This is a genomic window from Streptomyces sp. 1222.5 (genome assembly GCF_900105245.1).
GTDB lineage: Bacteria > Actinomycetota > Actinomycetes > Streptomycetales > Streptomycetaceae > Streptomyces > Streptomyces albidocamelliae.
On sequence record NZ_FNSZ01000001.1, the window covers coordinates 7153464 to 7266636 of the forward strand.

At 72.4% G+C, this 113173-nt stretch carries 98 protein-coding genes, 2 rRNA genes, 5 pseudogenes and 1 riboswitch (2 of these 106 only partly in view); of the genes and pseudogenes, 65 read left to right on the top strand and 40 right to left on the bottom strand.

Features of this window, described 5'->3' with window-relative positions; all coding sequences use genetic code 11:
- The 12 genes from BLW57_RS32415 to BLW57_RS32470 all read left to right on the top strand — a co-directional run.
- Positions 1 to 2241, top strand: a 23S ribosomal RNA gene (locus tag BLW57_RS32415); it begins 880 nt to the left of the window's first position.
- 86 nt (positions 2242 to 2327) lie between these two features.
- Positions 2328 to 2444 (top strand): 5S ribosomal RNA (rrf, locus tag BLW57_RS32420).
- 109 nt (positions 2445 to 2553) lie between these two features.
- Positions 2554 to 3162: a cardiolipin synthase ClsA gene (locus BLW57_RS32425; protein WP_093479287.1), complete on the top strand. Its 609-nt coding sequence runs from the start codon at positions 2554 to 2556 to the stop codon at positions 3160 to 3162.
- 114 nt (positions 3163 to 3276) lie between these two features.
- Complete coding sequence (locus BLW57_RS32430; RefSeq protein ID WP_093479288.1) at positions 3277 to 5772, top strand: mannose-1-phosphate guanyltransferase; 2496 nt, start codon at positions 3277 to 3279, stop codon at positions 5770 to 5772.
- 174 nt (positions 5773 to 5946) lie between these two features.
- Positions 5947 to 6861, top strand: coding sequence for a DUF881 domain-containing protein (locus BLW57_RS32435; RefSeq protein WP_093479289.1), 915 nt, complete (start codon positions 5947 to 5949; stop codon positions 6859 to 6861).
- Positions 6858 to 7190, top strand: coding sequence for a small basic family protein (locus BLW57_RS32440; protein ID WP_003988855.1), 333 nt, complete (start codon positions 6858 to 6860; stop codon positions 7188 to 7190). Before BLW57_RS32435 ends, BLW57_RS32440 begins: the two co-directional genes overlap by 4 nt.
- A 5-nt stretch (positions 7191 to 7195) precedes the next feature.
- Positions 7196 to 8134 (top strand): DUF881 domain-containing protein, encoded by a 939-nt coding sequence (locus BLW57_RS32445; RefSeq protein ID WP_093479290.1) that lies wholly within the window; start codon positions 7196 to 7198, stop codon positions 8132 to 8134.
- Between the two features lie 190 nt (positions 8135 to 8324).
- Positions 8325 to 9155, top strand: a complete 831-nt coding sequence (locus tag BLW57_RS32450) for an FHA domain-containing protein (RefSeq protein WP_180361916.1) — start codon at positions 8325 to 8327, stop codon at positions 9153 to 9155.
- 44 nt (positions 9156 to 9199) lie between these two features.
- Positions 9200 to 9937: a transcriptional regulator FtsR gene (locus tag BLW57_RS32455; RefSeq protein ID WP_093479292.1), complete on the top strand. Its 738-nt coding sequence runs from the start codon at positions 9200 to 9202 to the stop codon at positions 9935 to 9937.
- Between the two features lie 84 nt (positions 9938 to 10021).
- On the top strand, positions 10022 to 10495 hold the full coding sequence (locus BLW57_RS32460) for a bifunctional nuclease family protein (protein ID WP_026253112.1): 474 nt from the start codon (positions 10022 to 10024) through the stop codon (positions 10493 to 10495).
- A gap of 254 nt (positions 10496 to 10749) precedes the next feature.
- The gene (locus tag BLW57_RS32465) at positions 10750 to 11433 is read left to right on the top strand and encodes a MerR family transcriptional regulator (protein WP_176985800.1); all 684 of its coding nucleotides are present in this window, start codon (positions 10750 to 10752) and stop codon (positions 11431 to 11433) included.
- Positions 11434 to 11501: 68 nt separating this feature from the next.
- On the top strand, positions 11502 to 13004 hold the full coding sequence (locus BLW57_RS32470) for a DNA polymerase IV (RefSeq protein WP_093479293.1): 1503 nt from the start codon (positions 11502 to 11504) through the stop codon (positions 13002 to 13004).
- Between the two features lie 164 nt (positions 13005 to 13168).
- On the opposite strand, the gene BLW57_RS32475 is transcribed toward BLW57_RS32470, so the two are convergent.
- Entirely contained in the window at positions 13169 to 13540 is a 372-nt protein-coding gene (locus BLW57_RS32475; RefSeq protein ID WP_176985801.1) for a PRC-barrel domain-containing protein, read from the bottom strand.
- A gap of 119 nt (positions 13541 to 13659) precedes the next feature.
- Positions 13660 to 13755, top strand: a riboswitch (glycine riboswitch).
- A 174-nt stretch (positions 13756 to 13929) separates the two neighbouring features.
- On the opposite strand from BLW57_RS32475, the gene gcvP reads away from it, so the two are divergent.
- Complete coding sequence (gene gcvP, locus BLW57_RS32480; RefSeq protein WP_093479295.1) at positions 13930 to 16815, top strand: aminomethyl-transferring glycine dehydrogenase; 2886 nt, start codon at positions 13930 to 13932, stop codon at positions 16813 to 16815.
- 53 nt (positions 16816 to 16868) lie between these two features.
- Here gcvP and BLW57_RS32485 read toward each other — a convergent pair whose 3' ends face one another.
- The 4 genes from BLW57_RS32485 to modA are packed head-to-tail and all read right to left on the bottom strand — an operon-like array spanning position 16869 to position 20128.
- Positions 16869 to 17288 (bottom strand): TOBE domain-containing protein, encoded by a 420-nt coding sequence (locus BLW57_RS32485; protein ID WP_093479296.1) that lies wholly within the window; start codon positions 17286 to 17288, stop codon positions 16869 to 16871.
- A 28-nt stretch (positions 17289 to 17316) separates the two neighbouring features.
- Positions 17317 to 18474, bottom strand: coding sequence for an ABC transporter ATP-binding protein (locus BLW57_RS32490; protein WP_093479297.1), 1158 nt, complete (start codon positions 18472 to 18474; stop codon positions 17317 to 17319).
- Positions 18471 to 19331: an ABC transporter permease gene (locus BLW57_RS32495; protein WP_093479298.1), complete on the bottom strand. Its 861-nt coding sequence runs from the start codon at positions 19329 to 19331 to the stop codon at positions 18471 to 18473. The genes BLW57_RS32490 and BLW57_RS32495 overlap by 4 nt, the downstream gene beginning before the upstream one ends.
- Complete coding sequence (modA, locus tag BLW57_RS32500) at positions 19328 to 20128, bottom strand: molybdate ABC transporter substrate-binding protein (protein WP_256339857.1); 801 nt, start codon at positions 20126 to 20128, stop codon at positions 19328 to 19330. Before modA ends, BLW57_RS32495 begins: the two co-directional genes overlap by 4 nt.
- 234 nt (positions 20129 to 20362) lie before the next feature.
- Between modA and BLW57_RS32505 the strand changes: the two genes are divergently transcribed.
- Positions 20363 to 20881 carry a molybdopterin-dependent oxidoreductase gene (locus tag BLW57_RS32505; protein ID WP_256339636.1) on the top strand — a complete coding sequence of 173 codons (519 nt, stop codon included), beginning with the start codon at positions 20363 to 20365 and terminating at the stop codon, positions 20879 to 20881.
- On the opposite strand, the pseudogene BLW57_RS42595 reads toward BLW57_RS32505, so the two are convergent.
- Positions 20766 to 21077: pseudogene (locus BLW57_RS42595) on the bottom strand (hypothetical protein); the annotation flags it as partial. The gene BLW57_RS32505 and the pseudogene BLW57_RS42595 sit on opposite strands and share 116 nt — an antisense overlap.
- Here BLW57_RS42595 and BLW57_RS32515 point away from each other — a divergent pair.
- Positions 20995 to 21252: pseudogene (locus BLW57_RS32515) on the top strand (helix-turn-helix domain-containing protein); the annotation flags it as partial. The pseudogenes BLW57_RS42595 and BLW57_RS32515 overlap by 83 nt on opposite strands.
- Positions 21253 to 21351: 99 nt before the next feature.
- Here BLW57_RS32515 and BLW57_RS32520 read toward each other — a convergent pair.
- The 4 genes from BLW57_RS32520 to BLW57_RS32535 form a co-directional block, all read right to left on the bottom strand.
- Positions 21352 to 21747: a TOBE domain-containing protein gene (locus BLW57_RS32520; RefSeq protein WP_073895242.1), complete on the bottom strand. Its 396-nt coding sequence runs from the start codon at positions 21745 to 21747 to the stop codon at positions 21352 to 21354.
- 104 nt (positions 21748 to 21851) lie between these two features.
- Complete coding sequence (locus BLW57_RS32525; RefSeq protein WP_093479300.1) at positions 21852 to 23810, bottom strand: APC family permease; 1959 nt, start codon at positions 23808 to 23810, stop codon at positions 21852 to 21854.
- A gap of 634 nt (positions 23811 to 24444) precedes the next feature.
- On the bottom strand, positions 24445 to 24978 hold the full coding sequence (locus BLW57_RS32530) for a hypothetical protein (protein WP_093479301.1): 534 nt from the start codon (positions 24976 to 24978) through the stop codon (positions 24445 to 24447).
- A gap of 113 nt (positions 24979 to 25091) precedes the next feature.
- A complete protein-coding gene (locus BLW57_RS32535; protein ID WP_093479302.1) occupies positions 25092 to 25622 on the bottom strand; it encodes a universal stress protein in 531 nt (176 codons plus the stop codon).
- A 450-nt stretch (positions 25623 to 26072) separates the two neighbouring features.
- Here BLW57_RS32535 and BLW57_RS32540 point away from each other — a divergent pair, with 450 nt between their 5' ends.
- From BLW57_RS32540 to BLW57_RS32550, 3 genes are read left to right on the top strand one after another with little or no spacing between them, the layout of a single operon-like run.
- Entirely contained in the window at positions 26073 to 27368 is a 1296-nt protein-coding gene (locus BLW57_RS32540) for an extracellular solute-binding protein (RefSeq protein ID WP_093479303.1), read from the top strand.
- A gap of 6 nt (positions 27369 to 27374) precedes the next feature.
- On the top strand, positions 27375 to 28367 hold the full coding sequence (locus BLW57_RS32545) for a carbohydrate ABC transporter permease (protein WP_093479304.1): 993 nt from the start codon (positions 27375 to 27377) through the stop codon (positions 28365 to 28367).
- A 59-nt stretch (positions 28368 to 28426) separates the two neighbouring features.
- Positions 28427 to 29191, top strand: a complete 765-nt coding sequence (locus BLW57_RS32550) for a carbohydrate ABC transporter permease (RefSeq protein ID WP_093480998.1) — start codon at positions 28427 to 28429, stop codon at positions 29189 to 29191.
- 119 nt (positions 29192 to 29310) lie between these two features.
- On the opposite strand, the gene BLW57_RS32555 is transcribed toward BLW57_RS32550, so the two are convergent.
- Positions 29311 to 29517 carry a DUF5999 family protein gene (locus tag BLW57_RS32555; RefSeq protein ID WP_093479305.1) on the bottom strand — a complete coding sequence of 69 codons (207 nt, stop codon included), beginning with the start codon at positions 29515 to 29517 and terminating at the stop codon, positions 29311 to 29313.
- A 305-nt stretch (positions 29518 to 29822) separates the two neighbouring features.
- Positions 29823 to 30407 carry a hypothetical protein gene (locus tag BLW57_RS32560; RefSeq protein WP_093479306.1) on the bottom strand — a complete coding sequence of 195 codons (585 nt, stop codon included), beginning with the start codon at positions 30405 to 30407 and terminating at the stop codon, positions 29823 to 29825.
- Positions 30408 to 30978: 571 nt separating this feature from the next.
- On the opposite strand from BLW57_RS32560, the gene BLW57_RS32565 reads away from it, so the two are divergent.
- Together BLW57_RS32565 and BLW57_RS32570 are read left to right on the top strand one after the other, a co-directional pair.
- Positions 30979 to 32496 carry a glutamate-cysteine ligase family protein gene (locus BLW57_RS32565; RefSeq protein ID WP_093479307.1) on the top strand — a complete coding sequence of 506 codons (1518 nt, stop codon included), beginning with the start codon at positions 30979 to 30981 and terminating at the stop codon, positions 32494 to 32496.
- A gap of 869 nt (positions 32497 to 33365) precedes the next feature.
- Complete coding sequence (locus BLW57_RS32570; protein WP_371127870.1) at positions 33366 to 34130, top strand: CPBP family intramembrane glutamic endopeptidase; 765 nt, start codon at positions 33366 to 33368, stop codon at positions 34128 to 34130.
- Between the two features lie 19 nt (positions 34131 to 34149).
- On the opposite strand, the gene BLW57_RS32575 is transcribed toward BLW57_RS32570, so the two are convergent.
- Both BLW57_RS32575 and BLW57_RS32580 read right to left on the bottom strand, forming a co-directional pair.
- Positions 34150 to 34962 carry a PhzF family phenazine biosynthesis protein gene (locus BLW57_RS32575; protein WP_093479309.1) on the bottom strand — a complete coding sequence of 271 codons (813 nt, stop codon included), beginning with the start codon at positions 34960 to 34962 and terminating at the stop codon, positions 34150 to 34152.
- Positions 34963 to 35007: 45 nt separating this feature from the next.
- Positions 35008 to 35445, bottom strand: coding sequence for a hypothetical protein (locus BLW57_RS32580; protein ID WP_093479310.1), 438 nt, complete (start codon positions 35443 to 35445; stop codon positions 35008 to 35010).
- Between the two features lie 88 nt (positions 35446 to 35533).
- On the opposite strand from BLW57_RS32580, the gene BLW57_RS32585 reads away from it, so the two are divergent.
- Positions 35534 to 35896 carry a MerR family transcriptional regulator gene (locus BLW57_RS32585; protein WP_093479311.1) on the top strand — a complete coding sequence of 121 codons (363 nt, stop codon included), beginning with the start codon at positions 35534 to 35536 and terminating at the stop codon, positions 35894 to 35896.
- 51 nt (positions 35897 to 35947) lie between these two features.
- Positions 35948 to 36553: a TetR/AcrR family transcriptional regulator gene (locus BLW57_RS32590; protein ID WP_093479312.1), complete on the top strand. Its 606-nt coding sequence runs from the start codon at positions 35948 to 35950 to the stop codon at positions 36551 to 36553.
- Between the two features lie 224 nt (positions 36554 to 36777).
- On the opposite strand, the gene BLW57_RS32595 is transcribed toward BLW57_RS32590, so the two are convergent.
- Positions 36778 to 37542 carry an SDR family NAD(P)-dependent oxidoreductase gene (locus tag BLW57_RS32595; protein ID WP_176985803.1) on the bottom strand — a complete coding sequence of 255 codons (765 nt, stop codon included), beginning with the start codon at positions 37540 to 37542 and terminating at the stop codon, positions 36778 to 36780.
- A gap of 204 nt (positions 37543 to 37746) precedes the next feature.
- On the opposite strand from BLW57_RS32595, the gene BLW57_RS32600 reads away from it, so the two are divergent.
- Complete coding sequence (locus BLW57_RS32600; RefSeq protein ID WP_093481000.1) at positions 37747 to 38373, top strand: PadR family transcriptional regulator; 627 nt, start codon at positions 37747 to 37749, stop codon at positions 38371 to 38373.
- A 61-nt stretch (positions 38374 to 38434) separates the two neighbouring features.
- On the opposite strand, the gene BLW57_RS32605 is transcribed toward BLW57_RS32600, so the two are convergent.
- Complete coding sequence (locus tag BLW57_RS32605) at positions 38435 to 38863, bottom strand: type II toxin-antitoxin system Rv0910 family toxin (protein WP_073895212.1); 429 nt, start codon at positions 38861 to 38863, stop codon at positions 38435 to 38437.
- Positions 38864 to 39139: 276 nt separating this feature from the next.
- On the opposite strand from BLW57_RS32605, the gene BLW57_RS32610 reads away from it, so the two are divergent.
- From BLW57_RS32610 to BLW57_RS32620, 3 genes are all read left to right on the top strand, one after another.
- Positions 39140 to 39790 carry a Clp protease N-terminal domain-containing protein gene (locus tag BLW57_RS32610; protein WP_256339637.1) on the top strand — a complete coding sequence of 217 codons (651 nt, stop codon included), beginning with the start codon at positions 39140 to 39142 and terminating at the stop codon, positions 39788 to 39790.
- Between the two features lie 119 nt (positions 39791 to 39909).
- Positions 39910 to 40914 carry an EamA family transporter gene (locus BLW57_RS32615; RefSeq protein ID WP_093479314.1) on the top strand — a complete coding sequence of 335 codons (1005 nt, stop codon included), beginning with the start codon at positions 39910 to 39912 and terminating at the stop codon, positions 40912 to 40914.
- A gap of 192 nt (positions 40915 to 41106) precedes the next feature.
- Positions 41107 to 42048, top strand: a complete 942-nt coding sequence (locus BLW57_RS32620) for a DMT family transporter (protein WP_093479315.1) — start codon at positions 41107 to 41109, stop codon at positions 42046 to 42048.
- Between the two features lie 28 nt (positions 42049 to 42076).
- On the opposite strand, the gene BLW57_RS32625 is transcribed toward BLW57_RS32620, so the two are convergent.
- The gene (locus tag BLW57_RS32625; protein WP_093479316.1) at positions 42077 to 42757 is read right to left on the bottom strand and encodes a pyridoxamine 5'-phosphate oxidase family protein; all 681 of its coding nucleotides are present in this window, start codon (positions 42755 to 42757) and stop codon (positions 42077 to 42079) included.
- A gap of 49 nt (positions 42758 to 42806) precedes the next feature.
- Here BLW57_RS32625 and BLW57_RS32630 point away from each other — a divergent pair, with 49 nt between their 5' ends.
- Positions 42807 to 44138 (top strand): aminotransferase class I/II-fold pyridoxal phosphate-dependent enzyme, encoded by a 1332-nt coding sequence (locus BLW57_RS32630; protein ID WP_093479317.1) that lies wholly within the window; start codon positions 42807 to 42809, stop codon positions 44136 to 44138.
- 856 nt (positions 44139 to 44994) lie between these two features.
- Here BLW57_RS32630 and BLW57_RS32635 read toward each other — a convergent pair.
- Positions 44995 to 45933 carry a DMT family transporter gene (locus BLW57_RS32635; protein ID WP_176985804.1) on the bottom strand — a complete coding sequence of 313 codons (939 nt, stop codon included), beginning with the start codon at positions 45931 to 45933 and terminating at the stop codon, positions 44995 to 44997.
- 74 nt (positions 45934 to 46007) lie between these two features.
- Here BLW57_RS32635 and BLW57_RS32640 point away from each other — a divergent pair, with 74 nt between their 5' ends.
- Positions 46008 to 46910 (top strand): LysR family transcriptional regulator, encoded by a 903-nt coding sequence (locus BLW57_RS32640; protein WP_093479319.1) that lies wholly within the window; start codon positions 46008 to 46010, stop codon positions 46908 to 46910.
- A 3-nt stretch (positions 46911 to 46913) separates the two neighbouring features.
- Here BLW57_RS32640 and BLW57_RS32645 read toward each other — a convergent pair whose 3' ends face one another.
- Positions 46914 to 47384, bottom strand: coding sequence for a pyridoxamine 5'-phosphate oxidase family protein (locus BLW57_RS32645; protein ID WP_073895197.1), 471 nt, complete (start codon positions 47382 to 47384; stop codon positions 46914 to 46916).
- 149 nt (positions 47385 to 47533) lie between these two features.
- On the opposite strand from BLW57_RS32645, the gene BLW57_RS32650 reads away from it, so the two are divergent.
- Positions 47534 to 48196 (top strand): cysteine hydrolase family protein, encoded by a 663-nt coding sequence (locus BLW57_RS32650; protein ID WP_093479320.1) that lies wholly within the window; start codon positions 47534 to 47536, stop codon positions 48194 to 48196.
- Here the strand turns inward: BLW57_RS32650 and BLW57_RS32655 are convergent.
- On the bottom strand, positions 48183 to 48623 hold the full coding sequence (locus BLW57_RS32655) for a Rieske (2Fe-2S) protein (protein ID WP_093479321.1): 441 nt from the start codon (positions 48621 to 48623) through the stop codon (positions 48183 to 48185). The genes BLW57_RS32650 and BLW57_RS32655 overlap by 14 nt on opposite strands.
- A 173-nt stretch (positions 48624 to 48796) precedes the next feature.
- Here BLW57_RS32655 and BLW57_RS32660 point away from each other — a divergent pair, with 173 nt between their 5' ends.
- The 7 genes from BLW57_RS32660 to BLW57_RS32690 all read left to right on the top strand — a co-directional run bounded on the left by BLW57_RS32660 (position 48797) and on the right by BLW57_RS32690 (position 54875).
- The gene (locus tag BLW57_RS32660) at positions 48797 to 49567 is read left to right on the top strand and encodes a HipA family kinase (protein WP_093479322.1); all 771 of its coding nucleotides are present in this window, start codon (positions 48797 to 48799) and stop codon (positions 49565 to 49567) included.
- Positions 49568 to 49584: 17 nt separating this feature from the next.
- On the top strand, positions 49585 to 50013 hold the full coding sequence (locus BLW57_RS32665) for a DUF3037 domain-containing protein (RefSeq protein WP_093481001.1): 429 nt from the start codon (positions 49585 to 49587) through the stop codon (positions 50011 to 50013).
- Between the two features lie 148 nt (positions 50014 to 50161).
- Positions 50162 to 50923, top strand: a complete 762-nt coding sequence (gene fabG, locus BLW57_RS32670) for a 3-oxoacyl-ACP reductase FabG (protein WP_093479323.1) — start codon at positions 50162 to 50164, stop codon at positions 50921 to 50923.
- A gap of 21 nt (positions 50924 to 50944) precedes the next feature.
- Positions 50945 to 51703: an SDR family oxidoreductase gene (locus BLW57_RS32675; RefSeq protein WP_093479324.1), complete on the top strand. Its 759-nt coding sequence runs from the start codon at positions 50945 to 50947 to the stop codon at positions 51701 to 51703.
- Between the two features lie 202 nt (positions 51704 to 51905).
- Positions 51906 to 53483: an ABC transporter substrate-binding protein gene (locus BLW57_RS32680; protein WP_093479325.1), complete on the top strand. Its 1578-nt coding sequence runs from the start codon at positions 51906 to 51908 to the stop codon at positions 53481 to 53483.
- 93 nt (positions 53484 to 53576) lie between these two features.
- Positions 53577 to 54260 (top strand): uracil-DNA glycosylase, encoded by a 684-nt coding sequence (locus tag BLW57_RS32685; RefSeq protein WP_093479326.1) that lies wholly within the window; start codon positions 53577 to 53579, stop codon positions 54258 to 54260.
- Between the two features lie 99 nt (positions 54261 to 54359).
- On the top strand, positions 54360 to 54875 hold the full coding sequence (locus BLW57_RS32690; protein WP_093479327.1) for a tetratricopeptide repeat protein: 516 nt from the start codon (positions 54360 to 54362) through the stop codon (positions 54873 to 54875).
- A 38-nt stretch (positions 54876 to 54913) separates the two neighbouring features.
- Here BLW57_RS32690 and BLW57_RS32695 read toward each other — a convergent pair whose 3' ends face one another.
- Both BLW57_RS32695 and BLW57_RS32700 read right to left on the bottom strand, forming a co-directional pair.
- Positions 54914 to 55381 (bottom strand): hypothetical protein, encoded by a 468-nt coding sequence (locus tag BLW57_RS32695; RefSeq protein ID WP_256339638.1) that lies wholly within the window; start codon positions 55379 to 55381, stop codon positions 54914 to 54916.
- Positions 55382 to 55529: 148 nt separating this feature from the next.
- A complete protein-coding gene (locus BLW57_RS32700; RefSeq protein ID WP_093479329.1) occupies positions 55530 to 56156 on the bottom strand; it encodes a TetR/AcrR family transcriptional regulator in 627 nt (208 codons plus the stop codon).
- A gap of 84 nt (positions 56157 to 56240) precedes the next feature.
- On the opposite strand from BLW57_RS32700, the gene BLW57_RS32705 reads away from it, so the two are divergent.
- Positions 56241 to 57431, top strand: coding sequence for an FAD-dependent monooxygenase (locus BLW57_RS32705; RefSeq protein ID WP_093479330.1), 1191 nt, complete (start codon positions 56241 to 56243; stop codon positions 57429 to 57431).
- Positions 57428 to 58339: a Gfo/Idh/MocA family protein gene (locus tag BLW57_RS32710; RefSeq protein WP_093479331.1), complete on the top strand. Its 912-nt coding sequence runs from the start codon at positions 57428 to 57430 to the stop codon at positions 58337 to 58339. The genes BLW57_RS32705 and BLW57_RS32710 overlap by 4 nt, the downstream gene beginning before the upstream one ends.
- Here the strand turns inward: BLW57_RS32710 and lnt are convergent.
- From lnt to BLW57_RS32725, 3 genes are all read right to left on the bottom strand, one after another.
- Positions 58257 to 59831 carry an apolipoprotein N-acyltransferase gene (gene lnt, locus BLW57_RS32715; protein ID WP_093479332.1) on the bottom strand — a complete coding sequence of 525 codons (1575 nt, stop codon included), beginning with the start codon at positions 59829 to 59831 and terminating at the stop codon, positions 58257 to 58259. The two genes, BLW57_RS32710 and lnt, sit on opposite strands and share 83 nt — an antisense overlap.
- A gap of 145 nt (positions 59832 to 59976) precedes the next feature.
- Entirely contained in the window at positions 59977 to 60459 is a 483-nt protein-coding gene (locus BLW57_RS32720) for a nuclear transport factor 2 family protein (RefSeq protein ID WP_093479333.1), read from the bottom strand.
- A 150-nt stretch (positions 60460 to 60609) separates the two neighbouring features.
- Positions 60610 to 62670 carry a restriction endonuclease gene (locus BLW57_RS32725; protein ID WP_176985805.1) on the bottom strand — a complete coding sequence of 687 codons (2061 nt, stop codon included), beginning with the start codon at positions 62668 to 62670 and terminating at the stop codon, positions 60610 to 60612.
- 139 nt (positions 62671 to 62809) lie between these two features.
- On the opposite strand from BLW57_RS32725, the gene BLW57_RS32730 reads away from it, so the two are divergent.
- Positions 62810 to 63313, top strand: a complete 504-nt coding sequence (locus tag BLW57_RS32730; RefSeq protein ID WP_256339639.1) for a hypothetical protein — start codon at positions 62810 to 62812, stop codon at positions 63311 to 63313.
- A gap of 61 nt (positions 63314 to 63374) precedes the next feature.
- Here the strand turns inward: BLW57_RS32730 and BLW57_RS32735 are convergent, their stop codons facing one another.
- The 4 genes from BLW57_RS32735 to BLW57_RS32750 form a co-directional block, all read right to left on the bottom strand.
- A complete protein-coding gene (locus tag BLW57_RS32735) occupies positions 63375 to 63554 on the bottom strand; it encodes a hypothetical protein (RefSeq protein ID WP_073895166.1) in 180 nt (59 codons plus the stop codon).
- A gap of 95 nt (positions 63555 to 63649) precedes the next feature.
- Complete coding sequence (locus BLW57_RS32740; RefSeq protein WP_093479335.1) at positions 63650 to 64165, bottom strand: DUF1877 family protein; 516 nt, start codon at positions 64163 to 64165, stop codon at positions 63650 to 63652.
- 31 nt (positions 64166 to 64196) lie between these two features.
- The gene (locus BLW57_RS32745; protein WP_093479336.1) at positions 64197 to 65072 is read right to left on the bottom strand and encodes an undecaprenyl-diphosphate phosphatase; all 876 of its coding nucleotides are present in this window, start codon (positions 65070 to 65072) and stop codon (positions 64197 to 64199) included.
- A gap of 153 nt (positions 65073 to 65225) precedes the next feature.
- The gene (locus BLW57_RS32750) at positions 65226 to 65696 is read right to left on the bottom strand and encodes a winged helix-turn-helix transcriptional regulator (protein WP_093479337.1); all 471 of its coding nucleotides are present in this window, start codon (positions 65694 to 65696) and stop codon (positions 65226 to 65228) included.
- Positions 65697 to 65849: 153 nt separating this feature from the next.
- Between BLW57_RS32750 and BLW57_RS32755 the strand changes: the two genes are divergently transcribed.
- Entirely contained in the window at positions 65850 to 67019 is a 1170-nt protein-coding gene (locus BLW57_RS32755) for a thiolase family protein (protein ID WP_093479338.1), read from the top strand.
- Positions 67020 to 67507: 488 nt separating this feature from the next.
- On the opposite strand, the gene BLW57_RS32760 is transcribed toward BLW57_RS32755, so the two are convergent.
- On the bottom strand, positions 67508 to 68278 hold the full coding sequence (locus BLW57_RS32760) for a TVP38/TMEM64 family protein (RefSeq protein WP_093479339.1): 771 nt from the start codon (positions 68276 to 68278) through the stop codon (positions 67508 to 67510).
- Between the two features lie 49 nt (positions 68279 to 68327).
- Between BLW57_RS32760 and BLW57_RS32765 the strand changes: the two genes are divergently transcribed.
- The 3 genes from BLW57_RS32765 to BLW57_RS32775 all read left to right on the top strand — a co-directional run bounded on the left by BLW57_RS32765 (position 68328) and on the right by BLW57_RS32775 (position 71465).
- Complete coding sequence (locus BLW57_RS32765; protein ID WP_093479340.1) at positions 68328 to 69050, top strand: DNA alkylation repair protein; 723 nt, start codon at positions 68328 to 68330, stop codon at positions 69048 to 69050.
- Positions 69051 to 69355: 305 nt separating this feature from the next.
- Positions 69356 to 70528 carry an elongation factor Tu gene (tuf, locus tag BLW57_RS32770; protein WP_093479341.1) on the top strand — a complete coding sequence of 391 codons (1173 nt, stop codon included), beginning with the start codon at positions 69356 to 69358 and terminating at the stop codon, positions 70526 to 70528.
- A 91-nt stretch (positions 70529 to 70619) separates the two neighbouring features.
- The gene (locus BLW57_RS32775) at positions 70620 to 71465 is read left to right on the top strand and encodes a spermidine synthase (protein ID WP_093479342.1); all 846 of its coding nucleotides are present in this window, start codon (positions 70620 to 70622) and stop codon (positions 71463 to 71465) included.
- Here the strand turns inward: BLW57_RS32775 and BLW57_RS32780 are convergent.
- Positions 71427 to 71711: pseudogene (locus BLW57_RS32780) on the bottom strand (MFS transporter); the annotation flags it as partial. The gene BLW57_RS32775 and the pseudogene BLW57_RS32780 sit on opposite strands and share 39 nt — an antisense overlap.
- Here BLW57_RS32780 and BLW57_RS41585 point away from each other — a divergent pair.
- The 3 genes from BLW57_RS41585 (at position 71635) to BLW57_RS32790 (ending at position 74072) form a co-directional block, all read left to right on the top strand.
- The gene (locus BLW57_RS41585) at positions 71635 to 71793 is read left to right on the top strand and encodes a hypothetical protein (protein WP_176985374.1); all 159 of its coding nucleotides are present in this window, start codon (positions 71635 to 71637) and stop codon (positions 71791 to 71793) included. The pseudogene BLW57_RS32780 and the gene BLW57_RS41585 sit on opposite strands and share 77 nt — an antisense overlap.
- Before the next feature lie 690 nt (positions 71794 to 72483).
- Positions 72484 to 73287: a snapalysin gene (gene snpA, locus BLW57_RS32785; RefSeq protein ID WP_093479343.1), complete on the top strand. Its 804-nt coding sequence runs from the start codon at positions 72484 to 72486 to the stop codon at positions 73285 to 73287.
- Positions 73288 to 73736: 449 nt separating this feature from the next.
- The gene (locus BLW57_RS32790) at positions 73737 to 74072 is read left to right on the top strand and encodes a hypothetical protein (RefSeq protein ID WP_093479344.1); all 336 of its coding nucleotides are present in this window, start codon (positions 73737 to 73739) and stop codon (positions 74070 to 74072) included.
- Between the two features lie 55 nt (positions 74073 to 74127).
- Here BLW57_RS32790 and BLW57_RS32795 read toward each other — a convergent pair whose 3' ends face one another.
- Positions 74128 to 75135: a DUF8017 domain-containing protein gene (locus BLW57_RS32795; protein WP_093479345.1), complete on the bottom strand. Its 1008-nt coding sequence runs from the start codon at positions 75133 to 75135 to the stop codon at positions 74128 to 74130.
- A 130-nt stretch (positions 75136 to 75265) separates the two neighbouring features.
- On the opposite strand from BLW57_RS32795, the gene BLW57_RS32800 reads away from it, so the two are divergent.
- Positions 75266 to 75736, top strand: a complete 471-nt coding sequence (locus BLW57_RS32800; protein WP_093479346.1) for a DUF4442 domain-containing protein — start codon at positions 75266 to 75268, stop codon at positions 75734 to 75736.
- A gap of 139 nt (positions 75737 to 75875) precedes the next feature.
- Here BLW57_RS32800 and BLW57_RS32805 read toward each other — a convergent pair.
- A pseudogene (locus BLW57_RS32805) lies at positions 75876 to 76799 on the bottom strand (UTP--glucose-1-phosphate uridylyltransferase); the annotation flags it as partial.
- A gap of 393 nt (positions 76800 to 77192) precedes the next feature.
- On the opposite strand from BLW57_RS32805, the gene BLW57_RS32810 reads away from it, so the two are divergent.
- The 7 genes from BLW57_RS32810 (at position 77193) to BLW57_RS32840 (ending at position 95011) form a co-directional block, all read left to right on the top strand.
- A complete protein-coding gene (locus BLW57_RS32810; RefSeq protein ID WP_256339640.1) occupies positions 77193 to 79097 on the top strand; it encodes an RICIN domain-containing protein in 1905 nt (634 codons plus the stop codon).
- Between the two features lie 517 nt (positions 79098 to 79614).
- The gene (locus BLW57_RS32815) at positions 79615 to 86856 is read left to right on the top strand and encodes a type I polyketide synthase (protein ID WP_093479348.1); all 7242 of its coding nucleotides are present in this window, start codon (positions 79615 to 79617) and stop codon (positions 86854 to 86856) included.
- Between the two features lies 1 nt (position 86857).
- Complete coding sequence (locus BLW57_RS32820; RefSeq protein WP_093479349.1) at positions 86858 to 91648, top strand: type I polyketide synthase; 4791 nt, start codon at positions 86858 to 86860, stop codon at positions 91646 to 91648.
- Positions 91645 to 91965, top strand: a complete 321-nt coding sequence (locus tag BLW57_RS32825) for an acyl carrier protein (RefSeq protein WP_093479350.1) — start codon at positions 91645 to 91647, stop codon at positions 91963 to 91965. Before BLW57_RS32820 ends, BLW57_RS32825 begins: the two co-directional genes overlap by 4 nt.
- Positions 91966 to 91968: 3 nt before the next feature.
- Positions 91969 to 92769 (top strand): alpha/beta fold hydrolase, encoded by an 801-nt coding sequence (locus BLW57_RS32830; RefSeq protein ID WP_093479351.1) that lies wholly within the window; start codon positions 91969 to 91971, stop codon positions 92767 to 92769.
- Positions 92766 to 93947 (top strand): glycosyltransferase, encoded by a 1182-nt coding sequence (locus tag BLW57_RS32835; protein ID WP_093479352.1) that lies wholly within the window; start codon positions 92766 to 92768, stop codon positions 93945 to 93947. The genes BLW57_RS32830 and BLW57_RS32835 overlap by 4 nt, the downstream gene beginning before the upstream one ends.
- Positions 93944 to 95011: a class I SAM-dependent methyltransferase gene (locus BLW57_RS32840; RefSeq protein WP_093479353.1), complete on the top strand. Its 1068-nt coding sequence runs from the start codon at positions 93944 to 93946 to the stop codon at positions 95009 to 95011. Before BLW57_RS32835 ends, BLW57_RS32840 begins: the two co-directional genes overlap by 4 nt.
- Positions 95012 to 95038: 27 nt before the next feature.
- Here BLW57_RS32840 and BLW57_RS32845 read toward each other — a convergent pair whose 3' ends face one another.
- Positions 95039 to 96100 (bottom strand): lysylphosphatidylglycerol synthase transmembrane domain-containing protein, encoded by a 1062-nt coding sequence (locus BLW57_RS32845; RefSeq protein ID WP_093479354.1) that lies wholly within the window; start codon positions 96098 to 96100, stop codon positions 95039 to 95041.
- A gap of 247 nt (positions 96101 to 96347) precedes the next feature.
- Between BLW57_RS32845 and BLW57_RS32850 the strand changes: the two genes are divergently transcribed.
- The gene (locus BLW57_RS32850) at positions 96348 to 97001 is read left to right on the top strand and encodes a DedA family protein (protein WP_093479355.1); all 654 of its coding nucleotides are present in this window, start codon (positions 96348 to 96350) and stop codon (positions 96999 to 97001) included.
- Positions 97002 to 97017: 16 nt separating this feature from the next.
- On the opposite strand, the gene BLW57_RS32855 is transcribed toward BLW57_RS32850, so the two are convergent.
- The gene (locus BLW57_RS32855; protein ID WP_093479356.1) at positions 97018 to 97545 is read right to left on the bottom strand and encodes a gamma carbonic anhydrase family protein; all 528 of its coding nucleotides are present in this window, start codon (positions 97543 to 97545) and stop codon (positions 97018 to 97020) included.
- Positions 97546 to 97655: 110 nt separating this feature from the next.
- On the opposite strand from BLW57_RS32855, the gene BLW57_RS32860 reads away from it, so the two are divergent.
- Entirely contained in the window at positions 97656 to 98420 is a 765-nt protein-coding gene (locus BLW57_RS32860; protein ID WP_093479357.1) for an acyltransferase, read from the top strand.
- A 13-nt stretch (positions 98421 to 98433) separates the two neighbouring features.
- Here BLW57_RS32860 and BLW57_RS32865 read toward each other — a convergent pair whose 3' ends face one another.
- Positions 98434 to 99291 (bottom strand): DMT family transporter, encoded by an 858-nt coding sequence (locus tag BLW57_RS32865; RefSeq protein WP_093479358.1) that lies wholly within the window; start codon positions 99289 to 99291, stop codon positions 98434 to 98436.
- 108 nt (positions 99292 to 99399) lie between these two features.
- Between BLW57_RS32865 and BLW57_RS32870 the strand changes: the two genes are divergently transcribed.
- On the top strand, positions 99400 to 99972 hold the full coding sequence (locus tag BLW57_RS32870) for a helix-turn-helix domain-containing protein (RefSeq protein ID WP_093479359.1): 573 nt from the start codon (positions 99400 to 99402) through the stop codon (positions 99970 to 99972).
- Positions 99973 to 100015: 43 nt separating this feature from the next.
- Positions 100016 to 100573: a YbaK/EbsC family protein gene (locus BLW57_RS32875; RefSeq protein ID WP_093479360.1), complete on the top strand. Its 558-nt coding sequence runs from the start codon at positions 100016 to 100018 to the stop codon at positions 100571 to 100573.
- Between the two features lie 211 nt (positions 100574 to 100784).
- Here the strand turns inward: BLW57_RS32875 and BLW57_RS32880 are convergent, their stop codons facing one another.
- Positions 100785 to 101834, bottom strand: a complete 1050-nt coding sequence (locus BLW57_RS32880) for a cation diffusion facilitator family transporter (protein ID WP_093481004.1) — start codon at positions 101832 to 101834, stop codon at positions 100785 to 100787.
- Between the two features lie 62 nt (positions 101835 to 101896).
- Here BLW57_RS32880 and BLW57_RS32885 point away from each other — a divergent pair, with 62 nt between their 5' ends.
- Both BLW57_RS32885 and BLW57_RS32890 read left to right on the top strand, forming a co-directional pair.
- Positions 101897 to 102298 carry an ArsR/SmtB family transcription factor gene (locus BLW57_RS32885; RefSeq protein ID WP_256339641.1) on the top strand — a complete coding sequence of 134 codons (402 nt, stop codon included), beginning with the start codon at positions 101897 to 101899 and terminating at the stop codon, positions 102296 to 102298.
- 66 nt (positions 102299 to 102364) lie between these two features.
- Positions 102365 to 102925, top strand: a pseudogene (locus tag BLW57_RS32890) (MFS transporter); the annotation flags it as partial.
- Here the strand turns inward: BLW57_RS32890 and BLW57_RS32895 are convergent.
- The 3 genes from BLW57_RS32895 to BLW57_RS32905 form a co-directional block, all read right to left on the bottom strand.
- Complete coding sequence (locus BLW57_RS32895; protein ID WP_176985806.1) at positions 102898 to 104115, bottom strand: 4-hydroxybenzoate 3-monooxygenase; 1218 nt, start codon at positions 104113 to 104115, stop codon at positions 102898 to 102900. The pseudogene BLW57_RS32890 and the gene BLW57_RS32895 sit on opposite strands and share 28 nt — an antisense overlap.
- A 68-nt stretch (positions 104116 to 104183) precedes the next feature.
- On the bottom strand, positions 104184 to 105818 hold the full coding sequence (locus BLW57_RS32900; RefSeq protein ID WP_093479363.1) for an APC family permease: 1635 nt from the start codon (positions 105816 to 105818) through the stop codon (positions 104184 to 104186).
- Positions 105819 to 106030: 212 nt separating this feature from the next.
- Positions 106031 to 106438, bottom strand: coding sequence for a CoA-binding protein (locus tag BLW57_RS32905; protein WP_093479364.1), 408 nt, complete (start codon positions 106436 to 106438; stop codon positions 106031 to 106033).
- A 192-nt stretch (positions 106439 to 106630) separates the two neighbouring features.
- On the opposite strand from BLW57_RS32905, the gene BLW57_RS32910 reads away from it, so the two are divergent.
- From BLW57_RS32910 to BLW57_RS32930, 5 genes are all read left to right on the top strand, one after another.
- On the top strand, positions 106631 to 107485 hold the full coding sequence (locus BLW57_RS32910) for a hypothetical protein (protein ID WP_093479365.1): 855 nt from the start codon (positions 106631 to 106633) through the stop codon (positions 107483 to 107485).
- Positions 107482 to 108021 (top strand): SixA phosphatase family protein, encoded by a 540-nt coding sequence (locus BLW57_RS32915; protein WP_093479366.1) that lies wholly within the window; start codon positions 107482 to 107484, stop codon positions 108019 to 108021. Before BLW57_RS32910 ends, BLW57_RS32915 begins: the two co-directional genes overlap by 4 nt.
- A 117-nt stretch (positions 108022 to 108138) precedes the next feature.
- Positions 108139 to 108765: a YigZ family protein gene (locus BLW57_RS32920; RefSeq protein ID WP_093479367.1), complete on the top strand. Its 627-nt coding sequence runs from the start codon at positions 108139 to 108141 to the stop codon at positions 108763 to 108765.
- Positions 108766 to 109077: 312 nt separating this feature from the next.
- Positions 109078 to 110241 (top strand): exonuclease SbcCD subunit D, encoded by a 1164-nt coding sequence (locus BLW57_RS32925; protein ID WP_093479368.1) that lies wholly within the window; start codon positions 109078 to 109080, stop codon positions 110239 to 110241.
- On the top strand, positions 110238 to 113173 hold the 5' portion of the coding sequence (locus tag BLW57_RS32930) for an AAA family ATPase (RefSeq protein ID WP_093479369.1). 58 nt of this gene lie beyond the right edge of the window; only the first 2936 of its 2994 coding nucleotides appear in the window; the start codon lies at positions 110238 to 110240; its stop codon lies off the right edge, out of view. The genes BLW57_RS32925 and BLW57_RS32930 overlap by 4 nt, the downstream gene beginning before the upstream one ends.

The following is a 113173-nucleotide window of genomic DNA, read 5'->3' on the forward strand; positions in this document are numbered from 1 at the left end:
GAAAGGCCAATCAAACTCCGTGATAGCTGGTTCTCCCCGAAATGCATTTAGGTGCAGCGTCGTGTGTTTCTTGCCGGAGGTAGAGCACTGGATAGGCGATGGGCCCTACCGGGTTACTGACCTTAGCCAAACTCCGAATGCCGGTAAGTGAGAGCGCGGCAGTGAGACTGTGGGGGATAAGCTCCATGGTCGAGAGGGAAACAGCCCAGAGCATCGACTAAGGCCCCTAAGCGTACGCTAAGTGGGAAAGGATGTGGAGTCGCACAGACAACCAGGAGGTTGGCTTAGAAGCAGCCACCCTTGAAAGAGTGCGTAATAGCTCACTGGTCTAGTGATTCCGCGCCGACAATGTAGCGGGGCTCAAGCGTACCGCCGAAGTCGTGTCATTGCAGCAATAAGCCCCAACGGGTGCTGTGATGGGTAGGGGAGCGTCGTCTGCCGGGTGAAGCAGCACCGGAAGGTAGTTGTGGACGGTTGACGAGTGAGAATGCAGGCATGAGTAGCGATACAAACGTGAGAAACGTTTGCGCCGATTGACTAAGGGTTCCTGGGTCAAGCTGATCTGCCCAGGGTAAGTCGGGACCTAAGGCGAGGCCGACAGGCGTAGTCGATGGATAACCGGTTGATATTCCGGTACCCGCTGTGAAGCGTCAAACATCGAGCATCGTGATGCTAAGGCCGTGAAGCCGCCCTGATCTCTTCGGAGTTGAGGGGAGTGGTGGAGCCGCCGAACCAAGCGGTTAGTAGGTGAGTGATGGGGTGACGCAGGAAGGTAGTCCATCCCGGGCGGTGGTTGTCCCGGGGTAAGGGTGTAGGACGCAAGGTAGGCAAATCCGCCTTGCACATAGTCTGAGACCTGATGCCGAGCCGATTGTGGTGAAGTGGATGATCCTATGCTGTCGAGAAAAGCCTCTAGCGAGTTTCATGGCGGCCCGTACCCTAAACCGACTCAGGTGGTCAGGTAGAGAATACCGAGGCGTTCGGGTGAACTATGGTTAAGGAACTCGGCAAAATGCCCCCGTAACTTCGGGAGAAGGGGGGCCACGCTCGGTGATCCGATTTACTCGGTGAGCTGGGGGTGGCCGCAGAGACCAGCGAGAAGCGACTGTTTACTAAAAACACAGGTCCGTGCGAAGCCGTAAGGCGATGTATACGGACTGACGCCTGCCCGGTGCTGGAACGTTAAGGGGACCGGTTAGCTCCATTTCGGTGGGGCGAAGCTGAGAACTTAAGCGCCAGTAAACGGCGGTGGTAACTATAACCATCCTAAGGTAGCGAAATTCCTTGTCGGGTAAGTTCCGACCTGCACGAATGGCGTAACGACTTCTCGACTGTCTCAACCATAGGCCCGGTGAAATTGCACTACGAGTAAAGATGCTCGTTTCGCGCAGCAGGACGGAAAGACCCCGGGACCTTTACTACAGTTTGATATTGGTGTTCGGTTCGGCTTGTGTAGGATAGCTGGGAGACTTTGAAGCAGCCACGCCAGTGGTTGTGGAGTCGTCGTTGAAATACCAGTCTGGTCGTGCTGGATGTCTAACCTGGGTCCGTGATCCGGATCAGGGACAGTGTCTGATGGGTAGTTTAACTGGGGCGGTTGCCTCCCAAAGGGTAACGGAGGCGCCCAAAGGTTCCCTCAGCCTGGTTGGCAATCAGGTGTTGAGTGTAAGTGCACAAGGGAGCTTGACTGTGAGACCGACGGGTCGAGCAGGGACGAAAGTCGGGACTAGTGATCCGGCGGTGGCTTGTGGAAGCGCCGTCGCTCAACGGATAAAAGGTACCCCGGGGATAACAGGCTGATCTTCCCCAAGAGTCCATATCGACGGGATGGTTTGGCACCTCGATGTCGGCTCGTCGCATCCTGGGGCTGGAGTCGGTCCCAAGGGTTGGGCTGTTCGCCCATTAAAGCGGTACGCGAGCTGGGTTTAGAACGTCGTGAGACAGTTCGGTCCCTATCCGCTGTGCGCGTAGGAATATTGAGAAGGGCTGTCCCTAGTACGAGAGGACCGGGACGGACGAACCTCTGGTGTGCCAGTTGTCCTGCCAAGGGCATGGCTGGTTGGCTACGTTCGGGAGGGATAACCGCTGAAAGCATCTAAGCGGGAAGCCTGCTTCGAGATGAGTATTCCCACCTCCTTGAGAGGGTAAGGCTCCCAGTAGACGACTGGGTTGATAGGCCAGATATGGAAGCCGGGCAACCGGTGGAGTTGACTGGTACTAATAGGCCGAGGGCTTGTCCATTGATGCTCGCGTTCACTGTGTTGGTTCTGAAACCACGACCAGGTCGCCCCCGTGTGTGGGCGTTTCGGTTGAGAGTTTCATAGTGTTTCGGTGGTCATAGCGTGAGGGAAACGCCCGGTTACATTCCGAACCCGGAAGCTAAGCCTCACAGCGCCGATGGTACTGCAGGGGGGACCCTGTGGGAGAGTAGGACGCCGCCGAACTCCTTTTACAGCTCCGGCTCTTGGGCATACGCCCGAGGGCCGGAGCTTTTTTGCGTTGAGGTAGGGTCAGGGGGCATCATCGGATCCTTTTCGCACAGGAGGCCCCCGGGTGGAGGTCCAGGAGACCCGTGTCCAGACGGAGCGGGTCCTCACCATCCCCAACATCCTCAGCATGGCGCGGCTCGTCGGCGTACCCGTCTTCCTGTGGTTGATCCTCAGGCCGGAGTTCGGCGGCCCCAAGAGCGATGGCTGGGCTCTCCTCGTGCTGGCGTTCAGCGGGGTCAGTGACTATCTGGACGGCAAGCTCGCGCGCCGCTGGAATCAGATCAGCAGCCTCGGCCGGCTCCTCGATCCCGCCGCCGACCGGCTCTACGTACTTTCCACGCTGCTCGGTCTCACCTGGCGGGAGATCCTGCCGGTCTGGCTCACCGCCCTGCTGCTGGCGAGAGAACTGGTTCTCCTGGTGATGGTGGGCATCCTCCGCCGGCACGGCTATCCGCCGCCGCAGGTGAACTTCCTCGGGAAGGCCGCCACGTTCAACCTGATGTACGCCTTCCCGCTGCTGCTCCTCAGCGACGGCACTGGTTGGATCGCGTCACTCGCTGCCATTTTCGGATGGGCGTTCGCCGGATGGGGTACAACGCTCTATTGGTGGGCAGGAGTGTTGTACGTGGTACAGGTCCGCCGTTTGGTGCGCGCGGACGCCATGGCCGATTGAGCTCGGCGATTGCCCGAACGTAACGCCTCGATGGCCCGCGGTCGAAATGTGCGGGACAATCAAGACGGGTGAAGTCGGCTAGACCGTCATCTCTTGGAGGAGGACGCTTCCGACATGAAGGCCGTCGTGATGGCCGGTGGCGAAGGCACTCGCCTGCGCCCCATGACCTCGAGCATGCCCAAGCCTCTCCTGCCCGTGGCGAACCGCCCGATCATGGAGCACGTGCTTCGGCTGCTCAAAAGGCACGGGCTCAACGAGACCGTCGTCACCGTGCAGTTCCTGGCATCGCTCGTCAAGAACTACTTCGGTGATGGCGAAGAGCTCGGAATGGAGCTCACATATGCCAATGAGGAGAAGCCACTCGGTACCGCCGGAAGCGTCAAGAACGCCGAAGAGGCGTTGAAGGACGATGCCTTCCTCGTCATTTCCGGCGATGCCCTGACCGACTTCGACCTCACCGAGCTGATCAATTTCCACAAGGACAAGGGCGCGCTCGTCACGGTCTGCCTGACGCGCGTGCCCAACCCGCTGGAGTTCGGCATCACCATCGTCGACGAAGAAGGCAAGGTCGAACGCTTCCTGGAGAAGCCGACCTGGGGTCAGGTCTTCTCCGACACGGTCAACACGGGCATCTATGTCATGGAGCCCGAGGTGTTCAACTACGTCGACCCCGACGTTCCGGTCGACTGGTCCGGCGATGTCTTCCCCCAGTTGATGAAGGAAGGCAAGCCCATCTACGGCTACATCGCCGAGGGCTACTGGGAGGACGTCGGCACCCACGAGAGCTATGTGAAGGCCCAGGCGGACGTCCTCGAGGGCAAGGTCAACGTCGCCCTCGACGGCTTCGAGATCTCGCCGGGCGTATGGGTCGCCGAAGGGGCCGAGGTACATCCCGACGCCGTGCTGCGCGGGCCGCTCTACATCGGCGACTACGCGAAGGTCGAGGCCGGCGCGGAGATCCGCGAGCACACGGTCGTCGGCTCGAACGTGGTCGTGAAGAGCGGTGCCTTCCTGCACAAGGCCGTGGTGCACGACAACGTGTACGTCGGACAGCACAGCAATCTGCGCGGCTGCGTCATCGGCAAGAACACCGACATCATGCGGGCTGCCCGGATCGAGGACGGCGCGGTCATCGGTGACGAGTGCCTGATCGGTGAAGAATCGATCGTTCAGGGCAACGTCCGCGTCTACCCGTTCAAGACCATCGAGGCCGGCGCCTTCGTCAACACCTCGGTCATCTGGGAGTCCCGCGGACAGGCCCACCTGTTCGGTGCCCGAGGCGTCTCCGGCATCCTGAACGTGGAGATCACACCGGAACTGGCGGTGCGGCTCGCCGGTGCGTACGCGACGACCCTCAAGAAGGGCTCGACGGTCACCACCGCGCGTGACCACTCCCGAGGCGCCCGGGCACTCAAGAGAGCGGTCATCTCCGCGCTGCAGGCCAGCGCCATCGACGTACGCGACCTGGAGAACGTGCCGCTGCCGGTGGCCCGGCAGCAGACCGCCCGCGGCAGCGCCGGCGGGATCATGATCCGTACCTCGCCCGGTGTGCCGGACTCGGTCGACATCATGTTCTTCGACGGCAACGGCGCGGACCTCTCGCAGGGCAGCCAGCGGAAGCTGGACCGGGTGTTCGCCCGCCAGGAGTACCGGCGCGCGTTCCCCGGCGAGATCGGTGACCTGTACTTCCCGGCGAGCGTCTTCGACTCGTACACCGGGTCGCTTCTGCGGAACGTCGACACCACCGGGATCGCGGAGGCGGGTCTCAAGGTCGTCGTGGACGCCTCCAACGGAAGCGCCGGGCTCGTGCTGCCCAGCCTGCTGGGCAAGCTGGGCGTGGACTCGCTGACCATCAATCCCGGTCTCGACGAGTCCAGGCCCACGGAGACGGCCGACATGCGCCGGAGCGGGCTGGTGCGGCTCGGCGAGATAGTTGCCTCTTCAGGTGCCGCCTTCGGTGTGCGGTTCGATCCTGTCGGCGAGCGGCTGTCGCTCGTGGACGAGAAGGGCCGGATCATCGAGGACGACCGGGCGCTGCTGGTGATGCTGGACCTGGTCGCCGCCGAGCGGCGCAGCGGCCGGGTCGCGCTGCCGGTCACCACGACCCGGATCGCCGAGCAGGTGGCCGCCTACCACGGCACCCAGGTCGAGTGGACGACGACGTCGCCCGACGACCTCACGCGCGTGGGCGGCGAGGAAGGCACGATCTTCGGCGGTGACGGCAAGGGCGGCTTCATCGTGCCCGAGTTCAGCAGCGTCTACGACGGCACGGCGGCCTTTGTACGGCTGATCGGGCTCGTGGCGCGGACGCAGCTCACCCTGAGCCAGATCGACGCCCGGATCCCGCGTGCGCACGTCCACAAGCGGGACCTGGCCACTCCGTGGGCCGTCAAGGGTCTGGTGATGCGGCGCGTGGTCGAGGCGGCTGGGGATCGCTTTGTCGACACGACCGATGGGGTGCGGGTCGTGGAGACCGACGGGCGCTGGGTGATGGTGCTGCCCGACCCCGCCGAGGCGGTCACGCATCTGTGGGCCGAGGGGCCCGACGACGCGTCCGCGCAGGCGCTGCTGGACGAGTGGGCGGCCGTGGTGGACAGCGCAGGCCGGTGAGGCCGGTGACGGTGGACGGTTCCCGGAGCGGGGCCGCCGGCTTCTGACGGTCGGCGGCCCCGCTCCGGGAGGGCGAAAACCACCGCACGCGCGCGTGCCGGACAAGTGTCCCCAAGGGGGCCTGTCCGGCACGCCGGTGGGGCCATTCGGAGGTACTGCTCGCGACATGCGACGATGTGCGGCATGCCGCAGCAACCCCCCGTTCGGAGCAGCCCCACGCGGCCGTCGCGCCCGGACGCCTCCATGTCGTTGATCACCAACGTCATGGACCACAGCCTCGACGACGGGTATGCCGAGGCCGCGGCCCGGAGGAAGACGCAGGGCGAGGGCGGGCTGCCGAAGACCCTCCGCGCGAAGCTGGGCCTGGCGGCCGGTCTCGTCCTCGCCGCGCTGGTCGTGACCCTCGGGGCGGCGCAGGCGCGGGTGGCGGCCCCTGTGGTGGCCAAGGAACGCCAGGAGCTGATCGACCGCATCGACGCCGAGACCTCGGCCGCGGACCGGCTCGAGGGCTCCGTGGACAAGCTGCGCGACGAGGTCGGGGCACGGCAGCGGGCGGCGCTGAGGTCGAGCGGCGGCAGCGCCGAGGCGGATCTGGTGGGCCTGCTGTCGGGCGCCACACCGGTGCACGGGCCCGGCGTCCGGCTCGTCGTGAATGACGCCAAGGAGGCCGGCGGCGGCGAGGGGAGCAACCCGCGGGAGACCTCGGGCTTCTCCGACACCGGACGGGTGCGCGACCGGGACATGCAGCGCGTGGTCAACGGGCTGTGGGCCTCGGGGGCCGAGGCCGTCTCCATCAACGGTCAGCGGCTGACCGCCCTGTCCGCGATCAGGGCCGCGGGTGACGCGATACTGGTCGACAACAAGCCGCTGGTGCCGCCGTACACGGTGCTGGCACTGGGGGACGGTCGAAAACTCAGCACCCGGTTCCAGGACAGCCCCGACGGGCTGTATCTGCACGCCCTGAGGGAGAACTACGGCGTCCGCGCCACCATCTCCACGGAGGGCGACGTCCGTCTGCCCGCCGCACCGAGTGTGATCGTACGAACTGCACAGCCGCACGCGGACACAACTGAGAAGGGCACATCGTGATCGCCGTACTGGGCCTCGTCGTGGGAGTCGTGGCCGGCCTGTTGGTCCGGCCCGAGGTTCCGGCGGTCGTCGAGCCTTACCTGCCGATCGCCGTCGTCGCGGCGCTGGACGCCGTCTTCGGTGGTCTGCGGGCCATGCTCGACGGGATCTTCGACGACAAGGTCTTCGTCGTGTCGTTCCTGTCGAACGTGGTCGTCGCCGCCCTGATCGTCTTCCTGGGCGACAAGTTGGGCGTGGGCGCCCAGCTGTCCACGGGCGTCGTCGTGGTCCTCGGTATCCGTATCTTCTCCAACGCCGCGGCGATCCGGCGGCACGTGTTCCGGGCGTGAGGGCGATGAGCGACGAGACCGGCCGGAACGGCCAGGACGAACAGAACCAGATCCCGGAGAACGGCCCCGAGCGGAACGGCTCGGAGCGTCCGGACGCCGCTGACGGCCGCAGTGGCCGGGAGCCCCGCCCGGAGAACGGTCTGCGCAGGGAGCTGCCCGCCGAGGTCCCCGCCCCGGCGCCCGGTGCCGGGCAGACGCCGGGGGAGCGGCCCGAGGAGCCGGTGACCGGCCGGCAGCGGCTGGCCGAGGGATTGTGGCCGCCGCGTGTCACCCGCGCCCAACTCATCGTCGCCGTGCTGCTGTTCGGCCTCGGTTTCGGCCTCGCCGTGCAGGTGGCGTCGAACAGCGACAGCGACAGCGCGCTGCGCGGAGCACGGCAGGAAGATCTTGTTCGCATCCTCGATGAACTGGATTCGCGTACTCAGCGTCTTCAGGACGAGAAGCAGGGACTGGAGAAACAGAGTCAGGAGTTGCAGAGCAGCTCCGACCAGGCCGCGGAGGCGCGCAAGCAGACCGCCGAGAAGGAGAGACAACTCGGCATCCTCGCGGGCACCGTGGCGGCGCAAGGTCCCGGCATCACCATGACGATCGAGGACACGAAGGGGACGGTCCAGGCGGACATGCTGCTCGACGCGATCCAGGAGCTGCGCGCGGCCGGTGCCGAGGCGATCGAGGTCAACGGAGTGCGGGTGGTCGCCAACACCTACCTCACGGACTCCGGTGATTCGGTGAGCGTCGACGGGAACAAGATCAACGCCCCTTATCGTTTCAAGGTCATCGGCAAGCCGCAGGACCTGGAGCCGGCGCTGAACATTCCCGGAGGCGTGGTGCAGACCCTGGAGAAGGAGCAGGCCACGGTGATCGTCGAACGGTCCGACAAGATCGTCGTGGACGCCTTGCGGCACGTGAAGCGGCCTGACTACGCTCGGTCGTCCTCCCAGTGAACCGGTGGTGCATGGGGGACGTCAGGCAGGGGCATGAGGTTGCGGGGGGTCGGCGCACCGAAGAGGTGGCGCGTGGTGGAAACTGTCTGGTGGTTACGGACGTTGTGAAGATGTCCGGCTCGGCCGGTGTAGGCAATCAGGGTTCGTCCTGCCCCACGGGCGGGTCTGTTTCGGTCAAGGGGAATCGCCCGTGAAGTTGTTTGCGAAGTTGTTCGGCAAGAGCGCGCGAGAGGGCAGCGACAACGCGACCGCTCGCCATCGCGCCCAGCCTGACCAGGAAGGACAGCGCCCGCTGTTCCGTGACCAGGTCGCTGGTCCGGGCGGTGACATTTCGGGTGGTCAGGGCGCGGCGTCTGTTGACCCTGCCCAGTCCGGCGGCATAGGTTTCGGGCAACCGTCAACCTCAGGTGCGGGTGGAGGGTTTACCTCCGGTCCGTACGCGTCCAACGCCCCGGGTGGGCAGCCGCGGCAGGAGGATCCGTCGATGTCGGCCCTGGTGTGTACGAGGTGCGGTAACCGCAACGCGGAGAACGCTCGCTTCTGCTCCAACTGCGGTGCGCCGCTGCGTCCCGGTGTGGCGCCCGAGCGCGCCTCCGAGACGACGTCCACGATCTCGATCTCGGGTATCGAGGCCTACGAGGCGGAGGCGACCGGCCAGACCCCGCTGCCGATGCTGTCGCCCGAGGCGCAGGCCGCGGTGGACGCGCTGCCGCTGGGCTCGGCGCTGCTGGTGGTGCGCCGCGGTCCGAACTCGGGCAGCCGCTTCCTGCTGGACAGCGACCTGACCACGGCCGGACGCCACCCGCAGAGCGACATCTTCCTGGACGACGTGACGGTCTCCCGTCGGCACGTGGAGTTCCGGCGCTCCCCGGACGGCTCGTTCACCGTGGCCGACGTGGGCAGCCTGAACGGCACGTACGTCAACCGGGAGCGGATCGACCAGGTCGCCCTGTCGAACGGTGACGAGGTGCAGATCGGCAAGTACCGGCTGGTGTTCTACGCGAGCCGGCAGGGCATCTGACCCGCCCCCGGACCGGCGTCCGGGGGGAACCCCAGGGAAGGTCCATGCTTCACACACCGAGCGGCGGTGCCGGAAGCGGTACCGCCGCCAGGGACAGCGGGCTGATGAGCATCGGCGCAGTGCTGAGCGCGTTGCACGACGAGTTCCCCGAGGTCACCATCTCCAAGATCCGTTTCCTGGAGGCCGAGGGGCTCGTGGAGCCGCAGCGGACCCCGTCGGGGTACCGCAAGTTCAGCGCCGGGGACGTCGAGCGCCTCGGCCATGTCCTGCGGATGCAGCGGGACCACTATCTGCCGCTCAAGGTGATCCGCGAGCACCTCGACGCGATGGAGCGGGGTGAGGCCGTCCCGCTGCCCCTGGTAGGGCGGCAGCGCACCGGGGACGACGTGCCCGTGCGGACCGAGGGACCCACGGTGGCCCGGGTCGGCCGGGCCGAGCTGCTCGCGGCGGCGGACATCGACGAGGGCGAGCTGAAGGAGTGGGAGTCCTACGGGCTCCTAGCTCCGCTGGAGGACGGGGCGTACGAGGCCGAGGCCGTCACCGTGGCCGCGCTCGTCGCCGAGCTGGGCCGGTTCGGCATCGAACCGCGTCACCTCCGGGTGATGAAGGCCGCCGCCGACCGGGAGGCCGGCCTCGTCGACCAGGTGGTGGCCCCGCTCAGGCGGCACCGCAATCCGCAGACCAGGGCACATGCCGAAGCCCGCACGAAGGAGCTGGCGGCGCTCACGGTGCGGCTGCACGCGGCTCTGGTGCATACCGCCCTCGGTGTGCGGCTGCCCTGAGGCGGAGTGCCGGGGGCGGCCGGATCGGCCACCTGTTCCCGGCCCGACTACCCAAACATCCCGGGCACGGCCTAGGGTTGCTGTGTGAACGAGCTCGATGTCGTAGGTGTCCGGGTCGAAATGCCCTCCAACCAACCGATCGTGCTCCTGCGCGAAGTGGGGGGCGACCGTTACCTCCCCATCTGGATCGGACCGGGGGAGGCGACGGCGATCGCTTTCGCCCAGCAGGGCATGGCGCCCGCGCGACCGCTGACCCACGATCTGTTCAAGGACGTGCTGGAGGCCGTCGGCCAGGAGCTGACCGAGGTGCGCATCACCGATCTGCGGGAAGGCGTCTTCTACGCGGAGCTGGTCTTCGCCAGCGGCGTCGAGGTCAGTGCCCGTCCCTCCGATGCCATAGCGCTGGCCCTGCGCACCGGGACGCCGATCTACGGCAGTGACACGGTGCTGGACGACGCGGGTATCGCCATTCCGGACGAGCAGGAGGACGAGGTGGAGAAGTTCCGCGAGTTCCTCGACCAGATCTCGCCCGAGGACTTCGGCACCAGCAGCCAGTGAGCGGCGGACGCGGTGGCCGGCGGAACGAGGGCCGGCCACCTGGTGTGTGCGTCCTGGCTCGGGGGCAAATGCCACCGGCCATTGAGAGCGTCCTACGGCCCGGCGCGAGCGCATTCGGCTAGCCTTTCCCCGCGGTGGGGCACGGAAAACCACTCCTAGGGTGATTATCACTCGGCGTGCCGAGTGTGGCGATCGTTGACGCACCCCTGGTGACTGCCTACCGTCGAGAAGGCAGGTCAAGGACGGAGGTCGGCGTGAGAACGAGCGGCGACGGTACGGCTGGGGGTGCCCCCGGACACGGTCTGGGGGAGAGCGGTCCGTACCCTCCCCCGAGCTCTCAGCTGCGTTCGAACAGGGGTCATCCCCATTCCGGCAGCGCGGTCGACAACGCTCAGCAGCGACCGACGGCGGTGCCGAACGGCGGAGGGGCGGCGTCCATGACGTCCGAGGAGATCGGCTACCGCGGGCCCACGGCCTGCGCGGCCGCCGGCATCACCTACCGGCAGCTCGACTACTGGGCCCGTACCGGCCTCGTCGAGCCGAGTGTGCGGCCCGCGTACGGGTCGGGCACACAGCGTCTGTACAGCTTCCGGGACGTCGTCGTCCTGAAGATCGTCAAGCGGTTCCTCGACACGGGTGTCTCGCTGCAGAACATCCGCACGGCCGTCCAGCACCTGCGGGAACGCGGTTTCCGCGACCTGGAGCGGATGACGCTGATGAGCGACGGGGCGACCGTGTACGAGTGCACCTCGCCGGACGAGGTCCATGCCCTGCTCCAGGGCGGTCAGGGCATCTTCGGGATCGCGGTCGGCGTGGTGTGGCGGGACGTGGAAAGCGCGCTCTCCCAGCTGCACGGTGAGCGCGTCGACACAGGCGAGACCCTCGTCGGTCACAACCCCGCGGACGAGCTGGCGCGGCGCCGCAACCGCGCGGTCTGACCTCCTCGCCGGGCGGGTGCGCCTCGGGCGCACCCGCATTGTCAGTGCCGTGGTGCAGCATCGGAGATGTGAGAAACGCGCCCACGATCCTGCATCTCGACATGGATGCCTTCTTCGCCTCGGTGGAGCAGGCGTCCAAGCCGAGCCTGCGCGGGAAGGCGGTCGTCGTGGGCGGGCTCGGACCGCGCGGGGTGGTGGCGACCGCGTCGTACGAGGCCCGGGTGTTCGGGGTCAACTCGGCGATGCCCATGGCGCAGGCGCGCCGAAGGGCCCCCAACGCCGCCTATCTGGTGCCGCGCTTCACCGTGTACCGGTCGATCAGCGAGCAGGTGATGGCGCTGCTGCGTGAGCTGTCGCCGCTGGTGGAGCCGCTCAGCCTGGACGAGGCGTTCGTGGATCTGGAGGCCGGGGGGACGGCCTGGGACGAGGAGTCGGCGCGGCTGGCCGGGGTGAAGCTGCGCGCGGACATCCGGGCGGCCACCGGGCTCACCGGGTCGGTGGGGCTCGCCGCCTCCAAGATGCTCGCGAAGATCGCCTCCGAGCAGGCCAAGCCGGACGGCCTTGTGCTCATCGAGCCGGGGACCGAGCGGGCACTGCTGGCGCCGATGACGGTCCGGACGCTGCCGGGGGTCGGGCCGGCCACCGGGGACCATCTGCGCAGAGCCGGGATCACCACGGTCGAGGAGCTGGCCGAGGCGGGGGAGGACGAGCTGGTCCGGCTGCTCGGCAAGGCGCACGGGCACGCGCTGTACGCGATGGCCCTGGCGCACGACGATCGGCCCGTGGTGGCCGAGCGGGAGGCCAAGTCGGTGTCGGTCGAGGACACCTACGACGTGGACATCCACGACCGGCTGCGGGTGGGGCTCGAGGTGCAGCGGCTGGCCGACCGCTGTGTGGGGCGGCTGCGCGGTGCCGGGCTGTCGGGGCGGACCATCGTGCTCAAGGTGCGCCGGTACGACTTCTCGACGCTCACCCGTTCCGAGACGCTGCGGGGGCCGACGGACGATCAGGCGGTGATCCGGGAGGCGGCCGCGCGGCTGCTGGAGGCGGTGGACACGACGGGCGGGGTGCGGCTGCTCGGTGTGGGGGTCACGGGGCTCGCGGACTACACCCAGGAGGACCTGTTCGCGCAGGCGGCGCAGCCGCAGTCCTCGGGGGCGGTGGAGGCTCCGCCGGTGGACGCCGTCGCCGAGGTGGTGCCGGCGCCGGAGGAGCCCCCCGAGCGGCACTGGCGCGCGGGTCAGGACGTGCGGCACGCGGAGTACGGGCCCGGCTGGGTGCAGGGCAGCGGGCTGGGGCGGGTCACCGTTCGGTTCGAGACTCCGCAGTCCCCTCCCGGGCGGGTGCGGACGTTCTCGGTCGGGGATCCCGCGCTCGAGGTGGGTGAGCCGCTGCCGCTGGTCCTGGACCCGGGCCCGGCCCACTCGCCCATCCGTCCCACCCCGCCGAGCGGTGCTCCCCACGGGGCTCCGCCCCGGACCCCGGCAGAAGCCGCCGCGCCGACCGCCGGTGGACGGGCGACTCCGGGGGAGACGGCGGACGGCCACGTCGCCGTGCCGGGCAACGGCTGACGCACGGTTCCACCCCGGGCCCCGGCGGGCACCGCGAGGGTGCTGCCGACCGGTGCACCGCCCGCGACGGAGCCGAGCGTTCGCGGACGGGCGGCCGAGGACGTGCGGCGCGCGGGGTGCCGCGGACGTTTTCGGATGGGTGGAGGAGAGGGAGGGTGCCGGGGTCAGGGTTCTTCCGAGCCTGCCAGCTTGCCGAAGTCGTGATCGGGGATCGCGTGGGGCGGCGCCACGTCGAGGCCGTAGTGGTGGTAGAGCTGGAGTTCCTGCTCGGGGGAGAGATGGCGGCCGACGCCGAAGTCGGGGGCGTCCTTGATGAGCGCGCGTTCGAAGGGGACCCGGAGGGCACCCTCGATCAGTTCGCTGGGCTCCAGGGGGACGAAGGCGTCCCGGGAGAACAGGCCGGTGCGTATGGCCGCCCACTCGGGCACGCCGGTGGCGTCGTCGAGGTACACCTCGTCGATGGTGCCGATCTTGGTGCCATTGCGGTCGAACGCCTTGCGGCCGATCAGGTTGCGCGGATCGATGTCGGTCAGCACGGTCCCTCTCCCTCCACGTGGTCGCAACTCATCCGTAAGCACTACAAAAGAGCACATTCAAGGAGGCGGCCACTCGAAGCCCCGGGCGTTGACCTCGCTGGTAGGCTGACAGCGGCTGCTGACCCCGTGCGGGAGAGTCCTCCGACCACCGTCGGAGGCGCCGAAGGAGCAAATCCTCCCCGGAATCTCTCAGGCCCACGTACCGCACGGACGAGGTCACTCTGGAAAGCAGGGCGGATGTCGACGGCGTCCGCCCTCACCGACGGTGAAAGCCGGCGTCCACGGACGTCCGGTGAAGCTCTCAGGTTGAGATGACAGAGGGGGAGGCCGTCGGGGTATCCGTACCGGGGTGCCCCTCGAAGGTCGCGTCAGACCAGGAGGCCTCCGCAATGACCGCCCATCGCACCCCGCTCGCCGAGCTCGAAGCCGGCATTCCCTTCGAGCAGCGCCACATCGGCCCCGACCACGAGGCGCGGGCCAAGATGCTCGCGCACGTCGGCTACGGCTCCCTCGACGACCTGACCGCCGCCGCGGTCCCGGACGTGATCAAGAACGCCGACGCGCTGGACCTGCCGGGGGCCCGCACCGAGGCCGAGGTGCTCGCCGAGCTTCGCTCGCTCGCCGACCGCAACCAGGTCCTCGGGTCCATGATCGGGCTCGGTTACTACGGCACCTTCACCCCGCCGGTCATCCTGCGCAACGTCATGGAGAACCCGGCCTGGTACACCGCCTACACGCCGTACCAGCCGGAGATCTCCCAGGGCCGTCTGGAGGCCCTGCTGAACTTCCAGACGATGGTCGCCGAGCTGACCGGCCTGCCCACCTCCGGCGCCTCCCTGCTGGACGAGGGCACCGCCGCCGCCGAGGCGATGTCGCTGTCCCGGCGCATGGGCAAGAACAAGAAGGGCCTCTTCCTGATCGACGCGGACGCGCTGCCGCAGACGATCGCCGTGATCGAGACCCGTGCCGAGCCGACCGGTGTCGAGGTCGTCGTCGCCGACCTCAGCGACGGCATCCCGGCCGACATCGCCGCCCGTGAGATCAACGGCGTACTGCTCCAGTACCCGGGCGCCTCCGGAGTCGTACGCGACCTCAAGCCGGTCATCGACCGGGCGCACGAGCTGGGCGCCCTCGTCACCGTCGCCGCCGACCTGCTGGCCCTGACCCTGCTGACCTCGCCGGGCGAGCTCGGCGCGGACATCGCCGTCGGCACCACCCAGCGCTTCGGCGTGCCCATGGGCTTCGGCGGTCCGCACGCCGGCTACATGGCCGTCCACGAGAAGTTCGCGCGCAGCCTGCCCGGCCGCCTCGTCGGTGTCTCCGTCGACGCCGACGGCCACAAGGCCTACCGCCTCGCGCTCCAGACGCGTGAGCAGCACATCCGCCGTGAGAAGGCCACCAGCAACATCTGCACCGCGCAGGTCCTGCTCGCGGTGATGGCCGGCATGTACGCCGTCTACCACGGCCCCGAGGGACTGCGGACCATCGCCCGCCGCACCCACCGCTACGCCTCCCTCCTCGCCGCGGGCCTGCGCGGCGGCGGGATCGAGATCGTCCACGGCGCGTACTTCGACACGCTCACCGCGCGCGTCCCCGGCAAGGCCGCCGAGGTCGTCGCCGCTGCCCGGGACAACGGGGTCAACGTGCGCGCGGTCGACGCCGACCACGTCTCCGTCGCCTGCGACGAGACCACCAACCGCGCGCAGCTCGCCGCCGTCTGGTCCGCCTTCGGTGTGGACGCCGACATCGAGGCGCTGGACGCGACGGCCGAGGACACCCTGCCCGAGGCGCGGCTGCGCACCGACGACTACTTGACCCACCCGGTCTTCCACGAGCACCGCTCCGAGACCGCGATGCTGCGCTACCTGCGCAAGCTCGCCGACCGCGACTACGCGCTCGACCGCGGCATGATCCCGCTGGGCTCCTGCACCATGAAGCTCAACGCGACCACCGAGATGGAGCCGGTCACCTGGCCCGAGTTCGGCCAGCTGCACCCCTTCGTGCCCGCCGAGCAGGCCGAGGGCTACCTCACGCTCATCCGCGAGCTGGAGGATCGTCTCGCCGAGGTCACCGGGTACGACAAGGTCTCGCTCCAGCCGAACGCCGGTTCGCAGGGCGAGCTGGCCGGTCTGCTGGCCGTCCGCGGCTACCACCGGGCCAACGGTGACGACCAGCGCACCATCTGCCTCATCCCGTCCTCCGCGCACGGCACCAACGCGGCGAGCGCCGTGATGGCCGGCATGAAGGTCGTCGTCGTCAAGACCGCCGACGACGGCGAGATCGACGTCGAGGACCTGCGCGCCAAGATCGAGAAGCACCGTGACGAGCTGTCCGTGCTGATGATCACCTACCCGTCGACGCACGGTGTGTTCGAGGAGCACGTCGCCGACATCTGCGCGCAGGTGCACGAGGCCGGCGGTCAGGTCTACGTCGACGGCGCCAACCTCAACGCGCTGGTCGGTCTCGCCAAGCCGGGTCACTTCGGCGGTGACGTCTCCCACCTGAACCTGCACAAGACCTTCTGCATCCCGCACGGTGGCGGCGGCCCCGGCGTCGGCCCGGTCGCGGTCCGCGAGCACCTGGCGCCGTACCTGCCGAACCACCCGCTCCAGCCGGCGGCCGGCCCCGAGACGGGCGTCGGCCCGATCTCGGCGGCGCCGTGGGGCAGCGCGGGCATCCTCCCCATCTCGTGGGCGTACGTCCGCCTGATGGGCGGCGAGGGCCTCAAGCGCGCCACCCAGGTCGCCGTGCTCTCGGCGAACTACGTCGCCAAGCGCCTCGAGCCGCACTTCCCGGTTCTCTACACCGGTCCGGGCAACCTGGTCGCGCACGAGTGCATCATCGACCTGCGCCCGCTGACCAAGGCGACCGGCGTCAGCGTGGACGACGTGGCGAAGCGCCTGATCGACTACGGCTTCCACGCGCCGACGATGTCCTTCCCGGTGGCCGGCACGCTGATGATCGAGCCGACCGAGTCGGAGGACCTCATCGAGCTGGACCGTTTCTGCGACGCGATGATCGCCATCCGCGCGGAGATCGAGAAGGTCGGCGCCGGCGCGTGGCCGGCGGAGGACAACCCGCTGGTCAACGCCCCGCACACCGCTGCGGCGCTCGGCGGTGAGTGGACGCACGCCTACAGCCGCGAGGATGCCGTCTTCCCGGCCGGCGTCTCGGCCGCGGACAAGTACTGGCCGCCGGTGCGCCGTATCGACCAGGCCTTCGGCGACCGCAACCTGGTGTGCTCCTGCCCGCCGCTGGACGCCTACGAGGACTGAGCGAACCGACGGTGAAGGCCCCGCCCGGATTCCGGGCGGGGCCTTCGGGCTTCCTACGCCGTCGCCAGCGCGACCTCGGTGGACTTGATCAGGGCGATGACGTCGGAGCCCACGAAGAGCCCGAGGTCGCCGGCCGCGTCCTTGGTGATCGCGGCGGTGAGCTCGCCCCCGGCCATGGAGACCTTCACGGTGGCCATGACCTCGCCGAGCAGGAGCTGGGTGACCGTACCCGGGACCTGGTTGCGGATCGACAGGCCCTCGGTGCGGCTGGTGGCGAGGGCGACCTCGGTCGACTTCACCAGGGCGCGCACCTCGGAGCCCGGGGCGAGGCCGAGCTCCTCGACGGCCTCCAGCGTGATGGCCGCCGTGAGGTTCTGCCCGCCGGCCAGCCGGACCTTCACGGTCGCCATGACCTCACCCGGCCGCACTTCGGTGACGGTGCCGGGAAGCTGATTGCGGATGCTCAGAGTCATGGGCCCTCACCGTAGTGGGGGAGGGCGTTCAGGCCGGGTATGCGTGCGTCTGCGTCGCCTTGACCGTCGCCCAGACCGGTGCACCCGGATGGAGGCCGAGTTCGGCGGCGGCGACCGTGGTGAGGTCCGCGGCCAGGGGCAGCTCACCGGTGAGGTCGGCGCGGATCTGGTCGCCGTGGGTCTCCAGACCGGTGACCTCGCAGCGCCACACGTTCCGTGCGCTCGCGCCAGTGGGCCGGTCGCGGAACAGGGTCACGGCGGAGGGCGGGAACGCCACGAACACCGGCCCGGACAGGTCCTCCGTGGTGGTGATCGAGGGCCCGGCGTCGAGCCGCACCGTGTGCCGGTCGGCCCGCCCCCGGTAGAGGTTGAGGCCGACGAGCTGGGCGATGTAGTCCGTGCGCGGATGACGGGCGATGTCGGAGGGGGTGCCCTGTTGGACGACCCGGCCGTGCTCGACGACCACCAGCCGGTCCGCGAGCACCATGGCGTCCAGCGGGTCGTGGGTGACCAGCACGGCGACCGCCTCGAACTCGGCCAGGTGGCGGCGGAGCTGGGCGCGGACCTCCAGGCGGGTGCGGGCGTCCAGCGCGGCCAGCGGCTCGTCCAGCAGCAGCAGCCGGGGGCGGGTGGCCAGGGCGCGGGCGACCGCCACGCGCTGGGCCTGGCCGCCGGAGAGCCGGCGGGGCTTGGCGGCGGCGTGGTCGGCGAGCCCCATGCGCTCCAGCCACGCGGCGGCCTGCGCGCGCGCCTCCGCCTTGCTCACGCCCTGGCAGCGGGGGCCGAAGGCCACGTTGTCCAGCGCGGACAGGTGCGGGAAGAGCAGGTAGTCCTGGAAGACGACGCCGACCGGACGGTCCTCCGGGGGCGTGCGCTCCAAGGCGGTGCCGTCCAGGCGCAGGTGTCCGCCGGTGAGCGGGACGAGGCCGGCGAGGGCGCGCAGGGCCGTGGTCTTGCCCGCGCCGTTGGGGCCGAGGAGGGCGACGACCTCCCCGGGGACGGCCGTCAGGGCCACGTCCAGGCGGAAGGCGGAACGGTCGACGACGAGGTGGGCGTCCAGACCGGCGCCACGTGCGGGCGGCTCCTGCGGCGGGGCGGCGGCCGCGGAGGGCTCACGTACGGGTGCAGCGTCCCGCTCCCCGGTGGGCTCGGCGTCGCCCGCTGTCTTCGAGAACGGATTGGTCATGATGTCGTCATCCAACGGTCCCGCAGGCCGGCCAGTACCGCGATGGACACGGTCAGCAGGACCAGACTCAGGGCGATGGCGGCCTCCGGGTCGTTCTGCAGGGCGAGGTAGACCGCCAGGGGCATGGTCTGGGTGCGGCCGGGGAAGTTGCCGGCGAAAGTGATCGTGGCGCCGAACTCGCCGAGGGCGCGTGCCCAGGCCAGCACGGAGCCCGCAGCGACACCGGGGGCGATCAGCGGCAGCGTGACCCGGCGGAACGCGGTGAACCGGGACGCGCCGAGCGTGGTGGCCGCCTCCTCGTAGCGCGGGTCGGCCGCGCGCAGCGTGCCCTCGACGCTGATGACCAGGAACGGCATCGCGACGAACGCCTCCGCGATCACCACGCCCGCGGTGGTGAAGGGCAGCGTGATCCCGAACCACGCGTCCAGCCACTGGCCGACGACACCGTTGCGGCCGAGGGCCAGGAGCAGGGCCACACCGCCGACCACGGGAGGCAGGACCAGGGGGAGCGTCACCAGGGCGCGCACGAGACCGCGGCCGGGGAACTCGGTGCGGGCCAGCAGCCAGGCCAGCGGCACGCCCAGGACGAGACTCACCGCCGTGGCGGCGGTGGCGGTGATCAGGGACAGCTGCAGCGCCTGCCACACCTCGGGGCTGGTCAGCTGTTCCGGCAGGCTGCGCCAGGGCGCCCGCAGCAGCAGCGCGAGCAGCGGCAGCAGCAGGAACACCAGGGCGAGCACACCCGGCAGGAGCAGTGGCAGGGGCACCCCGCGCCGGCCCCCCGTGCCGGCGCGGCGGCGCCGCGGCCGGCCCGTGCGGGGGCCGGCCGCGGCGCCGGGTTCGTGCAGCGAGGTCACGGCTTGAGGAACCCGGCCTCGCTCAGCACCTGCCGGCCCTCGGCGGACTGCACGAGGGCGATGAACGCCTTGGCGGTCTGCGCGTGCTCGGCGTTCTTCAGCAGGGCGATCGGGTAGTCGTTGATGGCCTTGGCCGACTCGGGGAACTCCACGCCCTCCACCTTGCCACCCGCGGCCTTCACGTCGGTCTTGTAGACGACGGCCGCGTCGGCCTCCTTTAGCTGCACCTTGTTCAGGGCGCCCTTGACGTCCTGCTCGTAGGAGACCGGGGTGAGCTCGAGGCCGCTGGCGTCGAGGGCCTTCTGCGCGGCGGCGCCGCACGGCACCGTCCTGTCGCACAGGACGACCTTGAGACCGGACTTGGTGAGGTCCTTCAGGGAGGCCACCTTGTGCGGGTTGCCCGGCACGGTGGCGATCTCCAGCTGGTTGCGGACGAAGGTGGCCGGAGTGCCGACCGCGTCCTTCTTGTCCGTCACGATCGCCATGGTCTTGGGGCTCGCGGCGGCGAAGACGTCCGCCGGGGCGCCGCTGGTGATGCTCGCGGCGAGCGCGTCGCTGCCGCCGAAGTTGAAACTGACCTTGGTACCGGGGTGCTGCTTCTCGAACTCCTTGCCCAGCGTCGTGAAGCTCTCCTTCAGGGAGGCCGCCGCGAACACGGTGACCGTGCCGGAGAGCTTCGGCGAGGCCGACGTGCCCGACTTCCCGGAGGTGTCGGTGGCGTTGTCGGAGTCGGACGAGGAGGAGCAGGCGCTGAGTGCCATCAGGGCGGCGGCTCCCGCACCGGCCAGCTGCAGCATCCGGCGGGTCCGGCGCACGGAACGGGTCTTCACGGATCTACTCCTCGGGTTCTGTGGATCAACTGTCGCGCCCTGCCGGTCCAGACGATCGGCCGTGCGCCGATGATACTGCCGCATCTGCCAGGAGTAAGTCTCCTGTCGCATCGCATGAGCCGCGTACTCACGGTTCGTAGCTTGCATCTGCGTTTGTACGGCACTCCCGGGCGGGTACGGTGCTGCGGGAGGTGGTCGACGGTGACGCTCGCGGAACTCGCCCTGACCGGCGATCTGGTACGACCCGCCCGGCTGACCGTGCCGCAGCTGCTGCGCTGGCCGCAGCACCGTGCGGAGGTCAGCTTCGAGTGCGCGACCAGTGGCATCCAGCACCACCGGTTCGCCGGGCCGCGCCTGTACGACGTACTCGCCGACGCCGGCCCGGGGTTCGATCCGGGGCGGCGCAAGGACCGGCTGCGGTTCCTCATCGCGGTCACCGGCACCGACGGCCACCACGCGGTGCTGTCCTGGGCCGAGATCGACCCGGACTTCGCCGACGCGCCCGTACTGCTGGCGGTCTCCGTCGACGACACCCCGCTGGACGCCGCGGGGCCTCAGCTGGTCCTGCCGCAGGACAGGTGCGGGGCCCGGCACATCAGCGGGATCACCGCGATCCGGGTGGACGGGGGGTACCGCTTCGAGCCGGAGGGTCCGTGCGGGGCGGCTCTGCGGCGTCCGGCGCCAGCCACACCCGGTCACGCGTCAGCGGCAGCTCCGTGAACCGTACGCCCGTCGCGTCCCGCAGGGCGTTGGCGAGGGCGGGGGCGACCGGGTTGAACGGGCTCTCGCTCATCGATTTGGCGCCCAGCGGCCCGATCGCGTCGGACGTCTCCATGAAAGGCACGTCACAACTCATCGACGCGACCTCGCTGACCAGCCTCGACGGCCTCCTCGCCGGGGTACCGGCCGAGGTGCGCAGGGCCTTCAGCACGAAGGTCCTCGGCCCGCTGCTGGACACCGGACGGCCGCCGATCGCCGCGCTGATCGACACGCTGGAGATCTTCCTCGCCTGCGACGGATCCTGGGCGCGGACCGCGCAGGCCCTGCACCTGCACGTCAACACGGTGCACTATCGGGTCGAGCGCATCGAGCGGCTGACGGGGCGCGACCTGTCCCGGCTGGCCGACCGGCTCGACCTGTGGGCGGGCTGCTGTGCCGGTGAGGGGCTTCGACCAGCGGCGCCCGGTGGGTCAGACGCGGTCGATGTGCACGTTGGTGGACTTCACGCGTGCGGTGGCCTCCATGCCGACCTCCAGGCCCAGTTCCTCCACCGCCTCCCGGGTCAGCAGCGACACCAGCCGGTGCGGGCCCGCCTGGATCTCCACCTGGGCGGCGACGTCACCGAGCTTGATGGCGGTGACGATCCCGGGGAAGGCGTTGCGGACCGAGGTGTAGGAGGCGTCCTCCTCGCCCCCGCCCGTCCTGGCCAGTTCGACCGAGAACGCGGCGAGGTCCTGGCCGTCGATGAGACGGCGTCCGGCTTCGTCGCGATGGGTGGCCACCCGGCCCGCGTCGGCCCAGCGGCGGGCGGTGTCCGGGCTCACGCCGAGCAGCCGCGCCGCCTGGCCGATCGTGTAGGACTGCATGCCGGTCACGATAGGGCCAGGCGGCGGGCATCGCGGACCTGGGGTTGGCCCTCGGGGACGACGAGAGGGCCGGACGGGGGAGTTGCCGCCGGCGCGTCCGGGGTTCAGCCCGTGTGCACGCGCGGCCGGCGCGCGCGGTTCGGTTCCGCCTCGCGCAGCACCTCACGGGTGACCGGGGCGACCTCGCCCTGACCGAACAGGAAGAACCGCAGGAAGTTGGCGAACGGGGTGCCCTCGGTCCACTCGAAGTAGATGTGCGGGGTGCAGCTCGTGGTGTCCCGGGCGTGCAGGAGCAGCGCGGCCAGGGCGTTGGGGATGGAGGAGTGCTCCAGGGTCAGCACGCGGTAGCGGCCGTGCAGGACCTCGCCGCGTACGGTCATGCACGTCTCGAACTCGGACGGGTCGGTGACCGTGACCTCGGCGAAGACGAAGTCCTCCTGCTCGGGCATGTCGTTGTCCGCGCGGATCTGCTCGATCTTGTCCCGGTACTCGGCCTTGTCGCGGCGGTCCGGCTCGTTCGCGATGAACCGCATCTTGCGGCTGGCCATGTCCCGGATGAAACGTTCCGCCATCGGATCGAGCGTCACGCTGGTCACGCGCAGTTCGAAGGCGCGGGCCAGCCGGGACAGGAAGGAGACCAGCATGATGCCGACGATGAAGCAGGCGCCGATCTTCACACCGTCCGGGCGCTCGATGACGTTCACCACGGTCGTGTAGAGGAACACCGTGGCGATCACCGCGAACGCGACGGTCCAGTGCCGCTGCCGGGCCTTGCGGGCGGCGATGGTCACGGCGATCGCCGCCGAGCTGATCAGCACCAGGACGCCGGTGGCGTAGGCGCCGCCCTGCTTGTCGACGTTGGCGTCGAAGATCCAGGTCACCAGGAAGGCGACCAGCGTGAAGACGATGACCATCGGGCGCACCGCGCGCGCCCACTGCGGGGCCATGCCGTAGCGGGGCAGGTAGCGCGGCATCAGGTTGAGGAGGCCGGCCATGGCGGACGCGCCCGCGAACCACAGGATGGCGATGGTCGAGACGTCGTAGACCGTGCCGAACGCGCCACCGAGGTACTCGTGCGCGAGGTAGGCGAGCGCACGGCCGTTGGCCTGGCCGCCCGGCTTGAACTCGTTCTCCGGGATCAGCAGGGTGGTGATGAAACTGGTGGTGATCAGGAAGCAGCTCATGATGAGCGCCGCGGTCGTCAGCAGCTTCTTGGTGTCCCTGATCCGGCCGGTCGGCCGCTCCTCGGTGTCGCCCGGGTCGCCCTGGACGTGCGGCATGACGGCGACGCCGGTCTCGAAGCCGGACAGGCCGAGGGCGAGCTTCGGGAAGACGATCAGGGCCACGCCGATCATCACGAAGACGTTGCCGTGTTCCGCCGTCAGGGCGGACGCCCAGTCCGCGACGACGTGCTCGGCCGTGAGGACGTGATAGATGCCGACGATCACCACGACGAGGTTGAGCGCGAGGTAGATGCCGACCAGGGCGACCGCGACGCCGACCGCCTCCAGGAAGCCCTTCAGGAACACCGCGCCGAGCAGAGCCACCAGGATGAGGGTGATCACCATCTGGTGCCCCTGGAGGGTGCTGGTGAGGTGCGGGTTCTCCACCAGGTGGGTGGAGGCGTCGGCGGCCGACAGGGTGATGGTGATCAGGAAGTCCGTGGCGGCGAAGCCGAGCAGGGTGAGCACGAAGAGCTTGCCCTGCCAGAACGACAGCAGCCGCTCCAGCATCGCGATCGAGCCCTCGCCGTGCGGGCTCTCCTCCGAGACGCGGCGGTAGACCGGCAGGGCGCCGGCCAGGGTCACGATGACGAGGACGATGGTGGCGATGGGGGAGAGCAGGCCGGCCGCCAGAGCCGCGATGCCCGGCTGGTACCCGAGGGTCGAGAAGTAGTCGACACCGGTCAGGCACATCACCCGCCACCAGCGCTGCCCCTTGTGCGGGGGCTCGGGTTCGGCGTGCGGTCCCGTGTGGCCACCCGGCTTGCCCATGTCGGACAGGCCCTCCAGCATCCAGGCGCGCAGGCGGCCGGTACTGGGAGGGCGTTCGGTCGTGACCATGGGGGTGCTCCTGACGTGTGGCTCCGTGGTTTCCGGCCATCACGCGGACGGCGGCACCAGCGTAAGCAGAGAGTGACGCCAGGGCCCACGGATCGGGGCTCCGTGGGCGTCAATCTTGCGTTAAGAATGGCCCCCTGACGCGCGCACCGCATCAAGAAGCGGAGGCAGCAGGCGGTCGGCCGCCGGAGGGCCGACCGGGTGCCGGACCACGGCACCGACTCCGGCGCGGACACCGAGCGTCATGTCCTACGACGCCGGGGGCTCACGGTGTGAGGGTGCGAGAGGCGCTCCTCGGGCGGTGCGGGGGCTACGGGATCTTGGGGGCGGTGCTGCCGGTGCCGGTGCCGGGGGGCTTGTCGTGCCGCTCCCGGGCGGGGGGACTCGTCCGCCGGTCGCGGTCGGCTTGTCGGCGGTCCGGTGGTGTACGGGCCGGCTCGTACGGCGGTTTCCGGGATCGGGCCGGGTCCGGTCGGGTCAGTCCGTGTCCTCGGGGGTCGGTGAATCGGGCGGTGACTGCCCCGTGAGCCTGGGTCCCCGCCCGAGCACGGTCGGTCGGCCCGGGCTCTCGGTGTTCGGTGGCGCCCCGGAGTGGCGCGCCGGCCGGCGGCGGGACGGGCCAGGCGGGCGCGGGTGGTCAGTCCAGGCCCGATGCGCGGAAGACGCTCAGGGCCGTCTCCCGGTCGAGGTCGTGGGCGAGGCTGTGCAGGGCTGTCGTGCCCCGCCGCAGCGTTCCGTTCGTCTCCGACCTGCGCGTGCCCTCGTCGAGGCGGTACCAGAGGTCGGGATTGCGGATCAGGACCTCGGGGTCGATCTCGATGCGGTCGCCGAAGGCGTCGCCCAGCACCAGGCGCCGGGTCACCCCGTCCACCGGGCGTACCGTCACCAGCAGGTCGGTGCGGACCCGGCGGGTGCGCAACAGACGGCGGCTGGCCAGCCAGCCCTCGTCGGCCGACACCCGGGCCGGGAACAGGACGAGGAGCAGGAGCAGCGCCAGCAGCAGCCACAGGCCGCCGCGCCACCAGTCGAGGGAGCCCGCCGCCCAGTCGACGAACAGCAGCAGGACGAACAGCGCGGCGGAGCAACGGGCCGCTGTGCGCACGCCCTCGGCCCAGCTGCGGTCGTGCACCACCCCTCCGGCGAGGGGGCGCAGGTCGTCGCGGTGCTTCATGAATTCGACGGTAGACAGTGGTGGCCCCGGCGGAAACCGTCCGCACCGCCCCCTGACGGCCCCCTGACGCCCCGGAGGCCGTTCTTGACGCGGTCACAGCTCCCGGGCGTCTCTCACAGACCCCGGGTGTCCATGCGCAGATGCCAGGTGTTGCGCCGGTGCACGGACAGCAGCTCGGACTCCAGCGGGGACGGCGGCACCGCGAGGACCGGGCAGCCGGCGTGGGCCAGGCAGTGCCGGGAGACCCGGCCGGAGAAGGCGCGTTGCAGGCCGCGCCGCCCCGCGCCGACGACCAGCAGGTCGTTGTCCCGGTCCGCGGTCGCGACCAGCGCCCGGCCCGGGGCGCCGCGGACGATGACGGGGTGCATCGGCACACCGGGGCCCTCCGCCCCGAAGAGCTCGTCCAGCACCGATGCCAGTCGCTGTCCGGCCAGCCGTTGCCACTCCTCGACCAGCAGAGCGGCCGCGGGGGAGCGCCGTGCGGCCGGGTCCCCGCCCGGCGGTTCCCAGGCGAGAACCGGCCACAGTTCGGCTCCCAGCCGGCGGGCGAGCGTGGTGGCCCGCCGCAGAGCGGTGACGCTGCCCAGAGAGCCGTTCACACCGACGACCACACGAGCGGCGGCCGAGGCGTCGTAACCGGACATGACTCCCCCGTTCGTTCCGCACGGGCGCCGACCGGGCGACTCCGCGGGCACGAGGCCCGCGAGACCCTTGCTCCTCTTCCATCCCACTCCTACGGCGGCGATTCGACCAGCCGGGCGGCAGGGTCCGGGGCGGGCGGCACCGCCGACCTCTTCGCAACCCGCCCCGAGGCGGCGGGAATCGGCGCGTCGGTCGAAACATTCGAGCGGGTATCCGGGGCAATCGGTCGCCGTCCTTCCGTGTGCTCGCAAGCGCCTGCACCCAACTCGTGCGTGACACCTTGACGCTCCCCACCCGCCTTTCTAGAGTCCGGGTTCGGAACGTTCGGGATTCAGTCCGAATGTTTCGAATCGCAGGGCTGCGGCCTATTGCTACGGACCACACGCAAGGGGCCCTGCTTTTCTCGTCGGGACATCTCCGAAGCAACTCCGAAAGTTTCGAAGGAGCGCATAATGGGCGACCCCGCACTGTCCCGCCGCGGTTTTCTGGCGGCCTCCGTGGCCGCCGGCCTGGGAGCGACCGCCCTCAGCGGTTGCGGCGGCGACTCGGACGGAGGGTCGTCCTCGGGGACGACCACGGTCGAGTGGTGGAACATCTCGACCACGGAACCGACCAAGACCGTCTGGGCCGGCCTCGCCAGGAAGTTCGAGGCCCGGCACCCCACGGTCAGAATCAAGATCGTCCAACTGGAGAACGACGCCTACAAGTCGAAGATGACCGCGCTGATCGCCTCCGGAAAGCTGCCCGACGTCTTCCACACCTGGGGCGGCGGTGTGCTCGCGCAGCAGGTCGAGGCCGGTCTCGTCGAGGACCTCACCGACAGCACCGAGGACTTCGCCGCAGGACTGCTGCCGGTCGCCAAGCAGCCCTACCTGCTGGACGACAAGGTGTACGGCATCCCGTTCGACATCGGCATGGTCGGTTTCTGGTACAACAAGGCGCACTTCGAGAAGGCCGGGATCGGCACGCCTCCGACCACCTGGGCCGGCTTCCTCGACGCCGTGCGGAAGCTGAAGTCCGCCGGCGTCACCCCGCTCGCCCTCGCGGGGAAGGAGAAGTGGCCCGGCATGTACTACTGGGCGTACCTGGCGATGCGCACCGCCGGCGTCGAGGCGCTGCGGAAGGCGGACGACACCAAGGACTTCACCGGCCCCGGCTTCGTGGACGCGGGCCGGCACCTCAAGGAGTTGGTCGACCTCCGGCCGTTCCAGAAGGGTTTCCTCGGTGCCGCCTACTCCAGCCCGACCGGTCAGGCCGCGACGGTCGGCAACGGCAGGGCCGCGATGGAGTTGATGGGCCAGTGGGCGCCGGTCGTCGAGGCCGACGCGGGCAAGGGACTCGGACCGGATCTCGGCTTCTTCCCGTTCCCCGAGGTCGAGGGTGGCCAGGGGAAGATCACCGAAGTGTTCGGCGGGGGCGGTGGGCACGCCCTGCGCAGGGGGGCACCGCAGGCGGCCGTCGACTTCCTGGAGTTCTTCGCCTCCGAGACCACCGACCGGGAACTCGTGCGGAGGACCGGAGTACTGCCGGTCGTCCCCGCCGCCGAGAGCGCCCTCGGCGACCGCAACCTCAAAGCCGTACAGACCCAGTTGAAGGCCGCCACCGGCTTCCAGCTCTACCTCGACCAGGCCTACGCGCCCGCCGTCGGCCAGGAGGTCAATGACAGCGTGGCCGCGCTGATCGCCGGGTCCAGGACACCCGAGCAGGTGGCGCAGTCGATCACGAAGACCGCCGGGGAAGCGCAGTAGCCGGCGATGACCTCCACCTTCCTTCCGGACCGGCGGACCGGCCCCGCCGCCGACCGGCCGGCACCGGGCGCGGCCCGCGGGCGGGCACGGCGGCGCGCGCTGAACTGGCTCACCGCCGTGGGCTTCCAACTCCCCGCGCTGGTGCTGTTCACCGGACTGGTGCTGCTGCCGATGCTGTTCGCGCTGTACGCCGCCTTCTACCGCTGGGGCGGCTTCGGCATGCCCTCCGACTATGCCGGCGGCGACAACTTCACCCGACTGTTCGAGGACCCGGTCTTCCTGGGCGACCTCTGGCGCTGCCTGGTCCTGGTCGTCCTGTCGCTCGCCCTTCAGCTGCCCTTCGCCCTGGCCATGGCCGTACTGCTCAACCAGCGGCTGCGTGGGAGGGCTGTCTACCGGACGCTGTTCTTCGCGCCGTACGTCCTGTCCGAGGCCATCACCGGCGTGTTGTTCGGCATGGTCTTCGCCCCCGGCGACGGGCTCGCCGACCACGTCCTCGGCGCGGTCGGCCTCGACGGCCTGGGCGGCGAGTGGTTCGCCGGACCCTCCTCCGTCATGGCGACCCTTTTCCTGGTCATGACCTGGAAGTACTTCGGCTTCCACACGATGCTCCACCTGGCCGGACTCCAGGCGGTCCCGGCCGAGTTGACCGAGGCCGCGCTGATCGACGGCGCGGGCCCCTGGCAGCGCTTCCGCAACGTCACCCTGCCGCTGCTCGCGCCCACCCTGCGCATCAGCGTCTTCCTGTCCGTCATCGGATCGGTCCAGCTCTTCGACCTGGTGTGGGTCGTGACCCAGGGCGGTCCCGACCACCACTCCGAGACGATGGCCGTGACCGTGTTCCAGTACGGCTTCAAGCGCTACCAGGTCGGCTACGCCAGCGCGATCAGCGTGGTCATGTTCGGCATCTGCCTCGTCTTCGCCCTCGCCTACCAGCGGTTCGTGCTCCGCCGTGACCTGGAAGGGGCCACCACCACGATGAGGGGAGCCGGCACGTGAGCCGCAAGACCGTACGGACCCTGCCGGTGCACGCGATCCTCGTCGCGGTGGGCGCGGTGATGCTCGTGCCCATGGCGTACGCCCTGCTGTCGGGCTTCAAGTCCACCGACGAGCTGTCCCGCAATCCGTTCGGCCTCCCGGACCGGTGGCTGACCGGCAACTACACCGGCATCCTCGGCTCGGGCGACTTCTGGCGGCTCCTCGGCAACAGCACCCTGATCGCGGTGGCGACGACCGTCCTCGTGGTCGCCGTGTCCGCGCTCGCGGCCTTCTCCTTCGCCCGTTTCGCCTTCCGCGGACGGGAGTTGCTGTTCACGATCTTCACACTGGGGCTGATGTTCCCCTTCGCGGTGGCCGCCCTGCCGCTGTTCCTGCTGCTGCGCTCCCTGGACCTGCTGGACAACCCGATCGGCGTGGTCCTTCCGCAGGCCGCGTTCGGGCTGCCGATGACGATCATCATCCTGCGCGGATTCTTCCGGCAGATCCCCGGCGAACTGGAGGAGGCGGCCACGCTCGACGGATGCGGCGCCTTCGGGTTCTTCTGGCGGGTGCTGCTGCCCATGGCCCGGCCCGCGCTCGGCACGGTGTCGGTCCTCGCCGTGGTCACCAGCTGGAACAACTTCTTCCTGCCGCTGCTGGTGTTCACCGACGGCACCTGGTGGACCCTGCCCGTCGGCGTCCAGCAGTTCCAGGGGCAGTACTCGGCGGAGTACGCGCGGGTCTTCGCCTACCTGGTGCTCGCCATGGTCCCCGCTCTCGCCTTCTACTCGGTCGCCGAGCGCCAGCTCGTCGGCGGCCTCACCGCGGGCGCGACCAAGGGCTGAACCATGGGAGCACGCCCTGGGTCACCTCCGGCTACGGACGGTGACCACACCCGGACACACGTCGGGGCCGGTGCGCACCGAGTGTGTGCGGCCGGCCCCTCGGATCGCTCGTGCTCTGCTCAGGCGGCGGTCATCACGTGCTCCGCGCCCAGCGGGCGGTGCGGAGCGATGATGCGGCCGTCGGGCAGCAGCTCACCGGTGTCCTCGAAGAGGAGGACGCCGTTGCACAGCAGACTCCATCCCTGCTCCGGGTGGTGCGCCGCGAGGCGGGCGGACTCCCGGTCGGCGGATTCTGCTGGCGGGCACGGCGGCTGGTGCTGGCACATGGGTGGGATCTTTCGCTGTGTCGTGGTCATGTCCGGTCCCCCGTGGTGATAAGTCGGTCGGTCCCAGTGTTGCCCTCTGGGCGTCGTTCCGCAGGGATTTGGCAGCACCGCTTCTCATAGGTTCATGACGTGTCACCCGCGCGGACGGTTCAGTCCAACTGCACTGCCTCTTCGGGTGGTTTCCCGTGGTCAGAACGGGCTAGTCCGCTCGGTGCGACCGTGCGCGCGGCTACGCAGCCGTACCTCATGTGCACACACGGTCGTACCCCGCTTCCCTGGTGGGAAGCGGGGTACGCGGGCCTCGGTCAGGCGGGTGAGCCGAGCAGCGGGACAGGAGTGGCGCGATGGGTCAGCACCGGCAGCAACTCGGCGACCGGAAAGGGCCGGTGCGTCGGTATGCCGGGCGGTGCCGGTGCCAGCGGGACGAGCAGGTCGGTGGCCGCCGGGTGGCCGTCGGCGCCGTCGGCGGCGCAGTCGCCGTGCAGCCACAGGGTGAGCATGTAGAGACCGGGCACGGACAGCAGTCGTGCCTGGTACGGCTGTTGCAGCGCCTCGGCCTGCTCCAGTGCGCGCTCGGTGGAGGTGACGTACGGGCCCTCGAAGAAGTGCGAGAAGGCCCAGCCGTCGGGGGTGAGCATGGTGTCCGCGGCGGCGACGGCCCGGTCGCCGCAACGGATCAGGAAGCGCCAGCCCGCCAGTCGGGTGGCGGACAGGCCCTGCGCGGTGATGCGGTCCAACACGTGGACAGGCAGCGGAAGTTCGGGTGTCGCGGGGCCCTGCGCGGCGCGCAGGGAGGGGGTGCGGGCCTCCCGGACCGCGGTCGGGGAACCGAGGGCGGTGAGGACGGAGCGCAGGGCGGGCGCAGGGGCAGGGGGCACGTGAAGCGGCATGTGGGTCGCCTCTCAGTCGACAGGCGCGGCGGCGCGAGGAGGGGTGGGGCGGACGGCGCTGTCTGCTCACGGAAGGCCAAAGGGGTGTGGGCCCGGGTCGGTGAACAAAGGGTGCGGCTCGGCCCGCCGCCCGTCGTGGTGACGGCAGGAACGCGGCAGGAACACAGGACCGAGGGCGCCAACCTTCTGCCTTGTGGACGAAGTTTATATGACGCATGTTCGGCCGTTGTTTCACCTATCCCATTTCGGTAAGTCCCGCAAGGCGCTAATGAGTCGTCGATTTGCGGGGCTCATCCCGATTCCCGAGCCGGTACCTCGCCGCTGACCTGGTTCTACGCGCCGGTAGCGGTCGGCCGAATGTCGTCGGCGTTTTTCACGAGGCGTTCGGGGCACCCGAAGATGCGAGTTGCAGCATGCCCCGTGAATGTGCCGCGGGGAACATCCGACAGACTAGCGGGCGCCGGGCCCGCGCGGGACGTTATCGATCGCCCGGGCTGGGCATCATCCCACCTGACCCGGGAGAGCCCGGCGGCCGGATCGTCGGCCCGCCCATCCGAGGAGGGACACTTCGATGGGGGAGAAGGTCGCGGCAGGGCAGTTCGACCTGTCCGATCGCCAGCGCTACCGCGAAAAGCTGCAAAAGTGCCTGACGGGACTTGAGCGCCTGCTGGGAGAGAAGCGGTTCGATCGCCCCAAGAACCTCATGGGGGTCGAGATCGAATTGAATCTCGCGGGTTCCGACGGCATGCCCAGAATGTTGAACGGGCAGGTGCTGGAGCGCATCGCGAGCCGAGATTTCCAGACCGAACTCGCGATGTTCAACCTGGAGGTCAACATCGCCCCGCACCGGCTGGGCGGACGGGTATTCGACCGGCTGGCCGAGGAACTGCGCACCTCGCTCGCCTACGCCGACCGGAAGGCCGGCGAGGTGGACGCGGGCATCGTCATGATCGGCATCCTGCCCACGCTCGACCGGGACGACCTGGTCTCCTCGAACCTGTCCGAGGTCGACAGGTACACCCTGCTCAACGACCAGATCGTGGCCGCGCGCGGGGAGGACTTCCGGCTCGACATCGAGGGCGTGGAGCACCTGGTCTGCACGTCCAAGTCGATCGTGCCCGAGGCGGCGTGCACGTCCGTGCAGCTGCACCTGCAGGTCACTCCGGGCCGGTTCGCCGACGTGTGGAACGCGGCGCAGGTGGCGACCGCCGCGCAGATCGCCGTCGGCGCCAACTCGCCGTTCCTCTTCGGTCACGAGCTGTGGCGCGAGTCCAGGCCGCCGCTGTTCCTGCAGTCCACCGACACCCGGCCGCCGGAGCTCCAGGCGCAGGGCGTGCGGCCGCGCACCTGGTTCGGCGAGCGCTGGATCACCTCCGCGTACGACCTGTTCGAGGAGAACCTGCGCTACTTCCCGGCGCTGCTGCCGCTGTGCGACGACGAGGAACCGCTGGAGGTCCTGGAGGCGGGTGGCATTCCCAAGCTCGCCGAGCTGGTCCTGCACAACGGCACGATCTACCGCTGGAACCGGCCGGTGTACGGCATCGCGGACGGCGTCCCGCACCTCAGGGTGGAGAACCGGGTACTGCCGGCCGGGCCGACCATCACCGACGTGATCGCCAACGCGGCCTTCTACTACGGCCTGGTGCGCGCCCTCGCCGAGGAGTCCCGTCCGGTGTGGACCCGGATGCCCTTCGAGGTGGCCGAGGCCAACTTCGACGCGGCCTGCCGGCACGGGATCGACGCGCGTTTCGTCTGGCCGCGCCGGGGCCGGTACGGCGGTACGGGCGAGGTCGACGCGGTGACCCTGGTCCGCGACGAGCTGCTGCCGCTCGCCGCCGCCGGGCTGGACGCGTGGGGCGTCGAGGCCGCCGACCGAGACCTCTACCTGGGCGTCATCGAGGAACGCTGCCGGCGACGGGTCAACGGCGCGTCCTGGCAGGCGGCGACCTTCCACCGCGCTCTGGAGCAGGGGCTGAGCCGTGAGGCCGCGCTGGCCGCGACGACACGGCGCTACGCCGAGCTGATGCACGTGGGCGAACCGGTCCACACCTGGCCGGTCGGTCTGCCCGAACCGGTACCGCTGGGCTAGCCCCGGACAGCCGGCCGTGGGCCGGTCCGCGGCCGGCGAGCGCTGACGCGTGCGGCGTCCCCGGCTTGTGCGGTGTGGGTGGAGCGGCGTCACTGTGAGTGGCCGAGGGGTGTCGGAGGGGGCGCTGGTCTGCGGTGGGGGCTGGGCGGGGCGTCGGGCTTCGCTGAAGTGCGGGCGGGGCGGGTGCTGTGCGCCGCTGGGCGCGGCGATTGACGGTCGTGAGCGGAGCGGCGTCGCCGTGGACGGCTGAGAGGTGTCGGGCGGGGGCGTTGGGTGGGCGTGGTCTGCGGCGTGGGTCGGGCGGGGCGTCGGGCTTCGCTGACGTGCGGGCGGGCCGGGCGCTGCCATTGAGGGTCGTGGGCGAAGCGGCGTCATTGTGGACGGCTGGAGGGCATCGGGTGGGCGTTGGTCTGCGGCCGGGGCTGGGCGCCGCGTGCTTCGCGGACGTGGGGGCCGGTTGGGCGTCGTGCCTCAGCGGCACAGGCCGACGTACGACCCGCCCCACAACGCTCAAGCCCCGACCGACAACCGGGTGCGCGGCTGAGGGCCGGTGGCGGAGACGGGGTGGGCGATGGGTGGGGCGGTCCGGGAGTCGGGCCGCGCTGAAGGCGCGGCGGGCTGTGTGTCGGCCCTCCGTGAGCGCACCGGGCCGCTTCTTCTCGGTCCCGCGATAGCGAGATGCGTCGAGCCGGCCCACGGGCCTGACGCCCGCCTCGCCCCGGCGGCGGCCGCCGGGTGGCCGAGGGCGGGGCCATGGCGGGGTGCTCCCAGGCGCTTCTGCGATCCTTGCGGGCGAAGGTGGGCCAGGGGTCCACGAGCCGGTGGAGGCAGGAGTGCAGGTGGACGCTGAGTCGGTGGCCGATTCCGGGATGCGGGAGCGCGATCCGCGGCGGATGCTGCGCGACGAGACGCTGCTCGTCCTCGCGCTCTCGCTCGGCGCGAGCGGTGTCTCCGCGCTGATCAGTTTCATCGGCTCGGTCACCAAGCCGGGCGGTCTGAAGGACCAGGCGGCCACCCTGAACGCCTCGGCCGCACCCGGCCGCCCATGGCTCGACCTCGCCTGGCAGCTCTTCGGCATCGCCTCCGCGCTGGTGCCCGTGGCCCTCGTCGCCCATCTGCTGATGCGCGAGGGACGGAGCATGCGGACGCTCGGCTTCGACCGCACCCGCCCGTGGCCCGACCTCGGCCGGGGAGCCGCCGTCGCGGCCGTGATCGGCAGCACCGGCATCGCCTTCTACCTGGCCGCCCGCGGCTTCGGCTTCAACCTCACCGTCGTACCCGAGGCGCTCCCCGACGTGTGGTGGAAGTACCCCGTGCTCGTCCTGTCCGCCCTGCAGAACGCGATCCTCGAAGAGGTCGTCGTCGTCGGCTATCTGCTGCGCAGGCTGGGCCAGCTCGGCTGGACCCCGGGAACCGCGCTGGTCGCCAGCGCGGTCCTGCGCGGCTCGTACCACCTCTACCAGGGCATCGGCGGCTTCATCGGCAACATGGTCATGGGCGTGGTGTTCGTCTGGCTGTACCGCCGCTGGGGCCGGGTCGGCCCGCTGGTCGTCGCGCACTCGCTGCTCGACATCGGCGCGTTCGTCGGCTACGCCCTGCTCGCGGGGAAGGTGGGCTGGCTGCCGACGGCCTGACGCCCGCCGCCGGCGCCGCTCAGGCGCGCAGCTCGCCCTCGATGACCGTGACCGCGTGCCCGGTGAGCAGGGTGCGCGCCCCGCGCAGACCGACGCGCACCAGCCCGCTGCGCCGGGACGCCTGGAGCCCGGTGAGGTCGTCGCGGCCGAGACGGGCCGCCCAGTGCGGGGCGAGTGCCGTGTGGGCGCTGCCGGTCACCGGGTCCTCGTCGATGCCGACGTTGGGAAAGAAGCAGCGGGAGACGAAGTCGTAGCCCCGGGCCGGGTCCTCCGCCCGGGCGGTGGCGATGATGCCGCGCGCGGAGTGGGCGCCGAGAGCCCTGTGGTCGGGGGAGAGGCCGAGGACGGTCTTCTCGTCGGCCAGTTCCACCAGGAGGTCGCCCACGTTCGGGCCGGTGTCGAAGGCGGCGGCCGGCTCCGCGCCCAGTGCCTCGGCGACCCCGGCCGACGCCGCCACGCGGGTGAGCGGGGCGGTCGGGAAGTCCAGGGTGACCGAGCCGTCCGCGGCGGGCGTGGCGATGAGCACGCCGCTGCGGGTGGCGAACCGCACCGGGCCCTCGTGGGCACCGGTGGTGTGCAGCACGTGGGCCGTGGCGAGGGTGGCGTGGCCGCACATCGCGACCTCGGCGGCCGGGGTGAACCAGCGCAGCGCCCAGTCCGCCTCGCCGCCCCCGGGCAGCCGGTGCGCGAACGCGGTCTCGGCGTGGTTGACCTCCATGGCGACGTTCTGGAGCCAGTCGTCGTCCGGGAAGACGTCGTCGAGGAGCAGTACTCCGGCCGGGTTGCCGGCGAAGGGGCGGTCGGTGAAGGCGTCGACGATTCGTATGCGCATGGCGCTGACGCTAGTGTCCGTGCCGGCGCCGCGCCCAAGTCCAATTCACGGATGCCGGACTGATTTCCGCCCGGCGGTCGCGCGGGCCGCCCACGCCCACGGGAGGAGCTGCGCCACCCCGAACGCCATCTCCACCACGAGGAACGGCCACAGCACCGCCGGCCCTCCGCGCACCAGCGTGTAGGCCATCCACAGGGAGAACAGGGCGCGCGCGACCCCGTCGAGCAGCCCGTGCTGCGGAAGGGGCCGTAGCACCCGAAGGGCGGACCAGACCACCACGACCGAGCCCATGAGGTTGGCGTAGAGCGTCTGCATCGGGGTGAGCGCGGGCATGGTGCCGAGACCCGCCGCGCCCCCCGCGGCCGACAGCAGACGGTGCACCAGGGCGTACGTCCAAGGAGTCGCGAAACCGGCCGTGACGACCAGGTCGTACCAGCCGCTCGTCCGTACGAGGCGCAGGTAGGCGGGGGCAGCAGGGCTCATCGGGGCTCCTCGGGAGGGCTCACTCGGGCGCCGCTCACGCTAGACAGCGGAGTACGCTCCAAGGTCAAGTCGACCGAGCGGGGGAGCCATGCGGATCGGAGAACTGGCCGCGCGCAGCGGGGTGTCCAAGGACACGCTGCGTTTCTACGAGAAGATCGGTCTGATCGCGGGCGACCGCCTGTCCAACGGCTACCGCGACTTCCGGCCGGAGACGGTGACCTGGCTGCGCCACGTCCGCACCGCCCAGTCACTCGGGTTCACCCTGGCCGAGATCGCCCGGTACGGTGCGGAACTGCGGGACGCCCCGGACGGTGCCGAGGCGCTGTCCGCCCTGCTGGCGGACAAGATCCGCCTCATCGACGAGCGCATGGCCGCGCTCGCGGCTCTGCGTGCCGACCTCACCTCCCGGGCCGGGACCGCCTGCCCGCTGCGCGCGGCCGAGGCCTCCTGAACCGTGCCCTGCCTACGATGGACCGCGTAGTCCATTTCGGAGGAGGCGGGCGTGGGCGCGAAGCTGACGGCGAAGGGGCGGGCGACCCGGGCCCGGATCGTCGAAGGGGCCGCCGAGGTGCTGCGGGAGAAGGGTGTCGCGACGGCGACCCTGGAGGACGTGATGGCGCGGACCAGCACCAGCAAGAGCCAGCTGTTCCACTACTTCGCGGCAGGCAAGGACGAACTGCTCCTCGCCGTGGCGCGGTTCGAGGCGGATCGGGTCATCGAGGACCAGCAGCCCGAACTCGGCCGCCTCGACTCGTGGGAGGCCTGGGCACGGTGGCGGGACGTGGTGGTCGAGCGTTACGAGGCCCAGGGGGACACCTGCCCGCTCGGCTCGCTGTTCCTCCAGGTCGGGCGTGCGACCCCGGGGGCTCGGGCGATCGTGATCGAGCTGATGCGGCGCTGGCAGGAGAGCCTGGCCGCGGGCATCCGGTCGCTGCAGGCGACCGGCAGGCTCCCCGCCGGCGTCGACGTGGACGCGCGAGCGGCGGCGCTGCTCGCCGCGGTCCAGGGGGGCGTCTCCATCCTGCTGTCGACGGGCCGTTCGACCCACCTGCGCGCCGCCCTCGACCAAGGCATCGAGGACCTGCGCCGGGCGGGCGCCGCCGTCTGAGCCGCTGCATCCGAGGCGGGAGGGCGGCTCCGCCGATCTCCTGAGCCGCGCTGCGGGACTCGGCCGCCTCCGGCCCCGCCTCAGCCGCCGGGGCCGCCTGCCGCCGGCTCGCGGAGGACTCCGCCTCTCTCTCCCCCCCCGCGGCCCTCGGACAGGTCATCAAGGACTTGCGTCAAGCGGGCTCTGTGCGGTCTGCACCTCTCCCCGCGAGCAGTGCCGCGTCCTCACCCGGCGATCACCGCCGCCGTGGTGCGGCCGCCGTCGACGTCCAGGACGATGCCGTGGACGAAGGAGGACTCGTCCCCGGCCAGGTACACCGCGGCGTCGGCGATGGCCCCGGGGGTGCCCATCCGGCCCGCGGGCGTGCCCTTCATCATGACCTCGGCGCGGTGGGCCTCCCCGGGGGCGGGCGTCTGCACCACGCCCGGGGAGATCGCGTTCACCCGAACCCCGTGCGGGCCGAACTCCGCCGCCCAGGCCCGGGTCAGGGTCTCCATGGCGCCCTTGGTGGAGCTGTAGAGGGCGCCGACCGGGATGCCCAGGCGCGCGATCCAGGAGCCGAGGTTGATGATCGTCCCGCCCCCGGCCTCCACCATGGCGGGCGCGACGGCCGCGGTGAGGAAGAACGGCGCCTTCACATTGACCGCGTACACCTCGTCGAAGGCCTTCTCGTCGGTGGCCGCCGTGGTGTCGCCGGGGTAGATGCCGGCGTTGTTGACCAGCACGTCGACACGGCCGCCGAGAACCCGTGCCGCCTCCCGCGCCAGTGCCGTCGAGGCGGCGGCGCTCCCGTCCAGGTCGGCCCGCAGGAAGTCGGCGAGGCCGCCGCGTGCGCGGATCCCCTCGACGACCTCCCGGCCGCGCTCGGCGCTGCGGCCCGACACGGCGACATGCGCACCCTCCGCGGCGAACGCCTCCGCGATGGCCCGCCCGATGTTGCTCGTCGCTCCGGTCACCAGGGCAGTCCTGCCCTCAAGTCGCATCGACATGATCCACTCCGTTGCTCGGTTCTCTCGGTTCCCTCGGTGCGAAGCCACTCTGCGAGCCAAAAAATGGACCTGCAAGTCCAGAAAACCCCTGTGCCCCAGGTGGATCGGGGGTTGTCGGGCGATCGGTTCCGATATATCGTTGAGCCATCGCGAACGATACGCGATGCATACGTGACAGATCATCGGTGGAATGGAGTGATCGCGATGCGTTCCCACGGATACGAGCGTGGACATCGGCACGAGGGTCCCGGCCACTGGGGCCAGGGCGGCTTCGAGGGCCGGCGGGCGGCTTTCGGGCCCTTCGGTCCCGGCGGCCCGGGTTTCGGCCCGGGCGGGCCCGGATTCGGTCCCGGCCCCTGGGGGCCGCGAGGACGCGGAGGCCCGCGAGGAAGGGCGCGGCGAGGTGACGTGCGCGCCTCGATCCTGGCCCTGCTCAAGGAGCGGCCCATGCACGGCTACGAGATGATCCAGGAGATCGCCGAACGCAGCGGCGGCGCGTGGAAGCCGAGCCCCGGCTCGGTCTACCCCACGCTGCAACTGCTGGAGGACGAGGGCCTGATCGCCAGCGAGAGCGAGGGTGGCAAGAAGCTGTTCTCCCTCACGGACACCGGCCGCAGCGCCGTCGAGGAGGGTCCGGAGGCCCCCTGGGAGGAGGCCTCGCGCGGGGTCGACTGGGAGGCCCTCAGTGAGATCCGTCAGGCCGGCTTCGGGCTGATGGAGGCCTTCGGTCAGGTCTGGAGGACCGGCAGCAAGGAGCAGCGCGAGAAGGCGCTGACCGTCATCAACGACGCCCGCAAGAAGCTGTACCTCATCCTGGCCGACGAGCACTGAGCGAACGGCCGTGAAGGCGCCTCGCGCGATACCCGCGCGGGGCGCCTTCACGTGTCCCGGCTCAGGTCACCAGACCGTCCAGCTTGCGCAGCGACTCGTTCAGGGCGGCCGTCGCGGAGTCCTTGAGCTTGCCCGCCATCAACGACACCGCGGCGCCCGTGAACTCGCCGTCGATGCGAAGGGTCGTGGCCTCCCCGTCGGGGGTGAGCGTGTAGCGGGTGGCGACGGTCACCGCCATCGGGCCCTTGCCGCGGATCGCGAGCACCCTGGCCGGCTCCAGCTCCTCGATGGTCCAGTCGACCTCCGCGGGGAAGCCCATCAGCTTCATGTTCTCCTGGAACGTCCCGCCGACCGCCAGCGTCTTCGGGCCCCCCTCGGGGAAGCTGGTGTGGGTCGCGTTCCACTCCGGGTACGACGGCCAGTCGGTGAGCTGGGCCCACACCTTCTCCGCCGGCGCCTGGATGCGTGCCTCCGCGCTGACTTCGGCCATGCGACCACCCCTTCGGGTCGGGCGTATCGGGCTACGGTGTCGCGGAAAGTAGCCGCAGAGGCGTGAACATTCAATACTGATGAACCGTCAGGATGGCGGCTGAGAGACGGACTCGGGCGAGCCGCCGAGCGCCGGCCGGGTCCCGTGTCCTGGCCGACCCGGCCAGATCTCCTCCGTAAGGATGAGATTCCGGCCGGGGTTGTCCACTCGCTGCGGGACGCCGGAATGGTTCCCCTCGTGGATGACGCCCCCCGTTGTGGCTGATGAGGTGGGGATGTGCAACCCCGTACAGCCCCCCTTGCCGCCCGGGACGAGGCGGCTGCGCACTTCGCGGACGATGCAGGGCTCGACGCCGAGCCGGCAGCGGTGCTCGCCGGTGCCCGCCGCAGGGCGGTCCGGGACGGGGACCGCCAGATCGACACCGCCCATCTGCTGCACTCCCTCCTGGAGCACGACCCCCAGGTGCGTGCCGCCGTCGGCGGGTCACCCCGGCTCGTCCGGCTGTTCGGCTATCTCGTGCAGCGCAGCATCGGCTACGGACTGCGCTGGCAGGGCACGGTGGAGGACTCCGGGGCGCCGGCCGAATCCCGCACCTCGGCCAGGCCGACCGGGCCGCCCGCCTCCGCCGCTGGTGCCGATCCTCCCGCCCTTGCGGTTCCGGCCGCTCGCGCCGCGCACGGCGGGCTCCGGGACGGCGCGGGCTGGTCGCCCTCCGCGGCCGCCGCCCTCGCCAGGGCTCGCGAGCGTGCCACCCGCCGGGGCGAGGACCGGGTCACCGGCACCGACCTGTTCGTCGCGCTCCTCGCCGACCCCCGGTCCCGCGCCGTCGAAGTCCTCGGACGCGCCGGCATCCCCGCGGGGGAACTGACCGCCCGGATCGAGAGCGCCGCCGAGCAGCCCCCCGGCGGCGATACGGCGACCTGCTGACGCTCCGGCCGACGGCGATACGGCGACCTGTTGACGCTCCGGCGCCCGGCGCGGCAGCCCGTCCACCAGCTGAGACAGGTGTCAACGGTGGTGACGCTCCTGTCTTCTCCTGTCATCATGTGCCGGTGCATACGTCAGTGAGCAGTCAGGGCGGCCGCGGCAAGGGCGTCGGGCTCGGTCTCGCGCTCGCCTCGGCCCTGGCCTTCGGCGGGTCCGGAGTGGCCGCCAAGCCGTTGATCGAGGCGGGTCTGGACCCGCTCCACGTGGTGTGGCTGCGGGTGACCGGCGCTGCCCTGGTCATGCTGCCGCTCGCCGTGCGGCACCGCGCCCTGCTGCGCCGCCGTCCCGCGCTGCTCGCCGGCTTCGGGCTGCTCGCGGTCGCCGGTGTGCAGGCCTGCTACTTCGCCGCGCTCTCCCGCATCCCGGTGGGCGTGGCACTGCTCGTCGAGTACCTGGCCCCCGCCCTCGTCCTCGGCTGGGTGCGGTTCGTGCAGCGGCGGCCCGTCACCCGTGCCGCCGCGCTCGGTGTGGTCCTCGCGGCCGGCGGTCTCGCCTGCGTGGTCGAGGTCTGGTCCGGGCTGAGCTTCGACGCGCTGGGCCTGCTGCTCGCGCTCGGCGCGGCCTGCTGCCAGGTCGGCTACTTCGTCCTCTCCGACCAGGGCAGCGACGCGGGCGACGAGGCCCCCGACCCGCTCGGGGTCATCGCCTACGGGCTCCTCGTCGGCGCCGCCGTGCTGACGGTCGTCGCCCGCCCCTGGGGCATGGACTGGCCGGTGCTGGCCGGTTCCGCGCACCTCAACGGCACCACCGTGCCGGCGTTCGCGCTGCTGGCGTGGATCGTGCTGATCGCCACGGTCACCGCCTACGTCACCGGAGTGCTCTCCGTGCGGCGGCTGTCCCCCCAGGTCGCCGGTGTCGTCGCCTGCCTGGAAGCGGTGATCGCGACCGTGCTGGCCTGGGTGCTGCTCGGCGAGCACCTGTCCGCACCGCAGATCGCGGGCGGGGCGATCGTGCTGGTCGGCGCGTTCATCGCCCAGTCCTCCGCGCCCGCCGACGGCTCGCCGCGGCCGGTCGCCCAGGGTGGTGCGGAACTGGAGTTGTCCGCCCGCGGTACAGCGGCCTAGGGTGCTGGACATGGCGTCTGACGCACTCGTCCTCCCGCCCCCGGCCGTCTGAGGCGGGCCTCCGGTACACACGCCCGGCGCATCCGCGCCGGGTACGACGGTGCAGCCCGCAGATGAAGTCCGCGCGCCCCGCCCGAACGGGTCGCCCTCGAACTTCCGCGCCACCGTGCGCGCTTCTGCGGAGAGAATCCCTTGTCGAACGTCGCATCCGGCCTGCCCGTGGGGCGTGGCCTGCTCTATCTGATCATCACCGGTGCCGCCTGGGGCACCGCCGGCGCCGCAGCCTCGCTGGTCTACCGGACCAGCGACATGGGCGCCTTCGGGCTGTCCTTCTGGCGCTGTGCGCTGGGGCTCCTGCTGTTGCTGGCCGGGCGCGGGCTGCGCCCGTGCGTCCGCCCGGCCACCGTCGAAGCCCCGCGCCGCCGGGCCGGCCGCGCGGTGGCCACCGGCCTGGGCCTCGCGGTGTTCCAGACCGCCTACTTCGCGGCCGTCGAGTCCACCGGACTGGCCGTGGCCACCGTCGTCACGCTCGGCGCGGGCCCCGTGCTGATCGCGCTCGCTGCCCGGCTCCTGCTGGGGGAGCGGCTCGGCGCCGGGGGCGTCCTGGCCGTCGCCGGTGCGCTCGGCGGGCTGGCGGTCCTCACCTTCGGCGGCTCGGCCGCGACCGTCCGCCCGGCCGGTGTGCTGCTGGCGCTGGTGTCGGCGGCGGGGTACGGCGCCATGACCCTGCTCACCCGCTGGTGGGGCCGGGACGGCAGTGCCGACGCGTCCGACACCACCGTGGGGGCGTTCGCCGTGACCGCCCTGTGCCTGCTGCCGTTCGCGCTGCACGAGGGCCTGCTGCCGCACACCGCCCATCCGGCGCGGCTGCTGTGGCTGCTGCTGTACACCGCGGCCGTGCCGACGGCTCTGGCGTACGCGCTCTACTTCGCGGGTGCGGCCGTCGTACGGTCCGCCACCGTGTCCGTGATCATGCTGCTGGAGCCGGTGACCGCGGCCGTGCTCGCCGTGGCCCTGCTCGGCGAGCGGCTCACCGCGGCCACCGCGGCCGGCACCCTGCTCCTGCTCGGCGCGGTCGTCGGACTCGCCGTGAGCGAGGCACGCGGGGCCCGGCGGGAGCCCGCGCCGGTGTGACCCGCGGGCCCACCGGCCGCGGTGTCCGTCACGGAGCCGACAGGTAGTCAGGCAGTTCGACGCCGGGCGCGAGGTCGGCGTTGGCGACGGGGGTTTCGTAGCCCTTGCGGAGCGGGACGACCCCGGCCCAGTGGGGGAGGTCCAGGTCCTCCGGCTCGTCGTTGGCGCCGCCGGTGCGGACCTTGGCCGACACCTCCCGGAGGTCCAGGCGGATCACCGCGGTGGCGGCGAGCTCCTTCTTGTTCGCGGGCCGGGAGTCGGCGGCGCGGCCCGCGACGACGTGGTCCACCAGCGCGTCCAGGGCCAGTCGCCGCTCCTCGGGGTCGGTGACCTCGTGCGCGACGCCGTGCACCACGACCGAGCGGTAGTTGATCGAGTGGTGGAAGGCCGACCGGGCCAGCACCAGCCCGTCGACGTGGGTGACCGTGAGGCACACCCGCAGGCCCGGGTCGGCCTGGCCGGTCATCCGCAGCGGGCGCGAGCCGGTGGACCCGTGGATGTAGAGGCGCTCGCCGACCCGGCCGTACAGCGTCGGCAGCACCACCGGCGCCCCGTCGCGGACGAAGCCGAGGTGGCAGACGTATCCCTCGTCGAGTATCGCGTGGACCAGTTCCTTGTCGTACGACGCCCGGTCCGCGGAGCGCGTGGGGACGGTGCGGTCGGTCGGCGTGTAGGCGGTGGTCCGCGCTTCCTCGGTCGTGCCCTGCATGAGGGGTCCCTCCTGGCGGTCTCTATTGCACTAGTGCATAATGGGCTTTGTGCTAGGAGAGTATCGGATCCAAGGACGGGGCGCAGCCGAGATTGCCGCCGGTGTGGAGCGCGCGGTGGGCTCGGGCGAGCTGCGGCCAGGGCAACCCCTGCCTCCCATGCGGGAGTTGGCGGCCCAGCTGGGGGTGAACGCGAACACGGTCGCGGCCGCCTATCGCATCCTGCGGGAACGCGGGGTGATCGAGACGGCCGGCCGCCGGGGGAGCCGGGTCCGGCCCAAGCCGGCCACCACCGGCCGTGAGGAACTCCGGGTGGAGGTACCCGCGGGTGGCCGCGACCTGGCCACCGGCAACCCCGATCCGGCCCTGTTGCCCCGCCTCGCACCGGTCCTGGCCGCGGCGGCCGAGCAGGGCGACCACCGGCCCGTCCTCTACGGAGACGATCCCGTCGACGCGGAACTCGCCCGCCTCGCGCGTGCCGAGTTCGACGCCGACGGCCTGCCGGCGGGACCGGTGACGGTCACCTCCGGCTCCCTGGACGCCATCGAACGCGTCCTCGCCGCCCACCTCAGGCCGGGCGACGCGGTCGCCCTGGAGGACCCCGGCTGGGGCAGCGTCCTCGACCTGGTCCCCGCTCTCGGGCTGCGCACGGTCCCCGTCGGTGTCGACGACGACGGACCGCGCCCCGACGACCTGCGCCGCGCCCTGGAGGCCGGGGCCCGCGCCCTCATCGTCACCGACCGCGCGCAGAACCCGACCGGCGCCTCCGTGACCGCGTCGCGCGCGCACGACCTGCGGGCGGTGCTGCGCGAGCACCCGGAGACCCTGCTCATCGAGGACGACCACGGCCACGGCATCGTCGACCTGCCGCTGCACCCGCTCGCCGGCGTCACCCGTCACTGGGCCTTCGTCCGCTCCGCCGCCAAGGCCTACGGCCCCGACCTGCGACTCGCCGTCCTCACCGGCGACGGCGTCACCGTCGACCGGGTGCGGGGCAGGCAGCGCCTCGGCCCCGGCTGGGTGAGCCTGCTGCTGCAGCGGGCCGTGGTCCGGCTGTGGGCGGACGGCGCGGTCGACCGGGCGGCGGTGGCGCAGTCGTACGGCGCCCGCCGGAACGCCCTCGTCGACGCGCTGGCGGCGCACGGGGTCACGGCGCACGGCCGCAGCGGGATGAACGTGTGGGTGCCCGTACCCGACGAGACCGGCGCGGTGGCCCGCCTCCTCCAGGCGGGATGGGCGGTCGCCCCGGGCGCCCGCTTCCGGCTGGCGTCCCCGCCCGGCATCCGCATCACCCTCTCACCCCTCACCCCCGAGGACATCGCCCCGCTTGCGGCCGCGGTGGCGACAGCGGTCCGCCCCTCCCCGATCCGCGTCTACGGCTAGGCGTACGGGGGAGGGTCGGCCAGGGCGGCCGAGTGAGAGACGGGGGTGATGGGCCTCCACCGCCCCGGCCTGCGTCCATGGCTGGGCGTACGAGGGGGAGGGGTGGCCGAGTGAGAGGCGGGAGGCTCGCCGTCCGCGCCCCGGCCCCCGTCTCCGCGGTTGCCGGGCATGTCGCTCACTCGCGGACGTGGCCGCGGTGGCGGCGGTCCGACCGTCCCCGGGCCGCGTCTGCGGCTAGGCGTACGGGCGGAGGTGCGGCTCACGGGGTCGAGTGCGGGGCCAGGGGGTTCTCGGCGGCCCGCGGTCCGGCCTTTTCGGCGTCCCGCGCTCTGGCCCGCGTCTCCGCGCTTGCCGGGCATGTCGCTCACTCGCGGACGTGGCCGCGGTGGCGGCGGTCCGACCGTCCCCGGGCCGCGTCTGCGGCTAGGCGTACGGGCGGAGGTGCGGCTCACGGGGTCGAGTGCGGGGCCAGGGGGTTCTCGGCGGCCCGCGGTCCGGCCTTTTCGGCGTCCCGCGCTCTGGCCCGCGTCTCCGCGCTTGCCGGGCATGTCGCTCACTCGCGGACGTGGCCGCGGTGACGGTCCGACCCCGTCCCCGGGCCGCGTCTGCGGCTAGGCGTACGGGCGGAGGACCGGCCAAGGGGGCCGAGAGAGGGGCAGAGGGCCTCGGCGTCCCGCCTCATCACGCTCGCCGGGTACGTCGTCGGCGCGATGCGGTGACGGCGGCGGTCCGCCTCTACCGCCGGGCCGCGTCTACGGCTGGGCGAAGGCGAGAGGGGCTGCCAAGGCGGCCGAGTGAGGGGCGGGGGCGATCGGCGTCCCGCGCCCCGGCATACGCCGAAGGGCGCCGCCCCCCGCTAAGCGCCCCTGCGTCGGACCTGCGTGAGTGCCGCCCCCGCCAGGACGACGACCGCCCCCACCGGGGTGGTCCAGCGCAGCGTCTCCCCGAGGATCGCCACGCCCGCGGCCGTGGCGATGACCGGGATGAAGTACGTGACCATCTGCGCGGTGGTCGGGCCGACCTCGGCGACCAGCCCGTACTGGAGGAGCACCGCCAGCCCCGTGCCCAGCGCGCCCAGCGCGGCGATCGCCAGCAGCGGCACCACGGAGACATGGGTGGGGAACCCGGCGAACAGCGGGGTCACGACCGCCAGCTGGAGCGTCGCCAGCATCAGCTGTGCGCCCGTCATCGACAGGTGGGAGTTGCCCGTGCCGGCCAGCTTCCGCCGGACGTAGATCCACCCCACCGGGTAGCTCAGGGAGGCGAGCAGCGCCATCGCCGTACCCCGCGCGTCCAGACCGTGGAAGCCCTGCCAGGCGCCGAGCACCGTCAGCACGCCGAGGAAGCCGAGGCCGAGACCGGCGACGCGCACCCGGGTGGGCCGGTCCTCGGAGAGGGCGACCAGGGACAGCGCCATGCCCCACAGCGGGGACGTCGCGTTGCAGATGCCGGCCAGCGTGGACGGGATCGTCAGCTCCGAGTACGCGAAGAGGGAGAACGGCAGGGCGTTCAGGAAGAACGCGGCGACCGCCATGTGGCCCCACAGACGGGCCCCGCGCGGCAGCCGCTCCCGCTTCACGGCCATCGCCGCCGCCAGCACCGCCGAACCGAACACCAGCCGCCCGAGCGTCACCTGGAACGGCGCGTACCCGTCCGTGCCCACCTTGATCAGCAGAAAGCTGAAGCCCCAGATCAGGGAGAGGGCGCCGAAGCGCAGGCGCCAGTCGAGGCGGGCGCGGGCAGGGGCGGGTGAGAGTGCGGAGGACTGGGTCCGGGGTGCGGTGACCGTGCTCATGGCATCAACGTTGCGTGAACCAACCTCGTAGCACAATCGAGATTTGTCACTCGATACCTCTTAGTATCTCTTACATGTTGAACTTCGAGCGCCTGCGCACCCTGGACGCACTGGCCCGGCACGGCTCGGTCAGCGCGGCGGCCGAGGCGCTGCACGTCACCACGTCCGCGGTCTCCCAGCAGCTGAGCAAGCTGGAGCGGGAGATCGGCCAGCGGCTCCTCGCCAAGAACGGGCGCGGCGTACGCCTCACGGACGCCGGCCGGCTGCTGTCGGAGCACGCGGGGCGCATCCTCTCGCAGGTCGAGCTGGCCGAGTCCGACCTGGAGGCGCACCGCGGCCAGGTCGTGGGCGAACTCCGGCTCTCGGCCTTCCCGACCGCCGCCCGCGGCCTGTTCCCGGCCGCGCTGGCCACCCTGCGTGCCCAGCATCCCGGGTTGCGCCTGCGCTCCAGCGAGCTGGAGCCAGAAAAGGGCGTCGCCGGGGTGGTGCGCGGCGATCTCGACCTGGCGGTCGTCCTGGACTGGTACAACAAGCCGATGCCCGTGCCGGACGGCCTGGTCAAGGCGCCCCTGCTGGACGATCCCGCGGAAGTCGCCATGCCCGCCGGGCACCGGCTCGCCGGCCGGGACGAGGTGGACCTCGCCGAGTTCGCCGAGGACGAGTGGATCACCTGGGGCGAGGGCGAGTTCTGCCACGAGTGGCTGATGTTCACGCTGCGGTCCAAGGGCATCGAGCCGATCATCGGCCACCGCGCCGGCGAGACCCACACCCAGCTCGGCCTGGTCGCCGCCGGACTCGGGGTGTGCATCGCCCCGCTGCTCGGCCGCCGTCCCGTGCCCGAGGGCCTGGTCCTGGTCCCGTTGCGGCAACGGATCCGCCGCCATGTGTACGTCGTCTGGCGGGCGGACGCCGACCGCCGGCCCTCGATCCGCGCGGCGGTCGAGGCCCTGCGCTCGGCGGCCCGCCGGCTCGACTGACCCCTACGCGCCGCCCAGCTTCCGGAAGTCCCAGGAGACGATCTTCTCCGGGGTCAGCCGGGCCCAGGCGTGCCGGCCGTCGTGCGGCATCTCGTCCAGGCCGAAGTTCTTCCGGGCGAACAGCGTCTCGGCCGTGTCGAGCTCGGCGCACAGCTCACCGGTGCGCGGCACCTCGCCCACGAACTCCACCCGGCCGGCCAGCTCGACACCGCGCAACTGGTCGTACTCCTCGCCCGAGTCGACCACGACCGCCACGCGCGGATCGCGGCGCAACTGCGCCCAGCGCCTGCTGCGCACCACCGAGTACAACCACAGCGACGTCCCGTCCCAGGCGAACCACAGCGCGCTCACGTGCGGTGCGCCGTCCGCCGAGACGGTCGCGACCCGGCAGGTGCGCTGGGCGGTGAGGAACTCGTCCAGCTCGCCCGGCGTCATCATGATCTTCCGGCCCCGGCGCTGCTGAGTGACGGTCATTCGGCCCCCTCTTCTCCCACGTCGTGCCAGAGAACCACCCTGTGCCGGTGATCCTCTGACATCACGTCAAAAAAGGGAATGGCCCGTCTTCCACCCGCGCCCGGACGCGGCTACTCTCACCGCCCCGAGCCCCGGTGAAAGGGTGCGTGATGCCGTCGTACGAGCAGCTGCGCGACCTCCTCGACCCCGCGCACACCGTCCTGCTCACCGTGGAGTGCCAGCGGGGGGTGGTCGGACCGGACAGCGCCCTTCCCGAACTCGCCCGCGAGGCCCGCTCCTCCGGAGCCCTGGGCAATGTATCCCGGCTGGTCGCCGCCGCGCACCGGACCGGCGTCCAGGTGATCCACGCGGTCGCCGAGCGCCGCCCGGACGGCCGGGGCGCGAACCGCAACGCCCGCCTGTTCCGCGCCGCCGGACGGCTCCCCGTCCAGCAGCTGACCGGCACCACCGCGGTCCGGGTCGCGCCTCCGATCGAGGTCTCCGAGGAGGATCTCGTCGTACGGCGGCTGCACGGCCTGTCCCCGATCCACGGCACCGGCGTCGACGCCCTGCTGCGCAACCTCGGCTGCCGCACGCTGGTCGTCACCGGGGTCTCGGCCAACGTGGCCGTGCCCAACGCGGTGTTCGACGCCGTGAACCTCGGCTACACCGCCGTCGTGCCGGCCGACGCCGTCGCGGGGGTGCCTGCGGACTACACCCCCGCGATGATCCGCAACACCCTCGCACTGGTCGCCACCGTCACGACCACCGACGACGTCCTCGGCTGCCTGCTCCCGCGACCGGCGGGACCGACCCCGCTCAGGCCAGCTTGATGTCCTCCCCGGAGACGGTGATCTTCGCCGCGGGCAGCGGCTTGGTCGCCGGTCCCTTCTTCACGCTGCCGTCCTCGGCCGAGAAGTGGCTGTTGTGGCACGGGCAGACGATGACGCCGTCCGCCACACTGCCCACCGCGCAGCCCTGGTGGGTGCACTTGGACGAGAACGCCTTGAACGTGCCCGCCGCCGGCTGGGTGACCACGACACCCTGATCCTTGAATATCTTGCCGCCCCCCTCGGGGATGTCCGAGGTCTTGGCGAGCGTGCCGCCGGCGGCCTGCCCGGCCCCGGTGTCGACGGTGTCGGACGAGTCGCCGCCCGAACCGCAGGCGGTCAGCGCGGCGGCGAGCCCTGCCGCTCCCGCCGCCGCCATGACGGTACGGCGGGCCGGTCCCGATGCGGGCTGGGGCGAAGCGCTGGTCATGTGGGCAATCCCTTCCGCGGAGCTCGACGTGATCCGTCATGGGGTACGGCCCCGGGGCCGCGGCCGTTCAGACGGGCACCCAGATCCTTGCGGCCGGGTGGTGAGCGGGCCGTAAGCCGTGGCTGTGAGCCCGCTGTCGGCCGGGCGCCCGCCGCGATCAGTAACCTGGGGCGATGCTCAAGGAAGTCACCGCCACCCGTTACATCACGCCCCTGCGTGAGGGGGGCTCGCTGCCGGGACTCGTCGAGGCCGACGACTTCGGGACGTACGTCATGAAGTTCACCGGTGCCGGACAGGGCCGCAAGACACTGGTCGCCGAGGTGGTCTGCGGCGAGCTCGCCCGGCGCCTCGGATTCCGGATGCCCCGCCTGGTCACCGTCGAGCTTGACCCGGTGCTCGGGCTCGGCGAGCCCGAACAGCAGGTGCAGGACCTGCTCCGGGGCAGCGGCGGCACCAATCTCGGCATGGACTTCCTGTCCGGTGCCCTCGGCTACGACCCGCTCGCCTTCGAGGTGAGCGCGGAGGAGGCCGGACGGATCGTCTGGTTCGACGCGCTGATCAACAACGTCGACCGGTCCTGGCGCAACCCCAACCTCCTGGTGCACCGGGAGGAACTGTGGCTCATCGACCACGGCGCCACGATGATCTGGCACCACAACTGGCCCTCCGCCGAGGCATCCGCGGCCCGTCCCTACGACGCCGCCGACCACGCCCTCGCCCGTTTCGCCCCGGACGTCGCCGCCGCGGCGGCCGAACTGGCACCCAGGGTCACCCAGGACCTGCTGGACGAGGTCACCGCCGAGATCCCCGAGGCGTGGCTCGCCGGGGAGCCCGGCTTCGACACCCCGGACGACCTGCGCAGGGCCTACGCGCGGCCGCTGCTCGCGCGGGCCGCCGTCGTCGCCGGACGCATCACCGGCATCGGCTCCGAGGAGGGCAAGTGAGCGAGCGCCACATCCACATGGCCGGCCATGTGACCGAGCGGCACATCACCCGGGCGGGCCAGGGCGGCGACCGGGACGTGTTCGAGTACGCGCTGCTGCGGGTCGTACCGCGCGTGGAGCGCGGCGAGTGCATCAACGCGGGCGTCATCGTCTACTCCCGCGCCCGGGCCTACGTGGGCGCTCGCACCCATCTGGACGAGGCCCGGCTGCTGGCACTGGACCCGCGGGCGGACCTCGCCGGGATCCGGGCCGCGCTCGGCGCCGTGGAGAAGGTGTGCGCGGGCGGGGACGGCGCCGGCCAGGCGGCCGGTGACGACGCCGGACGGCGCTTCCGCTGGCTGATCGCGCCGCGTTCCACCGTCGTCCAGCCCGGGCCCGTGCACACCGGTCTGACCACCGACCCGGCCGCCGAGACGGAACGGTTGCTGGACCTCCTGGTGAGGTAATGGATCACACCGGCCGGATGTGCCGTTGACACCGGGTGCCAGGGCTTCTAGCGTCACGGGTGCTGAAGGTACTAAGCGGTCGCTCACCGCATGAGGGGCCTCCGACGGGGGCCCCGACAGGTTCTCTCAAGGGCGAGGAGAAGCAGCAATGTCCACCACTGAACAGCGGGTCGCGGTAGTCACCGGCGCGGCGCGCGGCATCGGCGCCGCTACCGCCGTACGGCTGGCCGCCGAGGGTCGCGCGGTCGCCGTGATCGACCTCGACGAAGCCGCCTGCAAGGACACCGTCGAGAAGATCACCGCGGCCGGCGGCAAGGCCGTCGCGATCGGCGCCGACGTCTCCGACGAGGCGCAGGTCGAGGCGGCCGTCGCCCGGATCGTCGAGGAGCTGGGCGCCCCGACGATCCTTGTGAACAACGCGGGCGTGCTGCGCGACAACCTGCTGTTCAAGATGAGCGTCTCCGACTGGGACACCGTCCTGAACGTGCACCTGCGCGGCTCCTTCCTGATGACCAAGGCCGTCCAGAAGCACATGGTCGACGCCGGCTTCGGCCGGGTCGTCAACCTCTCCTCCTCCTCGGCGCTCGGCAACCGCGGCCAGGCCAACTACTCCGCCGCCAAGGCCGGTCTGCAGGGCTTCACGAAGACCCTCGCCATCGAGCTGGGCAAGTTCGGCATCACCGCCAACGCCGTGGCCCCCGGCTTCATCGCCACCGAGATGACCAAGGCCACCGCCGACCGCGTCGGCATGGGCTTCGACGACTTCAAGGCCGCCGCCGCCACCCAGATCCCGGTGCAGCGCGTGGGCGAGCCCGAGGACATCGCCAACGCCATCGCCTTCTTCACGGGCGAGGCGGCCGGCTTCGTCTCCGGCCAGGTGCTGTACGTCGCCGGCGGACCGCTCGACTAGGGACCTTGGGGAATCACCGACATGACTGAACTTCCGGAGCTGTCCGGCCGGGTCGCCCTCGTCACGGGCGCCAGCCGCGGTATCGGCCACGGCGTCGCCGAGGCGCTGGTCGCCCGCGGCGACCGCGTCTGCATCACCGGCCGCAACGAGGACGCCCTCAAGGAGGCCGTCGACCGGCTCGGCGCCGAGCGTGTCATCGGCGTCGCCGGCAAGGCCCACGACCTCGACCACCAGACCGAGGCCGTCGAGCGCACCATGGAGGCCTTCGGCCGCCTCGACTTCCTCATCAACAACGCCGGTACCAACCCGGTGTTCGGCCCGATCGCGGACCTCGACCTGAACGTCGCCCGCAAGGTCTTCGAGACCAACGTCATCTCCGCGCTCGGCTTCGCCCAGAAGAGCTGGCACGCCTGGCAGAAGGACAACGGCGGCGCGATCGTCAACATCGCCTCGATCGCCGGCCTCGCGCCCTCGCCGTTCATCGGCGCCTACGGCGTCAGCAAGGCCGCGATGATCAACCTGACCCAGCAGCTGGCGCACGAGTTCGCGCCGAAGGTGCGGGTCAACGCGATCGCCCCGGCGGTGATCAAGACCAAGTTCGCGCAGGCCCTGTACGAGGGCCGCGAGGAGGAGGCGGCCGCCTCCTACCCGCTCGCCCGGCTCGGCGTGCCCTCCGACATCGGCGGCGCGGCGGCGTTCCTCACCTCGGAGCAGTCGGACTGGGTCACCGGTCAGACGCTCGTCGTCGACGGCGGCCTCTTCCTCAACGCCGGCGTCTGACCGTCCGACTGCCGGACGTCCGTATCGGGCGCCGTTTCCCCACGGAACGGCGCCCGAAACGCCTCTGGAGATACATCCAGCGGCATGACAACGTAGTCATCGTTCAATCGATCAAGAACGCCTGCTTCAGAGGAGGTTCAGGGGCCCGGACGCTGCGGTATGGTCTGCCGACCCTTGGTATGGCAGATCGAGGAGCGTGCGCGTGTTCAACCGGAACCGATTCCTGCGGAGAGTCGCGGCGATCGCGTCCATATCCCTGGTGACCGGCTGCAGCCTGCTGTCCGACGGCGACCCCGACAGCGAGGGGCCGATCGTCGTGGGCACCACCAGCGCGCCCAGCACGCTGGACCCGGCCGGAGCGTGGGACGGCTCCTGGGAGCTGTACCGCAACATCTTCCAGACGCTCCTCGCCTACCCCAGCGGCGCCACCACCCCGCAGCCCGACGCCGCCGAGAGCTGCGCCTTCACCGACAACAGCAGCCGCACCTACCGCTGCAAGCTGCGCTCGGGGATGAAGTTCGCCGACGGGGACCCGCTGAACGCGGAGGCCGTCCAGCACTCCATCGACCGCATCCGCACCATCAACGCCCCCGGCGGGCCCGCGGGGCTGCTCGGCAGCCTGGACCGCGTCCAGACCTCCGGCGACCGCGAGGTGATCTTCCACCTCAACCAGTCGGACGCCACCTTCCCGTTCGTGCTGGCCACCCCCGCCATGTCGATCGTCGACCCGGACGACTACCCGGCCAACTCCCTGCGCAAGGACACCAAGGTCTACGGCTCCGGACCGTACAAGCTCCAGTCCTACGAGGAGGGCAAGCAGGCCGTCCTCGTCAGCAACGGCAACTACAGGGGCTTCGCCGACCGGCAGAACGACGCGGTGACCATCCGCTACTTCCAGGACTCGTCCACCATGGTCAAGGCGCTGCGGGACAAGCAGATCGACGTCACCTACCGCGGCCTCGCCGCCGACGACATCATCGCCCTGCAGCAGCACGACACCGCCGATCTGCAACTGGTCGACGGCGCCGGCACCGACATCAGCTACCTGGTGTTCAACCCCAAGGACCCCTGGGCCAAGCAGCCCGCGGTGCGCAAGGCCATCGCCCAGGTCGTCGACCGCGGCGCGATCTCGCACAAGGTCTACCGCGACACCGTCGACCCGCTGTACTCGATGGTCCCCAAGGGCCTCACCGGCCACGCCACCAGCTTCTTCGACGACTACGGGGACCCGAACGTCCCCAAGGCGCGCAAGATACTCACCGACGCCGGCATCACCCGTCCCGTCCCGCTCACCCTCTGGTACACCACGGACCGCTACGGCTCCGAGACGGCACTGATGTTCAAGGAGATCAAGCGGCAGCTGGAGGACTCGGGCCTGTTCACCATCACCCTCAAGAGCCGCCCCTGGAAGACCTATGTGGTCGGCTACCAGAAGGGCGAGTACCCGGTGTTCGGCCGCGGCTGGTTCCCGGACTTCCCGGACGCGGACAACTTCATCGCCCCGTTCGTCGGCCAGAAGAACGCGCTCGGCACGCCCTACCCGGCCAAGGAGATCACCGACCGGCTGCTGCCCCACTCGCGCGCGGAGAGCGACCGTGCCCAGACCGTCAAGGACATGGAGCAGGCCCAGCAGGTCATGGTCGACGACGCCCGGCTGATCCCGCTGTGGCAGGGCCGGCAGTACGTGGCGGCCAGCGACGACGTCTCCGGCGGCGAGCAGGCCCTCGACCCGTCGACGATCATGATGATGTGGACGCTGCACCGCAAGACCAGTTGGTGAACGGCCCTCGCGGCAGCCGTTGTCAGTGGTCGCCTGTAGGTTCTGGAGCAGTGACCGCAGGCCGTAGTTGATCGACATCGTGAGGACGTTGACGTGACCGACATCGCCATGCTGCCCGAGTCCTGGCGCGGGGTTCTGGGTGACGAGCTGGAGCAGCCCTACTTCAAGGAGCTGACCGAGTTCGTCGAGGAGGAGCGGGCGAACGGCCCTGTCTACCCGCCGCGCGAGGAGGTCTTCGCCGCGCTGGACGCCACGCCGTACGAGCAGGTCAAGGTCCTCGTCCTGGGCCAGGACCCCTACCACGGCGAGGGCCAGGGCCACGGCCTGTGCTTCTCGGTCCGCCCGGGGGTGAAGACCCCGCCCTCCCTGCGGAACATCTACAAGGAGATGCACGAGGAGCTGGGCCTGCCCATCCCGGACAACGGCTACCTGATGCCGTGGGCACAGCAGGGCGTACTGCTGCTCAACGCGGTTCTCACGGTCCGGGCCGGCGAGGCCAACTCGCACAAGGGCAAGGGCTGGGAGAAGTTCACGGACGCGGTGATCCGCGCGGTGGTCTCCCGGCCGGACCCGGCGGTCTTCGTCCTGTGGGGCAACTACGCGCAGAAGAAGCTCCCGCTGATCGACGAGACCCGGCACATCGCGGTCAAGGGCGCGCACCCGTCGCCGCTGTCGGCGAAGAAGTTCTTCGGCTCGCGCCCCTTCACCCAGATCGACGAGGCGATCGCCCGGCAGGGCCACCAGCCCATCGACTGGACCATCCCGAACCTGGGCTGACGGCCGCCGGCCCGGCGCGACGGCGCCGCCTGACCGGATATCCCCACGGCGCCGGTTAGCGTCGGCAGTGGACCATTGCCGACGTCCCGGAGGGACACCGTGGCGGAGCGACAGGAGCAGGCGGCGCCGGACGCCGTGCTGACACGGATCGGTCAGGTCGTGATGCTCCACCACGGCGGTGACCGCGAGGAGGCCCGCAGCCGCTTCCTGGACCTGTGGGCCGAGATCGGCGAGGACGGCACCCCCCTGCACCGATGCACCCTCGCCCACTACCTCGCCGACACCCAGGACGATCCCGCGGACGAACTGGCCTGGGACCTCAGGGCGTTGTCGGCGGCGGAGGAACTGGCCGACGGCCGCGGCGGCGATCCGCCGAGCGTGCGGGGGTTCCTGCCCTCCCTGCATCTCAACCTGGCCGCCGACTACGTCAAGCTCGGCCGTGCGGAGGCCGCCCGCAGTCATCTGCGCCGGGCCCGGACCGCAGCGGGCGCACTGGCCGACGACGGCTACGGCAGCGGGGTCCGGGCCGCGATCGGCCGGCTGGAACTGCGGCTGGGTGAGGACGGCGCGGCGGGCGGGGATCTGTGGGGGCCGCCCCGGCAGCGGCCCAGTTAGGACCGGCGGACCCGGGTCCTCCGGGTCCGATGGCCCCCTCAGTGCCCGTAGGCCCGTTCGCAGATGACCGATTCGGGGCTGTCGCCGCGCCAGCCGCCGTACCGCCTGCCGAGAGCGCAGACGTCCGGGGCCTGCGGGGCGGGGTGTGAGAGGTCCGGGACATCGACACCCGTGTGCCGGTGGCCGTCCGCCCTCCGCCGCTCGGGCCGGGGCGCCGGCGGGGCTGGCGCCCGGCGCGCGACCGGCGGCGCGGCCGCGGGGTGCGGGGCCCGGGGTGCGGAGTGCGCGGGGTGCCGGGGCGGGCCGACCCTCTCCAGTGCCTCCCGTGCCGGTGCCTGCACCACACGGGGCTCCGCGCTGCCGTCCGGCCGGCCCGCCGTCTGCTGCGCCCGCGCCGTGTCCGGTGGCGGTCCCGGTGCCGCCTGACGCTCGACCGTCATACAGCCGGAGAGGGCCGTGACGGCCACGCTGACGAGGAGCGCTGCGGTGGTGGTCGATCGATGCACCCGCGCCACTCTGGTGGTTCGGGTACCGGCTCGGCAGCAGGGAGTGGACGACGGGCCCCCGCACGGGTGAACTCGTGCCCCGTACGAAGGTCTTCGGAGGACCGAGGGTGACGTCCGGCGCCGCGGGGACGCCTCTCCCCGGGGGGTCTCACCGGCCCAGCATGCCCGCCAGCAGTTCCCGCAGGCCCGTGCGGATCGCCTCCGCGTCCGGCACCTCGGTGCTGAAGGACCCGGCCGCGCACGAGAACATCAGCCCGTCCGCCCAGGCCACCAGGGACAGCACATGCCGGGCGGGGTCGGGCGAGCCGACGGCCGTGAGCATCGCGGCGAGCTGCTCCCGGAAGGCGGCACCGGTCCGGTCGTAGAAGGCGCGCAGTTCGGGGCGGCGGGTGGCTTCCAGGGCCAGTTCGTAGCGGGCGATCAGCAGGTCGCGATCGCAGGCCAGGGAGCGGTGGACGGCGAGTGCGAGCCCCTGCGCCAGCGCGTCGAGCCCGCCGCCCGGCTCCGGCATCTCCTGGACGGCGAGTACCCGGGCCTCCCGCTCGGCGTGCCGCCGCACCGCGAGTTCGAGCAGCGCCTGCCGGGTCCGCGCCACGTTCGACGTCGAACCGAGCGGCAGCCCCGCCGCCTCGTCCACCGCCCGGTGGGTCAGCCCGCGCATACCGCGCTCGGCCAGCAGGGTGAGGGCGGTGTCGGCGACGAAGTCGGCGCGGGAGGCCCCTGAGGTGCTCGGGGTGCTGGACGTGCTCGGCGTGCTGGGTGTGCTCTCGGGCATGGGGACGACCCTACCCACTTCACTACGGCTGTAGTATCGTCAACCCGTACTACAGATGTAGTCCAAGGAGGCAGGGGGAGAGCCATGGCACAGCCGACGCGCGCGATCGTCATCGGTGGCGGGATCGGAGGTCTGACCGCGGCCGCGGCCCTGCACCGGCGCGGCCTCGACGTGACCGTCCTGGAGCGGGCCCCCTCGCTGGAGCCCGTCGGCGCGGCCATCTCGCTCGCCCCCAACGCCCTGCGCGCCCTGGACGTCCTCGGCATCGGCGACGAGATCCGCGACCTCGCCGCCTGGCAGGGCGACGGCGGACTGCGCACCCCACGCGGACGCTGGCTGTCCCGCTCCAGCGCCGAGGCCGCCGAAGCCCGATTCGGCGGCCCGCTGGTCCTGCTGCCCCGCGCCACCCTCGTCGACCGGCTCGCCGCCCTGCTCCCGCCCGGCACCGTGCGCACCGCTGCCGCCGCCACCCTCGCCGACCCGGGCGACCGCACCCGGCCCGCCAGGGTGACCGCCGGCACTACGGAGCTGGAGGCCGACCTGGTGGTGGGCGCGGACGGCGTCCACTCCCGTGTCCGCGGCACCCTGTTCCCCGAGCACCCCGGCGCCGTGTACGCCGGGTTCACCACCTGGCGCGTGCTGATCCCGGTGCCCGGCGTGGAGTTCGCCTCGCACGAGACCTGGGGCCGCGGCCACATCTGGGGCACCCACCCGCTGAAGGACGGCCGGGTCTACGCCTACGCCGCCGCCACGGCCCCGGCGGGGGAGCGGGTCCCGGACGACGAGCGGGCCGAACTCCTGCGCCGGTACGGCGACTGGCACCAGCCGATCCCCTCCGTCCTCGCCGCCGCCCGCCCCGAGGACGTGCTCCGACACGACGTCCACCACATCGCCCGGCCCCTGCCCGCCCACCACCGCGGCCGGGTCGCGCTCCTCGGCGACGCGGCCCACGCCATGCCGCCGACCCTCGGGCAGGGCGGCAATCAAGCCATCGAGGACGCCGTGGTCCTCGCCCACCACGCCGCCGACCTGCCCGCCTACACCGCCGCCCGGCTGCCCCGCACGACCGCGATCGCCCGCCAGGCGGTCAGGGTGGGCCGCCTCAACATGGCGGGCGGCCGCGCCGTCGTCGCCGTACGCGACACCGCGGTCGCCGCCCTGTCCAAGGCCGGACCGGCGCTGTTCCTGCGCGGCTTCGACGGCATCGCCGACTGGCGGCCCCCGTATGCTGCCGATCAGACACACGCAGGCAAGCGGGACAGGGAGCGCACGTGAAGGTCGGCTGCATCGGACTCGGGGACATCGCGCAGAAGGCGTACCTGCCGGTGCTGGGCACGCAGCCGGGAGTCGACCTGCACCTGCAGACCCGTACGCCCGCGACCCTGCACCGGGTCGCGGACACCCTGCACCTGCCCGAGGACCAGCGGCACACGAGCCTGGACTCGCTGCTCGCCGCCGGCCTCGACGCGGCCTTCGTGCACGCGCCCACCGCCGTCCACCCGGAGATCGTCACACGGCTGCTGGAGGCGGGCGTGCCGACGTACGTGGACAAGCCCCTCGCCTACGAACTCGCCGAGTCCGAACGGCTGGTGGCCCTCGCCGAGCGGCGCGGAGTCTCGCTGTCCGTCGGCTTCAACCGGCGCTACGCCCCGGGTTACGCGCAGTGCGCGGACCACCCGCGCGAGCTGATCCTCATGCAGAAGAACCGGATCGGGCTGCCCGAGGAAGCCCGTTCGATGATCCTCGACGACTTCATCCACGTCGTCGACACCCTGCGGTTCCTGGTGCCGGGTCCGGTCGACGACGTCACCGTGCGCGCCCGCGTCGAGGACGGGCTGCTGCACCACCTCGTCCTCCAGCTCGGCGGGGACGGCTTCACCGCGCTCGGCGTGATGAACCGGCTCAGCGGTTCGGCCGAGGAGATCCTCGAGGTCTCCGGACAGGACACCAAGCGTCAGGTGCTCAACCTCGCCGAGGTGATCGACCACAAGGGCCAGCCGACCGTCCGCCGCCGCGGCGACTGGGTGCCCGTGGCCCGGCAGCGCGGCATCGAGCAGGCGGTCCTCGCCTTCCTCGACGCCGTACGCGCCGGGAAGGTGCTCAGCGCCCGGGACGCGCTGGCGACTCATGAACTGTGCGAGCGCGTGGTACGAGCGGTTCAGGACCGTTCCGGCGCAGCCTGAGCGCCCGCACCCCCTCCGCCCCGCACAGCGCGGCCAGCACCAGCAGCGCTCCGTGCACCGGCCAGTCGCCGTAGCGGACGTACGGCGTGACGCCGTGCGCGAGCGGTACGTCGTACACGCGCGCGGTGCTCTCGTCCGTGCCGAGCCACGGGCCGAGGCGCTGTCCGCCCGGTCCGTACACGGCCGAGACGCCGGTGAGCGTGGCGTGCACCATCGGGCGGCCGGTCTCCGCCGCACGCAGCGCCGCCAGCGAGGCGTGCTGCTCCGGAGCCCAACTGTGCTGGAACGAGGACGTGGAGGTCTGCCCGAGGAGGAGGTCCGCGCCGTCCTCCGTGAGATGCCGGCTCATGTCCGGGAACGCCGTCTCGAAGCACACCAGCGGACCGATCCGCAGCCCGTGCCCGACGTTCATCACGACCTGCTCGGTGCCGCGCCTGCGGTCCTCGCCCGCCGCCTTGCCGACCGAGGTGGCCCAGCCCAGCAGCGAGCGGGCCGGTATGTACTCACCGAACGGCACCAGCCGCATCTTGTCGTACCGCTGACCGGTCGGGCCGTCCGGGCCGACCAGTACCGAACTCTTGTAGATCCCGGGCCGGTCGGAGCGGCGGGCGTCCACGTTCACCAGCACGTCGGCGCCGGTAGCGCGGGACAGCGCCGCGACCCGCCGGGCCAGGTCGGGCCGGTCCCCCAGGTCGAAGCCCACGCTGGACTCACCCCACACGACGAGGTCGACGTCCTGGCCGGCGAGCCGCCGGGTCAGCTGCTCCTCGCGGTCGAAACGCTTGTCGCCGCTGTCCTGCCCGTCCACGACGCCCGGTTGGACGACGGCGATCCGCACCCGCCCGTCGGCGTCCGGGTGCGGTGCCCACGCCCACGCCGCCGAGGTCGCGGCGGCCGTGGCGACCAGGGAGGCCACGGCCGGCACCCGCGACTCGCGCACGGACACCAGGACGGCCAGGGCCACGTTGACCGCCACCACCAGGAAACTGAGCAGCCACACCCCGCCGACCGAGGCCAGTCGCAGCGCCGGGCCCACCTGCCACTGGCTGGAGCCCAGCATGCCCCACGGTCCGCCCAGCCCCTGCCAGGACCGCACCAGCTCCACCGCCAGCCAGGCCGACGGCAGTACCAGCAGCGCGGCGGCGCCCCGGCCCGGTGACGGAGCCCCGCCCAGGAAGCGGTGGATCAGCATGCCCCAGGGAGCCCAGAGCGCGCCCAGCAGGACGGCTATGAGAAAGATGAACACGTGCAGGCTCGGCAGCAGCCAGTGGTGCACCGCGACCAGGAAACCGAAGCCGCCCCACCATCCGTCGTACGCCGCCCGCCGTGCCGTCGGCGCCGAGCGGGTCAGCAGTATCCAGGGGACCAGTGCCACGTACGCGAACCACCACAGGGAGGGGGCCGGGAACGCGAGCACGGGCAGGGCACCCGCGAGGGCGGCGGCAACGGAGCGCCGCCAGGGGGAGGTGAGCCAGTGGCCGATCGTCCTCATAAGGACCCTCTTTACCCAGCACTGGCTCCAGTGTGCGCGTCGCGTCGGATCTCCGACAGTGCGTCGTCGCGGGGGAGCGGTGCGTGGCGAGGTGCGGGGCCGGTGGGTGCGCTGCCGGGGACCCGGCACCGCACCCACCGAGTGCTCAGTCCCGCAGGTCCGCGGGTCTGCGTTCGGGCAGGCGGCGCCACTTCTCGTGGACGACGACCTCGCTGAGCCGCCAGCCCTCCCGTGTGCGCAGGAGCCCGAAGTCGTAGCGCCCGCCGCACACCAGGTCGGGCGCGGCGGGGCCGCCGTCGGACGTGAACCGCATCGGGTTGAGGTAGTCGGCGCGCACCCGGGCGGTGTCTCCGGTGTCGTGGTCCAGGAGGCCGAACCGCACCCGTCGGTTCACGATCAGATGCTGGCGCATGTCGAAGAGGGCCAGGCTCTCGGCCAGCCATCCGGCGACCTGTGCCGCGTCACCCTCGATGCCGCCGGCCGAGCGGTAGTCGGCCCGCCCGTCGGCGGTGAACAGCCGGCGGTACGCCGTCCAGTCGCCGTCGTCCACCGCCCCCGCGTACTCGGTGATCAACTCGTCCACGGCCAGACGGTCCAATACGGTGGCGAGCTCAGCGCGCTGCGTCATCGGCACAGTTTTGGGCATGGGCGGCGCGGAGCCAAGAGGGACGCCCGAGATCGGGTGACGCGTGGTGTGACCGGAACGCGAACCCGCCCGTGCGCACGAACACACCGTCGAGAACGAACCGCAGTTCCGAGCGTCCCTGTGCGCCAGGGCCTACTCCACCTCGATGCCGTAGTCCGTGACGAGCTCCTCCAGGCCGCCCGTGTAGCCCTTGCCGCCGAGGACGAAGTCCCAGTCGCCGTTGGATCTGCGCCGGAAGGAGCCGAGCACCAGGGCGGTCTCGTCCGGCCGGCCGTCGGAGACCTCCAGTCTGCCCAGTTCGGTCATCGCGGGGTCGAGGAGCCGGATGCACGCGTCCGTGAAGCCGGAGAGGTCGGCGTCCGGGTTGACCTCCGGATCGACGGCGGCGACGAGGACGAACCGGTCGGCCTCACTCGGCAACGCGTCGAAGGAGACGCAGATCGCGGCCTTGTCGGGCGCGTTCGCGGGCAGGGCACGCACGGTCCCGTCCGGCGTCCGCGGATTGTTGAAGAAGACGAAGTGGTCATCGCTCAGGACGCGGTTGCCGCGGCAGACCAGCGCGCACACGTCCAGGGCGACACCTCCCGTCCACGACATGCCCAGGACGTTGTAGTCGTCGGGCAGCCGGGGACCGGCGACCGGAGCCGACGGCCGCGTTCCGGCGCGGCGGGCACCGTCGCCCAGTCGGCCGCGGAGCCCATGACGGTGCAGCAGGTCGACGAGTTCGGTTCCCGGTATCAGTTCCAGCGGCTTGCCGTTGGCGAAGGTGTGGGAGCCGGGGCCGAACCCCGACGTCGTCACGAGCACACCCTTGTTGGCGCCGGCGTCCTGGACGGTGCCGTACAGGTCGCGCACGGCGGTGGGCGGCACCGTGTTGCGGTAGCGCTTCACCTGGACGACGATCTTGCCGCCCCGGATCGGTGCCGGGTCCAGGGCGTCGACGTCCACCCCGCCGTCGTTGGAGCGCTGGGTGGTGACCGCCTGCATGCCCATGGCCCGGAAGAGATCGGCCACGAGGTTCTCGAAGGCGATCGGATCCATCTCGTACAGGTCGGGGTCCTCGTCGCCGCCGTGCGTGACGACACGGTTCCCGACCTCCTGCGGCCGGCGGCTCGGCCGCACCGGCGCGAGCTGGTCGGGCCGGGCGGAGAGCTGTCCGCGCAGTCCGTCGGCCAGGCAGCTGCAGGCGTCGACCTGGGCCAGGTGCAGATCGCGGAAGGTCGAGCGCGCGGCCATGACGGTCGCGAGGTAGATGTGGCCCGGCCGGCCCGTCGTGGGGTCGTGCCCGTCCACGAATCCGTTCAGGGTCACCGACTCGAGCGCGCCCAGCTCGTCGGCGGCGAAGAGTTCGTGCGGGACGAGCAGCATGCACTGCGCCAGAACCTCACGGTAGAGGGCCCTGCGTTGCCCCACCGGGCGGGGCGTCTCCTTCTCCTGGTCCAGGCTGGGCATGTAGCGAACGGACTTGGCCTCGGGGACGACGTCGTAGGCGGGCAGTTCCCAGTCGAGCACCAATTGCCCGGCTGCCGGGTCGTAGGCCGCCGCCACCTGGCGGGGGAAGCCCTCCGGCCACGCGGTGGAGGCGTACAGAGCGGCGGAGAAGTACTCGACCACCGCCTCGGGATCGCGGCGCCGGACCCCCTCGGTCAGCTCCACGACGCCGGCGTTGTGCCGCCGCACCTCGGCCAGCTGGGCGTCGGCCCACTGCTCGTACTCCCGCTGGTACGAGGCCAGTTGCCGCTGCCGCTGGGCCTCCGCAGCCTGGGCGGCATGCCAGTCCCGCTCGAAGCGCGCGCGGGCCTCCGCCTGCGCCTGGGCGCGGCGGCCGGCGGTCCACCCGCTCTGCGTCTGGTAATGATCGAAGTCGGGCATCGGCACGGGCCGCGCCAGCGGCCCGGGAGCGAACGGCCGGACTTCCTCGGGGCGCAGGAGGGCGGCGGCCCGGAAGGCCGGCGCCCGGCAACCCGAGGCGAGCAGACCTTGCAGCGAGGTGACCCGCGCGTCCAGTTCCTCGGTGCGGCGCAGCGCCTCCGCCTGCCGGTACTCGCGGTGACTCTGGACGGCTCGCCGCTGATGGGCACGCGCCTGCTGCGCTTCCTGTCTGCGTCGTCGGGCCTCGGCCTCCGACTGCCGCTGCTGCTGCCTCTGCATCTCGGCCCATACCCCGGCCAAGCCACTGGAGCGACGACTCATGTCCCGCAGGCCCTCCCCAAGGCACTCTGGTTGTCCCCACAACCAGGTGTAACGGTACGACTCTAGCCAGCGAGGACCGTCTCGCACATCCACTCGGCGAGAGGGGCCCACCGGAGTGTTCGTGGGGCATGCTGTCGCGGTGAGCGATTCTCCATCCCAGTGGCGGACTTGGCTGAACAGTCTGGACGCGGACCGGAGGGCGTCCGCGGACTGCTTGCGCCTTCGTTTCGAAGCGCTCGGCGCGGCCGACGCCGACGACCGGGCCAGGTCGGAGGTCATGGAAAACCTTCCGCACCTCGCACGGTTCGCACTGCTGCGGAGCCTGTGGCGCGCACCGATCGATGGGTGGGCCGATCCGGGCGCGTTCGCCGGGCTGCCGGCCGCCCAACGGCTCCTCGCCGCCGGAGCGGACGAGGATGACCTCGTTCGCCTGGCACGAGCGGTCGCCTACGAGGCGGTGTTCGGGACGCTTGACGAGCTCGACTCCGGCGGTGACGTGAATGCGTCGGGCATGGACGTCGGCTGGATCGTCATGGAGTCGGGCGAAGACGGTGCCCCGACCGGGCGAGCGCTCGCGGGGCTGCACGAAGACCTTCTGACATCGGACCCCAGTGGGCGTGATGGCGCCGATCTCTGGCGGTAGCCGTTCCGGTGGGCACGACGTGCCGGCGCCGGTGCGGCGCCTTGCCGGACGGTTACGCGGCTCAGGCCGCCTCGATGACGCGGGTGCGGATCGCTTCGGCCCATTTGACCACCAGCAGTTCGTACTCCGCGCGCTCCTGTGCCGACAGGGTGCCGCCCGCACGCAGCCACAGCGCCCGGATCTGCTCGTTCAGCTCGGCAGCGGAGCGAACGGAACCAGAGGGCATGGAATCGGGGGACATGCGGACAAGCCTAGGGGCAAGCACTGACACTGCGCTACCGCATGGCTACACAGAAGGTATGCGGTTGGTCACCGCCGACGCCCTCCCGCCGCCCTTCAGTCGACCCAGACCAGAACGCACATGCCCTGCTGGGCGGCCGCCCTGAAGAACGTGCTCGTGACGGTGAAGTACCGGTTCAGGTACGCGCGTACGTCGCCCCGGAAACCGTCGAACCCGCAGGCCACGGCCGCCGCGGAGGGGTCCGCCGGCAGGGTGGCGAGGACATCGTCCAGGGCGAACTCGTCGAGGGCGCGGGAGATGTCCGAAACGGCGGCCGGTGACAGGAGTCGGGGCGGGCCGTCATACCCGTCGTAGACCTCCGGGTGGTCGAGGAACTCCACGTCCCCGCCGGGGTCGCCGCTGGTCACCCTGTCGAGCAGCCGGTCCGCCGCGGTGTCCCCGAGCCGGTCACGGCAGTACCACTTGAGGCCCCACAGCGCCCAGTCCGCGTCCAGGGTGTCGTGCGCCGGCGGGCCCCAACCCGGCTTCGCCTCCACCGAGTCGAGTGCCGAGGCGCGGCAGCGCTCCAGATAGGCCGGGGTGATGCGGGCGAACTGCTGGGTGAGGGCCATGCGTCCGGAGCGTAGCCCGCGGGGTCCGTCGTCAGCTCGCCGATTCCGCCGCGTGCGGGCTCAGCACATCCGCCGAGACCAGGGCGATGATGACGACGCCGAGGGCGATGCGGTACCAGACGAACGGCATGAAGCTCTTGTTGGAGATCCACTTCATGAACCACGCGATGACCGCGTACCCCGAGGCGAACGCGATCACCGTCGCGAACAGCGTCGGGCCCCAGGCCACATGACCCTCGCTCACCGAGTCCTTCACCTCGAAGGCGCCGGACGCGAGCACCGCCGGGATGGCCAGCAGGAAGGAGTAACGGGCCGCCGCCTCGCGCCGGTAGCCCATGAACAGGCCGCCGCTGATGGTCGCGCCGGAGCGGGAGACGCCCGGAATGAGGGCGCAGGCCTGGCACAGGCCGAACACCAGGCCGTCCCTGACGCTCAGGTTCTCCAGGGACTTGCGCTGCTTGGGCGCCCGGTGCCGGCCGCCCGTCTCGTCCCGGGCCGCCAGCCGGTCGGCTATGCCGATGACGACGCCGACGACGATGAGCATCGTGGCGGTGATCCGCAGATCCCGGAACGGCCCCTCGATCTGGTCCTTCAGCGTCAGACCCAGCACACCGATCGGGATCGAGCCGACGATCACCAGCCAGCCCATCTGGGCGTCGTGGTCCCGGCGCATGGCCTTGTCGAACAGCGAGCGGAACCAGGCGGAGACGATACGGCCGATGTCCTTGCGGAAGTAGATCAGGACCGCGGTCTCCGTACCGATCTGCGTGATCGCCGTGAAAGCCGCACCGGGGTCCTCCCAGCCCGAGAACGCCGCGGTCAGCCGCAGGTGGGCGCTGGAGGAGACGGGCAGGAACTCGGTCAGCCCCTGGACGAGTCCGAGGACGAGGGATTCAAACCAAGACATGGAGGTACGGCGTCCAAGTGCTGAGGGGTGAAAGGCCGGAGCGAGAAGTGCTGATCATGTGACGAAGGCAGCGTAGCGGGCCCGGATGACGGCAGGGCAACGGGGGTTGGACGGCAGTTCGATCAGCTCGACGTGTTCCGGCAGGGGCGTGATTCAGGCCGCGGCCGGTCCTGAGACCGTCCATCCCGGCGCCTGGGGGTGGGCCGTGAGGTCCTCGTGCCGTACCGGGTCGCCACAGGCCCGGCAGGTGACCACGGGCACCAGTTCGTTGCCGCAGGCGTGCTCGACGAGCATGGGCAGGTCGGTGCCCTGGCGGAGGTGGCGGTCGCCCCACTCCTTGAGGGTCATCAGGACCGGCTCCAGCTCCAGGCCCGCCGGGGTCGGGCGGTACTCGAAGCGCTGGGGGCGCTCGCTGTAGACCCGCTTGGTCAGGATTCCGGCGTCCACGAGCCGGCGCAGCCGTGTGGCCAGGACGTCGCGGGGGGCGCCGATGTTGCGCACGAGCTGGTCGAAGCGGCCGTTGCCCAGGCACACCTCCCGCAGGACGAGCAGGGAGTACTTCTCGCCGACCAGCGCGAGGGCGTCGGCGATCGAGCAGGGGCGCGGGTCTTTCGTGGCGGCCATGAGGTCAGTCTAGGAGGTCAGCCTCATTCAGGGTTTGATTTTCAAACTTACAGCGCTATGGTGAGTTCGGATTTCCTACTCACCGGTAGCTCCCGCTCCCTGCCGACCCTCCTTCCGGGGGGTGGGTACCGGGCGGCCAAGGAGGCCCGCACCATGCGCGACGCAGTCATCGTCGAAGCCGTACGCACGCCCATCGGCAAGGGCAAGCCGAACGGCTCCCTCGCCCACGTCCACCCGGTCCAGCTCCTCGCGCACACCCTGCGCACCCTGGTCGAGCGCTCCGGCGTCGATCCCGGGCTGATCGACGACGTCATCGGCGGCACCGTCGACCAGGTCGGCGAGCAGGCCATGAACACCACCCGGTACGCCGTCCTCGCGGCCGGCTTCCCTGAGACCGTCCCGGCGACCACCGTCGACCGCCAGTGCGGCTCGTCCCAGCAGGCCGTGCACTTCGCCGCGCAGGGCGTCATGTCCGGCGCCTACGACCTCGTGGTCGCGTGCGGTGTGGAGTCGATGAGCCGGGTGCCGATGTGGTCGAACGTGCCCGCGGGCAAGGACCCGTTCGGCCCCGGAGTCGCCGAGCGCTACCCCGAGGGCCTGGTCCCGCAGGGCATCAGCGCCGAGCTGATCTCCGCCAAGTGGTCGCTCACCCGCGCGCGTATGGACGAGTTCGCCGTCGCCTCGCACCACAAGGCCGCCGCCGCGTGGGAAGCCGGGCTCTTCGACGCCGAGGTGGCAGCGCTGGACGGCGTGTCCCGCGACGAGTGCGTACGGCCCGGGAGCACGCCGGAGATCCTGTCCGGACTCAAGCCCGCCTACTACGACCCCGGCTTCGCCGAGCGCTTCCCGCAGATCGAGTGGAGCGTCACCGCGGGCAACGCGAGTCCCGTCAACGACGGCGCCTCCGCCGTCCTCATCACCTCGAGCGAGACCGCGGCCCGGCTCGGTCTGCGCCCGCTGGCCCGTCTGCACAGCTTCGCCGTGACCGGTTCCGATCCGCTGCTGATGCTGACGGGTGTCATCCCGGCGACGGAGAAGGTGCTGCGCCGGGCCGGGCTGGACCTCGGCGACATCGACCTGTTCGAGGTCAACGAGGCGTTCTCCAGTGTGGTTCTGGCCTGGCAGCAGGAGACCGGCGCCGACCTCGCCAAGGTCAACGTCCACGGCGGCGCCATCGCCCTCGGCCACCCGCTCGGCGCCAGCGGCACCCGCCTGACCACCACCCTGGTCCACGCGATGCACGAGCGCGGTGCCCGTTACGCCCTCCAGACCATGTGCGAGGCGGGCGGCCTGGCCAACGCGATGATCCTGGAGGGCGTCTGAGCGCTCCAAGGCCGGCCACGTGACCTCTCGGCCGCGCGTCAGGCCTCCGGCCCGCCGGCCGGAGGCCTGACCCCGACGACCGGCCCGAGCCACTCGCCCGCCGGCTGCTCCGACGGCCGTCGGTCCGCTCCGCGCCGGCGGCAGGGCCGTTCACCGGCTCCGGCCGGTCGGGCCGGTGGACGGGCCGTTGTCGGCGGCCGGCATGAGGCGGCTCGGCCGTCGTGCCCGGTCGATCGCGGTCCGAACGGCCGCCGGACTGTTCCACGGCCGCCGGTCCGTCCCACACCGGCGGCAGGACCTGTTGCTGTGTGATCTCCCGGCTGCGTTCCGGTCGGCCGAGCCGGCGGTCGGCCGTTGTCGGCGACCGATCCCAGCCGCTCGGCCGCGGTTTCTCCGACGGCCGCGGTCCGCCCCGCGGCGGCGGTCGGGCCGAGGCGTTCGCCGTCGGTGGCGGGCTGCCCGGGCGGGCCCGGTGGCGGTCGGGCTGCTCAGTGGCCGCGCAGTTGGTGGCGTTTGCGCCAGGCCACCGCCGTGCCCACCAGCGCGGGTACGGCGATGCACGCCATCGCGATCAGGAAGGCGGGGGAGGTAGGGGCCGAGGCGCGGGCCCCGGCGACCGCGTAGGCGGCCGTGTTCGGGATCGAGCCGAGTGCCGTGGCCAGCAGGAAGGACAACCAGCCCATGCGGGACACGGCGGCGCAGTAGTTCGCCGCCCAGAACGGCACCCCCGGGAACAGTCGCGCCACCATCATGGAGCGGAACCCGTGCCGGCTGAGCTGCCCGTCGGCCGCCTTCAGCCAGCGGCCCCGCAGCAGCGGGCGCAGCGCGTCCTGCCCGAGGACACGGCCCAGCCCGAAGGCCACCCCGGCCCCGAGCACCGTGCCCGCCAGCGCCGTCGTCAGTCCCACCTGTGAGCCGAACAGGGCGCCCGCCGCCAGGTTCAGCAGGGGGCGCGGCACGAACGCAACGGTGCACAGGCCGTACGCCGCCCCGAACACGACGGCCGCGGCGGCCCCGCCGAGCTGCGGCGGCCAGCCGTGGGTCAGCAGCCGCTGCGGTTCGAACAGCAGCACGCACGCGGCGGCGGCCGCGAGCAGGGCGCAGAGCAGTGAGAGCCGGGCGTAGGGGGACAGCAGCACGCGTGTGCAGCGTGCGGCCGGTCCCGTGGGACGCAGCGGCGGCGGCACGGGGACGGTGAGCTCCGTGGCGGCGGCCCGGGGAGAGGCCGTGGCGGTGCCAGAGCGGTTGGCATCGAGCATCCGGTGACATTAACCGACGAACGTGTCTGATCGCCGTATGGTTCGTCTCATGACCGTCACCGGCGCGGCCCCGCCGGACGTACCGCGCAGCGCTCTCGCCGACACCGTGCTGGACCGGCTGACCACCGCTTACGCGGCCGCGGCCGATCCCGGGCGGGCGGCCGCCATGGGGGCCTACATGAAGGACGTCACGCCCTTCCTGGGCATCCCGACCCCGGCCCGCCGCGCCCTGTCGCGCACCGTGCTGGCCGGCATCGCGCGCCCCGACGAGGCCGACTGCACGGCGGTCGCCCTGCGCTGCTGGGCGCTGCCCGAGCGCGAATACCACTACTTCGCCGTCGACTTCCTGCGCCGGCACGCGGCCCGCTGCTCCCCGGGCTTCCTGCCGGTGACCCGGTACCTCGTCACGACCGTCCCCTGGTGGGACACCGTCGACCTGCTCGCCGCGCACGTCGTCGGCGCGCTGGTCGCCGCCGCCCCGGAACTCACCGCCGACATGGACGTCTGGATCACCGACGACGACCTGTGGGTGGCCCGCACGGCGCTCCTCCACCAGCTCCGCTACAAGGAACGCACCGACGCCGAGCGGCTGTTCGCCTACTGCCTGCGCCAGTCCGGCCACCCCGACTTCTTCATCCGCAAGGCGATCGGCTGGGCGCTGCGCGAGTACGCCAAGACCGACCCCGGGGCCGTACGGGACCTGCTGACGCGGGAGCGGGGCCGGTTCGCCCCGCTGACCGTGCGGGAGGCGCTGAAGAACATCGGCGCCTGACCCGGCCGCGGCCGGTTCCCGCGCCCCGCCCACCTGCGGCTCCCGGTCCCACTCACCGTCAAAAACCATTCGACGCCGGACAAACCGTCGGCGATGATCGGCGTCATGTTCCGGTACGCCTTCCTCCTCGCAGCATCCGCCGTCGCGGATGCGCCGAAGGCTGCCGTCCCGTTCCTCACGGCCGCTGTCGACGGCGCCCGAAGCTGACCCTCTCCGGATCGACCGGCGGACCCCGCAGGGGGAGGGTCGGCCACTCACCGGGGTCCCGCGTTCCCGTACGACCGGAGAGGCTCCGAGGTACAGCCATGTCCAAAACGGCCTACGTGCGCACCAAGCCGCACCTGAACATCGGCACCATGGGTCACGTCGACCACGGCAAGACCACCCTGACCGCCGCCATCACCAAGGTCCTGGCCGAGCGCGGCACCGGCACGTTCGTGCCGTTCGACCGCATCGACCGGGCCCCGGAGGAGGCCGCCCGCGGCATCACCATCAACATCGCGCACGTCGAGTACGAGACCGACACCCGGCACTACGCCCACGTCGACATGCCGGGCCACGCGGACTACGTCAAGAACATGGTCACCGGCGCCGCGCAGCTCGACGGGGCCGTCCTCGTCGTCTCCGCGCTCGACGGGATCATGCCACAGACCGCCGAGCACGTGCTGCTCGCCCGGCAGGTGGGCGTCGACCACATCGTGGTCGCGCTGAACAAGGCCGACGGCGCGGGGGACGAGGAGCTCGTCGACCTGGTCGAGCTGGAGGTCCGCGACCTGCTCACCGCGCAGGGGTACCCGGGCGACTCCGTACCCGTCGTCCGTGTCTCCGGGCTGAAGGCGCTGGAGGGAGACCCGCGGTGGACGGCGTCCATCGAGGCGCTGCTCGACGCGGTGGACACCTACGTGCCGATACCGGAACGGTACGTGGACGCCCCGTTCCTGCTGCCGGTGGAGAACGTGCTCACCATCACCGGCCGGGGCACGGTCGTCACGGGCGCCGTGGAGCGCGGCAGACTGCGGGTCGGGGACCGGGTGTCGGTGCTCGGCGCGGACGTCGAGACCGTGGTCACCGGTCTGGAGACGTTCGGCAAGCCGATGGACGAGGCGCAGGCCGGGGACAACGTTGCCGTGCTGCTGCGCGGGGTGCCCCGGGACGCCGTCCGTCGCGGGCACGTGGTGGCGGCGCCGGGCAGCGTGGTGCCGGCGTGGCGGTTCTCGGCCCGGGTGTACCTGCTGTCTGGGCGCGAGGGCGGTCGCACGACGCCGATCGCCACCGGGTACCGGCCGCAGTTCTACATCCGTACCGCGGACGTGGTGGGAGACGTGGACCTCGGCGAGGCGGCCTTCGCCCGGCCGGGGGAGACGGTGCGGATGACGGTGGAGCTGGGCCGGGAGGTCCCCCTGGAGCCCGGGCTGGGGTTCGCCGTCCGGGAGGGCGGGCGGACCGTGGGAGCGGGGACCGTGACCGCCGTGGAGTGAGGGCGGCGAGCGCGGAGGACCGCGCGGGCGCGAGGACGGCCCGCGTGGTCCTCCGCGCCCCCGCGCCGGTGCGGTCCCCGACAATGAAGGGGTGAACGCATCGATACCCGTGACCCGGGTCACCGACCACGGCACCGCCAAGCTGATGCCGGACGTCGACCGTGCGCGGGCCTGGCTGCTCACGGTCGACGGGGCGCCGCAGTCGTACGTGGATCTCGACGACCCCGCGTACCTGGAGTTCGAGTACACGCGGCGGCTCGGCTACGTCCTGGACGCCGTGGCCGAACAGGGGCGGCCGCTGCACGTCGTCCACCTCGGAGGAGGGGCGCTGACGCTGCCGCGCTACGTGGCCGCCACCCGGCCCGGCTCCCGGCAGGACGTGGTCGAGGCCGACGGAGCCCTGCTGGAACTGGTCGCCGAGTACCTGCCCCTGCCGCCCGACTCGGGTGTCACGCGGCACGCCGCCGACGCCCGGGCCTGGCTGGAGGCGGCCCCCGACGACCACGCCGACGTGCTGATCGCCGACGTCTTCGGCGGGTCACGGGTCCCGGCCCACCTCACCACGCTCGCCTACGCCCGCGAGGCCGAGCGCGTGCTGCGCCCCGACGGCGTCTACCTGGCCAACCTCGCGGACGCGGCGCCGTTCGGCTTCCTGCGGTCCCAGCTGGCCGCGTTCGCCACGGTCTTCGAGGAGCTCGCGCTCATCGCCGAGCCGGGGGTGCTGCGCGGGCGACGGTTCGGCAACGCCGTGCTCGTCGCCGCGCACCGGTCCCTCGACATCGCGGGGCCGGCCCGCCGGGCCGCCGCGGACGCCTTTCCCGCGCGGGTCGAACACGGTGCGGCGGTGCGGGAGTTCATCGGGTCGGCCCGGCCGGTCGACGACGCGGACGCCGTGCCGTCACCCGAGCCCCCCGACGGCGCTTTCGGCATCGGCTGACGCCTGCGGGGCGGCGGCGACCGGCACGGTGCGGCGGGTCAGGGTGCGGACGTCCGGGACCAGCAGCACCAGCGCGGTGCCCACGACCACCAGCGCCGCGCATCCCCACAGCGCGGCCGTGCGGCCGAAGGCGCTCTCGGCGGGGCCGGCCAGGGCCGTGGCGAGGGGCATGAGCGACACCGACCCGAACCAGTCGTACGCCGAGACCCGCGAGAGCTTCTCCTCCGGGATCTCCTGGTGCAGCGCGCAACACCTTGGTGACGGTAACCGTTTCGGCGTCCGAACCCTGAGTTCCTTCCTGACGGAGGCGTCCCCGCTGCCCGGCTGAGCCCGACCACCAGCGGCGACTTTCGGGCGCCAGAGCCGGAACGGGTACCGCGGTGCAGGCGGGACCGGTGTCGAGTCAAGCGATCTGTTCGAGACAGACACGCACCTCGTTCGCGTGGCTGACGACAGCCCGACCCGCACAGTCCCGAAGCCACCGGGTGCGGGACGCGCTGCCGGAGGCGGGCGAGGAACCCATCGGCCCTTTCCCCGCGCTCGCCGGGCCCGAGGGTCCCTGGGGGGTGTGCCCCGGGGGCCGGCGGGGCGCGAAAGAAGCGGAAGCTACTTTTCTGTGACGTCGGCCACAGAGCATCGCCGACAAACCGGCTCGCTTAGTAGACACAACATGGAAGACATCTAAGGATTTGTCCGTCTTGGCCCCGGATGTGGATCCCGCCGCACGTCCTGGGACTCCCCCGGTCGGTCCGCACGCCCCGTTGCCCAGTGGCGTAAGGCTTCTGACGCCGCGACAGTCCTTCCCGTCTGCCCGCCGTGTACGGACCGGAGACCCGTGCCTGCCCTGGCGAGGTCCGGGGACCTACGAGGCGACGTAGTGGCGAGGACCCTTTGCGCTCTTGTCGAGCCGCTCTAAGAATGACGCCCCACAGGACGTCGCCGCAGTTCGGAACCGGTGTTCACACGCAGCCGACCGGGCACCGGGCGTTCGGCGTCACCGAGTGAGTAGGAGCCCCACATGAAGTCGTCCCGAACGTCCGCGAGGCTCCTCGCCCTCGCTCTGGGGCTGGCCTCCAGCGCGCTGGGCGCGGCGGTGCCGGCCGCCGCCCAGACGGCCGACACCGCGTCCGCTGTCACCGGTACCTCCGTGGCGCGGTACTCCGGGTCGGTTGAGGAGGCCGCGAACAACAAGGCGTTCTTCGAGGCCGTGCTCAAATCCGTTACCGAGAAGCGTGCCGCCCAGCCGAACGCGCAGGCGGTGACCGTCTACTACGACGCCTCGCAGGCACCGAGCTTCCGTTCGCAGATAGCGAGCGCGGCCTCGATCTGGAACAGCTCCGAGTCCAACGTCAAGCTGCAGGAGGCGTCGAGCGGTGGTGCCGACTTCTCCTACCGCGAGGGCAACGACCCGCGCGGGTCCTACAGCTCCTCCAACAACCACGGAAGTGGCTACGTCTTCCTCGACTACACCCAGAACCAGCAGTACGACTCGGTCCGCGTCGTCACCCACGAGACCGGGCACGTGCTGGGCCTGCCGGACGACTACGGCGGGCCGTGCAGCGAGCTGATGTCGGGAGGCACCGCCGGCCCGTCCTGCACCAATCGCTACCCGAACGCCACCGAGCGCTCCCGTGTCGACCAGCTGTGGGCGAACGGACTCGCGCAGGACCCGGGCAAGGCACGATCACCCGAAACCGCCGGCCCGCACGCAGGCGGTGTCGCCGGTGGGGGCGAGGCACCGAACAGGGGCGATGCCCAGGCGCCCAGCGCGCCCGCGATCACCGCGGTGGCACCCGCACCCGTCCTGATCCGTATCGGCTGATCCACGGCAACAGCAGATCATCGGGCCCTTCCACGACCGACAACGACCGTGACGTCCGAGTCACCTGACGCCCCCTCGTGCTGAACCGGGCACCCGTCTTGCGACCAGGGCACGCCACGCCGCCTCGTCGTGACAGATGGAGACCTGGCTGTTCTGCACCCTGGACCCAGAACACAGCGGTCCTGACGAGACAGCTCCGTGGGCGTGTGCAGGCCGATGGCGGTCATCCAGGAGACGCCGAACACCGGGAGGGCGACTTCACCGGCCGACTGTCGCTGGTGAGAGCGGTGGTTTCCAACGGTTTCCCCCGGCGAATCACCTTCGCCAACTCGCCGTGCGCCGTGCGTCTTTGACTGCGGTGACCGGTCCTTCTAGGGTGATCAAGTCATGTTCATGACTGTTTGTCATGGCGATGACTCATTTGCTCGACAAAAGAAGAAAGGACCGTCATGCGCAAGCATGCCGCAGCCCTGCTCGGCACGGCGGCGCTCCTCGGCGCGGCCGTACCCGCCCTCGCCGCAGCGCCCGCCTCCGCGACCTCGTTCAGCTGCAACCCCGTCGCGCACCGCTACGTCGTGACCAAGGGCAAGGCGCCCGTGCACAAGACGCCCGCCGCGCGCGGCAAGGTGATCGGGCACGTGTACAAGGGGGCCAAGGTCGTTTCCAGGTACGAGTGCAAGAAGAGCGACGGCACATGGGAGTGCATCGCCAGCTGTGAGGTCTCCGACAACGGCGCCCCCAAGCTGTACGGCCACTGGGTCTACCGCGGTTACCTGAAGGGCTGAGCCATCCCGGGTCCGCGGGCCGCCGTGACCGCGGCGGCCCGCGGACCCGGAGCGGTCACTCGTTCGTGGGCATGCCGTGCAGCCGGACCGTGGCGAGGACCTTGAGGACGCTCGCCTTGGGGACCTCACCCTTGGCGCCCTTCGCGCCGTAGAAGTTGAACGACACGTAGTTGTGCGCCGCGTTCTTGAAGCCGAAGGTGAGCGCCTTGCCGTCCGTCACGCACTTGCCCTTGCGCGGGGTGTGGGTCGACTGGGCCCACGCGTAGCTGCCCCTGACGCCCGACGTGGTGGTGAAGGGGGTGGCCTTCTTGTCCCAGGAGATGCTCTTCTTGTCCGGCATGGTGTAGCCGCCGAAGACCCACCAGGGCGGGGTGTTGATCGCGATCTCGTCGGTGTTCTTCGCGGTGTTGGCGCCCTTCGTGCCCACCACCGCCAGCGGGGTGTCGCTGGTGCGGCCGTCCTTGTCGTCGTCCGAGGTGCACCACTTGGGCTTGTACTCGGCGCTGGCCGACACGGTGATGCCCTTCTGCTTCGGGTCGTCGAACTCGAAGCCGATGGCCAGGCCGGGCTGGTTCACCTGCCAGTCCGCGGGCACGTCGAAAGCGACGCCCCACTTGGTGTTCACGACGACCTTCCAGCCGGGGATGGTCGGCTTCTCGGCCTCGCCGCCGCGCGGGTTGTCCTCCGAGGCCGAGGCGGTCGGGTCGGACGCCGGGGCGGTGGGCGCGTGGGTCTTCTTCTGCCCGCCGCCCTTGCCGCCGTCCGCCTCGTCGTCCTTCGAGCCGCCGAGCACCAGGTAGCCGGTGACGGCGGCGGTGACCACGACCGCCGTGGCCGCGATGATCGCGATCAGCTTGGTGCGGCCGCCACCGCCGCCCTGCGGGGGCGCGGGGACGGGCACCGTGGGGGGCTGCCCCCACTGCTGCTGTCCGTACGGGTCGGCCTGCGGATACTGCTGAGGTCCGGGCTGCTGGTACGGGTTCTGCTGCTGGTAACCCGGCTGCTGGTACGGGTTCTGCTGCGGGTTCTGCGCGCCCCCTGGCGGCTGCTGATCTGGCCACATGGCCAGTAACACTAGTGCCGTCGCGTACGGGGCGGAGCAACCGGTCCTCGTCGAGGTGCCCGGCGGGCCCCGAGGAGGTGGCGTGAGTGTCGGCACAGGATCTGTTCAGGCTCTTCTACTCATGAGTAACATGACGTCCATGAGCGCAGACCAGATGTCGATCGGCGAGATGCTCGCCGCCACCGTGCCGATGGCCCGGACCCTGAACCTGGAGTTCCTGGAGACCACTGCGGACAAGGCCGTGGTGTCCCTGCCGGACCAGGGCGAGTACCACAACCACGTGGGCGGACCGCACGCCGGCGCGATGTTCACGCTCGGGGAGTCGGCCAGTGGGGCGATCGTGCTGGCCGCCTTCGGGGACCAGCTCTCGCGTGCCGTACCGCTCGCCGTGCGGGCCGACATCGCCTACAAGAAGCTGGCGATGGGCGCCGTCACCGCGACCGCCACGCTGGGCCGTCCGGCCGCCGAGGTGGTCGCCGAGCTGGACGCCGGGCAGCGCCCGGAGTTCCCGGTGGCGATCGAGATCCGGCGCGCGGACGGAGCGGTGACCGGCGAGATGAGCGTCCTGTGGACGCTGCGGCCCATCGACCAGGAGAAGTGAGCCGCAGGTCCGGCACGGGGTCCCTCGCGGACCCCGTGGCCCGGGCCCGTCGGCCGGCGACGGGTGGGACCTGAGCGGATCGCGGCCCCGGGCCCGCCGCCGTCTCAGGCCGCCCGGTCCCGTCCCCGGACACCGTCGGAGTGCCGCCGGGTTCCAGTGCGGCGACGAACTCCTTCAGCCAGGCGGTGAATAGCGGCCCCAGGTCCGGGCGTGCGCACGCCATGCGGACCACCGTGCGCAGGTAGTCGGCCTTGTCGCCGGTGTCGTAGCGCGGGCCCGGGAAGACGACACCGTGCACGGTGCCCTCCGCCGCCAACTCCCGCAAGGCGTCCGTCAGCTGGATCTCGCCGCCGCGGCCCGGCGGAGTGCGCTCCAGGACGCCGAACACGGCCGGGTCCAGGACATAGCGGCCGATGACCGCGTACGGGCTCCGCGCGGTCCCGGGCGCCGGTTTCTCCACCAGGCCCGTCACCCGGACGAGGTCTGCCTCGCCCGTCGGCTCCACCGCCGCGCAGCCGTAGAGATGGATCTGCGAGGGGTCGACCTCCATCAGGGCGACCACGCTGCCCGCGTACCGCTCCCGGACCTCCAGCATCCGGCTGAGCAGGGTTTCGCCGGGGCCGATCAGATCGTCACCGAGGAGGACCGCGAAGGGCTGGTCCCCGACATGGCGACGGGCGCACAGCACGGCGTGGCCGAGACCGAGTGGGTCGCCCTGCCGGATGCGGTGGACGTCGGCGAGCCGCGCCGGATCGCGGACGGCGTCCAGGCGCACGGTGTCGCCCTTGGCCGCCAGGGCCTGTTCCAGCTCGAAGGCGTGGTCGAAGTGGTCCTCGACGGCCCGCTTGTGCCGGCCGGTGACCATCAGGACGTCGTCGAGCCCGGCCGCGGCCGCCTCCTCGACCACGTACTGGATGGCCGGCTTGTCGACGACGGGCAGCATCTCCTTCGGCGTGGCCTTGGTCGCGGGCAGGAACCGGGTGCCGAGACCGGCTGCCGGTACGACCGCCTTGCGGACCGTGCGGGCGGCGGCGGAGGGCGTGGTGGAGTGGCGGGCGATCATGGGGCCGATGCTGGGACACGCCGATGAGAGCGCGCCCGGACAATCATGGGAACCGGCTGTGGAAGACGGGCCGCGTGCGGTGCGGAATTCGGAGATGTGGTGTGCCATCCCGCTTTCGCCGCACACCAGTTGACCGGCTTGTGGCCGGCCCTCGGACGGCCGTTCAGACCGTACCGACGGTAACCCCTGGATGATGGGCCGACGTTGGCGCCGAGTCATTCGAACTTCTTGTTTCCTGTGATGCGCGTGTGCGAAGGTGAGCCTCCCCACGGGAGGGCGGAGGCAGGCGCCCGACGCCCGGGCCGGCCCTCAGGTACACGCCAATCCGGCACTGCTTTCCGACAGGACACCCCACAGCGCACTCCGTCCTGCGGCTGGAAAGGAAATGGTTCCGTGCAGTCCCCCCACCCCCCACGCCCGCCGTATTCGCCACTGCCCGGTTCGACCGGGGAGTCCGACCGCACTCTCGTCGCCCAGCTCACCGGTCCGCATGTCGCCCGTCACCACGCCGTCGCCCTGCTGCTCGCCCGGCACTGGCGGGCCGCCCGTGACTACGCCGTCGTCTGTCTGACCTCTGCCGGACCCACCGCCCACCTGGTGGCCACCGCCTCCTTCCACGAAGTCCTCGGCCGTATGACGGGCGGCGCGGTCGGCGGAGCGCTGCGCCCCCGACTCCTGGTCGCCGTCCGCGACAGCGTCCGCGCCTGGGCGACGGACGAGACCGCCTGCGCCACCCTGCCGGAATTGCGCAGAACCGCAGGTGGCCGCGGACTCAGTGCGACAAAGCCCGGCACACCGGAAAGGCGACAGCTCGCCGAACGCGCTTTCCAAGCTCTTCCCGGCGCCTCGCAATGCCTTCTCTGGCATACCGAGGTCGAGGCGGAGCCCATAAACATACCCGCCGGTCTGCTGGGTATCGACGAGCCCACCGCGAGGGCCGCACTGGAGCAGGCACGCGAACAATTCCGCACCGGTTGCGTACGCGCCCACCGCGAACTCGCGCCCTCCAGGGAATGCCGTTTCTACAACCGGCTCCTCGACGTCCCCATTCGGCGTGGCGGTGCTCTGCTGCCCGAAGTGCGCCGGCATCTCGCGGATTGCGAACACTGCCGGCACGCCGCCGAGCAGTTCGCCCACTTCGACGGCCGCCTCGGGGTGCTGCTCGCCGAGACCGTGCTCGGCTGGGGTGCCCGCCGTTACCTCGACTCGCGCCCAGGGCGCGCCGCGGCCGGGGAGGTCGAGCCGCGGGCGGAGGCGGACCGTCCGGTGAGCGGCGGCCGTCATCGCACCGGACCGCACGGCCGTCACCGTACGGCGCTGGCCGTAGGCGTCGGGCTGACCGCGCTCGCGCTGCTCGCCACCGCCCTCGTGACGCGGAGCTGGTCCGATGACAACGGTGTCCCCGGGCGGGGCGCCGCCCGGCACTCCCCGGTCGGCGGCACACCTCGTTCGACCGGGCCCGGCACCGGCGCGCGTTCCGCCGGCTCGTCCTCGGCGGCGTCGGCCGGTTCCGCCACCTCCGCCGCCTCGGTCGGCGAGTCGGTGGAGGTCGCCCGCGGCAGGCTGCGCGGCCTCGCCTCCGGGCTCTGCCTGGACGTGCGCGGCGACCGGCCGGCCCCGGGCGCGGGCGTACGGCTCGCGCACTGCTCCACGGCGGCCTCGCAGCAGTGGTCGTACCGGGTCGGCGGACTGCTGCGCAGCGCCGCCGACCCCGCCCTCTGCCTGGCGGCCGATCCCGGCGGGAAGGGCGTCGTGGTGGACGGCTGTGGGGTGCGCACGGCGGAGACGTCCTACGACATCACCGTGCGCGGCGAGATCCTCCTTCGTGAACACCCGGGCCTCGTGCTGACGCCGGGTTCGGGCGGATCAGCCACCCGGGTGGGGATCGCGGACCGGAACGGCTCGCCGGCGCAGCGATGGCTGCTGGAGACGGGCACGGGCGGGCTGCCGCACTCCGACGGCGGAGCGCCGTCGTCACCGGCGTCGCAGGGCCGGCCGTCGCAACCGACGGAGGGTGGGGGCGGACGGGTGCCCGCAGGGCGAAGAGACGCCGATACGCCTCGCGTGGCCCCCGAGGGGGAGAGTGGCGGCCTCGGGCACGGTGACCCGGCCCCGCGCATCGCCCGGGCGGGCGCGGAGCATCAGCGGCGGCCGTCCGCCGGCGGTGGCGTGCCGGCGCCGGCCGGTGATCTCGTCGCCTCGGTCTCCGGCCGGCTGACGTCGCCCGTCGCGGGCGGGCTGACGCCGTCGTTCGCCGGCGCTTCCGTACCGGCTGTCCTGGGCCCGTCCTCCGGCTGACACTGGAGGGCCCCGGCACGTCGTGAAGGGCCACCCCGAGGGGTGGCCCTTCGGGCTTTCCGGCTGGTGTACATGTACTGACCTGCGGATTCCCGCAGGGCTCCGGACTGCCGGCCCACCCACCTGACGGTTCGTCAGTTACTGAGGACTTCCACCGGCCTGGTTCGCGCCACGGGGCGGAGGTCATGCGGAATTTACAGACGTCGTCCCGGTGTAGTGACGCGTTGCGTCCGCATGAGGTCGCGGTGAACGACACGCACGCTTTGGCGGGCTTGTGCCGGTGTGACACCCCGCACCGGACCGCCGTACGGCGAGACCGGGCTGGTCGATTGCCAGGATTTCCGGCTCCTTGCGGGGAATTCGGCGGCCTGGCCGAATCGATGCCACCGCGCACGAAATGGCTGCGGCGTCATTGACCCGCCAGTAAGTACCTCGCTAGTTTCCGTTGGCCTCGCACCAGAGCGTCCCGCCGCACAAACCCCCCACCGTGCTGTCTCGCCGATTGTGTCGGAGCATCATGACCTCCCTTGTGCGCGCCCATGACCTGATCCTGTGCCTCACCCCCTTCGGCGAGCCCGACGCCGCCCTCGCCGCCGCGGCCTGCGCCGCGGGCGCGCTCGGCGTCCTCGACCTGGGCACCGGCGACCGAAGATGCCGGGAGGAACTCTCCAGACTGGGACGGGCCGTGCCGGGCCGGTTCGGCGTACGGGTGACCGGCCGCTGCGCCCTGAGTCCCGCCGAACTCGCCGGCGGCCCCGACACCGTGATCCTCGCACCGGACGCGCCCTGGCCGGTGAACCGACTCGGTCCCGAGTACCGGGTGTTGGCCGAGGTGACCGACTCGGAGCGGGCGCGGGAGGCCGTACGCGACGGCGCCCACGGACTGATCGCCCGGGGGGCCGAGGCCGGCGGCCGGATCGGTGAGCTGAGCACCTTCGTCCTGCTGCAACAACTGCTGGCCGACGACGAGTTGGCGGGCGTCCCCGTCTGGGCGTGCGGGGGCGTCGGACCGCACACGGCTGCCGCCGCCGTCGCGGGCGGAGCGGCCGGGGTCGTCCTCGACAGCCAGCTGGCGCTCCTGGCCGAATCCTCGCTGCCCGAGTCCGTGAGGGCCGCGCTGCGGTCCCTCGACGGCTCGGAGACCGTGGTGCTGGGCGGGCACCGGGTACTGCGTCGCCGCGGACCGGGCACGCCCCGGCCACCGGCCGACGATCCGGAGACGGTCGCGCCCCTGCTGGGCGCCCGCGACCTGCGTGCCCAACTGCTCCCGTTGGGCCAGGACGGCTTCCTGGCCGCCCGGTTCGCCGACCGGTGGACGGACGTGCGCGGTGTGGTGTGCGCCGTGTCCGCGGCGATCCGAGGACTGGCCGACGCCGCTCCGGCCGACGGAGCCGACCTGGTGAACGGCTCGGCTCCGGCCGACGGACCCGGACGGGAGGGCGCCGACCGGGCGAACGGAACCGCGGGACGGAACGGTGCCGCCGGGCCGAACGCTGCCGCCGGGCCGAACAGCGCCGCCGGGCCGAACAGCGCCGGCGGACCCAGCGGCGCCGCCGGACCGCACGGCCGTGCCGACGCCGAATACCCCGCGTTCGCCGGTGCCCTGCGGCCCGGGTCCGTCATGAGCCGGGCCCTCGGTACCCGGCTGCCGGTGGCGCAGGGGCCGATGACCCGCGTCAGTGACCAGGCGGGCTTCGCCGCGGCCGTCGCCCGGGACGGGGCCCTGCCCTTCCTGGCGCTGGCCCTCGCCGACGGCGAGCGGACCCGGTCGATGCTGACCGAGGCGCGAGCCGTGCTGGACGGCCGGCCCTGGGGCGTGGGCGTGCTCGGCTTCGCACCGGAGGACATCAGAAACGCCCAGCTCGAAGCCGTACGGGAACTGCGACCCACGCACGCGATCATCGCGGGCGGCCGGCCCGCCCAGGCCGAGGCGCTGGAAGGCGCCGGGATCCGCACGTTCCTGCACGTGCCGTCGCCGGGGCTGCTGCGGCAGTTCCTGGAGGCCGGGGCACGCCGGTTCGTCTTCGAGGGCTCGGAGTGCGGCGGACACGTCGGCCCCCGGGCCTCCTTCCCGCTGTGGGAGGCCCAACTCGCCGTCATCGAGGACTTCCTGGCCGACACCACGGGCCCCGGCGACGACGCGGCCCACGGCCTGGAGATCTTCTTCGCGGGCGGCATCCACGACGAGCGGTCGGCGGCCATGGTCGCCGCCCTCGCCGCGCCCCTCACCGCACGGGGTGCCGCGGTCGGCGTCCTCATGGGCACCGCCTACCTGTTCACCGAGGAGGCCGTCGCCCACGGCGCCGTCCAGCCGCTGTTCCAGCACCAGGTGCTCGCCGCCACCGCGACCGCGCTGCTGGAGACCGCCCCCGGGCACGCGACCCGTTGTGTGCCCAGCCCCTTCACGCACGACTACCGTGACCGTGAAGCCGCGTTACGCACGGCGGGCGTGCCCGACCGGGAGGTCTGGGAGGCGTTGGAGCGCCTGAACGTGGGCCGGCTGCGCATCGCCAGCAAGGGCCTCGAGCGCACCGCCGACGGCGCCCTACGGGCCGTGGCCGAGGAACGGCAGCTCACCGACGGGATGTTCATGGCGGGCGAGGTCGCCGTTCTGCGCACGGCCACCACCGGCATGGCGGACCTGCACCGTTCCGTGACGGACGGCGCCGCCGACTTCCTCGCCGCACGCACCGCCCCACTCGCCCGGACCGCCGAGCTCGCCCGGGCCGCGCACGCGTCGTGGCCGAACCCGGGGTCCACGGCCGAACCGCTCCCTCCCGCACCGCTGGACGTCGCGATCGTCGGCATGGCCTGCATGTTCCCGCAGGCGCCCGACCTCGCCACCTTCTGGGCCAACGTCGTCTCCGGGCACGACGCCGTCACCGAGGTCCCGCCCGACCGCTGGGACCCCGCCGTGCACCACGCCGTCGGCAGCACGGCCTCCGTCTGGGGCGGCTTCCTGCCCCGCATCCCCTTCGACCCGCTGCGCTACGGCATTCCGCCCGCCTCCCTCGGCAGCATCGAACCCGTTCAGCTGCTCTCCCTGGAAGCGGCCCGCAGAGCACTGGACGACGCCGGATACGGGGAGCGGGGGCGGGAGTTCGACCGCTCGCGGACGTCCGTCGTCTTCGGTGCCGAGGCGGGCAGCGACCTGTCGAACGCCGTCACCCTGCGGGCCGTCCTGCCGGCGTACTACGGCAGGGTGCCCGACGGCCTGGACGAGCAACTGCCCCGGCTGACCGAGGACTCCTTCCCCGGCATGCTCGCCAACGTCATCTCCGGCAGGATCGCCAACCGTCTGGACCTCGGCGGCGCCAACTACACCGTCGACGCCGCCTGCGCCTCCTCCCTCGCCGCCCTCGACGTGGCCTGCAAGGAGCTCGTCTCCGGCACCAGCGACGTCGTCCTGTGCGGCGGCGCCGACCTGCACAACGGCATCAACGACTACGTGCTCTTCTCCTCCGTCCACGCGCTCTCCCCGACCGGCCGGTCCCGCGCCTTCGACGCCTCCGCCGACGGCATCGCCCTCGGTGAGGGAGTGGCCTGCGTGGTCCTCAAGCGGCTCGCCGACGCCGAACGCGACGGCGACCGGATCTACGGCGTGGTCAAGGGCCTGGGATCCGCCAGTGACGGCCGCTCCCTGGGCCTGACCGCGCCCCGCCCCGAGGGCCAGCGGGCCGCGCTGGAACGCGCGTACCGCAACGCCGGTGTCTCACCCGCCGATGTCGGCCTCGTCGAGGCCCACGGCACCGGCACCGTCGTCGGCGACCGTACCGAACTCACCGTACTGGGAGAGGTGTTCACCGAGGCGGGGGCCAGGACGGCGGGCTGCGCGCTGGGGTCCGTCAAGTCGCAGATCGGGCACACCAAGTGCGCCGCCGGCCTCGCCGGGCTGATCAAGACCACCCTCGCCCTGTACACCGGGGTCACACCGCCCACCGTGCACCTGGAGCGCCCCAACCAGGCCTGGGCGGAGGACGGCAGCCCGTTCGTCTTCCACACCCGCGCCCGGCCCTGGACGGCACCGGCCGCCGAACGTCTCGCCGGGGTCAGCGCGTTCGGATTCGGCGGCACCAACTTCCACGCGGTGCTCTCCGCCCACGAGGGCGCCCTACCGCCCCGGCGGACGCTGGACGCCTGGCCGGCCGAGCTGTTCCTGTTCCGGGGACGGGACACGGCGGCGGCCCACCGGGAGGTCAGGGAACTGCTCCGGGCCGCCGAGGCCGAGGGCCGCCCCTGGCGCCTGCGCGACCTGGCCCTCGCCGCGGCACGCCGGGCCGACACCTCGACCGAACCGGTCCGTGCCGCGCTCGTGTCCCGGGACACGGTGGAGCTGGCCGGACAGCTGCGCCGGATCCTCGCCGGGGAAGACGATCCGGCTGCTGGAGTCCACCTCGCGGACCGGACCGACGGCGACGCGGGGCCGGACGGGGCCCGGCGCACCGATCCGGCGCCGGCCGGCAAGGTGGCCTTTCTGTTCCCGGGCCAGGGCAGCCAGCGGACCGGCATGCTCGGCGACCTGCTGATCGCCCTGCCCGAACTGCGCCACTACCTGCACCTCGGCCGGGTCCACGAGGACCTGATCTATCCGCCGGCCGCCTTCGACGACACCGCCCGTGAACGCCACCGCACCGCCCTGACCGACACCCGCACCGCACAGCCCGCGCTCGGCATCACCGGCCTCGCCGCCCACGCCTTCCTCACCGCCGCGGGCGTCCGGCCGGACATGGCGGCCGGACACAGCTACGGCGAACTTTCCGCGCTCGCCGCGGCCGGCGCTCTCGATCCGGAGACGCTGCTGGAGCTGAGCGCCGAGCGGGCCGGCGCGATCCTGGCCGCGGCCGGGGACGAGCCCGGCACCATGGCGGCCGTCGGCGCCGGCGCCGAGGACGTCGTACGGGCCCTCCGGGCGGCCGGGGCGCCCGGGTCGGTCGTCGTCGCCAACCTCAACTCGCCCGAACAGACGGTGATCTCGGGACCCACGGCGGACGTGGACACCGCCGTACGCCTGCTGCGCACCGCCGGTCTCGGCGCCCGCCGCATCCCCGTGGCCTGTGCCTTCCACAGCCCGCTGGTGTCCGCGGCGGGGGAGCGGTTCGCCGAGGTCCTCGCGGACAAGACCGTACGGCCGCCCGAGTTCCCGGTGTGGGCCAACCGCACCGCCGCACCGTACCCGCACGACCCCGACGCGGTGCGCGCCGAACTCGCCGCACAGATCGGGTCCCCCGTCGGATTCGCCGCGCAGATCCGGGCGATGTACGCGGCGGGCGCGCGCACCTTCGTCGAGGCGGGCCCGGGCACGGTGCTCACCCGGCTCGTCGGGCAGATACTCGGCGACCGCCCGCACCGCACGATCGCCTGCGAACCACGTGCGGACAGCGGCCTGCCCGGCTGGCTCGACGCCCTCGCCCGCCTGGCCGTCGCGGGACTCCCCGTGCAGAGCACCTGGCTGCTGAGAGGACGCGACGCCGTCGACGCGCTGCGCACGCCGGTACCCGAGCGGCCCGGCTGGACGGTCGACGGTCACCTCGTCCGCACCGCCGACGGAGCCCTCCTGCCCGGTGCCCTCGCACCGGCCCGACGAGTCCTGGAGACGACTGTGACGACCGACCAGCCGTACGGCGCCCCCGCCGACCGGGACGCCCTGATCTCCGAGTTCCTGCGCACCAGCCGGGAGATGATCGCCGCCCAGCGCGATGTGCTGCTCACCTACTTCGGTGCCGGCCCGGCGGCGCCCGCCGCACCGCCCCTCCCGCCCCGGCAACTGCCCGCGGCACCCGTCCGGCACGCCGTGGCGCCACCGGAGCCCGAGCCCATGGCGGCCGACGGTGACGCCTGCGGGCCGGACGTCGAACGGCTCGTCCTGGAGATCATCAGCGAGCGCACCGGCTATCCCGTCGACATGATCGAGCCGGACCTCGACCTGGAGGCGGACCTGAGCATCGACTCCATCAAGCGGGCCGAGATCGCCGGTGAACTCGCCAAGCGGCTGGGCATCGCGGACGGGGCACGGGTTCTGGACGACGCCGAGCTGGAGGAACTGGCCAAGGCACGTACGGCGGCGGCGGTGACGAGCTGGCTCACGGCACGGACGGGGGCCGATCCGGACGGCGGTGGCCAGGCGGATCCACCGGTCGAGCGGCGGTCCGCGGCCCGCGACGACGGGCAGGCGCAGGCCACGGCACGAGCCGGGGAGCGGATCGAGGGGCTGGAGGTCGAAGCTCCCCGCCGTCTGGAACTGCGGCCCGTTCCGCTCCCGGCACCGGAGGCCGCCGATCCGGACCGTGTCCTGGCAGGACGCCGGTTCGTCCTCCTCGGCGGCGGTACCGGCGACGGCGAGGGGCCCGGCGCGGACGAGCCCGCTCCCGAACGCGGCACCGGAAATGTGGCCGAGGCCGTCGCGGCACGACTCACCGGGCACGGCGCGGACGTCCGGCTCCTCGGCCGTGGCCATCTCCTCGATGCGGGCGACCCCACGCCCGACGGCCCGCTCGACGGCGTGGTGTACCTGGGCGCGCTCACCGGCCCGGACGCCCCGGTGCTGCCCGACGCCTTCCCGGTGCTGCGGGCGGCGCTGGCACGCGGACCGCGCCGGCTGCTCGCGGTCCGCACCGCCGACCGGACCGGGTCACCGCGGTCCGCCGGACTCGACGGCCTGTTCCGTACCGTCGCACGCGAGTACCCGGACCTCCTGGCCCGCGTCGTCGCCGTCCACGACGGCTCGGCCCCGGCCGTCGCCGACGCCGTACTCGCCGAACTGCTCGCCCCCGAAACGGCCCCCGTCGTCGTGCGCACGGCGGACGGAGCCCGACAGGGTCTGGAGCTGGTGCCCGCACCGCTCGGCCCGCTCGGCAGCACCGGCGCCGGGCCGGCCGGCGAGGGCGCAGCCGAGGCCGCGGCGCTCGGTCTCGACCGCGACTCCGTCGTGCTGCTGGTCGGCGGCGCCCGCGGCATCACCGCGAGATGCGCGGCCACGCTCGCCGCGGCCTCCCGGTGCCGCATCGAACTGCTCGGCCGCACCCCCGCACCCACCGGCCCCGAGCCCGAGTCGACCGCCACCGCCCGCACGCCCGTCGAACTGCGGGCCGCTCTCGCCGCCGCGCCCGGCGCGCCGAAGCCCGCCGAGATCAACCGGGCCGCCGGACTGGTCCTCGCCCAGCGCGAGATCACCACGACCCTGGCCGAACTCACCCGGCTCGGCAGCACGGCCCGCTACCGCTCGGTGGACTTCCGCGAGCGGGACGCCGTCCTCCAGGCGGTCAAGGAGATCCACGCCGAACACGGCCGGCTCGACGGTGTCGTCTTCGCCGCCGGTGTCATCGAGGACCGGCTCATCGCGGAGAAGACCCCCGAGTCCTTCCAGCGCGTGTTCGGCACGAAGACGGCGGGTGCCGCCGCACTGTTCGCCGCGCTGGACGACCTGCCCTCCGCACCCGCGTTCACCGTGCTGTTCGGCAGCATCGCCGCCGTCCTCGGCAACCGCGGCCAGGCCGACTACGCCGCCGCCAACGACGCCCTGGAAGCCCTGGGCGCGCAGTGGGCCGCCCGTACGGGCAACCGGGCGCTCACCGTGCACTGGGGCCCGTGGGCACCGTCCGGTACCCACGCCGGCATGGTCGGCGCGGAACTCGGCCGCGAGTACGCCCGGCGCGGGGTACGGCTGATCGACCCCGACGAGGGCACCGCCGCCCTGCTGCGGGAACTCGCCTGGGGCGACCCGGCGGTCCGTGCCGTCGTCCACACCGCGTCGGGCTGGTGAGATGACGCAGACCCAGACACCCGTCGCCATCGTCGGGATGGCGGTGCTGCTGCCCGGCGCGCCCGGCCTCGACGCCTACTGGCGCAACCTGCGGGACGGCGTCGACGCGATCCGGGACGTCCCCGCCGACCGCTGGGACGCCGACTACTACGATCCCGGCTCCGCCGCCGGGCCCGCCGCCCCCGACCGCGTGTACTGCCGTCGCGGGGGCTTCGTGGACGGCCTGGCCGAGGTGGAGGTGACCCGCTACGGCATCATGCCCGCCTCCGTGCACGGCACCGAGCCCGACCAGCTGATCGCCCTGGACGTGGCCGCCGCCGCGCTCGCCGACGCGGGCGGCGCGGAACGGCTGCCCGAGCGGCACCGGGTCGGAGTCACCCTGGGCCGCGGCGGCTACCTCACCCCCGGCCTGGCCCGGCTGGACCAGCGGGTACGGACGGCCGGCCAACTGGTACGCACCCTGGGCGAGTTGCTGCCCGAGCTGTCGGGCGCCCAACTGGACCGTGTGCGGTCGGCGTTCACCGAGCGGCTCGGTCCCGACAGCCCCGACTCGGCGATCGGACTCGTCCCCAACCTCGCGGCCTCCCGCATCGCCAACCGGCTCGACCTGCGCGGCCCCGCCTACACCGTGGACGCGGCCTGCGCCTCCTCACTGGTCGCCGTCGACCAGGCGGTCACCGAACTGGCCGTCGGACGCTGTGACGTGATGCTGGCCGGGGGAGTGCACCACTGCCACGACATCACCCTCTGGAGCGTCTTCTCCCAGCTCCGCGCCCTCTCCCCGAGCCAGCGCATCCGGCCCTTCCACCGCGACGCCGACGGCATCCTGATCGGGGAGGGCACCGGCGTCGTCGTACTCAAACGGCTCGCGGACGCCGAACGCGACGGCGACCGCGTCTACGCGGTGATCCGCGGGACGGGCGTGGCCGGCGACGGCCGTACGGCCGGCCTCGTCAGCCCCGACCCGGGCGGGCAGGCCCGGGCCGTGCGGCAGGCCTGGCGGGCCGCCGGGCTCGACCCCGCCGCCCCCGGCTCGATCGGCCTGCTGGAGGCCCACGGCACCGCCACGCCCGCCGGGGACTCGGCCGAACTCAGCACGCTCGCCGCGGTGTTCGGTCCCCGTGAGGCCCAGGGCAGCGGTGAGCGCCCGGTCCTCGGCTCCGTGAAGTCGATGATCGGCCACACCATGCCGGCCGCCGGGGTGGCGGGCCTGGTCAAGGCGGCCCTCGCGCTGCACCACGGCACCCTGCTGCCCACCCTGCACTGCGACGACCCCCACCCCGCGCTCGCCGCCACCCGCTTCCGCACCCTGGAGCGTGCCGCCCCCTGGGAGACCGACGCGGGCCGGCCGGTCCGCCGTGCGGCCGTGAACGCCTTCGGCTTCGGCGGGATCAACGCCCACGTGGTGCTGGAGGAACCGCCACGGGCGCGTCCAGCCCCGGCGCCCGCCGCGCAGCCGGCCCCGGCCTCCGTCAGCGTGGCCGAGCCCGAGCGCGTCCTCCTGCTCGCCGCCGGGCACCCGGACGGCCTCGCCGCCTCCCTCGCGGCCGACGACACCGCCGTCCTCGCCGCCGGACTCGACCCCGTGCGGCCCCACCCGGACGCCGGTCCCGTCCGGCTCGGTGTAGTGGACCCGACCGCCAAGCGGCTCGCGCTGGCCCGCCGCGTGCTCGCCAAGGGCCGTGCCTGGCAGGGGCGCAACGACGTCTGGTTCCGGCCCGGCCCCCTGCTCGGCCCTGCCGGCGGGGGCAGGCTGGCCTTCGTCTTCCCTGGCCTGGAGGGCGACTTCACACCACGCACCGACGACATCGCCGCCCACTTCGGCCTGGCGCCGGTCTCCGACCCCGGCACCGGCCCGGACGTACGGGTCGACGACGTCGGACGGCACGGCTTCGGCGTGGTGGGCGTGGGCCGGCTGCTCGACCGGGCGCTGCGCCGTATGGGCGTCGTACCGGACGCGGTCGCCGGGCACAGCGTCGGCGAGTGGACGGCGATGGTCGCCGCCGGGATGTACTCGGCCGCCGAAGTGGACGCCTTCATGGCGGACTTCGACCCGGACACGGTGACCGTGCCCGGTCTCGCCTTCGCGGCCGTCGGCGCGTCCGCCGCGCAGGTCCGCGCCGCGCTCGCCGAGTCCTGGACGGGCTCCGGGATCGTCCTCTCCCACGACAACGCACCACGCCAGTCCATGGTGTGCGGGCCGGACGCGGCGGTGGAGGACTTCGTACGGTCGTTCCGGGCGCGGGGCGTGATCTGCCAGGTGCTGCCCTTCCGCTCCGGCTTCCACACACCGATGCTCGAACCGTACCTGGCCCCCATCGAGCGGGCAGCCGAACGCTTCCGGCTCCACCCGCCGACGGTGCCGGTCTGGTCCGGGACCACCGCGGCGCCCTTCCCCGAGGCCGAGTCGGCGGTGCGGCGGCTGTTCGTGCGGCACCTGCTGGAACCCGTCCGCTTCCGTGAACTCGTCGAGGCCCTGTACGCCGACGGGCATCGCGTCTTCGTCCAGACCGGGCCGGGCAGGCTCACCTCCTTGATCGGCGACACCCTCGGCGACCGCGACCACCTGGCCGTCGCCGCCAACTCGGCCCACCACGGTGGGCTGGCCCAACTGAGGCGCGCGGCCACGGCGTTGTGGACGGCGGGCGAGGCAGTGGCCCCGGCCGTCCCCGCGCTCACACCGTCGCCCCGGCCCCCCGTCGCCGTCGCACACCTGCCGTACGCGCAGCAGCCGCCGCCGGGCGAGCGGCCGATGCCCGCCGAGCACGTACCGGCCCGCCCGACGGCGTCCCGGCCTCCCGCCGGACGTCCCCCGGTGCGGCTCGACCTCGGCGGCGCCCTCGTGTCGCTGGACGGACCCGGCCTCGCCGCCCTGCGCGCGGAGCTGCGGCCCGTCGCGCACACGGCGGGCGTGCCCACCGCGCTGGACGGACTCGCCACGCGCTTCCCGGCCGCCGCGGAACTCACGGCCCTGCTCCAGGACACCGCGGACACGGCGGCGTGGCTGATCGCGGCGCACCGTCGGCGCAGCACGGCGACCACCGCTCCGGCGACCACCGCTCCGGCGCCCACCGTTCCGGCGCGCCCGGAGACGGCGGCGGCCGCGAGCCGGAACCCGCCCACGGACACCAGACCGGCCACCCCGCCGGAGGCGGCGGCCGGCTCCGCCGTCACCACCCTCCGCGTCTCCCCGCAGACCATGCCCCACCTCCTCGACCACTGCTTCTTCCCGCAGCGTCCCGGCTGGCCGGAGGTGGCGGACCGCTGGCCGGTGGTGCCCGCCACCACGATCGTGCGGCACATGACGGACGCGGCGGAGCGGGCGAGACCCGGGCTGCGGGCGGTCGCCGTGCACGGGGCCCGGTTCGACCGGTGGCTCACCGCGACACCCCCCGTCGCCGTGGCGGTCGCCGTCACCCCGGTGCCCGGGCACCCCGACCGGGTGGACGTCACGTTCGGGCCGACGGCACGCGCCGTGGTCGAACTCGCCCCGCACCACCCGGCACCGCCTCCGCCCCACCCCCTCCCGGACGCCCCCGAGCGCGTCCCGGACCACACGGCCGCCCAGCTCTACCGGGACCGCTGGATGTTCCACGGCCCGGGATTCCAGGGCCTGACGGAGCTGACCGCGATCGGCGAGCGGCATATCCGGGGCGTGATCACCGCACCCGCGGCACCGGGCGCCCTGCTGGACAACGTGGGCCAGCTCCTCGGCTACTGGATCATGGCGACCCGTACCGAGCGGACCGTCGTCTTCCCCGTCCAGATCGGGCAGTTGCGCTTCCACGGACCCCACCCCGCGCCCGGCACCAACGTCCGCTGCCTGGTGCGGATCACCTCGCTCACCGACACCCTGCTGGAGGCGGACGCCGAGCTGACCGTGGGCGGCAGGGTGTGGGCCGTGCTCGGCGGCTGGCAGGACCGCCGCTTCGACAACGACCCGACGACCAGGCCGGTCGAACGCTTCCCCGAGCGCCACACCCTATCCGAGGCCCGGCCCGGCGGCTGGGCTCTGGTGCACGAGCGGTGGCCGGACCTCGCCTCACGCGAGCTGATCATGCGCAACTCGCTGGGCGGTGCGGAGCGGGCCGAGTACGCGGGCCGGCCGCCGCGCGGCCGCCGGCAGTGGCTGCTGGGCCGGATCGCGGTCAAGGACGCCGTACGGCAGTGGCTCTGGCAGCACGGCGAAGGGCCCGTCTTCCCTGCCGAGATCCAGGTCCGCAACGACGAACTCGGCCGCCCGTACGTCACCGGGGTGCACGGCCGCACCCTGCCCCCGCTGGACGTGTCCCTCGCCCACCGGGCTGAGGCGGGCGTGGCGATCGTACGGCCGCACTCTCCCCGCCCCGGCCCGGGCATCGACGTCGAGGAGGTCACCGACCGTGACCCGGCGACTCTCGGTACCGCGCTGGGCCCGGCCGAACTGCGGCTCCTGCGGGACCGGTCGGCGGACGGCCCCGGAGCCGAGGCCCTGTGGTTCACCCGCTTCTGGGCCGCCAAGGAAGCGGTCGCGAAGGCCGAGGGCGTCGGATTCGGCGGCCGTCCCCGGGACTTCACCGTGCTGGAGGCCGCCCCGGACGGCGGCAGGCTGCTCGTGGCCGGCCGTCTGGAACGCGCCTACACCGTGCACTGCGCACCCGTGCACAACCCACCCGCCCTGCCGACGCGCGGCTACGTGGTGGCCTGGACGACCGGGCCCGCAGCCGACGACGGACGAGCCGACCCCGGTCAGGACCACGGTCCGGACCGAGGACAACCCCCCACCGCAGCAGCCGAGGAGAACGCCCGATGAACCCCATCCAGCCGGCCCCGGCGCGGCACACCACGGACACCGTGCTCGCCGACGTCACCGGCATGCTCCGCACGGTGCTGGCGGAGTACGGCGACGACGACGTGACGATCGGCATGACCACCTCCTTCAACCGCGACCTGGAGCTGGAGAGCATCGACCTCGTCACGCTGGCGGCCCTGCTGGAGGAGCGGTACGGGCAGCGGGTCAACCTCGCCGAGTTCCTGGCCGGCATGGAGTTCGACGAGATCATCGAGCTGACCGTCGGCCGGCTCGTGGCCCACGTGGTGCGGAGCCTGACGACGGCCCAGGCGGGCTGAGCCATGGCCATGGTCGACGCGGGCGGCATCCGGCTGCACGTCCAGCGCATGGGCCCCGCCGGCGGCCGCACCCCGCACGCCACGGTCGTCCTGGTGCACGGACTGCTCACGGACAGCCTGGCCAGCCACTACTTCACCGTCGCACCCGCGCTCGCGGCGGCCGGACTCGACGTCGTCATGTACGACCTGCGCGGCCACGGCCGCAGCGACCGCCCGTCGCGGGGCTACACCCTCGACCACAACATCGACGACCTCACGTCTCTCCTGGACCGCCTGGATCTCACCGGGCCGCTGCATCTGGTCGGCAACTCCTACGGGGGCACCATCGCGTTCGGCCACACGGCCCGCCACCCCGACCGCACGGCCAGCCTCACGCTGATCGAGTCCGAGCCCGCCACCGCCGGCTGGGCTGCCAAGATGGGCCGCATCCTGCGCCGGGTGACGACGGAACTCGCCCGCGACGAGGACGCCGCGCTCGCCTGGATCGCCGCCCACCGCGGCCGCCACACCGCCCGCCTCGCCAAGGGAGCGGCCCGGCTCGTGCGCGAGACCACCCTCGGCCGGGACATCCCCGCCAGCCGGGTGCTCACCGACGCCCAGATCAGGGCCGTACGCCGCCCGGTCCTGGGCGTGTACGGCGGCGATTCCGACCTGGTGGACCTGCTGCCCCTGAAACGCCGGCTGCTGACCGACTTCCGGGCGGTCGTGCTGCCCGGACACGAGCACTCGGTGCTGGTGGAGGCGCCCGGCACGGTCGGCGGGCACATCCTGGACCTCATCCGGCCCGGGGCGGGCGTGCGGTGAGCGCCTACCTCTTCGTCGTCCCGCCGCTCACCGGGCACATCAACCCCGCCGTCGGTGTCGCCGCCCGGCTCGCCGCGCACGGGAACCGGGTGGCCTGGGCGTGCTCCGATCCCGCACTCGTACGGCGGCTCGCGGGCGCGGACGCCGAGGTGTTCACGTGCGCCGGCCCGGTGCCGGGCGCCGAGGGCGCCGTACGACCGCCGGAGCTGCGCGGCGCGGAGGCGCTGAAGTTCCTCTGGGAGTGGTACCTGCTGCCGCTCGCCGACGCGATGGCGCCGGGCGTCCGGGCCGCCGTCACGGAGTTCCGGCCGGACGTCGTGATCGCCGACCAGCAGGCCTTCGCCGGCGCGCTGGTGGCCGAACGCCTCGGACTGCCGTGGGCCACCTCCGCGACCACCTCGGCGGAGTTCACGGGCGCCTACGACGGTCTGCCCAAGGTCGCCGACTGGCTGCGGCTGCGTCTGGCCGCACTGCGCGCACGCGTCGGCGACCCGTCCGGCGGCACCGACCCGCGCTTCTCGCCGCACCTCCTGCTGGTGTTCAGCACACCCGAACTCATCGGCCCGCTGGCACCGTTGGCCCCGCACATCCACTACGTCGGACCCTCCGTCGCCGGCCGTCCGGCCGCGACCGGCTTCCCGTGGGAATGGCTGGACCACGGCCGGGCCAAGGTCCTGGTGACCCTGGGCACGGCCAACACCGACACGGGGGGCCGCTTCCTCGCCGCGTGCGCCGCCGCACTGCGGGACCGCGCCGACCACGTCCAGACGGTGATCGCCGATCCGGGCGGCGCGCTCCCCGCGACGTCCGCCGACAAGGACGTGCTGATCCTGCCGTCCGTGCCCCAACTCCCGCTCCTGGCACGGATGGACGCCGTGGTCTGCCACGCGGGTCACAACACCGTGTGCGAGGCCCTGTGGCACGGCGTCCCGCTGGTCGTGGCGCCGATCCGCGACGACCAGCCCGTGGTGGCTGGGCAGGTCGTGGACTCGGGCGCGGGCGTCCGGGTCAGGTTCGGCCGGGTGACCGCCGACCGGCTCGGCGAGGCCGTCGACGCCGTCCTGCACGATCCCGCCCACCGGTCAGCCGCCGCCCGGGTCCGCACCGCGTTCCGCGCGGCCGGCGGCGCCCCGGCCGCGGCGGCCCACCTCGAACGACTCGCAGCGGAGAACCGATGAGCGACCACCGAGCGAAGTCCGACCGCATCGCCGGCCTGCGTCCCCTCTACCGGAAGGACCTGGCCGGCGGCACCGACCGCTTCTTCGCCCCCCGGCGCACCACCTGCCCCTGGTGCGGGTCGGGGCGGCTCGCGGTTCGGCTGCACACCACCGACCTGCTGCAGCACAAGCCGGGCCGCTTCACCCTGGACCGCTGCGCCGACTGCGGCCATGTCTTCCAGAACCCCCAGCTCACCGAGGAGGGACTGGAGTTCTACTACCGGGACTTCTACGACGGCCTCGGCGAACAGCGGATGAGCGGCACCTTCGGCGGCCGTACCGCGATGTACCGGAGCCGCGCCGAGGCCATGCTGCCGCACGACCCCGCACCGAAGACCTGGCTCGACGTCGGCACCGGCCACGGCCACTTCTGCGCGGCCGCCCGCACCGTCCTGCCCGCCACCTCGTTCGACGGGCTCGACTTCACCGACGGTGTCGAACTCGCCGCCCGTGAGGGCCGCGTGGACCACGCCTGGCGCGGCGCCTTCCCGGACCTCGCCCCCGAACTGGCCGCCCGCTACGACGTGGTGAGCATGTTCCACTACCTGGAGCACAGCACCGACCCCGACCGGGAACTCCGCGCCGCCCACGAGGCCGTGCGCCCGGGCGGTCACCTCGTCGTCGAGGTTCCGGATCCGCGCAGCCGGTACGCCCGCCTCCTCGGCCGCTGGTGGCTGCCCTGGCTCCAGCCCCAGCACCTGCACTTCGTGCCGGCCGCCAACCTGCGGCGCCGGCTGACCGAGCGGGGCTTCACGGTGGTCGCCGAGCAGCACGCCGAGGCGCACGACCCCGTCGACCTGCTCGCCGCCGTCTGGCTCGTCCTCGACCGCGCCGCCCCGCGCGAGGACGCCCCGTGGCTGCCCGAGCCGCCCGGTGCGCTCCGGCGCGGTCTGCGCGCCGCGCTCCTCCTCGCGGGTGTCCCGGCCCTGGCCGCGGCGACCCTGCTCGACAGGTTCGCGGTGCGTCCCCTGTCCCACCGCCTCGGCCTGTCCAACGCCTACCGCCTGGTGGCCCGTCGCGAGTAGCGGGGGCCGGCCGGGAGCGCCCGGTGTTCACAGGGTCCTGCTGCGGATCAGTGCGGAGAGCGTCAGGGCGCCGGGCAGGAGCGGGAGCCAGTCGGTCAGGACGCGGAAGCCGATCACCGTCGCGGTGGCCATCGGCGGTGCGGCGCCGAACACGATCAGCGTCCACACGAGCGCCGCGTCCACGGCCAGCCCGCCCGGCGCCGGCACCGCCCCGCCCGCCGTACCCGCCGCGAGGTGGGCGAGCGCCACCTGCTCCCACGGCAGCCCCAGCTCCAACGAGGCCCCGACGCAGGCCAGGGTGCTCGCCTGCACCAGCGGCATCGCGACCGCCCCGCCCCACAGGGCGGCCACCCGGCAGGGCCGCGAGTGCACCGCCCGTGCGTCGGCGAGCGCGGACCGCAGCAGTCCCGTCACCGGGCGCCGCAGCGGCCGTACGACCGTCAGCAGCACCCCCGCGATCGTGAGGACCCCGCCCGTCACGGCGGCTGCCGGAACCAGCAGCCGGCCGTCCGGGACCAGGTCGCCGAGGCGCCGCCAGGCCGGCGACACCGCCAGGAACACCAGCAGCACCAGCGTCTTCGCGGACGACTTCGCCAGGCAGTACAGCCCGATCGACGCGGTGGCCCGGTCCAGCGGCACCCCTCGCGCACGCAGGAAACGCAGGGTGACGGCATGGGCGCCCAACCCGCCGGGCAGCACGTGGTTCGCGGCACCGGCGGCGAACTGCGAGGCGAGCAGCCGGCCCGGAGGCAGCCGGTCCGGCAGCGCCCCCTGCCGCACGCACGCGGCCGCCACCCAGTTCAGGCAGGTGAGGCCGGCACCGGCCAGCAGCCACCACGGATCGGCGGTGAGCAGCCGCCGGACGCCCTCGTACAGGACGGGCCGGTGGGTCACGGCCCAGCCCCCGGCGAGCAGCACGGGAGACAGGCACAGGGCCAGCCGCGCGGGCCGGCCGGACAGCGGCGAGGCGGGCCGGGCGGGGGCGCCGGTGCCGGAACCGGGCGCCCGGGGCCCGGCGGCGGTCTCCGGCCCGGGGCACGGGGGAGCGGCGGCCGGGCCGAGCGGGGGGAGCGGGGACACTGAGGACACGGGGACGTCGTCCTTCCGCAGCGGGCCCCGCGACGGGGCCTGGGGGAGGCGGGCCGGGCGAACCGCGAGGAGCCTTCCCCTCCCGCGTGACACGCGGATGTCCGCAATCCCCATGCGCGAGGGCGGTCCGGTGCCGCCGGGCAGGTGCGCGCGAACCGCCGTTCACCGCCGACCAGGTAGCCTTCCCATGGGGTGCGCTTTACATGCGGGACCCCGGCCCGTACAGCGAACAGGGGAGGAACCGGCGGTGCACGTCACTGAATGGCTGGACTCGGTGCCCGCGGCCGCGGTGTATGCCGTGGTGGCCCTGGTGATCGGGCTGGAGAGCCTGGGCATCCCCCTGCCGGGCGAGATCGTCCTCGTCTCGGCTGCCCTGATGTCCTCGCAGCACTCCGGCGTGAACCCCGTCGTACTCGGTGTGTGTGCCACCGCCGGCGCGGTGATCGGCGACTCCATCGGCTACGCGATCGGCCGCAAGGGCGGACGCCCCCTGCTCGCCTGGCTCGGCGCGAAGTTCCCGAGGCACTTCAGCGAGGGGCATGTGGCGACCGCCGAGCGCTCCTTCGAGAAGTGGGGCATGTGGGCCGTCTTCTTCGGCCGCTTCGTCGCCCTGCTGCGCATCTTCGCCGGCCCGCTCGCGGGCGTGCTGCACATGCCGTACTGGAAGTTCCTGATCGCCAACGTCCTCGGCGGCATCTGCTGGGCGGGCGGTACGACGGCCGTCATCTACTACGTGGGCGTCGTCGCCGAGGACTGGCTGAAGAGGTTCTCCTACCTCGGCCTGGTGGCGGCACTGCTGATCGGCCTGGCCTCCATGCTGATCATCAAGCGCAAGGCGAAGAAGGCCCAGAAGGACCGGACCGTGGCACCGGAGGCGGAGCCGGTGAACGCCGGGGACTGAGCCCTCCCACAGGCTCCTACTGGTGCACGTCCCGGTGCGTCTTCGCCAACTCGGCGTAGAGCGTGCCGTTGAGGGTCACACCCTGCCGCTCCTCCTCGCTCAGCTCCCGCCGCACCTTCGCCGGCACCCCCGCCACCAGCGACCCGGGCGGCACCACCATCCCCTGCGGCACCAGTGCCTGGGCGGCGACGAGCGACCCCGCCCCGATCACGGCACCGTTGAGCACGGTCGCCCCCATGCCGATCAGACAGTCGTCCTCCACGGTCGCCCCGTGCACCACCGCGTTGTGCCCGATCGACACCCGCTCCCCGACGCTCACCGGGAACCCGGGGTCGGCGTGCAGCGTCACGTTGTCCTGAACGTTCGCGCTCGCCCCCACGGTGATCCGCTCCACGTCGCCCCGCACCACCGCGCCGTACCAGACACTGGCCCCCGCGTGCAGCGTTACGTCACCGATCACGGAGGCCGTGGGCGCCACGAACGCCTCCGGATCGACCTGCGGCTCCTTGCCGCCGATACCCACGATCAGCGCCTGCTGCGTCATCACCGTCTCCTCGCGTCCGTCGGTTCCCCGCACGGTACGACACCGGGTGGGGTGAAGATCACAGCAGCCCGCTCTCTCGCCCCGGGGCGACCGGTGAGTAACGTGACCCCGTGCCGAAGCGCAAGAACACGTTCTCATCCTGGCGACGCAGGCTGCTTCAGCGCGCCGTGCACACGGGCTGGGCCTGGGTGCAGCGCACGGGTGCGGTGTCGGCGGAGAACCCCGGCCGCTTCCGTTTCGGCTCCATCGGCGAGGCCACCCGGCTGGCCTTCCCGCTCGGCACGGTCTTCGGCGAACCCTGGATCCACCTCGGCTCCCACTGCATCATCGCCGAGCAGGTCACCCTCACCGCAGGGCTCATGCCCGACCTCGATCTCGGTCCGGACCCCATCCTGCGGATCGGCGACGGGGTGGTCCTCGGCCGCGGCAGCCACGTCATCGCGGACACCACGGTCACCATCGGCAGGGACTGCTACTTCGGCCCGTACGTCTACGTCACCTCCACCAACCACTCCTACGACGACCCCCACCAGCCCATCGGCAGGCAGTGGCCGCGCATGGAGCCGGTCGAGATCGGCCCGGGCTGCTGGATCGGCACCGGCGCGGTGATCCTGCCGGGTGCCCGGATCGGCCGGAACGTGGTCGTGGCGGCCGGCGCGGTGGTGCGCGGCACGGTGCCCGACCACGCCGTGGTGGCCGGGGCCCCGGCGCGGGTCGTACGGCGCTGGACGCAGGAGGACGGCTGGCAGCCGCCGCTGCGGACGCCGGCCCCGGTGCCGATCCCGGACGGCACCACCACGGCGCAGCTGCGGGCGCTGGCGGACCTGGACGAGGACGCGGTGGCCCGGCTCGCCGCACTGGAGCCCGAAGGCTGACGCGCGCGCCGTGTCAGCCGGTCGCCAGCAGGAGCGTGCCCACCAGCGCGAGCCCCGCGCCCGCCGCCTGCACCGCGCGCAGCCGCTCGCTGAGGAAGCCGCGCGCCGCCAGCGCGGTCACCACCGGGTACAGCGACGCGAGGACGGCCGCCACGGTGACCGGGCCGTGCTGGGCGGCGACCGCGTACGTACCGTTCGCCGCCACGTCGGCGAGCCCCACGAAGGCCAGCGCGGGCATCGAGGCCCAAGGGAAGCCGTCCTCCGGCACGGCGGCGCCACCCCGCCGGACCGACGCGGCGAGCGCGACCCCGCCGACCGCGACGTTCGTCAGCCGCTGCACGAACAGGGCCAGGAACAGACCGGTGACACTCGTCGACGCCTCCGTGATCAGCGCGAACACCGTGCCGAAGCCGAGCGCCGCGACCAGGGTCAGCAGGACCGTCCGGCGCTGCACGGCCGCACCCCGCAGCTGCGGACCGCCCGCGAGGACGACACCGGTGACGGCCACCGCGATGCCTGCGGCCTGGAGCAGCCCGGGGCGTTCGCCCAGGAACAGCCCCACGCCGACCGGGACGGCCACACTGAGGGTGGCGATGGGCGAGACCACTCCCATCGGGCCGAGCGCGAGGGCCTTGTAGAAGGAGAGCAGCGCCACCGGCCCGACCAGACCCGCCGCGACCGCGAACCACAGCCGGGGACCGGCCTCGCCCCAGCCGCCGGTGCCGACCACGACCGCGCCCAGCACGGCCGCCGCGACGGCCTGCGACACGACCACGACCGTCAGCGCGGGCGTACGGCGGGTCAGCAGCCCGCCGCCGAAGTCGGCCAGACCCCACAACAGGCTCGTGGTCAGGGCGAAGAAGGCGGTCACGATGCCTCGCAGTACAGTTTGTTGAACGAGCGGGTGCGCCCCACCGTAGTTCACTCTGATGAACTGCGCCATGCAAAATAATTGCCCACCTCGGATATTGGACGGAATGTGTCGGACCTCGAAACCCTGACCCAGTCCCTGGCGCGCAATGTGAAGCACTGGCGATCGGTGCGGGGCTTCACCCTGGACGTGCTCGCCGCCCGGGCCGGCGTCAGCCGCGGGATGCTCATCCAGATCGAGCAGGCCCGCACCAACCCGAGCATCGGCACGGTCGTCAAGATCGGTGACGCGCTCGGCGTCAGCGTGACCACGCTTCTCGACTACGAGCAGGGCCCCAAGGTCCGCATCGTCCCGGCCGACCGGGCCGTACGCCTGTGGCACACCGAGGCCGGCAGCTACAACCGCCTCCTCGCGGGCACGGAGGCCCCCGGCCCGCTGGAGATGTGGGACTGGCGGCTGATGCCGGGCGAGAACAGCCCCTCCGAGCCGCACCCGGCCGGCACGGTCGAGCTGGTCCACGTCACCGCGGGCGTGCTGACCCTCACCGTGGACGGCGAGGACCACCTGGTACCGGCCGGTGCGAGCGCCTCCTTCGAGGCGCACCTGCCGCACACCTACGGCAACCGGGGCGAGGTCCCGATGGAGATGGTGATGGCCGTCTCCGTGCCGCCCGTGCCGTGAGACACCCGTACGGCGGACGGGCGGGTCTTGTTAGCGTGCGGCCATGCGCGCACCCATCGGAGACTTCGACACCGCCACCCCGGCCCCGGACTGCCTGGACGAACTGACCGCGCCGGTCGCCGACGCCGTACGCAGCTGGCAGGGCGCCGTCCCCGCCGACCGGATCCTCTTCGTCGACACCGACCCGCGCTGGGCCGACACCGCCGTCTTCGTCGAGCACTACGGCCGCGACCTGCTGGAGCGGTCGGCGAACTGCGTCGTGGTCGCGGGCAAGCGGGGCGGCGAGACCACCCTCGCGGCGTGTCTGGTCCTCTCCACCACCCGGGTCGACGTCAACGGCGTCGTCCGCCGCCAACTCGGCGCCCGCAAGGCCTCCTTCGCCTCCATGGAGACGGCGACCGGTGAGACCGGCATGGAGTACGGCGGCATCACCCCGCTCGGCCTGCCCACCGGCTGGCCCGTGCTGGTCGACTCTGTCGTCGTCGACCTGCCCTACGTCCTGGTGGGCAGCGGCCGCCGCCGCGGCAAGCTCCTGATCCCCGGCAAGGCCCTCGCCGAACTTCCGGGCGCGCTGGTCCTGGAGGGGCTCGGGACCACCTGAGTCACCGGGGCAGGGCTTCCCGGGGGATGCCGGTTCGCCGCGCTCCCTGGTCGCCCTCTCGAGAGCGTGCCCGCTTCTGCCAGGGTTCCCGCCCGGCGGGCCGGGCCCGCCGGATCCCCGTCGCCGGACCGTCCGCCCGAGGGTCACCGCCCAGGGGGTGGCCCAGCCGGAGACCGCCCGGGCGGCTCGGCTTCCTCCGGCGCCCCGTTCGTCAGGCCGGCGGATGATGGGCGAGGGCCAGGTGCGGGTCCGTCTCGCCGGGGGCCGGCGCCGGGTCGGCGTGGACCAGGGCGGCGGTCAGGCGCGGTACGGCGTGCAGCAGCGTGTGTTCCGCCGCCACGGCGATCGCGTGCGCCTGCCGTACCGTCGCCTCCCCGTCCACCACGACCGCGAGTTCGGCCCGCAGCCGGTGCCCGATCCAGCGCAGCCGCAGCTCGCCCACCTCCCGCACACCCGGTACCTCCCGCACCGCCCGTTCGGCGCGGTCCACCAGCGCCGGATCGACCGCGTCCAGTACCCGCCGGAACACCTCCCGCGCCGCGTCCCGCAGCACCAGCACGATCGCCGCCGTGATCGCCAGCCCCACCAGCGGGTCGGCCGCCCGCCACCCCAGGGCGGAGCCCGCCGCGCCCAACAGCACGGCCAGTGAGGTGAACCCGTCGGTACGGGCGTGCAACCCGTCGGCGACGAGTGCGGCCGAGCCGATCTCCCGGCCCACCCGGATCCGGTACCGGGCCACCCACTCGTTCCCGGCGAAGCCGACCAGCGCGGCGACAGCGACCACCGGCAGATGCGTGACCGGCCGCGGGTCGAGCAGCCGCCCGACGGCCACCCAGCCGGCGAAGGCCGCCGAGGCGGCGATGGTCAGGACGATGACGAGTCCCGCGAGGTCCTCGGCCCGCCCGTACCCGTAGGTGAACCGCCGGTTCGCCGCCCGCCGCCCCAGTACGAAGGCGATGCCGAGGGGAACGGCGGTCAGCGCGTCGGTCGCGTTGTGCACCGTGTCCCCGAGCAGCGCCACCGACCCGGACACGGCCACGACGCCGGCCTGCGCCAGTGCGGTCGCCCCGAGCACCGCCAACGACACCCACAGCGCACGCATCCCGCGTGCCGAGGACTCCAGCGCCGGGTCCACCTTGTCGGCCGTGTCGTGGGAGTGCGGGGCGAGGAGGTGGGCGAGACGACGGCGCGGGCCGGGGGAGGAGCCGTGCGGGTGCGGGTGCGGGTGCGCCCCGTGCTGATGAGGGTGCCGTTCACTCACGTCGAGCCCCTTCGCGGTGTGCGGGAGTGGACGCGCGGCGCCCACGGAGCCATTATGTGCGTATGAGCGCACGCATGCACCTATCACCTGCGCACCATGCGCACCCGCGCAGCACGGGCGAGGAGCGGTTCGCGCTCGCCGCCGAACTCCTCTCCCTGCTGGGCGACCGCACCCGCCTCGCGCTGATGCACGCCCTGGCGGAGGGCGAGGCCGACGTCGGCACGCTCACCGAGGCGTGCGGCGCCGCCCGCCCGGCCGTCAGTCAGCACCTGGCCCGGCTGCGGCTCGCCGGCCTGGTGGACACGCGCAAGGAGGGCCGCCGGGTGATCTACTCACTCCGCCACGGACATCTGCGCCGGCTGGTCGAGGAGGCACTGCGGACGGCGGACCACCGGCTCGCCGAGCGCGGTGGGGAAGCGGGGACGGCCGGCGACGAGGGGCCGGTCACCGAAGCAGGGCGCTGAGCCGTTCCAGCAGGGCCAGGGCCTCTTCCGGATCCGCCGTCGCAGCCGACCGCGGTACTCCCGCTCGGCCTCTGCTTCCAGCAGGTGCTCGGCTTCTCCGCCGTCCACGCCGGACTGGCGCTCGCGCCGTCCCCGCTGGTGTCCTTCGTGGTCTCCCCGCTCGCCGGGCGGCTGGGCGACCGTGTCGGCGGCCGACGGGTGCTGCTCGCGGGGCCGGCGTCCTTCTGCGCGGGGCTCGTCGCGGTGATCCCGCTCGCGCAGGGCTCCGCCTCGGCCCTGGTCTTCACCGTGCCGCTGATGTGCATGGGCCTCGGCAGCGGCTGCATGATCGCCCCGCTGTCCACCGAGGCGATGCGGCGCGTTCCCGGCCACCTCGCCGGCGCGGCCGCCGGTGTCAACAGCACGGTCCGGCAGTTGGGTTCGGTCCTCGGGAGCGGCGCAGCCACCGCGCTCATGGCGGCGGGCGCCACCCCGCCGGCCGGGCTCCACCTGGCCATGGCACTCGGAGTCGTCCTGCTCGCCCTCGCGGGAGCGGCCCTGTGCCTCGGCGGCCGCACGAGCGCGGTGGCGGCCGCCGTCCGAGCCGGCCGGCACCGGGATCAGAACGCGGTGGCCGTCCCGAGGTAGCGCTCGGCGAAGGCCGCCGCCGCGGCCGGCGAGGTGAACAGCCGGCGCAGCCGGGCCAGCGTGGTCCCGGTGCGGTACGGGTCGCCGGAGGAGGCGCCGTGGTAGATCCCGGAGAGCCACTCGGAGAACTCGTGGTAGTCCCACACGCGTCGCAGGCAGGTCTCCGAGTAGCCGTCCAGGCCCGCGGAGTCGCCCTTGGTCAGCTGGGCCACGAGGCCGTCTCCGAGCAGGAACGCGTCGTGCAGCGCGAGGTTCATGCCCTTCGCGGCGATCGGCGCGACGAGATGGGCGGCGTCGCCGGCCAGCAGGAGGCGGCCGAACACCATGGGTTCGACGACGTAGTTGTGCATGTCCAGCACGCGCTTCTCCAGCAGCCGCCCCTCCGCGAGCGGCGGGCGGTCCGCCGCGTGCAGGCGTCGCTGGAGTTCGTCCCAGACGCGGGCGTGCGACCAGGTGTCCGGGTCGTCGCCGGGCGGGCACTGGAGGTAGTAGCGGGTCACCTCGGCGCTGCGGGGCATGTGCCCGGCGAACCCGTCGGCGTGTATGCCGAACAGCACACGGTCGGCGGACGGCGGCGCCTCGGCCAGCAGCGCCAGCCAGCCGATGCCGTAGTCGTACCGGGACGTCCGCGCCCGCGCGGGCAACGCGGCCCGGCTCGCCCCGCGGGCCCCGTCGCAACCGGCGACGAAATCGCAGGTCACCTGCCGGCGTTCGCCGCTGTCCGGGTCGGTGTACGACACGGAGGGCCGGTCGGAGTCCAGGTCGTGCAGGCGTACGTCGCGCACGCCGAAGCGGATCTCGCCGCCGCGTACGTCGGCGTACTCACGCACGAGGTCGGTCACGAGCAGCGGTTGCGGGTACACCCAGTGGTGACGTCCCGTCAGTTCCTGGTACGGGAAGCGGTGGCCCCGGCCGGCGAAGCGGAACTCGAACTCGGTCTGCCGTTCCGCGCGGCGAAGCAGGTCGCCGGCCAGCCCGCGCCGTTCGAGACCGCGTACGGCCCACTCCTCGATGACGCCGGCGCGGGGCCGCTGCTCGATGAACGCACGGGTCTCGGTCTCCAGGACCAGACAGTCGACACCGGCGGCGCGCAGGACGTTGCCGACGGTCAGACCGGCCGGTCCGGCGCCCAGGACGACGACCGGAAAGCGGTCGGCGGAAGGGGAGTCGGTGTGGGGGGAGGGAGACATCACGCCAGCATAATGACGGTGTCCCGCCGGACGAGCCGACGGGACACCGTGGGTGACGCGGGAGCGGGTCAGTGCGCGGGCATGTCCGTGACCACGACTTCCTCGATGCTGCGCTCGATCGCCTCCGCCTTCGAGGCGGTGGCCTTGGCCCAGTAGTAGATGGCCACGGAGAAGGCCGTCACGACCAGGATGTCCCAGTACATCGGGATGGTGCCACGGCCGCCGAAGCCGCCCAGCCAGGAGATCAGGCCCAGGCCGAACAGGTAACCGGGCAGCCACTGCGCCGCCTTGAAGTCCATCCGGGGCGCGTCCGGCCGGCGCTTCGCGGTGGCGTACCAGGCGTACGAACCCAGCAGCACGTAGCCGAGCAGGATCGCGAAGCCCAGCCGCCACAGGGTGTCCCAGCCGGCCCAGTAGATGATCAGGTTGGCGACCACGAACGACGCCGGCGAGATGAACTTGCCGAAGGGCAGCCGGTAGGGGCGCTCGTGGTGCGGCAGCCGGTCGGAGAAGACGCCGTACGCCAGCGGGGCGCCCGCGTACATCAGCACACTCGCCGAGGTGATGAAGCCGACCAGCTCCTGCCAGCTCGGGAAGGGCAGGAAGCAGACCACACCGGTGACGAACGACATGAGCAGGCCGAACCACGGCACGCCGCGCTTGTCGGTCTTGGCGAACGCCTTCGGCGCGTAGCCGTTCTTGGCCAGGCCGAACGAGACGCGGGAGGTGGCGGTGGTGTAGATCAGGCCGGTGCCACCGGGGGAGATGATGGCGTCGACGTAGAGCACCCAGCCCAGCCAGCCGAGGCCCACCAGGGTCGCCAGGCCCGCCCACGGGCCGCTGATGCCGGCGAAGTCCAGCTTGGCCCAGCCGTGCGCGAACGAGGCGTGCGGCAGCGCGGCGATGAACACGACCTGCAGCAGGATGTAGATCACGGCGCCGATCGCCACCGAGCCGAGGGTCGCCCGCGGCAGGTCACGCTTCGGGTTGCGGCTCTCGCCCGCCAGCTGGATCGCCTGCTCGAAGCCGAGCAGCGCGAAGATGATGCCGCTGGAGCTGATGGCGCCCAGGACGCCCTTCATGCCGAACGGCGCGAAGCCTTCCGAGGTGAAGTTGCTGCCGTGGAAGTTGCCCACCGCGATGATGAAGATCGCCGCGAGCGGGACGGCGATCTTCCACCAGGTGGCCGCGCTGTTGGTGTGCGCGAGGGCGCGGACACCGAAGAAGTTGACACCGACGAAGATCGCCATCAGCACGACGGCCGAGAGGAAACCGCTGGTCGTCAGGGTGCCGTCGGCGTGCTGCAGACCCTGGGCCCACTTCCAGTGACCGGCGTAGCCGATCATCGCCTCTACCTCGATCGGCGCCACGGTGGCCGCCTGGAGCCAGGCGAACCAGCCGAAGGACATGCCGGCCAGGCCGCCGAAGGCGTAGTGCGGGTAGCGGGCCGTGCCGCCGGCGACCGGGAACATGCCGCCGAGTTCGGCGTGCACCAGCGCCAGCAGCACGATGGCCACCGTGCCGATCACCCACGAGATGATCGCCGCGGGGCCGGCCACGACGACCGCCTTCTCGGCGCCGTACAGCCAGCCGGATCCGATGATGGAGCCCACGGAGGCCCACATCAGACCGATCAGTCCGACGTCCCGGCGCAGACCGCCGGACTCCGTCGTGGCCTGTGGCAAGGCGTCGACTTTCGCCATGTCAAGTGGCCTCTCAGTTCATGAACGCAGAATTAACGAACGACGCCACAGGCTAGGAAGGTATTCCGCGCCACGAAAAGACTGTTTAGGAAAACTTGACCCAGGATCTTGCCTGTCTTGGGAACGGCCACGCTGACGGTCTTCGTACAGGTCAGACATCAACTCGGAATGTCAATATTCAGCGGTGAATTGTGAGAAGAAGGTGAGACAGGTCACCGCAACAGGGGAATTTCGATCGCCGGGCAGCGGTCCATGACCATCTCCAGACCCGCCTCCCGGGTCCGCGCGTAGGCGGCCTCGTCGACCACACCCAGCTGGAACCACACCGCCCGCGCGTTCTTCGCCACGGCCTCGTCGGCCACCGCGCCCGCCAGCTCGCTGTGCACGAAGACGTCCACCACGTCCACGTCGAAGGGGATGTCCGCGAGGGTGGCGTACCCCTGCTCGCCGTGCACCGTCTCGGCCTTCGGGTGCACCGGCACGATCCGCTTCCCGTACCGCTGGAGCACCTGCGCCACCCCGTAGGCGGCGCGGCTCCGGTTGGTGGACAGGCCGACCACGGCCCAGGTGTCGCCCAGCTCGGTCAGGATCCTGCGGATCGTCGCTTCGTCGCCGTACACCGGCTGCCTCCGGGGGATGTCGGGTCGTCGGTCCGCCGGCCGGCCCGGTCCTCCCCGTCCGGCCGCGTCCCGTCTGCTTCGTCCGGGCAACAGCACCCTCCGGGCGCTGATTCCCGCCCCGTACCCCGGCACGGTGACCGGAATCGGGGCAAGGTGCCTGCGCGGCGCCGTCCGCCCGCCTACGCTCGGCCCGTGCTGCGCATCCTCGACGCCCGTACCGGTAAGCCCGTCCCCGCCGCGCCCGCCCGGCGCGGCCTGACCCGTATCGAGGCCCACGCCTCCGGCCTGGACCCCACGGACCTGCGGGTGCTGCTCACCGCCGACCTTCTCGTCCGGGCCCTGGAACTGGGCGGCACCCCCGTCTGGACGATCCTCACCGCGCCCCTCCGGCTGGCCGAGCTCCGCACGGCCGCCACGGCCCTGGCGATCCGCCCGTTCGAGGACGGCCGCGACCTGGCGTCCGGGCTGGGAGAGGCACAGGCGATCCATGTCGTGGCCGGGGACGGCGGACCCGTACCGGGCCCGGGGCCGGTCGCGAGCGTGGCGCCGGTGGTGTGGACCGGGGCACCGGGGCCGCACGCCGGTGCGGAGGGGACACGGCCCGGCGCCGCGTCCGCGGACTCCGACGCGGGCCGGGACGCCGTCCCCGGTGTGCCGCCGGGCGCTTCCCCGGCGCCCCCGCGCCTCCCGCTGCCCGACCTCCTCGCCGACCCCGCCGCCCTGCGCCTGGCCCTGCTCTCGGTGCCGCGCGGCGAAACCGTGCACCTGGACCGCGCCGGACTCGACCGGGCCGCAGGGCAGCTCACCCACTGGCGGCGCGCCGTGGCCGCGTGGGCGCGCAGGCCCTCGCGGCCGGTGCCCGAGGACGTGCGGGTACGGCTGCGGGCAGCCTGGGAGGACGATCTGGACCTGCCCGCGGTGCTGGAGGTGCTGCGGGACGTGGAGACCGCACCCGGCGTGCCCGACGGCGCCCGCTTCGAGACGTACGTCTACGCCGACCGGCTGCTCGCCCTCGACCTGCCCAGCGACCTGGGGACCCTCGCGTGATCGAGCGGGCGGGTGCCGGCCCGATGCGCCGTCTGATGGTGCTGCGGCACGCCAAGTCCGCCTGGCCCGAGGGGGTCCAGGACCACCGCAGACCCCTCGGACCGCGCGGACTGCGGGACGCCCCGGCCGCGGGCCGCGCCCTCGCGGAGGTCGGCGGCCTGCCCGACCTCGCCCTCTGCTCCACCGCCGTACGCGCCCGCCGCACCTGGGAGCTGGCCGCCGCCGAATGGGGCACCCCGCCCCCGGTCCGCTACGACCGACGGCTGTACGCGGCCGGCGTGGCGGATCTGCTCGACGTCGTGCGCGAGGTCCCGCGGGAGGTGGAGGCGCTGCTGCTGGTCGGACACAACCCCGGCCTCGAGGAACTGGTGGCGGAACTGGCCGGCGACGGACTCGACGACTCGCTGGAGCGGCTGCGGGCCAAGTTCCCGACGTCCGCGATCGCGATCCTGACCTGGCGCGGCACCGGCTGGCCCGCCCTCGGCCCGGGCACCGCCCTGCTCACGTCCTTCATGGTGCCGCGCGGGAAGAAGTAGCCGGGGGAGAAGAAGAGACAGCCGGGGGAGAGGAAGGGCGAGGAGGCCGCCCCGGCCCCGGGCGGGGGCGCCGGCACCGCGATCATGGCCGGCGGCCGCCTCGCATAGGCTGACGGGATGCAGGACGAGTACCGCACAGTGGCCCGCGCGGGCGTGCACGAGACCGAGGTCAACCGCTCCCGCTTCCTGTGCGCCCTCGCCCCGGCCGCCACCGAGCAGGAGGCGCAGGAGTTCGTCGCCTCCGTCCGCAAGGAGCACGCCGACGCCTCCCACAACTGCTGGGCGTACGTCGTCGGCGCGAACGCCCAGGTGCAGAAGGCGAGCGACGACGGCGAACCCGGCGGCACCGCGGGCGTCCCCATGCTCCAGATGCTCCTGCGCCGGGACATGCGCTACGTCGTCGCGGTCGTCACCCGGTACTACGGCGGCGTCAAGCTCGGCGCCGGCGGACTCATCCGCGCCTACGGCGGATCCGTCGGCGAGGCCCTGGACACGCTCGGCACGATCACCCGGCGCCGCTTCCGGCTGGCCACGGTGACCGTCGACCACCAGCGCGCGGGCAAGGTCCAGAACGACCTCCGCGCCACCGGACGCGAGGTGCGCGACGTCCGCTACGGCGAGTCGGTCACCCTGGAGATCGGCCTGCCGGACGCCGACGTGGACGCCTTCCGGGCCTGGCTCGCCGACGCGACGGCGGGCACGGCGACCCTCGAACTGGGCGGAGAGGCGTACGGCGACGCGTGAGCCGGGGCGGTCGGGTTCCGGGGACCCGCCCTCGCCGAGTGCTTCCGCTCACACGGGACGCAGGGGGCGAAAGACGTGAACCGTCCGCATCGATGGGCGAGAAAGCGGCTTCTTTCTGTTTTGTCCGCTCGTGAAGGCGGCCTGCACGCCCTTCGTCCGAGACTCCAACGGCCGTTCGCGGGCGGTCCGTCCAGCCCGTGCGACCGCCACCGCGGGGCAGCGGGGACGCCAGGTGCGGAAAGAGCCGGGTGAAGGGGGGAAGGCGGGAGTTACCGCCCGTGATGTCGGACCCGGCCGTTAGTCTCGGGGATCATGAGACTCCTGCACACCTCCGACTGGCATCTCGGCCGGGCCTTCCACCGGGTGAACATGCTCGGGGCCCAGGCCGAGTTCATCGGTCACCTCGTCGCCACCGTGCGCGAGCGCGAGGTGGACGCGGTGGTCGTCGCCGGGGACGTGTACGACCGCGCGGTGCCGCCGCTCGCCGCGGTCGAGCTGTTCGACCGGGCCCTGCACCGCCTCGCCGGTCTCGGCGTGCCCACGGTGATGATCTCCGGCAACCACGACTCGGCCCGTCGCCTCGGCGTCGGCGCGGGACTCATCGACCGCGCGGGCATCCACCTGCGCACCGAACCGTCCGCCGTCGGCACCCCGGTCGTGCTGTCCGACGCCCACGGCGACGTCGCCTTCTACGGCCTGCCGTACCTCGAACCCGCCCTGGTGAAGGACGAGTTCGCGGTCGACCGGGCCGGCCACGAGGCCGTGCTCGGCGCCGCCATGGACCGCGTCCGCGCCGACCTCGCCACGCGCGTGGCGGGCACCCGCTCCGTCGTCCTCGCCCACGCCTTCGTCACCGGCGGCCGGGGGAGCGACAGCGAACGGGACATCACCGTCGGCGGAGTGGCCGCCGTACCCGCGGGGATCTTCGACGGCGTCGACTACGCGGCACTCGGGCATCTGCACGGCTGCCAGACGATCACCGAGCGCGTGCGCTACTCGGGCTCCCCGCTGGCCTACTCCTTCTCCGAGACCGACCACCGCAAGAGCATGTGGCTGGTCGACCTCGCCGCCGACGGCTCCGTCGCCGCCGAGCGCCTCGACTGCCCGGTCCCGCGCCCGCTCGCCCGGATCCGAGGCACCCTGGAGGACCTCCTCGCCGACCCGGAACTGACGCACCACGAGGAGGCGTGGGTCGAGGCCACCCTCACCGACGCGGTCCGCCCGGCCGACCCCATGGCCCGGCTCACCGAGCGCTTCCCGCACACCCTCAGCCTCGTCTTCGCCCCCGAGCGGGCCCCGGACGACCCCCAGGTGTCGTACGCCCGGCGGCTCGCGGGCCGCAGCGACCAGCAGATCGCCCAGGACTTCGTCGCCCACGTCCGCGGCGCCGGCCCCGACGAGCGGGAGACGGCCGTGCTGCGGGACGCCTTCGACACGGTCCGCGCCGACCACGCCGTACGGGAGGTGGCCCGGTGAGGCTGCACCGGCTCGACATCACCGCCTTCGGGCCCTTCGGCGGCTCGCAGCGCGTCGACTTCGACGCCCTGTCCGCCGCCGGGCTCTTCCTGCTGCACGGCCCGACCGGCGCGGGCAAGACCTCCGTCCTCGACGCCGTCTGCTACGCCCTCTACGGTTCCGTGCCCGGCGCCCGCCAGAGCGGCCAGGGCATGAACCTGCGCAGCGACCACGCCGAGACCGGCACCCGTACCGAGATCCGCCTCGAACTGACCGTCGCCGGACGCCGGCTGGAGATCACCCGGCAGCCACCCTGGGAGCGGCCCAAGCTGCGCGGCAAGGGCAGCACCGTCGACAAGGCGCAGACCTGGCTGCGCGAGTACGACTCCAGCGCCCGCACCTGGAAGGACCGCAGCCGCTCCCACCAGGAGATCGGCGAGGAGGTCACCCAGCTGCTCGGTATGAGCCGCGAGCAGTTCTGCCAGGTCGTCCTGCTGCCCCAGGGCGACTTCGCCCGCTTCCTGCGCGCCGACGCCGAGGCCCGCGGCAGGCTGCTCGGCCGCCTCTTCGACACCCAGCGGTTCGCCGACGTCGAGAAGCGACTCGCCGAACGCCGGCGCGCCACCGAGGCACGCGTGCGGGAAGGCGACGCGACGCTGCTCGCCGACGCCCACCGCATGCAGCAGGCGGCCGGGGACGCCATGGAGCTGCCCGAGCTGGCACCCGGCGAGCCGGGCCTGGCCGAGGCCGTCCTCCAGGCGGCCGCCGTCGCCCGCGCGACCGCCCGCGAACGCCTCACCGTCGCCCACTGCCGCCTCGGCGCGGCCGAGTCCGCCCACACCGAGGCCCGGCGCGTCCTCGGCGACGCCCGCGAACTCGCCCGGCTGCAGGACCGGTTCGCCGAGGCACGCCGGCGCGCCGAGGGCCTCCAGGAGCGGGCCGGTGCACACCGCGAGGCCCAGCAGCGCATGGAGCGCTCCCGCAAGGCGGAGTCGGTCGCACCCGCGCTGGAGCTGCGGGACGTCACCGAGGAGGAGCACCACCGGGCCGACCGGGCCGAGGCGCACGCGCGCGGCCTGCTGCCCGACTCCTACGCCGACGCCGACGCCGGATCGCTCGCCGGCGCCGCCCGCCGGGCCGCCGAGGAACTGGGCGGTCTGGACGCCGCCCGGCGCGCCGAGCAGCGGCTCGCCGCCCTGATCGAGGAGCGGGCCGGGCTCGACCGGCAGGAGCGCGCCGACGACGACGTGCTGCGCGAGGCGGAGTCCTGGCTCGCGGACTGGGACACCACACGCGCGGCCCTGCAGACGCGCATCGACTCCGCCCAGGAGGCCGCCACCCGCGCCGAACAGCTCGCCGTACGGCAGGAGCCGATGGCGGCCCGGCTCGCCGCCGCCCGCACCCGGGACGAGCTGGCCGCCGACCTGGAAGCGGCCGGGCGGCGCGCCCGCGCCTCCGAGCAGAGCGCCCTCGACGCCCGCGCCCACTGGCTGGACCTCAAGGAACAGCGCCTGAACGGTATCGCCGCCGAACTCGCCGCCCACCTCACCGACGGCGAGCCCTGCGCGGTGTGCGGCGCCACCGAGCACCCCGCGCCGGCCCGCAAGGTGGCCGGACACGTCGACCGGGAGGCCGAGGAACGGGCCCATGCGGACTCGCGGCAGGCGGACCGGCAGCACGCCGAGGACGAACGGCGCCTCGGCGTCGTCCGCGAGGCCCTGGCCGCCGCCACCGCCGAGGCCGGCGACACACCCACCGACCGGCTCGAAGCGCAGACGGCGGAGCTGGAGCGGGAGCACGCCCGCGCCCGCCGTGACGCCTCCGCGCTGCACGCCGCCCACGAGGAGCTGCGGGCTGCCGAACAGGAGCGCGAGCGGCGCCTCGCCGACCGCCAGCAGGCCGCCGTCCGCACCGCCTCCCGCCTCACCCGGCGCGAGACCCTGGAGCGGGAACAGGCGCTGCTGGAGGAGGAGCTGACGCAGGCGCGCGGCACCGCGGACAGCGTGGCCACCCGTGCCGCCCAGCTGGAACGGCAGGCGGCGCTGCTCACCCGTGCCGCCGACGCCGCGCGCGCCGCCGAGGACACCGCCCAGCGGCTGAAGGACGCCGACGCCCGCCTCGCCGACGCCGCCTACCGGGCCGGTTTCGACACCCCACGGGCAGCCGCCGCCGCGCTCCTGGACGACGCCGCGCACCGGGAGCTGCAGCACCGCCTGGACGCCTGGCAGACGGAGGAGGCCGCCGTACGCGCGGTGCTGGCCGAGGCCGACACCGCGGCCGCCGCCCAGCGCCCGGCCGCAGACGTGCCGGCGGCGGAGCGGACCGCGGCCACGGCGGAACGCCGCCTGCGCGAGGCGGCCTCCGCGCGCGACGCCGCCGCCCGCTGCTGCACCGAGCTGGACCGCCTGTCCGCCCGGGCCGCCGAGGCCGTACGACGCCTCGGGCCGCTCCGCGACGAGTACGACCGGGTCGCCCGGCTCGCCGCCCTCACCGCCGGCACCTCCGCCGACAACGAACGCCGGATGCGTCTGGAGTCCTACGTGCTGGCGGCCCGGCTGGAGCAGGTCGCCGCCGCCGCGACCGTCCGCCTCCAGCGGATGTCCTCGGGCCGCTACACCCTCGTCCACTCCGACGACCGCACCGGACGCGGCCGCAGCGGGCTCGGGCTGCACGTGGTCGACGCCTGGACCGGGCGGGAGCGGGACACCGCCACCCTGTCCGGCGGCGAGACCTTCTTCGCCTCCCTCGCGCTCGCCCTCGGCCTGGCCGACGTCGTCACCGACGAGGCGGGCGGTGTCCGCCTGGACACCCTCTTCATCGACGAGGGCTTCGGCAGCCTCGACGACCAGACCCTCGACGAGGTCCTGGACGTCCTCGACTCCCTGCGCGAACGCGACCGCAGCGTCGGCATCGTCAGCCACGTCGCCGACCTCCGCCGCCGCATCCACGGCCA

Coding starts and splice junctions, on each gene's coding strand:
- BLW57_RS32740 (WP_093479335.1), bottom strand. CDS start 64,165: ATGGCCCTCACCCAGCAGTTCGCCCGCATCACCCCGGCCTATCTGGAG.
- BLW57_RS32790 (WP_093479344.1), top strand. CDS start 73,737: ATGCGCAAGCATGCCGCAGCCCTGCTCGGCACGGCGGCGCTCCTCGGC.
- BLW57_RS41585 (WP_176985374.1), top strand. CDS start 71,635: ATGAGCGACACCGACCCGAACCAGTCGTACGCCGAGACCCGCGAGAGC.
- BLW57_RS32595 (WP_176985803.1), bottom strand. CDS start 37,542: ATGTCGATGCGACTTGAGGGCAGGACTGCCCTGGTGACCGGAGCGACG.
- BLW57_RS32825 (WP_093479350.1), top strand. CDS start 91,645: ATGAACCCCATCCAGCCGGCCCCGGCGCGGCACACCACGGACACCGTG.
- lnt (WP_093479332.1), bottom strand. CDS start 59,831: ATGAGGACGATCGGCCACTGGCTCACCTCCCCCTGGCGGCGCTCCGTT.
- BLW57_RS32650 (WP_093479320.1), top strand. CDS start 47,534: ATGCCGTCGTACGAGCAGCTGCGCGACCTCCTCGACCCCGCGCACACC.
- BLW57_RS32900 (WP_093479363.1), bottom strand. CDS start 105,818: ATGGCGAAAGTCGACGCCTTGCCACAGGCCACGACGGAGTCCGGCGGT.
- BLW57_RS32640 (WP_093479319.1), top strand. CDS start 46,008: ATGTTGAACTTCGAGCGCCTGCGCACCCTGGACGCACTGGCCCGGCAC.
- BLW57_RS32555 (WP_093479305.1), bottom strand. CDS start 29,517: ATGTGCCAGCACCAGCCGCCGTGCCCGCCAGCAGAATCCGCCGACCGG.
- BLW57_RS32720 (WP_093479333.1), bottom strand. CDS start 60,459: ATGACGCAGCGCGCTGAGCTCGCCACCGTATTGGACCGTCTGGCCGTG.
- fabG (WP_093479323.1), top strand. CDS start 50,162: ATGTCCACCACTGAACAGCGGGTCGCGGTAGTCACCGGCGCGGCGCGC.
- BLW57_RS32490 (WP_093479297.1), bottom strand. CDS start 18,474: ATGACCAATCCGTTCTCGAAGACAGCGGGCGACGCCGAGCCCACCGGG.
- BLW57_RS32800 (WP_093479346.1), top strand. CDS start 75,266: ATGACGTCCATGAGCGCAGACCAGATGTCGATCGGCGAGATGCTCGCC.
- BLW57_RS32435 (WP_093479289.1), top strand. CDS start 5,947: ATGTGCGGCATGCCGCAGCAACCCCCCGTTCGGAGCAGCCCCACGCGG.
- BLW57_RS32875 (WP_093479360.1), top strand. CDS start 100,016: ATGCGCGCACCCATCGGAGACTTCGACACCGCCACCCCGGCCCCGGAC.
- BLW57_RS32625 (WP_093479316.1), bottom strand. CDS start 42,757: ATGCAGGGCACGACCGAGGAAGCGCGGACCACCGCCTACACGCCGACC.
- BLW57_RS32675 (WP_093479324.1), top strand. CDS start 50,945: ATGACTGAACTTCCGGAGCTGTCCGGCCGGGTCGCCCTCGTCACGGGC.
- BLW57_RS32580 (WP_093479310.1), bottom strand. CDS start 35,445: ATGAGCCCTGCTGCCCCCGCCTACCTGCGCCTCGTACGGACGAGCGGC.
- BLW57_RS32540 (WP_093479303.1), top strand. CDS start 26,073: ATGGGCGACCCCGCACTGTCCCGCCGCGGTTTTCTGGCGGCCTCCGTG.
- BLW57_RS32485 (WP_093479296.1), bottom strand. CDS start 17,288: ATGACTCTGAGCATCCGCAATCAGCTTCCCGGCACCGTCACCGAAGTG.
- BLW57_RS32725 (WP_176985805.1), bottom strand. CDS start 62,670: ATGAGTCGTCGCTCCAGTGGCTTGGCCGGGGTATGGGCCGAGATGCAG.
- BLW57_RS32575 (WP_093479309.1), bottom strand. CDS start 34,962: ATGCGCATACGAATCGTCGACGCCTTCACCGACCGCCCCTTCGCCGGC.
- BLW57_RS32830 (WP_093479351.1), top strand. CDS start 91,969: ATGGCCATGGTCGACGCGGGCGGCATCCGGCTGCACGTCCAGCGCATG.
- BLW57_RS32735 (WP_073895166.1), bottom strand. CDS start 63,554: ATGTCCCCCGATTCCATGCCCTCTGGTTCCGTTCGCTCCGCTGCCGAG.
- BLW57_RS32545 (WP_093479304.1), top strand. CDS start 27,375: ATGACCTCCACCTTCCTTCCGGACCGGCGGACCGGCCCCGCCGCCGAC.
- modA (WP_256339857.1), bottom strand. CDS start 20,128: ATGCTGCAGCTGGCCGGTGCGGGAGCCGCCGCCCTGATGGCACTCAGC.
- BLW57_RS32700 (WP_093479329.1), bottom strand. CDS start 56,156: ATGCCCGAGAGCACACCCAGCACGCCGAGCACGTCCAGCACCCCGAGC.
- BLW57_RS32755 (WP_093479338.1), top strand. CDS start 65,850: ATGCGCGACGCAGTCATCGTCGAAGCCGTACGCACGCCCATCGGCAAG.
- BLW57_RS32445 (WP_093479290.1), top strand. CDS start 7,196: ATGAGCGACGAGACCGGCCGGAACGGCCAGGACGAACAGAACCAGATC.
- BLW57_RS32570 (WP_371127870.1), top strand. CDS start 33,366: ATGCGGGAGCGCGATCCGCGGCGGATGCTGCGCGACGAGACGCTGCTC.
- BLW57_RS32645 (WP_073895197.1), bottom strand. CDS start 47,384: ATGACCGTCACTCAGCAGCGCCGGGGCCGGAAGATCATGATGACGCCG.
- BLW57_RS32585 (WP_093479311.1), top strand. CDS start 35,534: ATGCGGATCGGAGAACTGGCCGCGCGCAGCGGGGTGTCCAAGGACACG.
- BLW57_RS32605 (WP_073895212.1), bottom strand. CDS start 38,863: ATGGCCGAAGTCAGCGCGGAGGCACGCATCCAGGCGCCGGCGGAGAAG.
- snpA (WP_093479343.1), top strand. CDS start 72,484: ATGAAGTCGTCCCGAACGTCCGCGAGGCTCCTCGCCCTCGCTCTGGGG.
- BLW57_RS32795 (WP_093479345.1), bottom strand. CDS start 75,135: ATGTGGCCAGATCAGCAGCCGCCAGGGGGCGCGCAGAACCCGCAGCAG.
- BLW57_RS32535 (WP_093479302.1), bottom strand. CDS start 25,622: ATGTCCGGTTACGACGCCTCGGCCGCCGCTCGTGTGGTCGTCGGTGTG.
- BLW57_RS32820 (WP_093479349.1), top strand. CDS start 86,858: ATGACGCAGACCCAGACACCCGTCGCCATCGTCGGGATGGCGGTGCTG.
- BLW57_RS32565 (WP_093479307.1), top strand. CDS start 30,979: ATGGGGGAGAAGGTCGCGGCAGGGCAGTTCGACCTGTCCGATCGCCAG.
- BLW57_RS32635 (WP_176985804.1), bottom strand. CDS start 45,933: ATGAGCACGGTCACCGCACCCCGGACCCAGTCCTCCGCACTCTCACCC.
- BLW57_RS32895 (WP_176985806.1), bottom strand. CDS start 104,115: ATGTCTCCCTCCCCCCACACCGACTCCCCTTCCGCCGACCGCTTTCCG.
- BLW57_RS32840 (WP_093479353.1), top strand. CDS start 93,944: ATGAGCGACCACCGAGCGAAGTCCGACCGCATCGCCGGCCTGCGTCCC.
- BLW57_RS32920 (WP_093479367.1), top strand. CDS start 108,139: ATGCAGGACGAGTACCGCACAGTGGCCCGCGCGGGCGTGCACGAGACC.
- BLW57_RS32430 (WP_093479288.1), top strand. CDS start 3,277: ATGAAGGCCGTCGTGATGGCCGGTGGCGAAGGCACTCGCCTGCGCCCC.
- BLW57_RS32705 (WP_093479330.1), top strand. CDS start 56,241: ATGGCACAGCCGACGCGCGCGATCGTCATCGGTGGCGGGATCGGAGGT.
- BLW57_RS32660 (WP_093479322.1), top strand. CDS start 48,797: ATGCTCAAGGAAGTCACCGCCACCCGTTACATCACGCCCCTGCGTGAG.
- BLW57_RS32885 (WP_256339641.1), top strand. CDS start 101,897: ATGAGCGCACGCATGCACCTATCACCTGCGCACCATGCGCACCCGCGC.
- BLW57_RS32765 (WP_093479340.1), top strand. CDS start 68,328: ATGACCGTCACCGGCGCGGCCCCGCCGGACGTACCGCGCAGCGCTCTC.
- BLW57_RS32665 (WP_093481001.1), top strand. CDS start 49,585: ATGGCCGGCCATGTGACCGAGCGGCACATCACCCGGGCGGGCCAGGGC.
- BLW57_RS32655 (WP_093479321.1), bottom strand. CDS start 48,623: ATGACCAGCGCTTCGCCCCAGCCCGCATCGGGACCGGCCCGCCGTACC.
- BLW57_RS32530 (WP_093479301.1), bottom strand. CDS start 24,978: ATGAAGCACCGCGACGACCTGCGCCCCCTCGCCGGAGGGGTGGTGCAC.
- BLW57_RS32600 (WP_093481000.1), top strand. CDS start 37,747: ATGCGTTCCCACGGATACGAGCGTGGACATCGGCACGAGGGTCCCGGC.
- gcvP (WP_093479295.1), top strand. CDS start 13,930: ATGACCGCCCATCGCACCCCGCTCGCCGAGCTCGAAGCCGGCATTCCC.
- BLW57_RS32855 (WP_093479356.1), bottom strand. CDS start 97,545: ATGACGCAGCAGGCGCTGATCGTGGGTATCGGCGGCAAGGAGCCGCAG.
- BLW57_RS32520 (WP_073895242.1), bottom strand. CDS start 21,747: ATGCAGTCCTACACGATCGGCCAGGCGGCGCGGCTGCTCGGCGTGAGC.
- BLW57_RS32815 (WP_093479348.1), top strand. CDS start 79,615: ATGACCTCCCTTGTGCGCGCCCATGACCTGATCCTGTGCCTCACCCCC.
- tuf (WP_093479341.1), top strand. CDS start 69,356: ATGTCCAAAACGGCCTACGTGCGCACCAAGCCGCACCTGAACATCGGC.
- BLW57_RS32760 (WP_093479339.1), bottom strand. CDS start 68,278: ATGCTCGATGCCAACCGCTCTGGCACCGCCACGGCCTCTCCCCGGGCC.
- BLW57_RS32550 (WP_093480998.1), top strand. CDS start 28,427: ATGCTCGTGCCCATGGCGTACGCCCTGCTGTCGGGCTTCAAGTCCACC.
- BLW57_RS32925 (WP_093479368.1), top strand. CDS start 109,078: ATGAGACTCCTGCACACCTCCGACTGGCATCTCGGCCGGGCCTTCCAC.
- BLW57_RS32750 (WP_093479337.1), bottom strand. CDS start 65,696: ATGGCCGCCACGAAAGACCCGCGCCCCTGCTCGATCGCCGACGCCCTC.
- BLW57_RS32560 (WP_093479306.1), bottom strand. CDS start 30,407: ATGCCGCTTCACGTGCCCCCTGCCCCTGCGCCCGCCCTGCGCTCCGTC.
- BLW57_RS32745 (WP_093479336.1), bottom strand. CDS start 65,072: ATGTCTTGGTTTGAATCCCTCGTCCTCGGACTCGTCCAGGGGCTGACC.
- BLW57_RS32455 (WP_093479292.1), top strand. CDS start 9,200: ATGCTTCACACACCGAGCGGCGGTGCCGGAAGCGGTACCGCCGCCAGG.
- BLW57_RS32525 (WP_093479300.1), bottom strand. CDS start 23,810: ATGGTCACGACCGAACGCCCTCCCAGTACCGGCCGCCTGCGCGCCTGG.